The sequence below is a fragment of the Actinacidiphila sp. bgisy145 genome, from assembly GCF_057708125.1.
The window spans coordinates 1-115343 of sequence record NZ_JBYIRL010000025.1 but is presented as its reverse complement, the minus strand read 5'-3'; the positions used below and the strand labels follow the sequence as shown (position 1 = coordinate 115343).

The following is a 115343-nucleotide window of genomic DNA, read 5'->3' as shown; positions in this document are numbered from 1 at the left end:
ACGTCGGTGGCCGTCACCCGCGTGGCGTGTCGGGAGGCGTGCAGCGCCTGCACGCCGGAGCCCGTACCGAGGTCGAGCACGCTGCCCACCGGTTCGCGCACGGTCAGCCCGGCGAGCGTGGTGGACGCGCCGCCTACGCCCAGCACGAGGTCGGCGCGGTCCACACCGGGCGCGCTGCCGATACCGGCCGCGCCGCCGACCGCGCAGCCGAGGTCGGAGACGATCCACCAGTCCGCGCCCTCGTCCCCGGCGTACGGGCGTACGTCGACGGTGGCGCGGACCTCGGCGCCGTCGCGGAGCAGCCAGCCCGCCGCCTCGTAACGGTCCAGGCCCCCGCCGCCGAGGGCGGTGCGGGCGCCGGCGAGCGGGACCGCCTGCTGGAGGAGGAAGAGCCGGACCAGGGTCTCCAGCGGGCTGCCGCCGCGGGTGGCGCGCAGCGCGGGGACGGTCTCGGCGCGGGACAGGGCCGCGTAGGCGACGGCCCCGAGCAGTTCCAGGCAGCCGTCGGCGGTGAAGTCGGCGGCGAGCAGATCGGCGCGGAGGGCGGGCGCGGCGGCGGGGTCGGGCAGGGGGCGGCCGGGGCCGCCCGGGCTGCCGGGGTGATGGGGATCGCCGGTCGGCCGGGTGGGGTTGCTCGGATCGCTCACGCCGCTCATTGTCCCGGAACTCGGGGCAGGGCGCGCCGCCGTGCCGCAGGAGGCGGGGTCAGGACTTCTTCGGGTCGGCGCTCGTCGTCGTGGTGGGTGTGGCGGTCGTCGTCGCCGAGGCGGCCGGGGTGGTCGGGGTGGTCGCACCGGCCGTCGGGGTGGTCACCTTGCCGCCGGAGACACCGCGGCAGCCGGCCTGCTGGGCGAGGGCCTTGCCCATGTCGCCCTTGCGGAGGGTGTCGAGGGAGGTCTGCCCCTTGGCGGCGGTCTGCTGGAGCGAGGTCGAGACGTCGCCGAGACCGGTCGCGAACTTGGTCTGGTCGCTGGCGTCCAGGCCGTCGACCTGCTTCTTCAGCGTGGCGTACTGGGTGGACTGCTGGGTGAAGACCGTGACCGCGTTCTTCTGGAACGTCGCGCCGTCGTCGCCGGGGGCGGCGCCGGCCTTCTGGAAGATCCCGGCGAGGGACGTGTAGGCGTCGGAGATCGACTGGAAGGCGGCGGAGTCGGCGCTCTTCACGTCCTGCGGCTTGCCGCCGCTGTCGACCTGGCCGAACGACGCGTTGGCGGTGTTGATCTTGCCGAGTTGGACCTGTGCCTGGTCGCAGACGCCCTTCGCCCAGTCGTCCTGCTTCTTGGCGGTGTCGTCCCCGCCGCACGCGGACAGCGCGAGCAGTGCGACCGCGCTGCCGGACAGCGCGGCCAGGAGCTTCTTCTTCACCTTCACCGGGTGGGTCCCTTCCGTGGCCTTCGGCCCCGGAACATACACGGCCGGGCGGTACGGCTCCGGCGGCGCCGACCTCTGCTGACCCCTTTCACCTGCTCTTCGATCGGTTCGCGCCACAGCCTGCACCGCAGGTGAGCGGCGGGCCCGCGGGCCTCGTACAGTGCTGCCCGTCCGGCGGCCGCGGGCGCGGTGGTGTGACCATTCCCACGGAGCCAGGACCGGGGACAGGGGCCGCTGCGCGCGGCGGACCGGGTCGGGTCGGGTCGGGTCGGGTCGGCTAGACGGTGACGGTCGGCCAGGTCATCCGGATCACGCCGCCGCGGTCGCCGTCGATCACCTCGACGTCGTCGACCAGGCCGCTGATGACGGCGAGGCCCATCTCGCCCTCGTCCTCGGCGGCGTCATCGGTGGGCGGGCCGTCGGTGTGGCCGCCACCGGCCGAAGTGCTGGCGACCTCGTCCACGACCTCGATGGAGAACTTCTTCTCGTCCTCGTTGAGCAGTACGCGCACCGGCTGCTCGACGCCGTTGTTGCGGTGCAGGCCGACGGCACGGCTGCACGCCTCGCCGACCGCCAGCCGGACCTCGTCCAAGGACGCCTCGTCCACCCCCGCTCGGCGCGCCACCTGGGCGGCCACGAGCCGTGCGGTGCGCACATGCTCGGGCTGGGCGCTGAAGAGCAGTTCTACGGTGGGCATGGGGCTTCCCCCTCCGGTCCTGTGGTTGGGCATCACAGGGGACCGGACGGCGGTCCGTCCGGTGCCCCTCTCGGACGAACGTCAGTCGGTCGCCGCGACAGCCTCGTCGACCGAGGTGTGGATGGGGAACACCTTGGTCAGACCGGTGATTCGGAAAATCTTCAGGATGCGCTCCTGGTTGCACACCAGACGCAGCGATCCTTCGTGCGCACGCACCCGCTTCAGCCCGCCGACGAGCACACCCAGGCCGGTCGAGTCGAGGAAGTCGACTCCCTCCATGTCCACGACGAGGTGGTAACTCCCGTCGTTCACGAGCTCCACGAGCTGCTCCCGCAGCTTGGGCGCGGTGTACACATCAATCTCGCCGCCGACCTCGACGATCGTGCGATCGCCGACGGTTCGGGTCGACAGGGACAGGTCCACTGATCCTCCAGCACCTTGCATCGACGCGGCGCCCCCCTGGGGCCTCCACCGAAACGTTAACGGTAGTGGTGACTCCTCCACCGAGCGGTGGGGGAAGGAGTTGGGCCGCGATGGCATTCAATCACTTCGCGGTGGGCCCGCACGACGCCTTACTGCGATTGTCCGTCATGCCGGTGACACACTGAGTGCCGATGGCCCAGGATCAACTTCCGCAGTCGGCGCACGGCCGACCGTCCCCACGGACCGCTTTGGAGCGGCTTTCCGCGGGGGCTGACCGCGCCGTACGCATCACCCATACGGAGCACCTGCCCCCGCGGGTCGGGCGTCATGCATCTTGGCCGGAGGGCGTCCGTCCGGAAGTCGTCGCCGCGATCCGGGCCGCCGGGATCGACCGTCCGTGGGAGCACCAGGCGCTGGCCGCCGAGCACGCGCTGCGCGGCGAGTCGGTGGTCGTGGCCACCGGCACCGCCTCCGGCAAGTCGCTGGCCTACCTCGCACCGGTGCTGAGCGCGCTGCTGCCGGAGCCGCGGGGCGCCGGGGGCGCCGCTGATGGTGACCGTGACAGCGGGTCGGTCGCCGCCGATGGGCCGATCGGGGGAAGCGGAGGGGCCGGGAGCGCCGGGAGCGCCGCGGGGACCGTGGCCGCCGTCGGACGGGGCCGGGTCCGGGTGCCCGCACAGGGCGGGCGCGGGCCGACCGCGCTCTACCTCGCCCCCACCAAGGCGCTCGCCGCCGACCAGCGCCGCGCAGTGAGCGCCCTCGCGGCGCCGCTCGGCCACGCCGTGCGTCCCGCGGTCTACGACGGCGACACGCCGTACGAGGAACGCGAGTGGGTCCGCCGGCACGGCACCTACGTCCTGACCAACCCCGACATGCTGCACCGCGGCATCCTGCCCGGGCACGCCCGCTGGTCCTCCTTCCTGCGCGGTCTGCGCTACGTCGTCATCGACGAGTGCCACACCTACCGCGGCGTGTTCGGCTCCCACGTCGCCCAGGTACTGCGCCGCCTGCGGCGGATCTGCGCCCGCTACGGCGCCGACCCGGTCTTCCTGCTCGCCTCCGCCACCTCCGCCGACCCCGGTCAGGCCGCCGCCCGCCTGACCGGCGTGCCCGTCGCCGAGGTCACCGAGGACACGTCCCCGCGCGGCGAGGTGGCCTTCGCGCTGTGGGAACCGCCCCTGACCGAACTGTCCGGTGAACACGGCGCCCCGGTCCGCCGCACCGCCACCGCCGAGTGCGCCGAGCTCCTCACCGACCTCGTCCTGCAGGGCGTACGGACCGTCGCCTTCGTCCGCTCCCGGCGCGGTGCGGAACTCGTCGCCCTCATCGCCCAGGAGCGGCTCGCCGAGATCGACTCCTCACTCCCGCAGCGCGTCGCCGCCTACCGCGGCGGCTACCTGCCCGACGAGCGCCGTGCCCTCGAACGCGACCTGCACTCCGGCCGCCTGCTCGGCCTGGCCTCCACCTCCGCCCTCGAGCTCGGCGTGGACGTCTCCGGGCTCGACGCGGTCCTGCTGGCCGGCTATCCCGGCACCCGCGCCTCGCTGTGGCAGCAGGCCGGGCGGGCCGGGCGCTCGGCCCAGGGCGCGCTGGCGGTCATGGTGGGCCGCGACGACCCCCTGGACACGTATCTCGTCCACCACCCCGAGGCGATCTTCGAACGGCCCGTCGAGTCCACCGTCCTCGACCCGGACAACCCGTACGTGCTCGCACCGCACCTGTGTGCCGCCGCCGCCGAACTCCCGCTGACCGAGGACGACCTGGCTCTCTTCGGCCCCGAAGCCGCCGGTCTGGTGGCGCAGTTGGAGAAGCGCGGGCTGCTGCGCCGCCGGGCGTCGGGATGGTACTGGACCCGCCGGGAACGCGCCGCCGACCTCACCGACATCCGCGGGGAGGGCGGCACCCCGATCCAGGTCGTCGAAGCCGGCACCGGGCGGCTGCTGGGCACCGTGGACGCCTCCTCGGCCCACACCACCGTCCACGAGGGCGCCGTCCACCTCCACCAGGGCCGCACCTATCTCGTACGGCGCCTGGACCTCGAGGACTCCGTCGCCCTGGTGGAGCGCGCCGACCCGCCCTTCAGCACGATGGCCCGCGACACCACTGACATCCGCGTGCTGTCCACCGACATCGACGAACCCTGGGGCGACGCCCGCATCCACTTCGGCTCCGTGGAGGTCACCCACCAAGTGGTGTCCTACCTGCGGCGCCGACTGCTGACCGGCGAGGTCCTCGGCGAGGCCAAACTCGACCTCCCGCCGCGGACCCTGCGCACCCGCGCCGTCTGGTGGACCGTCACCGACGACCAACTCGACACCGCCGGCATCCACCCGGAGGAACTGCCCGGCGCCCTGCACGCCGCCGAGCACGCCTCCATCGGCCTCCTCCCGCTCTTCGCCACCTGCGACCGCTGGGACATCGGCGGCGTGTCCATACCGCTGCACGCCGACACCGGCCTGCCCACCGTCTTCGTCTACGACGGCCACCCCGGCGGGGCGGGCTTCGCCGAACGCGCCTTCCACACCGCCCGCAGCTGGCTCGCCGCGACCCGCGAGGCCATCGCGTCCTGCGAATGCGACCACGGCTGCCCCTCCTGCGTGCAGTCGCCCAAGTGCGGCAACGGCAACGACCCGCTCGACAAAGCCGCCTCCGTCCGCCTGCTGGACTGCCTGCTCGCCTCCGCCAAGGAACCCGACCCCCCGCTCTGACCGACGCTCCTCCACCGTCGGTCCCCCGGGAACACGCCCCCGTCAGTCTCCAGCCCCTGCGCCCCGCGTCGGCCTGAACCGACCACCGGCGTCGGCACCGGCACCGGCACCGGCACCGGCACCGGCACCGAGGCAAGCGGCGGGCCCGCCCGCGACCTCACCCGCGCTCCCCCTACCTCAGCCACGACGTCGGCCACCTCCCCCACCACCACGCACTCACGCAGCACCGCCTGCTGAGCGGCCGCCACCCGCGCGGCCAGCCGGCACGCCGCCTCCTCACCGTCGAGCGCGTGGTCCGCAGCGGCCAACGCGGCCAAGTCCGCAGCGCCGCCCGCCCGGTGCCTGGCCACCACCGCCCTTCCCATCAGCGCCACCCCCGCGAAGACCGCGATCAACAACGCCATCAGCCCGAGCGACCACACCGTCGCCGACCCCCGGTCCCGCTCCCGACTCACGGCCCACCGCTCCCCACCGTCTCCTCGTCCGACGCGGCCGCCTCCGCCGTCAACCTCACCGGAAACCGCGGTCTTTCCACCGTCACCCGCACCCTCACCATCCCTCCGCCCCGGCTCACCCTGACCTCCGCTCCCTTCGGCGCTGCCGCGCGGCTGACCCTCACCACATCCCCCGCCCCTTCCCCCCGCGCAGCAGCGCGCGCCCCGGCCCTGGCGGCGTCCACGCACCGAATCTGCGCAGCCGCCGCCATCAACCCCCACGTCAGCAGCCCCGTCAGCGCCACCAGCGTCGGGATCACCACGGCCGCCTCCGCCGTCACATATCCCTGGTCCCCGCGACGGCGCACCCACCCGGCCCATCCGGACCCGTGTGCGCCGCGCAATCGCCTCACCCACTCAGAACGGCGCATGGAGCGCCTTCTCGATCACCGAGGTCATCGCCGTCCGCACCGGCCCGCTCGTCACGATCTTGTAGAGCACCGCCGCGAACCCGCAGGCCGCAATCGTGCCCACCGCGTACTCCGCGGTGCTCATCCCCGCATCGGCCGCCACCCGGCACCGCCAGACGCACCCGGCCCACCGAACCGCCACCCGCTCAGCCAACTTCCGCCTCGTCATTTCCGTTCTCCTCCTGTTGGTTTCTTGTGATTCCTACTGATTCCGTGCGCCGTCCCGACCGGACGAAGGGGGCGCGCGTCCTGCCGCGGGCCTCAACCTCCGCCACCGCCCACCGGGCCTCCCAGCACCGCCCCGGCCAGCCCCATCACCACCGGCGCGACGCCCACGAACAGAAAGGCGGGCAGGAAGCACACGCCCAGCGGTGCGGTGGCCAGCACCGCGGCCCGGCGAGCCCCGGCGACCGACGAACGGGCGTGCTCAGCGCGGTAGTCCGCGGCCAGCCGCGCCATCTCCGCCACCGGCGCGCTGCCGGTCGTCGACGCCCTCGCCAGACAACGGCCCATCGCCCGGGCCGCAGGCAGTCGGCCGAACCTGTCCCAGCATTCCGACGGCTCCCCACCGAGCCGCAACTCCGCCTCCGCCCGCAGCAGCGCTGCTCCCAACGGCCCGTCCAGGCACCGCCCCACCGCCCCCGCGGTCTCCCCCGGCGTGGCCCCCGCGGCCAGGCAAGCCGCCATCAGGTCGGCGCACAGCGGCAGTTCGCCCGGACCGGATACCGCGTGGTCCGCCTGCTCTTGTGCCGCCCGCCCCGTGGCCTTCGACCGGTGGTGGACGAGCACCATCCGCACGCCGACCCCGACCACGGCCCCGGCCATCACCCCAGCGAAGCTCCCCACGAACGCCGCTGTCCCCAGCGCCGGCGCGACCACCGGCAGCCAGACCCGTCCGGCGTCTCGGGCTTTTCCCCGCCACGCGCGCGGCGCCTTCACCGGCTGGGCTTCCTCCAGCAGGAGACTCAACCTGCGCACGCCGCCACGCCTGTTCCTCCCCGCCACAGCCGCGCCGACTGCCGCACACACCGCCAGTACGACGGCCACCGTCATCCCCAGGCTGTGGACAACCTCGCCGCTCACGACCGGTCCCCTTCCACAACGGGCTCACTCGACGCCTGGGCGGACCGCGGCTCCGCCTTCCCCGGGCCGGGGCCGCCCCACGCGGAGCCGCCCCGACCACGATCCGTCCCGGTCGGCGGGCCGCCCTCGGCAGCCCGGATGATCCGCGCGGTCCAGGCCAGCCCGGCCCACTCCAGAAGCGCGCCCACGACCAGGCAGCCCAGCCCCGCCGGCGTGTGCAGCAGCACCTCGGCCGGGTCGGCTCCCAACGCCGTGCCCAACACCAACCCGAACACCGGGAGCAGCGCCAGCAGCACCGCGGTGGCGCGCGGGCCGGCCAACTGCGCTCGCAGGTCCTCCCGTTGCTCGGCCTCGGCTCGTAGCGCGGCGGCGACCCGGTCCAGGGCCGTGGCCAGCCCAGCGCCTCCGTCCACCGCGACCTGCCAGCACGCGGCCACCGCACCGAGTCCCTGCGCGCCCGGACCTGACCGAGCCGCCGTCCGAAGTGCGCCGGGCACGTCTCCGCCGAACCGGGCGGCAGACAGCAGCAGGCCCGCGATCCGTGCCAGTTCCGGCGACCCGGGCCACCCGGCCGACTGCACCGCCTCCGCGAGCGCCACGTGCGGCGGCTGTCCTGCCCGCAGGTCGCCCGCAAGCGTGCCGCACAGCCCGCTCACCGCGGCCGCGGTCCGTTCCGCCACCGCCCGTTCGGCCCGGTCGCGCAGTGCCCTTCGCACCAACGGGACCGCGACCGCCGCGCCGACCACCGGCACCACCGACCAGGTGACCGCCGCGAGCACCATCCCGGCGGGCAGGCACAGCCACTCCGGACCGCCTCGCACGAGCCGCGCCTCTGCTGTCCCGGCCATCCGCTGCCGGGCGCCGCCGGGAGCACCGCGCCTGCCCGGCCGTTCACGCCGCCAGGCCCGCAAGGACCTCCGCTCGGGCCGCCCCCGCTGGTGCGGGCACCGTCCACCGATCCACGCACGGACGGCCTCGACCACACGACCCCATCGGTTCCGCCACTGCTCAACCCTGCCCGCCGTAGCGCCTGAAGGGGTCTGTGCGCGCGTCAGCAACCCGTGCACGCGTCGCCGGTATCCGTGCCGCTGCAGAGCGGTCCACGCGGGCAGACAGGCCACCAGAAGCGCGGCCCACAGCGCCAGAGCGGGAGTCACCGCCGGACATGTCGCGGCGTTCACGACACACCTGCCGAGCACAGCTGAGCCAACCGACTCCAGCCCGGTCCGCGTTCCACCCCGCCACATCCGTCGCGGACAAGCGCCGGTACCGTGCCGACCAAGCCGTCCCGCCGACGGCTCACCACGTGGATCTCGGCGACTCTGCGCCGACCCGCACCGTCCCGCACGAGGTGGACGACCGCCGACAGCGCGGCGGCCAACTGACTGTGCAGAGCGGCCCGGTCCAGGCCCGCGGTCGAGCCCAGAGCCTCCAGCCTCGCGGGCACATCCGCAGCCGCATTGGCGTGCACGGTCCCGCAGCCGCCCTCGTGACCGGTGTTCAGGGCACCAAGGAGGTCCAGCACCTCGGCGCCGCGCACCTCGCCGACCACGAGCCGGTCGGGCCGCATCCGCAGCGCCTGCCGCACCAGGTCCCGCAAGGTGACCTCGCCGGCCCCCTCCTGGTTGGCGGGCCGGGTCTCCAGCCGGACGACGTGCGGATGGTCCGGGCGCAGTTCGGCGGAGTCCTCGGCGAGGACGATGCGGGCCGCGGGGTCGACAAGGCCGAGCAGGCAGCTCAGCAGCGTGGTCTTTCCCGAGCCGGTGCCGCCGCTGATCATGAACGACAGCCGTGCGTCCAGCATCGCCCGCAGCAGCACGGCGGTCTCCTCGTCGAGGGTGCCGACCGCGACGAGTTCGGGGAGCGTGAACGCGCGGGCCCGTACGACACGGAGTGACAGGCAGGGCGAGCCGACCACGACGGGTGGTAGTACCGCGTGCAGCCGTGTGCCGTCGGGCAGCCGGGCGTCGACCCACGGCCGCGCGTCGTCGAGACGGCGGCCTGCGGTCGTGGCGAGCCGTTGGGCGAGACGTCGCACCGCCGCGGTGTCGGCGAACCGGATCGGGCTGCGTTCGAGGCCGCGGCCCCGGTCGATCCAGACCTGGTCGGGTGCATTGACGAGGATGTCGGTGACTTCCGGGTCGGCCAGGAGGGGCTCCAGCGGTCCGGCGCCGACCAGTTCGGAACGCAGCGCGGCGACCACATCGAGCACTTCGGAGTCCCCGATCAGGCGTCCTTGGGCGCGCAGCGCCGCAGCCACGCGGGCGGGGGTGGGTTCGCCGCCGTGTTCGGCCAGGTGGAGCCGGACCGCGTCGAGCAGTGCCGCACTCATGCCATCACGCACCCGGCGGCCGCGAGCGCCTGTCCGAGGAAGGCTCCGCTGAATCGCGCGAGGGGGCCGCGCGTGGAGGAGCCCGGTGGCGCGCCGCCGGACATCGGATCGGCCAGACCGGGTTCGGGCCGCAACTCACCTGCGAGCGGCAGTCCGATCAGCCGTGCGATCTCGCCGCCGTCCAGGCCGGAGGAGAACGGCCCGCGCGCGACCACCCGCAGGTCGTCCAACGCCGGGGCGAAGGCCGCCGCCACTTGGCAGGCGGCGGCCACCGCGCGGAGTTCAGCGGGCACCACCAGCAGTCCCACATCGATCTGGCCGAGCGTCTCGGTGACGGTGTCGTCCACTTTGCGCGGCAGATCGACGACCACCAGGCCGCCGCCCCGCCTGGCAGCTCCCATCACCGACCGCATGGCCTGGGGCGGGATGAGCATGGACTGTCCGCGGTCCCAGCTCAGCACACTGAGCGAGCCCAGCCGGGGCAGGGACTCCTCCAGCACACCGCTGTTGACGCGGCCGCGCGAGTCGGCGAGATCGGGCCAGCGCAGCCCGCCGGTGCGTTCAGCCCCGAGCATGATGTCCAGGCCACCGCCGAGCGGGTCGCCGTCGACGAGCATGACGCGAAGGCCGGTGCGCGCCGCGGTCACGGCGAGGCCGCAGGCCAGCGTGCTGGCACCGGCGCCGCCCCGGCCGCCGACCACGCCGATCGTCAGAGCGGGCCCGCTGCCGCCTTCTGCCAGGTCCGCCAGCCGGTCCACCAGCCACGCCTCGGCGGCCGGCAGGAACAGGACGTGGTCGGCGCCGACCGCGACGGCCCGGCGCCATGTTTCGGAGTCGGCGGAGTCCACGCCGCCGCTCCCGACCAGCAGAACGCCCTTGCGCCGCGCTGCTCCCTGGACTCTTCCGGATGCCTCCACGCCGACCAGGACAAGCGGTGCGTTCTCCCAACTCGCATTGCGCGGGGGCGCGGTGAAGGCGACTTCCGGTTCTGCGCCGGCCGCCGCGCACAGTCGGAGCAGATCGTCGAGGAGGCTTTCGTCCTCCGTGACAATCAGCGGTCCGCGGATGCCTTCGGCGGCTTCGCGCGGTCGATCGGATGCACTGGTTCGAACCATTTCCCTGTCCCCTGTCGCTTGTCGTGCGAGCACGGTGTGCTGCGCCTGCGATCAGCTTGGGCCAGGAAGTGGAATTGAGACGATCTTGGTCGGAATCTGTGGATAACTCGGCGATTGTGGATAACTCCACCACCCGGACGAGTGGGTTCACCGGGACCAGCGGGACGATTACCGAACGTCACGTGTCATACGCATAGAAACGCACACGCGCACGAGTGAGAGGAACGCCATGAACACGTCGACGTACGCCGCAGCCCCCACCGCCAACTCCCCGTACGCATGCGGACATGCGACGACCCCCGCCGGGGGGGAGAGCGGGGGTCGTCCCCACGGTCCGACTCGGGGGGGGGAGGAGCCAGACCGGGTTAGCACGGTCGCGAACGATCCGTGACTTCCATGGTGTACCCGACGGCCCGCCCAGGCAAACCCACACGCCAGGCCTTAGGCCGAATGGTGGTTGCCTATGCTCGTCCCGTGGAAAACCACCTGCCCCCGCGTACTGCGGCGTTCTTCGATCTCGACAAGACCGTGATCGCCAAGTCGAGCACGCTCGCCTTCGGACGGTCCTTCTACCACGGTGGACTCATCAACAGGCGAGCGGTATTGCGCACCGCATATGCCCAGTTCGTATACCTCGTCGGTGGCGCCGATCACGACCAGATGGAGGGTATGCGCAAATACCTCTCTGATCTGTGCCGCGGCTGGAATGTGCAGCAGGTCCGGGAGATCGTCGCCGAGACGCTGCACGACCTGATCGACCCGATCATCTACGACGAAGCCGCCTCGCTGATCGAGGAGCACCACGCGGCCGGCCGCGACGTGGTGATCGTGAGTGCCTCGGGGTCCGAAGTGGTCGAGCCGATCGGGGAGATGCTCGGCGCCGACCACGTGGTGGCCACTCGGATGGTCGTGGCCGACGGCGCGTACAACGGCGAGATCGAGCATTACGTCTACGGTCCGGCGAAAGCCGAAGCCATCGCCCGGCTGGCCGAGTCCGAGGGGTACGACTTGCAGCGGTCATTCGCCTACAGCGATTCGGCTACGGACCTACCCATGCTGGAGGCGGTCGGCCACCCGTACGCCGTCAACCCTGACCGGGCGCTGCGCAAGGAGGCGGTCGCACGGGACTGGCCGATCCTCACCTTCGAGCGTCCGGTGCGCCTCAAGCAGCGCATCCAGTCGCTGTCGATGCCGCCGCGCCCGGTCCTGGCGGCCGCCGCGATCGGTGCTGCCGCCGCCACCGCGGGACTGGTCTGGCTCGCTGCGCGCCGACGCCGGCCGCTGGCGGCTTCCTGACCGACCGAGACCCCCTCGTGGCCGACGAGACCAAGGTGACGTGAGCCAACGATCGGCCGAGCAGAATGTCCGACTTGGCGGCAAAAGTAAAAAGTGTAGCCAGGGGTTCCGCTACCTGTCGGTCGGGAGTACAAAAGAGTTAACGGCCCGCGAGACCACGGACTTCCGAGAGGAAGACCGCAGTTCAGCTGGCGGCCCCACGGACCGAGCACAGAAGCCGGGCACCCACGCGTAGCCGACCCGCCAACCGGGCCAGCCGCACCAGGCAGCGGGCAAAGTCCCCGCCCTGATGGGCAACATTCGAGCACGCACTGGTAACTCGGCGGACGTGCCCAAGCGGCGGCACCGACGGGTGCCGCCGCTCGTCGGTTCAGGCGGCGCCGCGCTGCATGGCCTCGCAGACGGCGACGCTCTCACGCACCCCGAGTTCGAGCGCGCGCCCGCAGTGGCCGATCCACTCGGCCATGCCCTCGGGAGTGCCCGAGGCGTACCCCTCGAGGGCTTTGAGGTATCCGGCCAGGCCCAGCTCCGCGTGGCCGACCTCCGCCGGGCAGATGGACTTGGGGTCCAGTCCGCTGCCGACCAGGACGATGCGTTCGGCGGCGCGCGCGACCGGCCCGTTGAATGAGCCGAAAGGGCGCAGGCAGAGCAGTTCGCCGTGTACGACGGCGCCCACCACGAGCGCGGGCGCGGTGGAACCGGCCCGCAGCAGTTCGGCGAGTCCGTCGAGCCGCGCGGCGACCTCGGAGGGCTCCGGAAGCGGGACCGTCTCGAAGCCGACCACCTCGTCGGTCACCGGCTCGCCGTCCAGTCGCGGCCGCCCGACGGTGGTTTCCTCAGCAGCCCCGCCGGCCGCGGTCAGGTGCAGCCGGGCAAGTGCCTGCACCGGGGACCGCCGCCACACGCTGAGAAGTTGGCCGGCTTCGGCCGTCACCCGAAGGGCAGCACCAACGGTGCGCGACTGGTCGTCGGCGGAGAAATCGCTGCGGCGGCGTACCTCCTCCAGCGGCCAGTCGGCGCCCGAGAGGGCGGCGGAGGCCCGGGCGCCGCGAAGGGCGGCTTCCGAGGCGATCTCACCGGCCCGGCGACGCATCACCCGGTGGCCGTAGACCCGGTCCACCGCCTGGCGCACGGACTCCACCGCGTCGGGCACGCCCGGCAGCGCGGCGAGTACGGCCAGCGGGTCCGCCTGCCCGGAAGGTGGGGAAGGAGCAGCGTTCGTAGCCATGTCCCTGACCCTACGCACCCCCCACGGCCCGGAAAGACCACGATCGAGTGGCCTTCCCCACTCCCCGTCAGTTCGCTCGGCACACCGCCCCTACGCTTAGCGAACATGAAGATCGCTTTCGTTGGGAAGGGCGGCAGCGGCAAGACGACGCTGTCGTCCCTGTTCATCCGCCACCTCGCCGCAGCCCGCGTCCCCGTCGTCGCGGTCGACGCGGACATCAACCAGCACCTCGGCCCGGCGCTCGGGCTCGATGAGGAGGACGCCGCGGCGCTGCCCTCGCTCGGCGCGCACCTGCCGGCGATCAAGGAGTACCTGCGCGGCGCAAACCCGCTCATCCCCTCGGCCGACAGCATGATCAAGACCACCCCGCCCGGTAGCGGCTCGCGCCTTCTGCGACTGTGCGAGGAGAACCCGGTCTACGCGGCGTGCGCCCGGCAGGTCGATCTCGGCACCGGCGGCACCGCGCGACTGATGGTGACCGGCCCGTTCGCCGAGTCCGACCTCGGCGTGGCCTGCTACCACTCGAAGGTCGGGGCGGTGGAGCTGTGCCTGAACCACCTGGTGGACGGGCGGGACGAGTACCTCGTGGTCGACATGACCGCGGGCAGCGACTCCTTCGCCTCGGGGCTGTTCACCCGGTTCGACCTGACCTTCCTCGTGGCCGAGCCGACCCGCAAGGGCGTCTCGGTGTATCGCCAGTACAAGGAGTACGCCCGCGACTTCGGGGTGAACCTGGCCGTGGTCGGCAACAAGGTGCACGGGGAGGACGACCTCGCCTTCCTGCGGGCCGAGGTCGGGGACGACCTGCTCATCACGGTCGGATACTCGGACTGGGTGCGGGCGATGGAGCGGAGCAGCCCGCCCGGCTTCGAACTGCTGGAGGCCGCCAACCGCCAGGCCCTGTGCGTGATGCACGACCGCGCCGACCGGTCGTACCAGTCCCGCGACTGGCACCGCTACACCCAGCAGATGGCGCACTTCCACCGCAGGAACGCCGAGAGCTGGGGCAATGCCCGGACCGGCGCCGACCTCGCCGCCCAGATCGACCCCGACTTCACGCTGAGTGAGGATCTGGTCGAGGCGCCTGCCGTGCTGTCCCACTGACACCTCCGCGGCGCACCGATACACCGCCTTCCCGCATCCTCAGATTCACTCCAAAGACGGAAATAGTACACGGATTCGGGCTCAAGCCTTCACTCTCCGCAGTCATTCCATTACTCTCCATTTACAGATGCTTGGAGAGCGCGAAAGGGAATGAGAGGAGTGAAGAGCTCATGAGACACCACCGGCACGACGTGTCCGCGTCGATCACCGTGTTCTTGATCGCCGTGCCCCTGTCGCTCGGCATCGCGCTGGCCACCGGCGCGCCGTTGCAGTCCGGTCTGGTCGCCGCGGCGGTCGGCGGCATCGTCGCAGGGCTGCTCGGAGGGACCCCCTTGCAGGTCAGTGGTGGCGCGACGAGCTTGGTCGTGGTCACCGCGGGCCTTGTCGAGCGCTACGGCTGGCGGGCGACGTGCGCGATCACCGTGCTGGCCGGCCTGGCCCAACTGCTGCTCGGCGGACTGCGGGTGGCCAGGGCCGCGCTCGCGGTGAGTCCGGCGATCGTGCACGGCATGCTCGCCGGTATCGGCACGGTCATCGCCATCGGGCAACTGCACGTGGTGCTGGGCGGCAGCCCGCAGGTCTCCGCGGTGGACAACATCGCTGCGCTGCCCGACCAGTTGATGCACAGCCACCCCGTCACGCCCGTCATCGGCGCGGCGACGGCGGCCGTCCTGCTCGGCTGGCCGCGGTTGCGGAGCCGGTTCCGGGCGCTACGGGCGGTCCCGGCGCCGCTCGCCGCAGTCGCGATGGCCACGGCGGTGAGTGCGGCGTGGTCGGTGCCCCGGGTCGACCTGCCACGCTGGACAGCACCTGGTCTGCCCGCTCCACCCGGCGGCCCGGCCACCGCGATCGTCGCGGCCGTCCTGACCGTCACGCTCGTGGCAAGCATGGAGTCGCTGCTGTCGGCCGTCGCGGTGGACGCACTCCAGACGCGGCGCCCGGGGCCGCACGCTCCTCCGGCCCGCCTCGACCGCGAGTTGCTCGGCCAGGGCGCGGCCAATGTGGTGTCCGGACTGCTCGGCGGCCTGCCGGTGGCCGGTGGCGCGATGCGCGGCTCGGCCAACGTCGAGGCGGGTGCCCTGACCCGGCGCTCCACGGTGCTGCACGGCGTGTGGGTGCTGCTGTGCGCGGGGTTCGCCGCCGGAGTGCTCGAGGAGATCCCGCTCGCGGCCCTCGCCGCGCTGGTGATGCTCGTCGGCGTGCGCATGGTCAGCTTCGCCCACATCCGGCACATCCAGCGGCACCGCGAGTTCCCCGTGTACGCGGTCACCCTCGGCACCGTGGTGGTCTTCGGGGTGCTCCAGGGGGTGGCCGCCGGCATCGCGGTCGCCGCCGCCCTGGCACTGCACCGGATCACCCGTATCCGGGTCACCGTCACCCAGGAAGGCGGGTGCCATCGGGTCCGTGCCAGCGGGCAGTTGACGTTCCTCGCGGTTCCCCGGTTGGCCAAGGCCTTCGCCGAGGTGCCGGCGGGTGCGAACGTCGTCGTGGAGCTGGACGGTTCGTTCATGGACCATGCCGCCTATGAGGCGCTGAACGCGTGGAGCACGCGGCACCGTTCGCGGGGCGGGAGGGTGGTGCTCGGCGACGGCGACGGACGGGCGGTCAGCGAACCGGTCAGCGCGCACACCTGCCGCCCTTGGACGCCCTGGCGCAACCACCACTGCACCCGCCCGACGGCCGTCCCGGCCACCAGTGGCGGCCAACTGCTCGGCGGGGTGGGAAACTTCCAGCGCCACACGGCGCCACTGGTGCGCGACGAACTCGCCCGGCTAGCCCGCGAAGGCCAGCAGCCCGGCCAGCTCTTCCTGACCTGTGCGGACTCCCGGCTGGTGACCAGCATGATCACCTCCAGCGGCCCGGGCGACCCCTTCACCGTCCGCAACGTCGGCAACATGGTGCCACCGCCGGAGTCGGACGCGTCCTGCGATTCGGTCGCCGCCGCCGTGGAGTACGCGGTGGACGTGCTCCAGGTATCCAGCATCACCGTGTGCGGGCACTCCGGATGCGGCGCGATGCAGGCGCTGCTCGGCTCCGCTCACGAACCGGGTGCACAGACGCCGCTGGCCCGATGGCTGCGGCACGGCCGGCCGGGCCTGAGCCGGCTCACCGCGGCCACAGCCGCCGGCCCCGTCGGCGCGGCCGCCCCACGTACGGCCCCCGGAAGCGATGCCGCGCCCGTCCCATCCGCGCTCCCGCGCTTCGAGGACCGCCCCGCGGCCGACGATCAGGAACTCCTCGCACTGATCAACGTGATGACGCAGCTGGAGAATCTGACGGCCCATCCGTGCGTGGCCCAACGGGTCGCCGACGGCACCCTCCACCTGCACGGCATGTACTTCCATGTCGCCGAGGCCCAGGCGTACATCCTCGACCCTCCCACCGGCGTCTTCGTTCCGGTCCGGCCCGGAACCGGAGTACCGGGGGCACCGGGCGGGGAAGCTGCCACGTCAGCAGCCATACCCGCCACAAAGGTCTAAACCAGTTCTCCAGGAACCCTTGTCAGGGTGCGCCAGGACTGATGAGGTAGGGGCGGGACATCTGGGACACCCTGACAAGGAGCTGGCGTGAGCAGCAACGAGAGCCTGGCCAACCTGTTGAAGGAGGAGCGGCGTTTTGCTCCCCCGAACGAACTGGCCGCTGCGGCCAACGTCACCGCGGCCGCGTACGAACAGGCCAAGGCCGACCGGCTGGGTTTCTGGGCCGAGCAGGCCCGCCGCCTGACCTGGGAGACCGAGCCCACCCAGACGCTTGACTGGTCGAACCCGCCGTTCGCGAAATGGTTCGCGGACGGACGTCTGAACGTCGCCTACAACTGTGTGGACCGCCATGTCGAGGCCGGCCACGGCGACCGTGTCGCCATCCACTTCGAGGGCGAGCCGGGCGACAGCCGCGCGATCACCTACGCGGAGCTGAAGGACGAGGTGTCCCGCGCCGCCAACGCCCTGACCGAACTCGGCGTGAGCAAGGGCGACCGCGTCGCGGTCTACCTGCCGATGATTCCCGAGGCCGTGGTGGCGATGCTCGCCTGCGCCCGGATCGGTGCCGCGCACTCCGTGGTCTTCGGCGGCTTCTCGGCCGACGCCGTCGCCTCCCGTATCGACGACGCCGACGCGAAGCTGGTCATCACCGCCGACGGCGGCTACCGCCGGGGCAAGCCGTCGGCGCTCAAGCCCGCCATCGACGACGCGGTGGCCCGCACCCCGCAGGTCGAGCACGTCCTCGTGGTCCGCCGCACCGGCCAGGACGTGGAGTGGACCGAGGGCCGCGACCTGTGGTGGCACGAGGTCACCGGCCGCCAGTCCGCCGAGCACACCCCCGAGGCGTTCGAGGCCGAGCAGCCCCTGTTCATCCTCTACACCTCGGGCACCACCGGTAAGCCGAAGGGCATCCTGCACACCTCCGGCGGTTACCTCACCCAGGCCGGCTACACCCACCACGCCGTCTTCGACCTCAAGCCGGAGACCGACGTCTACTGGTGCACCGCGGACATCGGCTGGGTCACCGGCCACTCGTACATCGTCTACGGCCCGCTCTCCAACGGCGCCACCCAGGTGATCTACGAGGGCACCCCCGACACCCCGCACCAGGGCCGCTTCTGGGAGATCGTGCAGAAGTACGGCGTGACGATCCTCTACACCGCTCCGACGGCGATCCGCACGTTCATGAAGTGGGGGGACGACATCCCCGCCAACTTCGACCTCAGCAGCCTGCGGGTCCTGGGCAGCGTAGGAGAACCGATCAACCCCGAGGCGTGGGTCTGGTACCGGGAGCACATCGGCGCCGGCAAGACGCCGATCGTGGACACCTGGTGGCAGACCGAGACCGGCGCCATGATGATCAGCCCGCTGCCCGGCGTCACCGAGACCAAGCCCGGTTCGGCGCAGACCCCGCTGCCCGGCATCGTGGCCACCGTCGTGGACGACGAGGCGAACGAGGTGCCCAACGGCTCGGGCGGCTACCTGGTGCTCACCGAGCCGTGGCCGTCGATGCTCCGCACCATCTGGGGCGACGACCAGCGCTACATCGACACCTACTGGTCCCGCTTCCCCGGCCGCTACTTCGCCGGTGACGGCGCGAAGAAGGACGAGGACGGCGACATCTGGCTGCTCGGCCGGGTGGACGACGTGATGCTGGTCTCCGGCCACAACATCTCCACCACCGAGGTCGAGTCCGCGCTCGTCTCGCACCCCAAGGTCGCCGAGTCCGCGGTGGTCGGCGCCGCCGACGAGACCACCGGACAGGCCATCGTCGCGTTCGTCATCCTGCGCGGCAGTGCCGAGGACAGCGCCGAACTCGTCGCCGAACTGCGCGACCACGTCGGCAAGACGCTCGGCCCGATCGCCAAGCCCAAGCGGGTGCTGATCGTCGCCGAGCTGCCCAAGACCCGGTCCGGCAAGATCATGCGCCGCCTGCTGCGGGACGTCGCGGAGAACCGCGAACTGGGCGACGTCACCACGCTCACCGACTCCTCGGTCATGGACCTCATCCAGAGCAAGCTGCCCTCCGCGCCCAGCGAGGACTGAGACCCGCCCCGGCCCCGCCGAGACCGTTCCCCGAGGGGCGCCCGCACTCCGAGCAGTGCGGCGCCCCTCGGCGTGGCGGGCCCCAGACCGCCGCACTCCGCCACTCGTTCGGGTTAAAGTGACGTCACGTCGCCTCACCATCGCGACGAGACTGATGGGCGCGCCGGGAAGTCTGGTCGGCACACAGGACACCTGTGTCCGAAAGCCGGCTACGACGCCCAGGAGGCCGCCCCCGTGACCGAGCAGCCCCGCCGCCGCTCTTCCATTCTTCTCGGCCGGCTCCCACTGCCCGAACGGAACTTCATCGCCGACGCCCTGCGCGCCGAGACCGTCGGCGGCGTCCTCCTGCTGATCGCCGCCGTCATCGCCCTGATCTGGGCGAACACCATGCACCACAGTTACGACGCCACCGCCCACTTCCACTTCGGCCCGTCCGCGCTCGGCCTGCACCTGTCTGTGGCGCACTGGTCGGCGGACGGCCTGCTCGCGGTGTTCTTCTTCGTCGCGGGCATCGAGCTGAAGCGCGAACTCGTCGCAGGCGAACTGCGCGAACCGGCCAAGGCGGTACTCCCCGTCGTCGCCGCGCTGTGCGGCATGGCGGCACCCGCGCTCGTGTACACCGCGGTCGCCGCGGCCGGGGGCGGCTCGTTCAAGGGCTGGGCGGTGCCCACCGCCACCGACATCGCCTTCGCGCTCGCCGTACTCGCCGTCCTCGGCACCGCCCTTCCATCGTCCCTGCGCGCGTTCCTGCTCACCCTCGCCGTCGTCGACGACCTCTTCGCGATTCTGATCATCGCGGTCTTCTTCACCTCCGGCATCGACTACGTGGCCCTCGCGGGCGCGGCGGCGTGCCTGGTGCTGTTCTGGCTGCTGCAGCGCGGCGGCGTGCGCGGCTGGTACGTGTACGTGCCGCTCGCGCTCGTCACCTGGGCGCTGATGTACAACAGCGGGGTCCACGCCACGATTTCGGGCGTCGCCATGGGACTGCTGCTGCGCTGCGACCGCCGGGAGGGCGAGGAGCACCCGCCGGCCGAACGCGTCGAGCACCTGGTGAGGCCGTTCTCCGCGGGACTGGCCGTACCTCTGTTCGCCCTGTTCGCAGCAGGTGTGTCGGTCTCCGGCGGCGCGCTCGGCGACGTGTTCCGGCGCCCGGAGACCCTCGGCATCGTCCTCGGCCTGGTCTGCGGCAAGGCGATCGGCGTGTTCGGCGGGACCTGGCTGGCGGTCCGCTTCACCCGCGCGGAGCTGAACCCCGAACTGCGCTGGCCGGACGTCTTCGCGCTCGCGACACTGTCCGGCATCGGCTTCACCGTGTCCCTGCTGATCGACGAACTCGCCTTCGCCGACCGCCCGCAGCTCGCCGACGAGGCCAAGGCCGCCGTGCTGCTCGGCTCGGTCACCGCCGCCGTCCTGGCCGCGATCCTGCTCAAGGCGCGCAACAACCGCTACCGCCGGCTCACCGCGGACGAGGAGCGCGACGACACCGGGGACGGCGTGCCCGACGTCTACGAGCAGGACCAACCCGCCTACCACGTCCGGATGGCCGAGATCCTGGAGCGGCAGGCGGCCGAGCACCGCCGGCTCGCCGCGCTCGCCCGGCGGCGGCAGGCGGGCGGCCCTGATGGCACGTAAGGCATGATCGGGGGCAGACATTCACTTGCCCGGACCACCACGACCCGCGAGCGAAGCGGTGCGACGACCACGGAGGACTCGATGAGCCCAGCCTCGAACGGTGACGAGCGCAGCCTCGGCGAGCTGTTCTCCTCCGCCACGGCGGAACTGTCCGCCCTGGTGCACGACGAGATCGCGCTGGCCAAGACCGAGATCCGGCAGGACGTGAAGCGCGCCGCGATCGGCAGCGGCGCACTGGTCGTGGCGCTGGCGCTCGGCCTGTTCGCGGTGCCGATGGGCAGCATGGCGCTGGCGTACGTCATCCACCGCACCGGGCTGCCGCTGGACGCGTCGTTCGGCATCGTGTGCGGGGCGTTCGTGCTGCTCGGCGTGCTGCTCGGCCTGCTGGCCTACAGCCGCTTCAAGAAGGTGAAGAAGCCGGAGCGCTCGATCGCCTCGGCGAAGGAGACCGCCGTGGTGCTCCAGAAGGCCAAGCCGCGCCCGCGCGACACCGCGCCGAAGGACGCCGGGCAGTTGGGCGCCACCGTCGCCGCGCCCGCGCTCGAATCGAAGATGTGACACGCTCGACACCATGAGCCTTCCCGCCGGGTCGTCGCCCAGCCAACCCAGTCGGCCCGCCAGGTCCGCCAGGTCCGAGCAGTCCGACCGGCCCGAACCGGTGCCGGGCCGGATCGACCCGCTGGAGCGCAGCACCCCCCTCGCCCCCGCGCCCACCCGCGGCGGCCAGGTCCCCCGTCTCGACGGCCCCTGGACCCACCGCGACGTGGCCGCCAACGGCGCCCGGTTCCACATCGCCGAAGCCGGTGACGGCCCGCTGGTGCTTCTGCTGCACGGCTTCCCGCAGTTCTGGTGGACCTGGCGGCACCAGCTGACCGCACTGGCCGAGGCCGGCTTCCGGGCGGTCGCGATGGACCTGCGCGGGGTCGGCGGCAGCGACCGTACGCCCCGCGGCTACGACCCCGGAAACCTGGCGCTCGACGTGACCGGCGTGATCCGCTCGCTGGGCGAGCCCGACGCCGCGGTGGTCGGCCACGACCTGGGCGGCTACCTGGCCTGGACCGCCGCCGCGATGCGGCCGAAGCTGGTGCGCCGCCTGGTCGTGTGCTCGATGCCGCACCCCCGGCGCTGGCGCACCTCGATGCTCACCGACCTGCGGCAGAGCAGGGCCGGCGGCTACATCTGGGGCTTCCAGCGCCCCTGGGTGCCCGAGCGGCAGCTCGTCGCGGACGACGCGGCGATGGTCGGCAGGCTGATCCGGGACTGGACGGGGCCCGGGCCGCTGGACGAGGAGGCGATCGACGTCTACCGCGAGGCGATGCAGATCCCGTCCACGGCGCACTGCGCGGTCGAGCCGTACCGTTGGATGGTGCGGTCGATGGCCCGGCCGGACGGCCTCCAGTTCAACCGCCGGATGAAGCGCCCGGTACGGGTGCCCACCTTGCAGATGCACGGCTCGCTCGACCCCGCGGTCGGCACCAGGAACGTGGCGGGCAGCGGGGAGTACGTCGAGGCGCCCTACCGCTGGCGGCTCTTCGACGGCCTCGGGCACTTCCCGCACGAAGAGGACCCGGTGGCCTTCTCGACCGAGCTGGTCAACTGGCTCCAGGACCCCGAACCGGACCGCTGAACCCGCCCGGTACGACAGCGGAGCCGCCCGGTACGACAGCGGAGCCGTCCGGTACGCCTGCCGAACCCGCCCACTGCGATGATCCGATGATCCCCAAAATGCCGGGCGCATAAGCCAATCGGACGACCTGAAGGCGATTACCGACCCGATGGCGCGGGCACGTAGCACCGTATGGGTTCGACGCACGACTACCGTGACGTATCACGCACTCACCGAAACCTCGCAGCCGCCGATCGGGCTGTTCCGATGACGCTGCTCCCCACCGGGGCCGGTCGCCTCGGTATCCCCCGCATACTCGGCCGCCGGGCCCGCTGGGTCAGTGCCCGGCTGCGCCATGTGAGGGACTGACGGCGGCACCGCGCAGCACCCGGCGCCGCGCGCCGAGCCCGCCTCACCGGTCCGTCACAGCGCGCAGCCCTGCGTGCTCACCTGCCCAGTCGCCGTACGCCCTGCTGTCACGTCCGGGGCCACCTCGGCGGCGGTGAGCGCGTAGCCGGTGTGCGCGTCGTCCAGGGACTTGGCGAAGACCACCCCGGCCACCTCGCCGTCGGTGGTCAGCAGCGGGCCGCCGGAGTTGCCCGCGCGGACCGTCGCGTACAGCGAGTACACGTCGCGGTGCACGGTGCCGCGGTGGTAGATGTCCGGGCCGCTGGCCCTGATCCGGTCCCGGACCCGGGCGGCGCGTACGTCGAAGGGCCCGTTCTCCGGAAAGCCCGCCACGATGGCGTCGTCGCGGCTCTGCTCGGGCTGTGTCCTGAAGTGCAGCGCGGGGGCGTCCAGCCCGGGCACGTCGAGGACGGCGATGTCGCGCTGCCAGTCGTAGAGGACCACCCGGGCGTCGTGCAGCCGCCCCTTGCCGCCGATCTGCACGGTGGGCTCGGAGACGCCGCCGACGACGTGGGCGTTGGTCATCACCCGGTCCTTGGCGAAGACGAAGCCGGAGCCCTCCAGCACCTTCCCGCAGCTGGGGGCGGTCCCGACGACCTTGACGATGCTGCCGCGGGCGTCGGTCACCGCCTGGCTGCCGACCAGCGCGGGGTCGGGCGCGGGCACCGAGGTGATCGGCTCGGAGCCGAAGGTGCCGAAGACCTGCGGCAGGCCGTTCTGCGCGAGGGTGTCGCTGAAGTCGTTGAACCAGGTGTCGGCCGACGGCGGCATCACCCGGGAGACCCCGATGAGCACCCTCGAGGACCGCACCTCACGCCCTATCGTCGGCAGCGTCGTGGTCGCCAGCGCGCTGCCGATCAGCCACGCCACCAGCAGCATCGCCAGGACGTTGACCAGCGCGCCGCCACTCGCGTCCAGAGCCCGGGCCGGAGACCAGGTGATGCGGGTGCGGAGCTTGTTGCCCAGGTGGGTGGTGAACGCCTGCCCCACCGACGCGCACACGATGACGATCACGACCGCGGACATCACCGCGACCGAGCCGGGGGTCGCGGTGTCCGTCGCCTTGTCCCACAGCAGCGGCAGCAGGTAGACCGCGGCCAGGCCGCCGCCCAGGAAGCCGGCCACCGACATGATGCCGACGACGAAGCCCTGCCGGTAGCCGATCACGGCGAACCACACGGCGGCGAGGATGAGCAGGATGTCCAGCACGTTCACGGGGAACACGGTCTCACGTCGGCCTGAGCGTGTGGGGCGGTACGGCGCTGCCGGTCGTCACGGCGCCCGATGCGGACGGGCTAGCCGAGCGGTACGGTCCGGTCCCGGTCCCAGGGCCGCTCCCACCCCGCGTAGTGCAGCAACTTGTCGATCAGACCTGCGGTGAAGCCCCACACCAGGGCGCCCTGGACGAGGAAGGCGGGGCCGCGGAAACCGCTGGGGTGCACCAGCGTCGCACGGTTGGCCGGGTCGGTGAGATCCGTCACGGGAACCCGGAAGACGCGTGCGGTCTCGGCCGGGTCGACCGCGCGGACCGGGCTCGGCTCGCGCCACCAGCCCAGCACCGGGGTGACCACGAAGCCGCTCACCGAAATGTACAGCCGCGGCAGCACGCCGAACAGCTGCACTCCGGCCGGGTCGAGGCCGGTCTCCTCCTCGGCCTCGCGCAGCGCCGCCCGCAGCGGGCCGTCGCCTTCGGGGTCGCCGTCCTCCGGGTCGAGCGCGCCGCCCGGGAAGGACGGCTGGCCCGCGTGCGCCCGAAGGGCCGCGGACCGCTCGATCAGCAGCAGGTCAGGGCCCTGCTCACCCTCGCCGAACAGCACGAGCACGGCCGACTGCCGGCCGCCGCCGTCGGGCGGCAGGAACCGGCTGAGCTGCTCGGGCCGCACCGTCCCGGCGGCCGCGGCCACCGGTTCCAGCCACCTCGGCAGCCCGCCGGCGCTGACGTCCACCTTCGGCGCGCCGGCCTCCCAGGACCGCGTCATGAGGCGCCTAGCGGCGGCGCGGGCTGCCCCGGGTAGTCCGGCGGCGGGTTCAGCCGCTGCCCGGGGAAGCCGCCCTTCTCGTACTTCAGCAGCTTCTTCGCCTTCTCCGGGTCCGTCTCGCCCTCGCCGAAGGACGGGCAGAGCGCGGCGATCGGGCAGACCCCGCAGGCGGGCTTGCGGGCGTGGCACATCCGGCGGCCGTGGAAGACGACGCGGTGGGACAGCATCGTCCAGTCCGACTTGGGGAAGAGCGCGGCCACATCGCGCTCGACCTCCTCGGGGTCCTGCGAGGTGGTCCAGCCGAAGCGGCGCGAGAGCCGGCCGAAGTGGGTGTCCACGGTGATGCCGGGGACGCCGAAGGCGTTGCCCAGCACCACGTTCGCCGTCTTGCGGCCCACGCCGGGCAGCTTCACCAGGTCGGCCAGCCGGCCGGGCACCTCGCCGCCGAACTCGTCCCGCAGGGCGGCGGACAGGCCCAGCACCGAGCGGGTCTTGGCCCGGAAGAAGCCGGTCGGGCGCAGGATCTCCTCCAGGTCCGCCGGGTCGGCGGCCGCCATGTCCTCGGGCGTGGGGTACTTCGCGAACAGCGCGGGTGTCGTCTGGTTGACCCGCAGGTCGGTGGTCTGCGCGGACAGCACCGTGGCGATCAGGAGCTGGAAGGGGTTCTGGAAGTCCAGCTCGGGATGGGCGTACGGATACACCTCGGCGAGTTCGCGGTTGATCCGGCGGGCCCTGCGGACCTTCGCGACCTGGGATTCCGCTGCGGGGGCCTTGCCGACCTTGCTCTCTGCCATGTACAAAGGCTACGCCGAAGGCCCGACAGCGTGGGGCCGGTCACACGACTGCGGTACGGGGCCAGGTCCGGTAGCGTGTTCGCTGACAGCGGAACACCCGGTGGCCGCCACCCGTTCGGCGGCGCGGCGGCCCCCAACCACGCAATTCCGGCCGCCAATCGGACCCCCGGAGCACGGCGGCGCGCACACATAAGACAAACTTGTGATTGATCGCACTGTTTCCCGTGTCATGCATCATGGGGACAGCCCGGCTGACAACCCGGTGATGTCGACAGTCGACAAGGAGAGAGCTCGTGGACGACGTTCTGCGCCGTGCCCCGCTTTTCGCGGCGCTCGACGACGAGCAGGCCGCTGAACTGCGTGCCTCCATGACCGAGGTCACGCTGGCGCGTGGCGACGCGCTGTTCCACGAGGGCGACCCCGGGGACCGGCTGTACGTCGTGACCGAGGGCAAGGTGAAGCTGCACCGCACGTCGCCCGACGGCCGGGAGAACATGCTGGCCGTCGTGGGACCGGGCGAGCTGATCGGGGAGCTGTCGCTCTTCGACCCCGGCCCGCGCACCGCCACCGGCACCGCGCTCACCGAGGTGAAGCTGCTGGGCCTGGGCCACGGCGACCTCCAGCCGTGGCTGAACGTACGGCCCGAGGTCTCCACGGCGCTGCTGCGCGCGGTCGCCCGCCGTCTGCGCCGTACCAACGACGTCATGTCGGACCTGGTCTTCTCGGACGTGCCCGGCCGCGTCGCCAAGGCCCTGCTGGACCTGTCCCGGCGCTTCGGTGTGCAGTCCGAAGAGGGCATCCATGTGGTGCACGACCTGACGCAGGAGGAGCTGGCGCAGCTCGTCGGTGCCTCCCGCGAGACCGTGAACAAGGCACTCGCCGACTTCGCCGGGCGCGGCTGGCTGCGGCTGGAGGCCCGCGCGGTCATCCTGCTCGACGTGGAGCGGCTCGCGAAGCGCAGCCGGTGACCGGCATCTGATCGTCCACCGGCCGGCGGCCCCCGCAAGGGGGCCGCTTTGCTGTGTCCGGGGGCCGCAGCGGCGGCGTCACCAGGCGAGTTGGGCGATCTCCTCCACCACGGCCGCGCAGGCACCACTCGACGGGTCGATCAGCGGGAAGTGCCCGACGTCCGGCAGCCACGCCACGGTGGGCTCCTCCCCCGCCGCCCTGGCGGCGCGTACGAAAGCGGCGCTGACCTGCGGCGGAACCACGTTGTCAGTGGTGCCGTGCACGATGGTGGTGGCGATACCGGTGGGCAGCAGCGCGGCCGGGTCGGCGTGGGGCAGGCGGTCGGTGGCGTGGTCGGGGCCGCCGAGGAGGTCGAGCACCGCGCCGGAGCAGACGCGCAGCCGGATCGCCGAGGTGAAGTCGGCGACGGGGGCGAGGGCCACCACGCCGCGGAGGGCTGGAGGTGTGGAGCGGTGCCAAGGGGAAGCGGCGGGCAGCAGGTGGCGGGCGGCGGCCCACAGTGCGAGGTGCCCGCCCGCGCTGTGCCCGGTGTACACGACGCGGCGGGTGTCCACGCTGTCCGCGCCGAGTGCCTCGCGGGCGAGGGCGGGCAGGGCGTCGAGCGCGGCGGCGACGTCGTCGAAGGTGTCGGGCCAGCGCCCGGCAGGCGCGGGCGCGATGCCGTCCGCGTGGTCGCCAGGGGTCTGCGGGCGTATCGCCGTGCGGTCCGCGCCGCCGCGGCGGTACTCGACCGAGGCCACCGCGAGGCCGGCCGCCGCGAGGTGCGCGGCGAGCGGGGAGGCGTGGGCGCGGTCGTAGGCGGCCCGCCAGGCACCGCCGTGCAGCAGCGCGACCAGGGGCGCCGGGCGGGCGCCGCTGCCGGTGGTGGCGGGCCGGTAGAAGTCGATCACCTGGTCGGGGCCGTCCCCGTAGCGCGCGGTGGCGTCCGGGGGCACAAGGGCGTGGCCGAACGCCGATGCCTCCTCGGCCGCCGCCCGGTCGGCGGGCGGCGGCGGGGTCGGGCGGGGCACGGCAGCGGTCATCGGTTACGGGGTCCCTTCGCGGTCGCCCTCGGGCTGGCCTTCGGGTCGGGGGTGGGTGCCGGCGCCCGGGAGGGTGCCCGGGCCGGCGGTGTCGCGTGCGTCAAGGATGTCGGCCAGCACGCGGGCGGCGTGCCAGGCGTCCGCGTAGCGGGTGTAGAGCGGGGTGAAGCCGAAGCGCAGCAGGTCGGGCTGCCGGAAGTCGCCGACGACGCCGCGGGCGATCAGCGCGCGCATCACCCCGCCGGCGTCCGCGCAGCGCAGCGACACCTGGCTGCCGCGCTCCGCGTGCGCCTGGGGTGTCACGGAGCGCAGGCGGCCGCGGGGGTCGGTCGCCGCCACGCACGCGAGGAAGAAGTCGGTCAGGGCGAGGCTCTTGGCGCGCACGTCGGCGAGCGTGACGCCGTCCCAGACGTCGAGGGCCGCGTCCAGCGCGAGCAGGGAGAGGATCTCCGGGGTGCCGACGCGCCCGCGCGCCGCGCCGTCGGCGGCCACGTAGTCCGGGGCCATGCCGAAGGGGTCGGCGTGGGAGTTCCAGCCGGGCAGCGGGGAGTCGAAGCGCGGCTGGTGCTCGGCCCGCACGTAGAGGTAGGCGGGCGCGCCCGGGCCGCCGTTGAGGTACTTGTAGGTGCATCCCACCGCGAGGTCCACGCCGTCGGCGTCGAGGGCGACCGGCAGAGCGCCCGCACTGTGGCACAGGTCCCACACGGCGAGCGCGCCGGCCGCGTGCAGGGCGGCAGTGACGTGGCGCAGGTCGTACAGCCGTCCGGTGCGGTAGTCCACGTGGTTGACGAGGGCGGCGGCGGTGCGGGGCCCGGCCGCCTCGGCGATCCCGTCGGCGGGCACCGGCCTGACGGTGCGGCCGGTGAGGCGGGCCGCGGACTGCGCGATGTAGCCGTCGGTGGGGAAGGTGGCGGCGTCGACCAGGATCTCGTCGCGGTCCTGGGGTGCCATGCGGACGGCGGCGACCAGCGCCTTGAAGACGTTGACGCTGGTGGAGTCGCCGACGACGACCTGCCCGGGCGCGGCGCCGATGAGCGGGGCGATCCGGTCGCCGATCCGCTCGGGCGCCGTCCACCAACCGCTCTCCTCCCAGGAGCGGATGCGCAGTTCGCCCCACTCGCGGCCGACCACGTCGGTCAGCCGCGGCAGCACGGTGGTGGGCAGGGCGCCCAGCGAGTTCCCGTCGAGGTAGACGGCGCTCTCCGGGGAGCCGTCCGCCGGGGCCCCGCCGAGGGTGAAGCGATCCCGGACGGGCGCGAGCGGGTCGGCCGCGTCGAGGGCGGCGGCGCGGTCGGCGAGGGTGTCCTGCACGGTCCGGGCCTCCCGGCTGTCCTGGGCGTAGGGGCGGGTCGCGGGGAGCTCAGACATGGCTGCGCGCCGTCCACAGCTCGGGGAAGACGTTCTTCGCGGCACGCTTCTCCAGCCAGGCCACCCCCGCCGAGCCGCCGGTGCCGGCTTTGGCGCCCATGGCGCGCCGGGTCGCGACGAGGTGGTCGTTGCGCCACCGCCAGACCAGTTCGGCGACGTCGGTGAGGAGTTCGCCGAGCCGCACCAGGTCGGAGTCCTGGTCCTCGGCCGCGTAGACGGCCTGCCAGGCGGCTTCGACCGCGGGGTGCGGTTCATAGCGCAGCGCCGGGTCGCGGTCGAGTACGTCGGCGGGCAGGTCGTAGCCGCGGCGGGCCAGCAGCCGCAGCACCTCGTCGTAGAGGCTCGGCTCGGTGAGGGCCTTCTCCAGTTCGGCGTGCGCGCTGGGGGTGCCGCGGTGCGGCACGATCATGGACGCGGACTTGTCGCCGAGCAGGAACTCCAGGCGGCGGTACATCGCGGACTGGAAGCCGGAGCCCTCGCCGAGGGCGGACCGGTAGGCGTTGAACTGCGCGGGGGTGAGATGCGCGATCGGTTTCCAGGAGGCGTTGAGGGACTCCAGCTCGGGCAGGCTGCGGCGCAGCGCGGCCGTCGCCCCCGACAGGTCGTCCTGCCGCAGTGCCGCGGCCGCGTGGCTCCACTCGTGGACGAGCAGGGTGAACCACAGCTCCATCACCTGGGTGGTGACGAGGAAGGCCATCTCCCCGGGTTCGTCGGAGAGCGGGTGCTGCAGGTGGGTGAGGACGGACGCCTGGACGTAGTCCTCGTAGGGCGTGCTGCCTTCGAACGAGAGGTTCGGGGTCGCCGCCTCGTCGATCGGTGTGTCGGGCATGGTGCTACCTCCATCGTGCCCCGGGGTCGCCGGGCCTGTGCGGCGATCATCTGCGGTGCGGGCAGATCCGGCAAGGGCCGACAGGCAGCAGGGTGGAGGTGGACCGGGTCGCGCCCGGGCCGTACGGGCCCGGCGCCGCGGGTGGGGCACGTACGCCGCGGACCGCCCGGGTCGGGGCGGGCCGCGGCGGAGGTTCGCGTGGACCGGCTTCGGCCGGGCCGCGCGAGGGTCAGCCCAGCGTGTCCGCGGCGGTCGGCGAGCTGTCGCGCAGGAAGGTCGTGCAGCGCTCGTACTCGTCCTGCTCGCCGATCCCCTGCGCGGCACGGGCCAGCGCGTGCAGGGCGCGCAGGAAGCCGCGGTTCGGCTCGTGCTCGAACGGTACGGGGCCGTGGCCGCGCCAGCCGGCCCTGCGCAGGGCGTCCAGGCCGCGGTGGTAGCCGGTCCGGGCGTAGGCGTAGGACTCCACCACCCGGCCGCCGGCGAACGCGTCGTCGGCGAGCTGCGCCCAGGCGAGCGAGGAGGACGGGTACTTCGCCGCCACCTCGGCGGGCGCGGCACCGGCGGCGAGCAGTTCCCGCGGCTCCGGGTCGTCGGGCAGGTGGGTGGGGGCGGGACCCCCGAGCAGGTTCTCGTGATTGGCCATGGGCTCCAGTCTGCCCGAGCCGGCACGCGGAAGGCCCCCGGCAAGTGCCGGGGGCCTCGGGCGAGCGCGGTGGCCGTGGTGCCGCGCGCCGAAGCCGGCGCGGCGGACGGCTACTTGCGGCGGTTGCCCGCCGAGCGCAGGTCCTGGGCGGCGACGACGACGCGCGCGGCCATGCCGGCCTCGGCGGCCTTGCCCCACACCCGCGGGTCGTAGGCCTTCTTGTTGCCGACCTCGCCGTCGACCTTCAGCACACCGTCGTAGTTGCTGAACATGTGGCCGGCGACGGGGCGGGTGAACGCGTACTGGAGGTCGGTGTCGATGTTCATCTTGACCACGCCGTTCTCCAGCGCCTCGGTGATCTCCTCGATCGTCGAGCCGGAGCCGCCGTGGAAGACGAAGTCGAACGCGTTGGCCTTGCCGTACTTCTCGGCGACCGCGTCCTGGAGCTCGCGGAGGATGCTCGGGCGCAGCACCACGTTGCCCGGCTTGTACACGCCGTGCACGTTGCCGAAGGAGGCGGCCAGCAGGTAGCGGCCGTGCTCGCCGAGGCCGACGGCCTCGACGGTGCGGAACGCGTCGTCGACGGTGGTGTAGAGGGAGTCGTTGATCTCGTGGGAGACGCCGTCCTCCTCACCGCCGGTCGGGGTGATCTCCATCTCCAGGATGATCTTCGCCTTGGCCGCCTCGGCCAGCAGCTCCTTGGCGATGGCGAGGTTGTCGTCCAGCGTCTCGGCGGAGCCGTCCCACATGTGGGACTGGAAGAGCGGGTTGCGGCCGGCGGCCACGCGCTCCTGGGAGATCTTCAGCAGCGGGCGGACGTACCCGTCGAGCTTGTCCTTGGGACAGTGGTCGGTGTGCAGCGCGACCGTGACCGGGTACTTCTCGGCGACGATGTGCGCGAACTCGGCGAGCGCGACCGCACCGGTCACCATGTCCTTGCTGTACTGGCCGCCCAGGAACTCCGCACCGCCCGTGGAGATCTGGATGATGCCGTCGCTCTCCGCCTCGGCCAGGCCGCGCAGGGCCGCATGCAGGGTCTGTGACGACGTGACGTTGATGGCCGGGTAGGCGAAGTTTCCGGCCTTCGCCCGGTCGAGCATCTCGCCGTAGACCTCGGGGGTTGCGATGGGCATCGTTTCCGCTCCTCATGGCTGTGCGGGTGGTACTGCTGGCATGCGTGGCGACGTCATCGTCGCCCTCATCTTCCCAGACTCGAACGGATACACCAGCTCGCCATACACCAGGACGGCCGCGGGCGCGCCCTGTGCGCGCGAACAGCTCCCGGGATGTTCCACGTGGAACATCCCGGGAACCGCGGCATCGCAGGTCAAGCCGGTGTTCAGGACAAATCGAGATCAGCCAGAGAGTACGCCGCCAGATAGGGCAGGCCCGCCTCGGCCACCTTCGCGGCCGCGCCCCGGTCGACGATCACCGCGACCGCCACGACCTCGCCGCCCGCCTCGCGGACCGCCTCGACGGCCGTCAGCGGCGACCCGCCGGTGGTCGAGGTGTCCTCCACCACCAGCACCCGGCGGCCCTTGACCTCGGTGCCCTCGATCCGGCGCTGCAGACCGTGGGTCTTGGTGGCCTTGCGCACCACGAACGCGTCCAGCCGCCGGCCGCGGGCGGCCGCCGCGTGCAGCATCGACGTGGCGACCGGGTCGGCGCCGAGGGTCAGCCCGCCCACCGCGTCGAACTCCAGGTCCGCGGTGAGGTCGAGCATCACCTGCCCGGCGAGCGGTGCGGCTTGGCCGTCCAGGGTGATCCGGCGCAGGTCGATGTAGAAGTCGGCTTCGAGGCCCGAGGAGAGGGTCACCTTGCCGTGCACGACGGCCTTGTCCTTGATCTGCCGCAGGAGGGCGGTGCGTACGTCGCTCATACGGATGAGATTAGCCGAGCCGCGGGCATGGGTATGTTCCGGACAGAAGGGCGGAAGCGGGTCTCCCGGCTCCCGTCAGCCGACCTTCTGCCAGCTCCACACCGTGCTGATCTCCAGCGGTTCGATCGGGGTGACCAGGCGCGGATGCGTGTTCAGGCCGTTGGGCGGTCCCGACTGCGGCTCCACGCACACCGCTTCGGGCTGCTCGGTGTAGACGACGACCCACTCGCTCGGGCTGCTGACCCGCACCGTCATCTCCCCGGGCCAGTTCAGGGCGACCTCCACACCGTCCGGCATCCCGAAGCAGTCGTCCCAGGGGCCGGGCTTGGGGTCGATGCGGTTGCCGTTGGGCAGGTGATTGTCGCCGCGCTCCTCCTGCCAGGCGGCGCTGAAGGCCAGCTCGACGTCCTGACCGCCCTGGCCGAGGTTGCGCAGCCACCACGGGTGCCAGCCGGCCTGCGCCGGGAAGGAGTCGCCGCGCGCCTCGACGCTCAGCGTCAGCTTCGCGGAGTGCGGCGCGAGTTCGACGGTGTGGGTCACCCGTCCCGGATACGGCCACGGGTCGGTGAGGTCGTAGTAGAAGGCCGCGGTGGTCGGCGTGGCCGGGGCCGCCTCGTGCCAGACGGAGTGCCGGCCGGTGCCGTGGATCGCGTGCGGCGGCGCGTCGACGGGGAGTTGGTGGCTCACCCCGCCGTTGCGGAACACGCCGTTCTCGGTGCGGCCGCACCACGGCACCATCAGGAAGGCGCCGAACTTGTCCCCCTGGCGCAGGAGTTCGGTTCCGCCGACCTTCAGCGAGGCGATCCGGCAGCCTTGCTCGGGCCGCAGGGTCAGTTCGGCGTCGCCCGCCGTCAGTTTCGTTTCAGTCTCCACGGAAGCGAGCGTAGCGGCCGATACCGCGCGGGCTCACGCGCGCTCGCCCGGGCAGGCGGGTCATCTGCGGCGGCGCAGTACCCTGCCCACCACGACGGCCGACGCCAGCAGCGCCGCGGCCGCCGGCGCCGCCCAGCGCAGCGTCGCCGCCGAGGAAGAGTCCGGGGCGGGCACGGGCGCGTACCGGCCGCGCGGCGGCGCGTGGTCGACCTCCTCCGCGCTGCGGCCGATCATCGTCCGCCGGGCGTGGGCGGCCTCGGCGGGCGGCACCAGGTCGTCCAGCGCGGCGGCGCTCTCCGGGACGTCCACCTCGACCTCGACGAGTTCGAACTCCTCCAGGTCGGCGCCCGGGTCACCGAGGTCGTCCACGATGTCGGGTTCCTCGGAGTCCGGCTCCGCGGTGCCTGGCGCTTCGGTGCCTGGCGCTTCGGCGTCGGCGGTGGGCTCGGGGCCGGTGGGAGGTTCCTCCTGCGCGGTGGGCGGTTCGAGCTCGGCGACGCCCGCGGAGAAACGGTCCAGCAGGCGGCGGAGTGCGGCTTCCGCGACCGCCGGGTCGTAGGACGTGAGCCGGCCGTTCGCGGTCGCCTCGCCGCGGTAGGTGATGGTGCAGCCGGACCGGGGCACGTCGATGTCCGCGAGGGTGATCTGGAGGGTGGCCTCGACCACGCCTTCGCCGCGCACCTCTGTGCCCCGCGCCTCCAGCGTGAAGGGCGGGGCGTCGCCCGTCACGGTGACGGAGCCGCGGTAGGTGATGGTCGAGCCGGCGATGCGCAGGCGCAGGCGCCCCCGCGCGACGCGCTCGTCCGTGGCCGTGTCCGGGTCCGGCTGCCAGCCCGGCAGGGCGGATGCCGCGGCGCCCGGGGTACGGAACGTTTCCGCCAGCCGGGCGGACGGGGTCGGGACGAAAGACTCGTGCTCCATGCGGCGGAGCCTACCCACGCGGAACCGGATTGACGGCTCTCCGTCCGCATTTCCCCCACCCGCCCGCCCCTCCCCCGCCCCCTCCAGGCCGCCCGGCCCGCCTACCGCCGCCACGAACAGAGGTGCACTATCTTCACTTCTGCCCGATTCCGCCGGGAAGTCCGGAGCAGACCATGTCGCGATCCTGGTACGGCACCGTCGTAGCCCTCTTGGCCGCCGCCGTCCTCCCCCTCACCGCGGGCTGCGGCACGTCCCGCCACCCGGTCCGCCCCACCGCCGGCACCACCCGCAGCGAGGGGGAACTGCGCCGGCAGGCGGAGGCGCGGCTGACACCGTCGTCCGACGTCCGGTTGCGGTGGACCGGCGCCGTCGAGAGGCGGCGCCGGCTGGGCCGGACGACCCCAAGGCTTCCCGCCGGGAAGTACGTCCTGGAGGCGGCGTGTGCGGGGTCAGGAGCGGTGGAGCTTTACTGGAACACGAAGCAGCGGGACAACGACGCCGAACCGGAAGTGCGCTGCGGAGACGGCGTTACCAGGTCCTATTTCAGCGGTGACAACCTCGTCGCGTTCGCGTTCGAACCAAGTGACATCTACCCGCCGTCCGGCTACTTGTCGTGGCAGATCATCCCGTCATGAGGAGTCCCCGCGAGTGACGCCTCGGCCGAGCAACGAGTCGAACGCGCCGCGTCCGGCGAGCCTCGTCACCACCGCCGGGTCCTCGATCCAGTCGCTGTAGGAGCCCAGTTGGCGCGGCGTCATCTTCGCGAGTGCCTGCTGCCCGCCGTACTTCCTCATGACCGAGACGAAGTCGTCCTCCGGGCCGGTGATGTATTTCACCGCGCTCCCGCCGCGCCCGTATGGATCGCCCGTGTACGTCGTAGGCGCGCTATGGCCAGGCAGCTGCACCGCGACCGGCCGGATGCTCTTGATGGTGGCAGCCGAGCCAAGAAGCGCTGAGGCGTGGCTGGCGAACGTAGCCCACCACGTCGTGCTCAGCTCTGCGTCCTGGAGGCCCTTCAGTCCGTCCACCAGGTCCTTCGGCGCTTCTCCGGGCGTCGCCATGACCGTCTGGTGAATCCAGCTCTCCAGGATTCCCGTGGCGATCTCCTGGCCCGTCTGTTCTGCGAAACCGGCAGCGCCGTCCGGGCCCGTGGCGAGGGTGGCGGCCGCACGGACGAGGTTCTCCCGTGAGCTGGTCATCGCGTCCGCCCACGCCTGGCTCTCGGCGCCGAGCTGCTGCTCGGTCGTCGTGAAGACGTCACCGTAGAAACCGTCCATCAGGCCCTTCGAGAAGCTGAGGTACGCGACCGCGTCCTGGTCCTCCTCGCTGAGCCCCGCGGTCTCCGCGTCGTTCACGAGCTTCCGGCCGCTCGCCTCGAAGAGTGCGCTCATGCTCGCGGCTGCTTGGGGGTTGCGGATGGACTCCTCCATGAATGCCTTCCAGACGGAGGGGTGGAGCTCGAGGCCGTCGCGGGTGGGGTTCTGGGAGTGGGTGAAAGCGGTGGGGTTCCAGGTGGGGGCGGGCCAGAAGGCGTCCTGGGCCGGGGAGGTGATCGCGTACTGGAGGTCGTCCCAGTGCTGGGCCAGGATCTCGGAGAAGAGGAGGGAGACCGCGGGGTAGGGGTGGGCGGTCCGGAGGGACGGGTCCTGGGAGTGGGCGAGGTTGGTGGTGAGGAGCCACGCGGTGTTGCGGTCGGAGAGGGCGGGGTGGGTGTCGCGGAGGGTGACCGTCGCGGCCTTGAGGGTGGCGGTGAAGGCGGCGATCCGCTCGGGGGTGGTGCTGCCGCCGCCCGGGTAGAGGGCGTTAGCGGCGATGTCGGGGCGCCGGGCAACGAACTGGCCTGCGGCGAGCGGGCACTTGGCGAGGGCGTCGAAGAGCTGGACGTAGTGGTCGGCGTGCCAGGGGTCCTCTACGGCGGGGGAACCGGACATACGCGGGGTGACGCTGCGGGACGGGTCGGTGGTGAAGGCGCGGTCGGCGAGGGCGAGGAGGAAGTCGGGGGCGTAGGTGCCGCTGTCGACGAGGGGAAGGAGGAGGTCGGGGCGGAACCCTTGGCCGGGGTCGTCGAAGCGGTCGAACCAGGTCGACCAGAAGGCGTGTCGATCGCGCTCGGGGCTGGTGTCGGCCGCGACGCGGGTGAACCCGCCGAAGGTACGGGCCAGGACGTCGCGGTCATAGGCGAGTTGGTCGGGGTGGTCCGGGTAGCGGCGGTCGTAGGGGCTGCCGGACATGGCGTTGGACAGTTGAGACAGGCGGCGGGGGCCGAGGGTGGTGTAGAAGCCGCGGAGGAAGTCGCCGTCGTAGCCGCCGGCGGCGAGTTCGGCGAAGAGGTGCTCGGGGACGGCGCCGTAGTGGTCGGCCATCTGCTGGTCGAACGCGCGGGCGAGGGCGCTGCCTTGGGCGGTGGCGCGGGCGGCTGCGCCGGGGGTGACGGCGCTGTCGGGGACGGAGATCAGGGTGCGCTGCGAGCTGTGTTCGCCGATGGCGGCCGCGAGGCGCTGGCGGCGGCGGAGCAGGGGGAGTTCGCCGTCGGCCCAGCGGGAGATGGCGAGCAGCCGGTCCAGCGGCCGGGTGTCGAGGTCGTAGTGGGCGAAGCGGTTGCGGAAGCGGGTGGCGCTGTCGTGCAGCCGTTTGGTGTCGGTCTCCAGGGAGTTGATGGTGCCGGGCAGCCGGTCCGGGTCGATGCCGGAGAAGGTCGGCTTCCGCTGGGGGTGTCCCATGTGTCGTCCCACGGTGCTTCCGTGCACGCGGACGCGGCGGCTGTGCGCGGGCCCGGGTACGTACGTACGGGGGTCAGGGGCGGTCTCGCCCCGGCGGCAACTACGGCTGGAGCAGGTCCACCTGGAGGCTCTTCGCCTCTCCCACGGTCACCTGCGGCGCACACGCGCTGATCGCGGTCTCCACCAGCGGTACCAGCAGGTCGAGTTGGGCCAGCAGGTCGGTGCGGCGGGCCCGCGCCTCGGTGTGCCAGGTGTCGGCGGTCGGGCCGACCCAGATCTCCCCCTGGCCGATGTCGGCGCACGGGCCCTTGAGCAGGGCGCGAAGGTCGTGCATCTCCTTGAGGAGATCCGTTCTGAGGGTGACCAGTTGCTCTCGCCACGGGTTGTCCACCATGGGCCCGTGGCTGTCGTCCGCCGCCACCCGCCGCCTCCCGTCGTACCGTCGTACGTCTCCCCCGCGCATACCGAGCGCACCCGGACACCCCAAGGCATCCCAGGCACCCGCGATCGCCGCGAAGGGTCACCAACTCCGCTACTCACCACGGTAATTCTGACACAACCCGGGCATCGCCCATCACTTTGCGTACACACGATACGGTGACGCCCCGCGCCAAACCGCCCCGCACCCCACTACTCCGCGACGCGCGGACGCAGCAGCGTGGACGGCGGCACCGGGTGGGACGGACGTTCCCGCTCCGCCCGGCGGGCGGCGGCACCGAGGTCCGCAGCGGTGAGCGCCGAACCGGACCCGGGCGAGGCGGAACCCGACGGAGTCGCCGCACCGGCCGGGGCCGACTCGCCCCGCGCGTCCGACGCTCCCGGCCGCTCCGGCGGAAGCCTGAGCCGAGGCGGCACCGAAGTGGGCGCGGCCAGCAGGAAGTTCCAGTCCTGCGTCGCGCCGCACGCCCCGGAGGCGGGCAACGTGTACGGGGTGCCGCGCAGGGACACGGCCCGAAGCGTCGCATCTGTTGTCCACAGGCTGTGGACAACGGAACCCGCGTGAACGGCGATCCGCCCCCCGGCTGCCAGTTCACGCGCGGCCAGCCCGTAGAACTCCTGCGAGTAGAGCTTCGCGCTGTCGGAGTCGCCGGGCGCGGGCAGGTCCTCGATGATCACGTCGTACCGCTGCCGGGCCGCGCTCCCCCCGCGTACGGACCGGCGCAGCCAGCCGAACACGTCGCCCCCCACCTCCCGCACCCTCGGGTCGCCGAACGCGTGCCCGTTGAGCGCGGTGAGCCCCGGGTCGGTGCGGCCCAGCCGGGCGACCTCGGTGTCGCCGGGGACGACGGTGACCGCCAACACGCCCTGGTAGCCCAGCACTTCACGCAGCGCGAGCCCGTCACCGCCGCCGAGGACCAGCACCCGGGCGTGCGGCCCGCTCATCGCCGGTGCCACCAGCGCCTGGTGGTGGACGGCCTCGTCGGCGCCGCAGACCGCCAAGTCGCCGTCGACGTACAGCCGCAGCGAGGCGCCGCCGCCCGTGCCGGTGCCGCCGGCGAGCACGATCTCCTCCGCGCCGGTCTGCTCGGCGACGCGCACCCCGTCGCCGTACACGGCGTGCCGGGCGGCGCGTTCGAACGGCCCGGCGCCGACGGCCGCGCACGCGAGCAGGGCGAGCACGCCGACGTTGGCGGTCAGCAGCCAACCGCGCGCGCGGGCGGACAGGTCGCCGCGGAAGAGCCACAGCATGATGCTGCCGCCCGCGACCGCGTTGACCGCGCCCGTCGCGAGCGCGCCGGTCAACTGCCCCAGGAACGGCAGCAGGACGAAGGAGAAGGCCAGGCCCCCGAGGAGCGCGCCGACGTAGTCCGCGGCGAACAGGTCGGCGACGGCACCGCCCGCGTCCTGGCGGCGGATGCGCTGCACGAGCGTCATCAGCAGCGGCACCTCCGCCCCGATCAGCACGCCGATCACATAGGCGCAGCCGATCATGGCGAACCGGGCCTGGCCGTACCAGGCGAAGACCGCGTAGAGCGTCATCACCGACAGCCCGCCGACGAGCGCGAGCGCGGACTCGACGGCGACGAACGCGGCGGCGGCGCGGCTGCGCAACCGTTTTGCCAGCAGCGAGCCGCAGCCCATCGCGAAGACCATCACCGACAGCACCACTGACGCCTGGGTGACCGAGTCGCCGACCAAGTACGAGGCGAGGGCGACGAGTTCGAGTTCGTACACCAGCCCGCAGGCGGCGCAGACGAAGACGGCCGCGAGGACCAGCGCGCGGGCCGCCCGCACGGGGACGGGCAACGCCAAGGCGAGCGGGCGGGGGGTTTGCGGTCGTCCGCGCTGGTCGAGCATGAATGCACGCTATGTCAGGGTTGCGCCGTCACCCGTCACCCACAAGGGTGCAATTCGTCCGTACAGGCGGGCGGGTGGCGGCGGGTGGTGGTGCCCGGAAGCGCGCAGAGGTACGGCCGGGCCTCATGCCGTACGGCGCGCGCCCCGCGGGCGGTGGGCGGTGGAGCAGCGCCGGGGCCGGTCAGCACGGGACCCGCAGCCTGGTCCGGGTCGCCACCAACCGCCCTTCCTGCGGATAGGCGTGCCAGGTGCGCCAGCGCACGCTGCCCTCCCTGCACTGCACCAGCATCGCGGTGAACGCGTTCGGGTCGCCCGGGAAGGTGCCGGCCAGGCCCTGCGGGTGGTCGGTGACCAGGGCGAGCAACTCCTGGGCGCGGGCGGTGAAGGAGCCTGGCGTGAGGTGCTCGATGCGGGCCGCGAACTCGTACTCCCAGGTGCCGACCCGGCGGGATACGCCGAACGGCAGCGGTGCCTGGCTGCCCGGCAGGCACGCCACCGTCTCGGAGCAGTTGTCGCGGCCGGCGTCGACGAGCACCTGGTGGGAGGCGCCGAGCAGGCGTAACTCGACGTCGGCGTGGAGCGCCGCGGCCTCGCCGACCCGTACGCCGAGGGTGGCGAGCGCGGGCAGCGCTTCCTTGTCCAGGCACCAGGCGAGATCGCCTGCCCGGGTGTCCGTGTATGCGGTGTCAATGGTGGTGAGCATGGGAGGGCTCCGCGGTGCACGCTGGGGATCGCACACCCGGCGCGAACAGGCCGTCCCGCCCGCGCCGCGAGGCGGAGGTGCGGTGGCTTGCGCCGGTGTGGGGGCCAGGTGGATGAGGGATCGTTCAGGCACGGATCGCCGGTGGACCTGGCTCGGCCCGGCGGGTTCGGGGTGATCTGGATGATCGGGAGGCCCCGACGACTCCCGCGGCGATCCGGGACCTACGGAACCACGGATCACACGCCGCGCTCAGCGTTTTTACCCATCTGCGCGTACTTTCCATCCCTTGGAGCGCTTACGAGTTCAGGTGTTCCGATATGACAACCCGGTACCATCGGCTGATCGGTTGGGCTGGTGCGTGGAGAGCGGGTGGACCTCGATGGCAGGCACGGTGGGCGCGGCGGACGGCCCTGACGCGTCCCGGCGCCCCTTCCTGAACCGCCGGCTGGCCGGCCTGGGGACGACGATCTTCGCCGAGATGTCCGCGCTGGCGGTTGCCACCGGCGCGATCAACCTCGGGCAGGGCTTCCCCGACACCGACGGGCCGGAGTCCGTACGCGAGGCGGCCGTACGGGCGCTGCGCGACGGCCGCGGCAACCAGTACCCGCCCGGCCCGGGCGTCCCCGAACTGCGCACCGCCGTCACCGACCACCAGAAGCGCTTCTACGGGCTCGACTTCGACCCCGACACCGAGGTGCTGGTCACCGCCGGTGCCACCGAGGCGATCGCGGCGGCGATGCTGGCGCTGCTGGAGCCGGGCGACGAGGTGATCGCGTTCGAGCCGTTCTACGACTCCTACGCCGCCTGCATCGCGATGGCCGGCGGCGTCCGGGTCCCGCTCACCCTGCGCGCACCCGACTTCCGCCCGGACCTCGACGCCCTGCGCGCCGCGGTGACCCCGCGCACCCGGCTGCTCCTGCTCAACAGCCCGCACAACCCCACCGGCATGGTCCTCACCCGCGACGAGCTGACCGCGATCGCCGAACTCGCCGTCTCCCGCGACCTGCTGGTCGTCACCGACGAGGTCTACGAGCACATCGCGTACGACGGCGCCGAGCACATCCCGCTGATCTCCCTGCCGGGCATGCGCGAGCGCACCGTCGCCATCTCCTCGGCGGGCAAGACCTTCTCCTTCACCGGCTGGAAGGTCGGCTGGGTCACGGGCAGCCGCGAACTGGTGGCCGCGGTGCGGACCACGAAGCAGTTCCTCACCTACGTCGCCTCGGGGCCGTTCCAGTACGCCGCCGCCGAGGCCCTCGCGCTGCCCGACGCGTACTTCACCGGTCTGCGCGACGGCCTGCGGGCGCAGCGCGACATCCTCGCGGCGGGACTCGCCGACGCGGGCTTCGAGGTGTACGCGCCACGCGGCACCTACTTCATCACCACCGACATCGCCGGACTCGCCCCGGGCATGGACGCGTTGGCCTTCTGCCGCGCCCTGCCGGAGCGGGCCGGGGTGGTCGCCGTCCCCAACTCCGTCTTCTACGACCACCCCACCGCCGGCCGTACCCAGGTCCGCTTCGCCTTCTGCAAACGCCCCGAGGTGCTCCGCGATGCCGCCGAGCGCCTGCGGCAGGCGTTCACGGGCTGAGACCGACGCCGCTCAGGGCTGTCGCGCGGGGTGGTCGGCGGGCCGGAGGTAGGGGGGTCGGGGGCACTTGGCAGCCTTGGGGGCGTCGTCGACGTCGTCGTGCCGGCGGGCGGTCCGCCGCCGGACCCCTTCAGGAGTCACCGTGCCCTACATACTGCTCGCGCTCGCCATCGCCTCCGAGGTCTGCGCCACCAGCTGCCTGAAGCTCACCGACGGGTACACCCGGCTGTGGCCGACGGTGGCGGTGGTCATCGGCTATGTGCTGTCGTTCGCGCTGCTCGGCCGGGCGCTCGTCCGCATCCCGGTGTCGGTGGCGTACGCGGTCTGGTCGGGCGCCGGTACGGCGGCGGTGGCCGCGATCGGGGCGGCGGCGTTCGGCGAGTCGCTGGGGCGGGTGCAGTGGGCGGGGATCGCCCTGGTCATCGCGGGCGTGGTGCTGCTGAACGTCCACACCTCCCACTGAGAGCCCGGCCGCCGGGCGCCGCGCGAGCCGGTCCGGAACACCGGAACCCCAGGTCACGAGGGACGCGACCTGGGGTTCTGCCGTGCTCTGTGCGCGTGCGGGCGGGGCTGCGCGGGTCAGTCGGTGCCGGACTCCATGGCGGCCAGGTCGAGCAGCTCGTCGTCCTCGGTGGCCTCGCCGCGGGAGGCGATCGCCTCGGCGCCGCCCTCGGGCAGGCGCGGCATGGTGCCGATCAGGCCGGTGGCGGCGGCCTGGGCGGCGCCGATGGCGGGGCTGCCGGAGCCGATCAGGCCGAGCTGGGCGTACTGCTCCAGCTTGGCGCGGGAGTCGGCGATGTCGAGGTTGCGCATGGTGAGCTGGCCGATCCGGTCCACGGGGCCGAACGCGGAGTCCTCGGTGCGCTCCATCGACAGCTTGTCCGGGTGGTAGCTGAAGGCCGGGCCGGTGGTGTCGAGGACCGAGTAGTCCTCGCCGCGGCGCAGCCGCAGGGTCACCTCGCCGGTGACGGCCGCGCCGACCCAGCGCTGGAGGGACTCGCGGATCATCAGCGCCTGCGGGTCCAGCCAGCGGCCTTCGTACATCAGCCGGCCGAGGCGGCGGCCCTCGGTGTGGTACTGGGCGAGGGTGTCCTCGTTGTGGATCGCGTTGACCAGGCGCTCGTACGCGGCGTGCAGCAGCGCCATGCCGGGCGCCTCGTAGATGCCGCGGCTCTTGGCCTCGATGATCCGGTTCTCGATCTGGTCGGACATGCCCATGCCGTGGCGGCCGCCGATGGCGTTCACCTCGGTCACCAGCTCGACGGGGCCGAGCTTCACGCCGTTGACCGTGATCGGGCGGCCCTGGTCGAAGCCGATCGTCACGTCCTCGACGGCGATCTCGACCGACGGGTCCCAGAACCGCACACCCATGATCGGGTCGACGGTCTCGACGCCGGTGTCCAGGTGCTCCAGCGTCTTGGCCTCATGGGTGGCGCCCCAGATGTTGGCGTCGGTGGAGTACGCCTTCTCGGTGCTGTCGCGGTAGGGCAGCCCGTGGTCGAGCAGCCACTGGGACATCTCCTTGCGGCCGCCGAGTTCGGTCACGAAGTCCGCGTCCAGCCAGGGCTTGTAGATCCGCAGGTGCGGGTTGGCAAGGAGGCCGTAGCGGTAGAACCGCTCGATGTCGTTGCCCTTGAAGGTCGAGCCGTCGCCCCAGATCTGGACGTCGTCGGCCAGCATCGCCCGCACCAGGAGCGTGCCGGTGACGGCGCGGCCGAGCGGGGTGGTGTTGAAGTAGACGCGCCCGGCGGAGCGGATGTGGAACGCCCCGCAGGCGAGCGCGGCCAGGCCCTCCTCGACCAGCGCCGCGCGGCAGTCGACCAGGCGCGCGACCTCGGCGCCGTAGGCCAGCGCGCGATCGGGGACCGAGGCGATGTCGGGTTCGTCGTACTGGCCGATGTCGGCGGTGTACGTGCACGGGACAGCGCCCTTGTCGCGCATCCACGCGACCGCCACCGAAGTGTCGAGGCCGCCGGAGAAGGCGATGCCGACGCGCTCGCCGGCGGGGAGGGTGGTGAGGACCTTGGACATAGCAAGAGTATGCATGATTACGCATGATCATGCAATGTCGGGTTGCCGATGGCTTCGCCGGGCGGTAAGGCGCCGGTCAGGTCGGGTCGTCGGGCCGCCGTCGAGGGGGCAGCACGTGTTGGCGCTCGGGCAAAGAGTCGGCGCTCGGGCAGCGGGTCGGCGCTCGAAGCAGCGCGCCCCGGTCAGTCGAAGGGCGGGACGGCCGGGTCCGTGGCGAGGCGGGCGTGCAGGTGGCAGTCGTGCCGGGTGCCGTCGGGCTCGACGAACGACCCGCGCATCACGCCCTCCTGCGCGAAGCCCGCCCGCAGCGCGGCCCGGCAGGAGCCGACGTTGTGCAGGACGTGGTCGAGGTGGATGCGGTGCAGTCCCAGACCGCCGTCCTGGGGCGGGCGGAACGCCCAGGTCGCGGCGGCGTCCAGAGCGCGGGCGGTGATCTGGCGGCCGCGCGCCGAGGGCGTCACCCAGTACCCGGCCACCGCCTGGTCGGGCACGCGGTGCACGTCGCGCAGACCGAGGTAGCCGAGCATCTCGTCGTTCGCCGGGTCGGTCACCGCGAACGCGGCGGTGCCCGTCGTCCACGCGGACAGCCGCGCCGACAGCCACACGGTGCCCCGGTCCTTCGGCGGCGAGCCGATCACCGCCATGCCGGCGGCCCACCGCAGGATGCCGGGGTCGGCCATCGCCTTCCTGACCGCGGGTTCGTCGGCCGCGACGACCGGGCGGAGCAGCAGCCCGTGGGCACGCAGGACGGTCGGCGCCAGGAGGTCGGCACCACGCGGAGAGGCCATGGCCAACACCTTACTGATCCGGCGCTCCGCCCGACCTCAGGTTTTGGCGTACGGACGCCGGTCCACACGCCGGTACGCACGGATGCACGTACGGCTCCCGCTGCACCCCACTGCCCGCACGTACGCCTGCCCGCACGTACACAGGCGAGCGCCCGGGCCCGTACGGCTCGCGTACCGGTCCCGGGCGCTCGGCGCGGCGGACCCGCTCAGTCCTCGGAGCCCTCGCCGGACTCGCCCGGCTCCCCGGACTCGTCGTCGTCCGCGGCCCCTTCGAGGCCCAGCCGCTCGCCGAGCCACTTGTTGAACTCGATGGACGCCTGGACCCAGCTCACCGTGGTGGCCACGAAGTGGTCGAGGCCGACGCCCATGCCGATGAGCATCTGGGCCTCGCCGATGAGGCGGACGACCCCTTCGTCATCGGTGTTCGTGTAGACCTTCGGCCACAGCGTGAGGTGGTTCCACTCGTCGAGCGCCTCGAGGAGCTGCGCCTTCTCGTCCACGGAGTACGCGCGCTCGTAGAACGTGCGCACCGCGAAGACGTGCTGCTGCGCCTCGCCGCGGAACATGAAGTAGGTGCGGAACTCCTCCCAGGGCGCGAGGAGGTCGCCCTCGTCGTCGACCGCGTGCTTCAGGCCCATCTGGTCGAGGAGCTGCGTGACCAGGTCCTGGTCCGGGATCACCACGCTGGGGGCCGCGGGTCCTCCGCTCGGCTGGTCCGGTTCCGGCTGGCTCCCGAAGTTCGGGATCGAGGAGGGGTCGATGCTCACCGTGAGGGTTCCCTTCGTGACGTTTCCCCGCCATCCTCCCCCATGAGGATCAGCCCGTCGACCGTCCGGTCCACCCGGACGGTCTGCCCGTCGAGCACCTCTCCGGCCAGGATCGCCTTGGCCAGCGGGTCGCCGATCGAGGTCTGGATCAGCCGGCGCAGCGGGCGGGCGCCGTACGCCGGGTCGTTGCCCTCCTCGGCGAGCCAGTCGAGCGCGCTGTCGGTGATGTCCAGGGTGAGCCGGCGGTCCTTGAGGCGGGCGCCGAGCCGGTCGGTCTGCAACCGGGCGATCCGGCGCAGCTCGTCCTGGTCGAGCGCGGAGAACACCACGATGTCGTCCAGCCGGTTGAGGAACTCCGGCTTGAACGAGGCGCGGACGGTGGCCAGGACGCTCGCCTTCTTCTGCTCCGCGTCCAGGGCCGGGTCGACCAGGAACTGGCTGCCCAGGTTCGAGGTGAGGATCAGGATCGCGTTGCGGAAGTCGACGGTGCGGCCCTGGCCGTCGGTGAGCCGGCCGTCGTCGAGCACCTGGAGCAGGACGTCGAAGACCTCCGGGTGCGCCTTCTCCACCTCGTCGAGCAGCACCACGCTGTAGGGGCGGCGGCGGACCGCCTCGGTGAGCTGGCCGCCCTCCTCGTAGCCGACGTATCCGGGCGGGGCGCCGACCAGGCGGGCCACCGAGTGCTTCTCGCCGTACTCGCTCATGTCGATGCGGACCATGGCCCGCTCGTCGTCGAAGAGGAAGTCGGCGAGCGCCTTGGCCAGTTCGGTCTTGCCGACGCCGGTGGGGCCGAGGAAGAGGAAGGAGCCGGTCGGGCGGTCGGGGTCGGCGATGCCGGACCGGGAGCGGCGCACCGCGTCGGAGACCGCGCGGACCGCCTCGGTCTGGCCGATCAGCCGCTTGCCGAGCTCGTCCTCCATGCGCAGCAGCTTCTGCGTCTCGCCCTCCAGCAGGCGGCCGGCAGGGATGCCGGTCCAGGCGGCGACGACGTCGGCGATGTCGTCCGGGCCGACCTCCTCCTTGACCATGTTGGTCGAAGGGCCCTGGGCGGCGGCCTCTTCCTCCTCGCGGGTGGCCGCCTCCAGCTCCTCCTCCAGCTTGGGCCGCTCGCCGTACATCAGCTTCGAGGCGGTCTCGAAGTCGCCGTCGCGCTGGGCGCGTTCGATCCGGGTGACGATGTCGTCGAGGCGCTCCTTCAGCTCTCCGACCCGGTTCAGGCCCTGCTTCTCCTTCTCCCAGCGGGCGGTCAGGCCGCGCAGCTCCTCCTCGCGGTCGGCGAGGTCCTTGCGGAGCTTGTCCAGGCGCTGCACGGAGCCGGGGTCGGTCTCGTTCTTGAGCGCCATCTCCTCCATCCGCAGCCGGTCGACCGAGCGCTGCAGCTCGTCGATCTCGACCGGCGAGGAGTCGATCTCCATGCGCAGCCGGGACGCGGACTCGTCGACCAGGTCGATGGCCTTGTCGGGCAGGAAGCGGGAGGTGATGTAGCGGTCGGAGAGGGTGGCGGCGGCGACCAGCGCGGAGTCGGCGATCTGCACCTTGTGGTGCGCCTCGTAGCGGCCCTTGAGGCCGCGCAGGATCGCCACGGTGTCCTCGACGCTGGGCTCGGCGACCAGCACCTGCTGGAAGCGCCGCTCCAGCGCCGGGTCCTTCTCGATCCGCTCGCGGTACTCGTCGAGCGTGGTGGCGCCGACCATCCGCAGCTCGCCGCGGGCCAGCATCGGCTTGAGCATGTTGCCCGCGTCCATGGCGGAGTCGCCGCCCGCGCCCGCGCCGACGACGGTGTGCAGCTCGTCGATGAAGGTGATGACCTGCCCGTCGCTGTCCTTGATCTCGGCGAGCACCGCCTTCAGGCGCTCCTCGAACTCGCCGCGGTACTTCGCGCCGGCCACCATCGCGCCCAGGTCGAGGGAGACCAGCCGCTTGTTGCGCAGGCTCTCGGGCACGTCGCCCTTGACGATGCGCTGGGCCAGGCCCTCGACGACGGCGGTCTTGCCGACGCCGGGCTCGCCGATGAGCACCGGGTTGTTCTTCGTCCGGCGCGAGAGCACCTGGACCACCCGGCGGATCTCCTGGTCCCGGCCGATCACCGGGTCGAGCTTGCCCTCGCGGGCGGCCGCGGTGAAGTCGGTGCCGTACTTCTCCAGCGCCTTGTAGGTGCCTTCCGGGTCCTGGCTGGTCACCCGTTGCCCTCCCCTGGCGTCCTCGAACGCCGTCAACAGCGCCTTGGCCTTGGCGCCCGCGGCGTTGAGCAGGTCGCCGGCCGGGCCGCCCTTGACGGCGATCCCGATCAGCAGGTGCTCGGTCGACACGTACGCGTCGCCGAGGTCCTTGGCGCGCTGGGACGCATCGGCGATGACCGCGAGCATGTCACGGTTCGCCTGCGGGGGTGCGACGGTGGCGCCCTGGACCGACGGCAGGCCCGCCACCAGGCGCTCGGTGCCGGCGCGCACGGCGGCGGGGTCGGCGCCGGTGGCCGCCAGCAGGTCGAGCACGTTCTCGTTGTCGGCGCCGCTCAGCAGAGCGAGCAGCAGATGCGCGGGCGTCAGGTCCGGGTTCCCCTCGGTGACGGCCTTGGCGTTCGCGCTGTTGAGCGCTTCCCGGCTCTTGTTGGTCAGCTCGGCTTCCACGGGCGTTCTGTCCTCCTCATACGTACGTCGCTAGCATGTACCTCAACCTGACTACCTCAACATGAAGCAAGTTGAGTCTATTCCACTCAAGGTGATTCCGGGCACAGAAGAGCACGCGTTTTTCGGGAGGACCCATGACCTCGGCGCACCCGGCGACACCGGACCCGGCACATCCGCACCCGGCGGCACCGCACCCGGCCCAGCCGTACACCCTGGGTGCCGGCGGCGCCTCCGTACGGGCCGACGCCGACGAGCTGCGCGAGCGCGCCGCCGCCTGCCCGGTGATGCTGCCGGGGGGAGTCCCCGGCATGATCGTCTCCCGCCACCGCGAGCTGCGCGACTTCCTCGCCCACCCCGCCGTGGCGAAGAACGCCCGCCACTTCGCCGCCCTGACGGAGGGCCGGGTCCCGGCGCAGTGGCAGCTCAACGCCTTCGCCCTGGTCAACGGCATGACCACGGCCGACGGCGACGACCACCGGCGGCTGCGGGGCCTTGCCGCCAAGGCGTTCACACCGCGACGGGTGGCCGCCATGCGGCCCTGGATCGAGCAGCTGGCCGGCGAGCTGGTGTCCGCCCTTCCGGACCGCGCCGGGCCGGACGGCGTCGTGGACCTGCGCGCGCACTTCGCCTATCCGCTGCCCATGGGAGTGATCAGCCGCCTGCTCGGGGTGGCGCCCGAGCACCGTGACCACCTGCACGAGCTGACCGGGCTGCTGGTCAGCACCTCCAGTTCGGCCGCCGAGGCGATGGCCGCGCAGCGCGGCATCCACGCGGTGCTCGCCGAGGTCGTCGCCGAGCGCCGGGCCCACCCGGCCGACGACCTGGCCGACGACCTGGCCGGCGCGCTGGTCGCGGCCCGCGACGAGGGTTGGGCGGGCGGCGCCGAGCGGCTGAGCGACGAGGAGGTCGCCGGCACCCTGCTGCTGATGATCGTGGCCGGCCACGAGACCACCCTCAACCTCATCACCAACGCGGTGCGCGCCCTGTGCCGCCACCCGGACCAGCGCGACCTCGTCCTGACCGGCGGCGCCTCCTGGGACGCGGTGGTCGAGGAGACGCTGCGCTGGGACAGCCCGGTGGCCAACTTCCCCTTCCGCTACCCGACCGCCGACCTCGACGTGGGCGGCACCGTCATCCCGCGCGGCACCCCCGTGCTCGCCGGATACGCCGCCGCCGGACGCGACCCTCGGGAGTACGGCCCGGACGCCGACCGGTTCGACGTGACCCGGGCGCCCGGCACCCGCCACCTGTCCTTCGGGCACGGCGCCCACTACTGCCTGGGCGCCCCGCTGGCCCGCCTTGAGGCCGCGGTCGCGCTGCGCACGCTGTACGGGTCGTGGCCGCGGCTGGCGACCGCCGTACCCGAGGCCGAACTGCCGCCGCTGCCGGGCTTCGTCGGCAACAGCGTCAGCGAACTGCCGGTGCGGCTGGGCGGTTGAGCGGTCGGGTGCCCTGACCGGGCAGGGCAAGGCGGGGCGGGGCGGGGCGGCGACGGGCTACCGTTTCCCCATGGCCCGCCGCGATCCCCGCTCCCCCGAACCCGGCTTCCTGGAGTTCTGGCGCGAGTACCACCTGTGCACGCTGACCACCACGCGCCCCGACGGCTCCCCGCACGTCGTCCCGGTCGGCGTCACCTACGACCCCGACGCGGGGCTCGCCCGGGTGATCACCAACACCCGCAGCCGCAAGGCCGCCAACGTACGGGCCGCCGGACCCGCGGGCGCCCGGGTGGCGGTCTGCCAGGCCGACCGCGGCCGCTGGGCCACCCTGGAGGGCCTCGCGACCGTCTCCACCGACCCCGAGCGCGTCGCCGACGCCGTCCGCCGCTACGCCGAGCGCTACGACCGCACCCCCGCCCCCAACCCCGACCGCGTCGTCATCGAGATCGCCCTCACCCGCGCCATGGGCAACGCCTGACCCGCACTCCCCGACCACCCGGCCCCACGCCCGCCCCCACCTGCGCGAAACGCGCGCTCACGCGGGGTACGGCGCCTGCTACAGTGCGCTGACTCGGTCGAGCTGGGGGGCAGTTGGCGATGCGGGGACGAGCGCGCCATGACGCGCGGAGACGTACCGCGGTCAGCACGGGAACGCGGATGCTGGCGGCGGGGGGCGCCGCAGCCGTGACGCTGCTCCTCGCGGGCTGCGGAGCCTCGGACGGAGCGTCGTCCGACGCGTCCGCGCCGACTACGAAGCCCGCCGCCACGAGCAGCACTCCGACGGCGACGACCCCGACGACGGCGCCTGCCGCGACGACGCCCGCCACGGCGTCGCCGGAAGGCTACGACCCCACGCGGGACGCGGCGGCGGACGTGACCGCTGCCGAGCGGGCCTCGGCCAAGGACGGCCGACCCGTACTGATCGACTTCGGCGCGGACTGGTGCCCGGACTGCGTGGTGCTCGGCCGCACCTTCACCGAGCCGGCGACGGCCGCCCTGCTGGCCAAGTACCACGTGGTGCGGGTCGACGTCGGCCAGTTCGACCACAACCTGTCGCTCGCCGCGCGCTACGTCGACCTCGACTCCAGCGGCATTCCGGCGCTCGCCGTGGTGGACCGGCACGGCACCACCGAGACGGCCACCAACCAGGGCCAGTTCTCCAACGCCCGCAGCATGCCGGAGAGCCAGGTCGACGCCTTCCTGAAGACGTGGGCGTGAGAAGGGCCCCGGCCGCCGTACGAAGGAACGCCGTCCGCTCCACCGCCGTCGCCCTGCTGCTCTGCACGGTCGGCTGCGGCCAGGGCGGCCATGGCGGCCACGGCGGTTCGCCACACGCGGCGCCGGCGCGTACGCGGGCGTCCTTCACAGCGGGCGGGGTGGACGTCGCCGTCACGCTCGAACGGTCGGGCGCGGACACGGTGGCGGTGAGCGCCACCCTCAGCCCGCGGCAGAAGGGCTTCCACCTCTACAGCCTCACGCTGCCCGACGACGGTGTCGACGGTCTCGGCATCCCGACCCGCCTGACGGTCGGCGCGCCGCTCACCGCGACCGGCCCGGTGACGTCCCCCGCCGCCCCGCACGACGTGCGCCCCGCCGGCCTCGACCTGGCGCTCCCGGTCTACCCCGACGGGCCGGTGACCCTGCGCCTGGCCACGCGGCTCGCGGGCAGCGCCGACGGATCGGCCTCCGCGCGGGTCCTGCTCACCTACGGAGCCTGCTCCACCGACGGCGCCTGCCTCGCGCCGGTCCGGGCGCACCCGGTGACGCTGGCCGTCCCGCCACGCTGACGCCAGGCGGTCAGTGCGGCTGGGGAGCGGTGATCTTGGTGAGGAAGCCGTCGAGGTTGCGCAGGGTGCGGTCGATCTGCTCGGCCAGAGTGAGGGTCTCGTCCATCCGCTTGGCCAGTACGGAGGTCTTCTTGCCCCGGACGTAGAGGGAGCAGGCCAGGTCGGCGCACATGTAGATGCCCACGGTGTTGCCCTGCCGGCCGGCCGGGCCGGCCAGCGGCGCGGCCAGCAGGTCGACGCCGCCGCCGGAGTGGCCGGTCAGGCAGACCGAGCACAGGCTGCTGCGCATCAGGTTGCGGCGCGCGCCGGGGGCCACCCGCAGGGTGACGCCGACCGGCTGCTCGCCCGCGGTCACCAGGTAGGCGCGGTCGGGCGCGCCCGGGTCGCGCCAGCCGAAGAAGTCCAGGTCGTCCCACGGCACCTCCGCGAGGTCCCGCGGCAGCCGGACGCGCTTCGCCTCCCCCTTCGAGCAGTTCACGAAGGAGTCCCGGATCTGCGCCTCGCCAAGTGGGTCCATGACGACCGAAGCTAACAAGCGCCCGGCGCCGCTGTCGCCGCATTTACCGGCGGCCCGCCGGCCGCACGGCGGGCCGACGCACGAGATCCCCGCGACCCTCGGGAGGCGCGGGGACCGTGTGCGCGGCGTGAACAGCGCGGCGTGAACAGCTCGGTCAGACGTCCCGCTTGGGGCGCCACACCACGAGCGCGCTCGTGTGCTGCACGTCCTGGTACGGCACCAGGTCGCGCCGGTAGGAGGCGTGCACCGCTGCTTCGCGCTGCTGGATGACGGCGGCTGCGCCGTCGACGGCGGCGGAGAGTTCGGCGACCCGGGCCTGGAGCGCGGCGACCTGGTTCTCCAGTTCGATGATCCGCTTGATGCCGGCGAGGTTGATGCCCTCGTCCTGCGAGAGCCGCTGCACCTCCCGCAACTGCTCGATGTCGCGGGCGGAGTAGCGCCGCCCGCGCCCGGCCGCCCGGTCCGGCGAGACCAGGCCGAGGCGGTCGTACTGCCGCAGGGTCTGCGGATGCAGCCCGGACAGCTCGGCCGCCACCGAGATCACGTAGACCGGTGACTCCTCCGTCAACTGGTACGGATTGCGGCCACGTCCCATGCGGGGCCCGGGAGCCCCGCCGCCGTCGATGCCCATCCGTTCACGCTCCCTTCGCGGCCTTGAACAGCTCCGCCCGCGGGTCGATGTCCGCGGTCGCCTCTCGGTACGACTCCAGTGCGTCCAGCGCCTTGCCCTCGGTCTGCGCGGGCACCGCCACCTCGACGGTGACGAGCAGGTCGCCGCGCGACCCGTCCTTGCGCACCGCGCCCTTGCCGCGGGCCCGCAGCGTCCGGCCGTTCGGCGTGCCGGCCGGCAGCTTCAGGGTGACCGGCGGCCCGCCCAGGGTGGGCACCTTGATCTCCCCGCCGAGCGCGGCCTCGGTGAAGCTCACCGGGACCGTGACCGTCAGGTTCGCGTCCTTGCGGCCGAAGACCGGGTGCCGGCCGACGTGCACGACCACGTACAGGTCGCCGGCCGGTCCGCCGCGCTCACCGGGGGCGCCCTTGCCGCGCAGCCTGATCCGCTGCCCGTCGGTGACGCCCGCCGGGATGCGTACCTGCATGGTGCGCGAGCTCTTCGCCCGGCCGCTGCCGTGGCAGACCTCGCAGGGGTTCTCCGCGATCAGGCCGCGGCCCTTGCAGTCCACACACGGATCGGTCAGCGAGAAGCCGCCACCACCGCCGCGGGAGACCTGCCCGGTGCCGACGCAGGTCGGGCACACCCGGGGGGTGCCGTTCTTGTCGCCGGTGCCGGAGCACGCCTTGCAGGGCGCCTGCGAGGACATCCGCAGCGGGACCGTGGCCCCGTCGACGGCCTCGGTGAAGCTGAGCGTCACCTCGGACTCGATGTCCTGGCCGCGCCGCGGCTGCACACGGGTGCCGCCGCCGCCCCGGTTGAACAGGCCGCCGAACACGTCGCCGAGACCGCCGCCGAAGCCGCCGCCCTGGCCGCCGGTCGTGGTGCCGCCGGGTCCCTGGGCACCGCCGAAGAGGTCGCCCAGGTCGAAGTTGAACCCGCCGGTGCCGCCCGCGCCGGGGCCGGGCCGCATGCCGCCGTTGCCGAACAGCGCGCGGCCCTCGTCGTACTCCTTGCGGCGCTTGGTGTCGGACAGGACGTCGTTGGCCTCGGAGATCTCCTTGAAGCGCTCCTCGGCCGTGGCGTCGTTCTTGTTGGCGTCGGGGTGGAACTCCCGGGCCAGCTTCCGGTACGCCTTCTTGATCTCGGCGTCGGTGGCGTCCTTGGGGACGCCGAGGACCTTGTACAGGTCCTTCTCCAACAGGTCCCTACTGATGCTCATCCTCGGCGTCCCTCCTCTCCGTCCACGTCCCGCGCCCGTCGTCAGCCCTCGGACGGACCACCGGTCTCCTCGTCGTCCGCCTTGCGGTCGGCCGACTCGGCCTCGCCCGGCTCGGACTGCTCGTCCTTGCCGTGCGTGCCCGGCTGGGGTTCGGCCACCGCGACCCGGGCGGGTCGCAGATTGCGCTCCCCGATCCGGTACCCCGGCTGGAGGATCTGCACGCATGTCGTCTGCGTGACGTCAGGCGAATAGCTGTGCATCAGCGCCTCGTGCACCAGCGGGTCGAAGGCCTCACCCTCCTTGCCGAACTGCTGGAGGCCCAGCTTCGCGGCGACCGTCTCCAGCGACTCGGCGACCGACTTGAAGCCGCCCACCAGTTCGCCGTGCTCCCGTGCCCGGCCGATGTCGTCGAGCACCGGGAGCAGTTCGGTCAGCAGGTTGGCGACCGCGACCTCCTTGACGGCGACGCGGTCCCGCTCCACCCGGCGGCGGTAGTTCTGGTACTCGGCCTGGAGGCGCTGGAGGTCGGCGGTGCGCTCGCCGAGCGCGGTGCGCACCTGGTCCAACTGCGCCTTGACGGCCGTCAGCTCCTGGGAGGTCGCGTCGTCCCCGCCCCCGGACGACGGGCCCGCCTTACCGGCGGTCCCGTTGCCCGAGCCGGACTTGCCCGCCTTGCCGGCGGCCGGCTCCTCGGCGGCGTCGGAGGGGACGTCGGGCTCCTCGAAGCCCTTCGGCTCCTCCGTCACGCGGCACCATCCCTCTTGCCCTCGTCGTCGACGATCTCGGCGTCCACGACGTCGTCGTCCGCGGCCTGGGCCGAGTCACCGGGCGCGCCCGCGTCGGCACCGGGGGCCGCGCCGCCCTCGGCCTGCGCGTTGGCGTACAGCGCCTGGCCGAGCTTCTGGCTGGTGGCCGCGACCTTCTCGGTGGCCTCGCGGATCGCCGCGGTGTTGCTGTCGTCGGACGACTCGTTCTTCAGCTTCTCCTTCAGGTCGGCGACCGCGGTCTCGACCTCGGACTTCACGTCCTCCGGGAGCTTGTCCTTGTTGTCCGCGATGAACTTCTCGGTCTGGTAGACGAGCTGCTCACCCTGGTTGCGGGTCTCGGCGGCCTCGCGGCGCTTGTGGTCCTCGTCCGCGTACTGCTCGGCCTCCTGGCGCATCCGGTCGACCTCGTCCTTGGGCAGCGAGGAGCCGCCCGTGACGGTCATCCGCTGCTCCTTGCCGGTGCCGAGGTCCTTCGCGCCCACGTGCATGATGCCGTTGGCGTCGATGTCGAAGGTGACCTCGATCTGGGGCATCCCGCGCGGGGCCGGCGGCAGACCGGTCAGCTCGAACATGCCGAGCTTCTTGTTGTACGCCGCGATCTCGCGCTCGCCCTGGTAGACCTGGATCTGCACCGACGGCTGGTTGTCCTCGGCGGTGGTGAAGATCTCCGAGCGCTTGGTGGGGATCGTGGTGTTCCGCTCGATCAGCTTGGTCATGATGCCGCCCTTGGTCTCGATGCCGAGGGACAGCGGGGTGACGTCGAGCAGCAGGACGTCCTTGACCTCGCCCTTCAGGACGCCGGCCTGGAGGGACGCGCCGATGGCGACGACCTCGTCCGGGTTGACGCCCTTGTTGGCCTCCTTGCCGCCGGTCAGCTCGCGCACCAGGTCCGCGACGGCGGGCATCCGGGTCGAGCCGCCGACCAGGACCACGTGGTCGATCTCGGACAGCTGGATGCCGGCGTCCTTGATCACGTTGTGGAACGGGGTCTTGCAGCGCTCCAGCAGGTCGGAGGTGAGCTGCTGGAACTGCGCCCGGGTGAGCTTCTCGTCCAGGTGCAGCGGGCCCTCGGCGGAGGCCGTGATGTAGGGCAGGTTGATCGAGGTCTCCGTCGAGGAAGACAGCTCGATCTTGGCCTTCTCCGCGGCCTCGCGCAGCCGCTGGAGCGCCATCTTGTCCTTGCCCAGGTCCACGCCGTGGCCGGACTGGAACTGCTTGACCAGGTAGTCCACGACGCGCTGGTCCCAGTCGTCACCACCGAGGTGGTTGTCGCCGTTGGTGGCCTTGACCTCCACCACGCCGTCGCCGATCTCCAGCAGGGACACGTCGAAGGTGCCGCCGCCGAGGTCGAAGACGAGGATCGTCTGGTCGTCCTTGTCCAGGCCGTACGCCAGCGCGGCCGCGGTCGGCTCGTTGACGATGCGCAGCACGTTCAGGCCGGCGATCTCGCCGGCCTCCTTGGTGGCCTGGCGCTCGGAGTCGTTGAAGTACGCGGGGACGGTGATCACCGCGTCGGTGACCTTCTCGCCCAGGTACGACTCCGCGTCCCGCTTCAGCTTCTGCAGGATGAACGCGGAGATCTGCTGCGGGTTGAAGTCCTTGCCGTCGAGGTTGATCCGCCAGTCGGTGCCCATGTGGCGCTTGACGGAGCGGATGGTCCTGTCGACGTTGGTGACCGCCTGGCGCTTGGCCACCTCGCCGACGAGCACCTCGCCGTTCTTGGCGAAGGCGACGACGGACGGCGTGGTCCTGGCGCCCTCTGCGTTGGTGATGACGGTGGGCTCGCCGCCTTCGAGAACGCTGACGACGGAGTTAGTCGTGCCCAGGTCGATGCCGACCGCACGTGCCATGGTTAATCCTCCAACAACTGACTTGAGTGCAACTGGCTCAACCATGCCTGACCGCGAGCCGGAAGTCAATTGACATGAGTCATGGCGGCTCAACTTAACGGCGCGCATCCGACGCACTACCCAGGAGACACCCTGCGCACACCCCGGTTCGCCCGAACGGCGGCACCCTTCGGCCCCCGGGTGCCCGGCCCGCGACACAGATCACCAGCAGGGCGGCTTTATGGCCCCGGAATTCCCGGGTACCCTCAGCCGAGACCGGAGTAAGTTACCGCTTAGTACGTTTTTGCTCGCAGCAGGCCCGAGGAGCCCTCATGCAGCTCGCCGCGATCATCGTGTCGCTGGTCCTCACGGCGGTCGGCGTCGCCCTGATCGGCCTCGCCGTCGCGCAGATCTACCGGTTCGTCCGGCTCGGCCAGCCCGTACCCGCGGGCAGCCGCACCGACGACCCGGTGGCGCGCACGAAGACGCTGGCCAAGGAGTTCGTCGGCCACACCCGGATGAACAAGTGGGGGCCGATCGGCGTCGCCCACTGGTTCGTGGCGGTCGGCTTCCTCACCCTCGGCCTGACCATCGTCAACGCCTACGGCCAGCTCTTCAAGGCCGACTGGATCCTGCCGGTGATCGGCACCTGGCTGCCCTACGAGGTGTACGTCGAGTTCATCTCCCTCTTCACCACCCTGGGCATCCTGGTGCTCATCGCGGTGCGGCTGATGAACCTGCCGTCCCGGGCCGGCCGCAAGTCGCGCTTCGCCGGATCGACGGCCTGGCAGGCGTACTTCGTCGAGTACGTGGTGCTCGTCATCGGCCTGGCCATCCTGATGCTGCGCGGCCTGGAGGGGGCGCTGCACGGCGTCGACCACTACGAGGCGGCGTACTGGGTGTCGTACCCCCTGGTGGCCGGCCTGCGCGGGCTGAGCACCGGCACCCTCCAGAACACGGTGTACCTGGTCGCGATGATCAAGCTCGGCGTCACCATGATCTGGGCGATCACCCTGGGCCTGAACACCTCGATGGGTGTCGCCTGGCACCGCTTCCTCGCCTTCTTCAACATCTGGTTCAAGCGCAACGCCGACGGCCCGGTGGCCCTGGGCGCGCTCCAGCCGATGACCAGCGGCGGCGTGCCGATCGACTTCGAGGACCCGGGCGAGGACGACGTCTTCGGCGTCTCCCAGGTCGAGCAGTTCTCCTGGAAGGGCATCCTCGACTTCTCCACCTGCACCGAGTGCGGCCGCTGCCAGTCGCAGTGCCCGGCCTGGAACACCGGCAAGCCGCTGTCGCCGAAGCTGCTGATCATGAGCCTGCGCGACCACGCCCACGCCAAGGCGCCCTACCTGCTGGCCGGCGGCGGCAAGTCGGCCGAGGGCGAGGAGCGCGCGAGCCAGGAGCAGCTCGCCGGCGTGCCCGCCGCCGCGCTTGCCGAGGCCGAGCGCCCGCTGATCGGCACCCTGGAGGAGAACGGGGTCATCGACCCCGACGTGCTGTGGTCCTGCACCACCTGCGGCGCCTGCGTCGAGCAGTGCCCGGTGGACATCGAGCACGTCGACCACATCGTGGACATGCGCCGCTACCAGGTGATGATCGAGTCGGCCTTCCCCAGCGAGGCCGGCACGATGCTGAAGAACCTGGAGAAGAAGGGCAACCCGTGGGGGCTGCCCAAGAAGCAGCGGCTGGCATGGGTCAAGGAGGTCGACTTCGAGGTGCCGGTCGTCGGCGAGGACGTCGAGGATCTGACCGAGGTCGAGTACCTGTACTGGGTCGGCTGCGCGGGCTCGCTGGAGGACCGCGCCAAGAAGACCACCAAGGCGTTCGCCGAGCTGCTGCACATCGCGGGCGTCAAGTTCGCCATCATGGGCGGCGAGGAGAACTGCACCGGCGACTCGGCCCGCCGCCTGGGCAACGAGTTCCTGTTCCAGCAGCTCGGCCAGGAGAACGTCGCCATGCTCAACATGGCGTTCGGCGAGGAGCTGGACGACGACGGCAAGGTGGTCGCGTCCTCGCGCCGCCCGCGCGCCGCCAAGAAGATCGTCGCGACCTGCCCGCACTGCTTCAACACCATCGCCAACGAGTACCCGCAGCTCGGCGGCGAGTACGAGGTCATCCACCACACCCAGCTGCTCCAGCACCTGGTGGACGACGGGAAGCTGGTCCCGGTCACCCCTGTCGAGGGCCTGATCACCTACCACGACCCCTGCTACCTCGGCCGGCACAACAAGGTCTACACGCCGCCGCGCGAGATCATCGCCAAGGTGCCCGGGCTGCGCAGCGAGGAGATGCACCGCCACAAGGAGCGCGGCTTCTGCTGCGGCGCCGGCGGCGCGCGCATGTGGATGGAGGAGCGGATCGGCAAGCGCATCAACAACGAGCGGGTCGACGAGGCGCTGTCGCTCAACCCGGACATCGTCTCCACCGCCTGCCCGTTCTGCCTGGTGATGCTCACCGACTCCGTCAACGGCAAGAAGAACGACGGCAAGGCGAAGGAGTCCCTCCAGGTGGTGGACGTCGCACAGCTGCTGCTCGACTCGGTGAAGACGCCGGCCGAGGCGACGGCGGAGGCGGCGCCGGCGGGCTGAGCCGAGCACCCCGCCCACCGGTCCTGGACCCTGTCCGGCCTCCTAGGTGCCTGAGCACCTAGGAGGCCGGACGCGCGTCCGCGCCCAGGAGGCGAAGCGGCAGTCAGGCGCCAGGACCGCTCAGGACACCCCGTGCTGGGAGAGGATCTTCCTGAACGAGGTGGCGTCGAAGATCCCGTCGTCGTTGGACACCTTGTCGCCGTCGATCTTCACCATCGGGGTGCCGCCCGCCCCGCTCTTGATGAACGCGTTCTCCGAGGCGCTGACGAAGCTCGCGTACTTCTGCCCGCGCACCGCGGCATCGAAGGCCGCCGAGCGCAGCCCCGGCACCTTGCCCGCGAGTTGGAGCAGGAAGTCCGCGGTGAAGCCGTCGGTCTGCTCGTTCGGCTGGTACTGGTAGACCAGCGTGTGCAGCGCCACGAAGCCGCCGCCGTCCGCCGACGCGGCCAGGGCGGCGCGCAGGGCGTTCACCGCCCGCTTGGAACCGCCGCCCCCGCTGTTCTGGTCGATGAACGACGCGAAGGTGTACTGGACGCGGATCTTGCCGGCCGCCTCCAGCGCCTGGATCTGCGCCGCGTTCGCCTGCTCGAACTGCTCGCAGATCGGGCAGCGCGGGTCCTCGTAGACGGTGAGGGTGTGCGCCGCGGCGGGGTCGCCGACGGTGACGGTGGTGCCGTCCGCCTCCAGCCGGGCCGGTATCGCGCTCCCGGTGCCGGTGGTGGTTCCGGTGGCCTGCGTGCCGCCGCTCGCGGTGGGAGTGGCCCCGGCGGTGGTGCCGGTCGGCGCGGCCGACGTACGCGCGGCGCTGGTCCCGGAGTCGGGAAGGCGCGAGCCGGGGCCCGGGCCGCTGGAGCAGGCCGCCAGGGGCAGGGCGAGGGCGGCGACCGCGGCGGCGAAGAGGGCCGCCCGCCGGGCGCCGGGCGCGGCGGTGCGCTTCACCCGGACGGCCCCTTCCCGCGCGGCCACTCCCTCCGCGTCCGATCCGAGGACCGCCTCGGCAGCCTTGTCCATCGTCATCCTCCCCGTACCCGGTCCAGCCCGTCCCCGTCGTCGCCCGGCAGGCTACCGGGGCGTGTCACAGGTTGGCAGCAATGGCCCGCACTCGGACAGACGATCGTCCCGGCACTCGCGGTAGCGGGTACGTTCGAAGGCGTGGCAGGTTTCAAGGGACGACGGGGCGGCGGCGGGCGGCAGGGCGGGGCGCCCTCGGCACGGTACGGGGCGTCCGGGGCCGGCGGCGCCGGGCAGGGCTCGGGTCAGGGTTACGGTCCCGGGTACGGCGGTGCGCCGGGGTACGGCGCCGGTGCGCCCGGCTACGGCGGTGCGCCTGGGGCCCCCTCGTACGACGACTCCCCCGGCAGCACCCGCTCCTTCACCCTCGGCGCGAACGACGGATACGGCGACGACCCGTACGCGGGCCAGGGGTACGGCAACCGGGCACCGTACGGGGGCGGCGCACCGTACGGCGGCTACGACGACGGGCGGGGCGGTTACGACGACGGGGCGGCCTACGGCGGCGACAACGTGGCCACCTACCGCGCCGGCCAGGCCAGCGCGCCCCCCGCGGGGCCCCGGCTGCACTGGAAGGAGCTGCTGAGCGGGATCGTGCTGCGCCCGGGCCGTACGTTCTGGCAGATGCGGGACCACTCCGTGTGGGGCCCGGCCCTGGGCGTGACGTTCGTCTACGGGCTGCTCGCCGTCTTCGGCTTCGACGCCGCCCGCAGCGACGTGCTCAACTCCACGCTGACCGCGAGCGTGCCGTGGGTGCTGACCACCGCGGTCATGGTGGTGCTGTGCGGGCTGACGCTCGGCGCCGTCACCAACACGCTCGCCCGGCAGCTCGGCGGGGACGGGGTCTGGGCGCCGACGGTCGGCCTGGCGATGCTGGTCAGCTCGCTCACGGACGCGCCCCGGCTGCTGTTCGCGATGTTCCTCGGCGGCGGCAACGGCTTCGTGCAGCTGCTGGGGTGGGTGACCTGGATCGCGTGCGGGGCGCTGCTGACGTCGATGGTGGCCAAGTCGCACGACCTGCCCTGGCACAAGGCGCTCGGGGCGGCGTCGATCCAGCTGGTGGCGCTGCTGATGCTGTTCAAGCTGCCGCTGATCTGATCGGTCAGGAACGTACAAGATCCGGGGCGGGCCGGGGCGCGAGGGTGGGGTGCATGAGCACCGAGAACGACAGCACCGAGAACGACATCGCACCCGAGCCGCCCGAGCCGATCCGTTTCGACACGAAGATCGCCGTACTCCTGCGGGAGGACCTCGAGACGTGGCAGCGGCTCAATGTCACCGCCTTCCTCGTCAGCGGGCTCGGCTCGCACGTGCCGGAGGTGATGGGCGAGCCGTACGAGGACGCCGACGGGACGCCCTACCTGCCGATGTTCCGGCAACCGGTGCTGGTCTTCGAGGGCGACAAGCAGATGCTGACCACCGCGCACGCCCGGGCGCTGTCCCGCGCGCTGCCGCGGTCGCTGTTCACCGCGGACCTCTTCGCCACCGGCAACGACCGGGACAACCGGGCGGCGGTGCGGGCGGTGCCGCGGGACGGGCTCGACCTGGTGGGGCTCGCGGTGTACGGGCCGAAGAACGGGGTGGACAAGGTGCTCAAGGGTGCGCGGATGCACCCGTGAGGACCCGACCGCGGTGGGCGGGCGGCTCGTTCAGACCTGCGTGCGGTGGAAGTTGAGGAACGAGCGGGAGGGCGTGGGGCCGCGCTGCCCCTGGTAGCGCGAGCCGTGGCGGGCGGACCCGTACGGGAACTCCGCGGGGGAGGACAGGCGGAACAGGCACAGCTGTCCGATCTTCATCCCGGGCCACAGCTTGATCGGCAGGGTCGCCATGTTGGACAGCTCCAGCGTCACGTGGCCGGAGAAGCCGGGGTCGATGAAGCCGGCCGTGGAGTGCGTCAGCAGGCCGAGCCGGCCGAGGCTGGACTTCCCCTCCAGCCGGGACGCGATGTCGTCCGGGAGCGTGATGACCTCGTACGTCGAGGCGAGCACGAACTCGCCCGGGTGCAGGATGAACGCGTCGTCGCCCTCCGGCTCCACCAGCCGGGTCAGGTCGGGCTGCTCCACCGCGGGGTCGATGTGCGGGTAGCGGTGGTTCTCGAAGACCCGGAAGAAGCGGTCCAGCCGCACGTCGATACTCGAGGGCTGCACCATCGCCGCGTCGAAGGGGTCCACCCGCACCCGGCCGTTGTCGATCTCGGTCCGGATGTCCTTGTCTGAGAGAAGCACCCCCCGAGACTAACCGACCCTGATCAGGGTGCCGCGTGGGTGGGCGTGCCACGCCGTACGGGTGCTCGGGCCGCAGGGGCACGGCGTACGGGGGGCGGGGGCGTACGGGGGGCGTACGGGGGTCGGGGCGTACGGGGGGCGGGGCGCCGGGAACGGTCGCCCCGCTTCCCGTCTACGTGCCCGCTACTTTCCCGTGGCCCCGTGCAGGCCACCGGCGGGCTCGCCCACCGGCACCGCGTGCCGCAGCCGCGCGCACTTCGGGCACCTCAACAACCGTCCAGGGCCCAAGCGTTCAGCGCCGAGATGCTGCATCGGAAACGACGCCGTACTGAACACATGTCCCTCCGCACACCGAACAACCGTGCGCTCCATGTAGCCCCTTCCCCAACTCCGCGTGGCCGACGAACCCACACATTAGGGGATGTCCCGCCCACCGGGGCTCCACCACACCGACCCCCAACCTACCCCTCCCCCACCCCCGGACCCCTCCCCATCCCACCCCAGCCATGCGGTACAGTATCCCCGCAGCGTCTTCCCGAAGCCGCTCACACGCGGATGTAGTTTAATGGTAGAACATGAGCTTCCCAAGCTCAGAGCGCGGGTTCGATTCCCGTCATCCGCTCCAAGGAAAAGGCCCAGGTCAAGCGCCTGGGCCTTTGTTGTTGTCTAGACCGAATTAAGGGCCGCGCACCACATGCGCACCACATATGGCGGTCAAATGGCGCCATGGAGCGGACTTCAGACGGTCATCGAATATGCATGCGATGGGCTTCTCGAAATGCGAGACGCACGTTCTGTGATGTGCGCCACTCATTCAAGTGACGTACAGTCACGAACAGTTGGACAAGAGAGCCAGCGGAACGTCGCCGATGGAGACCAACGGACCTACTCTCTAGCCGAGTTAGGTTTCAAGGAGCCCACTGGCAGGCGGTCCCGCCCGAGCACGCTGCGTCGCGATGGACGACCTTCGGGGGCCGACGCAGCATCGCGTCGGCCCCGAACGGGCGGTCAGGACAGCGTCAGGCCAGGCGCACCACTTCCGCACCAGATGGGTCGTCGCCCGCCCCGCCCTGGCGCTCGGCACGCACGCGGGCGTCCAGCCCGGCCGCGACCTCCTTCTGCCGTTCCAGCGTCGAGTGCTGGTAGATCAGAGCAGCCTTCTCCGACGACTGGCCGGCGCGGACCATGGCGTCCTTCAAGGTTCCGCCCGACTGGGTGACAAGAGTGTTTCCGGTATGACGGAGGTCGTAGAAACGGAAATTCTCCGGGAGACCCACTTTCGCCCGCGCTTTCCGCCATTTACGTCCGAAGGTAGACCGGCGGAATGGCGCTCCACGCTCTCCGATGAAAAGCAGGCCGTCCGGTTCTTTTGCGGCGAACCAGTCGAGGTGCCGCCGTACGTTCACGGTGAGGAATCCGGGGAGGACGACGGTTCGCTTGCCCGCGCGGGATTTCGGGTTGCCGGTGGCGCGGCGCCCTGTGGTGAGTTCCGGTGAGGCTCGGGTGATGCGGAGCAGCACGGGATCCCGGGACACGTCGCGGCGCCGCTTCACCTCGTCCGGCTCCTTGGGCAGGACGACATCGCTTCGGCGCAGCTCGGCCTGCTCCTCCGGACGGAGGCTGCCGTAGGCGGCGAGGTAGACCATCAGCCGCCAGCGCGGCCCCATGACCTCGGCCACCGCGTCCACCTGCTCGACGGTGGCAACCGGCCGCTCTTCGGCCTCCTCCTTCCCCGCACCCTTGATACGGCAGGGGTTTCGGCGGATCAGCTCGTCATCGGCCGCCGTCCCCAGGATCGCCTTCAGCAGCCGGTAGCTCTTGGCGACGGTCGTAGCGCCTGTCGCTTCCAGCCGTTCGGCGCGCCAGGCCCTGACGCGGGCGGGCGCGATCTCGTCGAGGTCCATGTGGCCGAACGTGGGCACCAGGTGGAGGCGGAGCAGCCGCCGGTACAGCTCCTCGCTGGTCGGAGCCAGCCTGCGCTCCTCGATCCAGCGCAGGGCGTACTCCCCGAAGTTGACCGCTCCGGCGTCCGGGTCCGTCCAGTCGCCGCGCGTGAGGTCGGCCTCGATCTGCGAGAGCCAGACCTCGGCGTCCGTCTTCGTCGGGAACGTCTCCGGTGAGTGCCGCCGCAGACCTGTGGGATCGATGTAGCTGGCGGTCCAGCGGCCTGAACGGTACTGCCGGACCGACCCGAAGCGGCGCCTGCCGCTCCTGTTGTTCGCCATCAGGCCGCCCTCCCGTAGTGGGCACGGGTACGCCGACGGGTGACCGGCTGGACGGTATTGGCCGCCACGTAGGCGTCCAGCACCGCCTCGGAGAGCCGGACGTGGCGGCCGACCTTGACGAAGGCGATCCGCCGCTCGGAGATCAAGCGGCGGACGAAGCGCTCCCCGGTCCCAAGCCGCTCGGCGGCCTCGGAGACCTTCAAGAGGCGATCAGGCATGAAGGACCACCTCCCACGCGGTGGCGAAGAGGCAGAAGGGGCCGGAGACGCCGGGTGGCGCCGGTATGTGGTGCAAGAGAGATCCTTTCCTGGCGGGCGTGGGGAGCGGCAACTCCGTGGGCCTGCCGGTGTGGTGTTCAGGGATGGGCGGTGCGATGTTGCGGGTGTGGCGGGGGTGGTGGGGTGGGGTTATTCGGTGTCCTTGTGGTCGGGGGTGGGGCGGCGGGTGCGGCGTTGTTGGTAGGGCTGGGGGAGGCCGGTGAGTTCTTCGGCGATGGCCAGGGAGGCGGCGGCGTCGGCTTCTTCGCGGACGTCGGGGTGTTCTTCGAGGTAGGCGTCGAGGGCGTCGCGTGCTTGGGCGGCGGCGAGGTTGGCCATGTGGGCGTCGCGGTAGGCGCGGCGGATGTCTTCGACGAGTTCCATGGCGCGGGTGTGGGCTGCGAGTCTTGGGGGGCCGACGAGGTTGGCCAGGGAGATGCCGAAGACCTCGGCGAAGCCGAGGGCGTCGTTGACGTTGACGCGGCGCTGGTGGTTCTCGATGCGCCAGACCGCGGAGGGGTTCATCTCGTAGCCGGCGGCGTTGAGGCGGTCGGAGACGGCGTTGGTGCTCCAGCCGCGGGCTTCGCGTTCGAGTTTGATGCGCACGGCGATGTTCTCCTCGCCGGCGAGCTGGGTGATGCCCGGGCCGGGCAGGCCCTGACCCTGGCCGGGTTCCTGGTTCTGGTCGTTGGCGGCCACCACCCCAGCCTCCTTCCGTTCGTAGTACTTTCCTGCGGATTGCAGGGAGACTACTAGGATACACGCCGTTCTGCCGATTGCAAGTAGTTGCTGCGATCCGCAGGGAAGTAGTATTGTCTTACCGTCCCCGCTCCCTGCCCACCGACTTCCTGCCCACCGACCCCTGGACGAGCCCCTGACCAACCCCGGACATGACGAAGCCCCCGGCGCTGACACGCCGGGGGCTGAAGCAAGAACCCCTGCTACGACCGCCCATCCCTGAACGACCACAACCGGCACACGGCCCCGGGGTTGCCGCCCCGAAGCCCGCCAGGAGAGGAACTTCCGTGTACCAGCGTACGGCCCCAGCAGCCGTGCCCGCACCCCCTGACCGTCAGCCCGCCGCGAAGGCGGGGTGGTGAGCGGTGGCGCGCATCCGCACCATCAAGCCCGAAGCCTTCGCCTCCGAGTCGTTGGCGTCGGTGTCCCTGTCCGCGGAGCGGACCTTCTTCGGCCTGCTCACCCAGGCCGACGACCACGGCCGCCTGCGCGACCAGCCCGCCGTCATCGCCGGCCTGCTGTGGTCCCTTCGCCCCGACCACGGCCCCCTCGGCGTCGAAGACGACCTCACCCAACTCGCTTCGGCCGACCTCATCTGCCGCTACGAAGGCCACGACGGCAAGCGGTACCTGCACATCATCACCTGGCACCAGCACCAGAAGATCAACCGCCCCAGCGGGGTCCGCACACCCCCCTGCCCCCACCACGACCAAGGCACGGTCAGTGCCCCGGCACGGAGCACGCAGCGAGCCCTCACTGAGGGCTCACTGAGCAATCCCCGAGGACTCACCGAACCCTCCACCGATCGCCACGAGACTTCACCGAGTCACGAAGTCGCAGGCCAGGACACGTTCGACGAGCCCTCGGTGAGGTCTCACGGAGGACTCAGTGAGCCCTCGGTGAGCCCTCACCGTCCGGATCTAGGACCTAGGATCGTGGATCTAGGATCTGTCCCTTCGGGGGGCGCAAGCGCCCCCGCGCCCACCCACACCGTCTCGGCGAAGCAGTTGGTCGGCGAGTACGTCGCCGCGTGCGCACACCGGCCGCCGCAGAAGGTCCTCGGGCACCTCGGCCGCGAGGTCCAGCACCTGCTCGCCGAAGGCATCCCGGCCACACACATCCGCACGGGACTGGACCGCCTGCGCACCAAGGGACTGAGCCCCAGCGTGCTGCCCAGCCTGGTCAACGAGGCCATGAACGCACTCCCCCGCCAGGCCAACGCCCGCCCCGTGCACCGGGCGTGGACCAACCCCACCGACGTCGAGGACGCCTACGGCGGTGACCTGTGACCACCGCCACTCGCGAACCGCGCACCGCAGGCGGGGCGGTGGACCGCCTCGCCGCGATCCTCACCGCACGCGGCATCAACCCAGCCGCCCAGACCACCGCCCCGGAGCCGGACCCGGAGCCGGTCACCGCGGTCCAGCTCGCCGACACGCGGATCCCGCCCCGCTACCAAGGCGCACTCGCTGGCCATCCGCGCGTCGCCGCCTGGGTGGAGGAGATCACCAGCCGCGGAAGGCGGGGGCCGGGCGGCGCACCCGGCATCGCTACCGGACCGTCGCTGCTGATCGCCGGGCCGACCGGCACCGGCAAGACGTACCAGGCATACGGCGCCATCCGCGCCCTGCTGACCGCCGGGGTACGGCTGCGCTGGGAAGCCACCACCGCCGCCGACCTGTACGCAGCCCAGCGCCCCCAGCACGGCAACGATCACGAGCAGCAGCTCCAGCGCCTGGCCCGCAGCCCGCTGCTGCTCCTGGACGACCTCGGCGCCGCCAAACAGTCGCAGTGGACCGAGGAACTGACCTACCGCCTGGTCAACCACCGCTACAACCATTTGCTGCCGACGCTGGTCACAACCAACCTGCCCGTCGCCGACCTGCGCGAGGCCATCGGCGACCGCACCGCCTCCCGCCTGGCCGAAATGACCGACCGCGTCATCCTCACCGGCCACGACCGCAGAAGGCACCCGACCGCGTAACGGACCCGCGCGTCCCACACCACGACGCCGCCGTCTCAGTCGACCCCACCACCCCTTCACGGCTCCGCTGACGCCTGCCCGCGGCGGAACCGACGCCCCTCCCGGAGACATCCGCATGCCAGAAACCGCCCACCCCGCCCACCGGGCCACTGTCTGGGACCGCGCCGCCATCACCGTCCTCGGCGGCGCCGGCTGCGCCCTGTCCTACGACGCCCTCCAGCAGATGGCCACCGCCATCCACATCCGACACGCCCTGACGTACCTCTTCCCCGCCGTCATCGACGGGTTCATCGCCTACGGCGTCCGCGCCCTCCTCGTCCTGCGCACCGCCCCCTTCCGCGCCCGCCTGTACATCTGGACGCTGTTCGCCACCGCCACCACCGCCAGCATCTGGGCCAACGCCCTGCACGCCGTCCGCCTCAACCAGCAGACCCATCAGCCCGGGCTCCACCTCGACGACACCACCGTCGGCATCCTGTCCACCATCGCACCACTCGCCCTCGCCGGCGCCGTCCACCTCCACATCCTCATCACCCGACACAGCACAACCACCATCCCCCACCCCCAGCAGCCCTCGCCAGCCCCCGCAAGCGGACCCGAGCAGGAGCAGGAGGCCGTCGCAGAACCTCCGCGGCAGCTCGACCCGCAGCGCGAGCCCGACCCCCAGCACGGCATGGGAGCCGAGCCCACGTCCGGCGGACCGGCACTGGTCCGCCGGATCGGCCGACCGCCCAGCGCCGAACTCGACGCTCTCGTGGACCTGGTCCGCCCGGTCTTCTCCCTGCACGAAAGTCCCACCCGGGCCATGGTCCGCGAGCACGTCCGAGCCGCCGGCCACACCCTCAGCGAGGACCGCCTCACCCACGTCATGCACGTCCTGCGCCGCGAGCGCGAACCCCACTGACCGGAAGTCTGCGCAGGTCACCGGCGGACCGGCCCAGCCTGGTCCGCCCAACCGGTCAGCCCTCACAGCGCGCGGACCAGCACACGAATGCCACACCGTCCTCACCCGCGAACCAGCCGCCGCGCCGTTTCCGAACGGCGGCTGGTCCCGAACACCAACCCCCCTGCCCCACTGCTCAGTTTCTGAACACGACGCCGTTCAGTTCCAAAACGCCCGGAGGTTCAGAAACTGAACGCCACGCACCGCCCTCTCACGTCCTTCGGCACGGGGCAGGACCGCGCCACACCCACCGACCACCCTCACAGCAACGGACCGATCACCATGGCCCATAACACCAACAGCGAACTCATCCAGCCCGTGGCACACGGTCTGCAGCCTGGCCACGAACCCGGTACGGTACGTACGGACCGCCCCGACCGCGCAGTCACGACGACCACAACCAGCCCAGCCACGAGCACAGCAAGGTATGGCGCTGGACCGTCCAATGGCCGGTCCCACGCGGACTCCTCCGCCCCGGGAGTGGCGGAGGAACTCCGGCGCCAGGGGGCACCGGAGGGACAGGCCGTCGTCGCGTCCGCCGAAGTGCCCGCCGTTGATCCGCCGAGCCTGATGCGCGCCGCCGCTGAAGCCGCCGTGCGCCGCGTCGCCCGCCGCCGCAAGCGCGACGGCACGCAGCGCACGTACCGCGTCGACGTCCGCTACAGCCAGGCCGAGCAGCGGGCCATCAAGGCCAAAGCCCGCGCCATGGGAATCGCCGGTGCGCACCTGGTCGGTGCGGTCGTCATGGCCTTCGTCGAAGGCACCCAGCCCCTGCCCGGCCGCCGTACTGAGACCGACGACCTGATCGACGAACTCGTCGCCCTGCGCACCCAGGTCGCGCGGATCGGCACCAACGTCAACCAGATCGCCCACCGCCTCAACGCCGGCGGCGATCCCTACCCCGCCGACGTCCCCCTGCTCGCCCAGGCGGAGCGCACCCTGGACTCCGTCCGCGCGGCCATCGCCGGCATCGAGACCACCGCCCACCACGCGGCCGGCCGGAAGGCGGCCTGAATGATCGCGAAGATCACCCGGGGCAAGCAGATGCGCCGCCTGCTCGCCTACCTCTACGACACCGTCCGCGCCAAGGACCACACCGACCCGCACCTGGTCGCCTCCTGGGACGGCTTCGCCCCCGACCCCGGCCGCGACCCCGATTCCAAGACCGCGATGAAGCAGCTCACCAACACCCTGGAACTGCGCCTGAACCAAGCACGCTCCAAAGACCAGCAGGTGCCCGACAAGCCGGTCTGGCAGTGCTCGGTCCGTGCCGCGCCCGAAGACCCCCTCCTCACCGACGCCCAGTGGGCCGACATCGCCCGCCGCGTCGTGGCCGCCACCGGCATCGCGCCCGACGGCGACCCGGACGGGTGCCGCTGGGTCGCCGTGCGCCACGCCGACGACCACATCCACATCGCCGCCACCACCATCCGCGGCGACCTGCGCACCGCCCGCCACTGGAACGACTACCTGCGCGCCGACAAGGAACTCGAAGCCGTCGAGCGCGACTACCACCTGCGCATCGTCATCCGCGGCGACCGCACCGCCGCCAAACGCCCCACCCGCGCCGAAACCGAAAAAGCCCACCGCACCGGCCACCACCGCACCCCACGCGAACAGCTCCGCGCCACCTTGCGCACCATCGTCGCGGTCTCCACCAGCACCGAGGAGTTCTTCCACCACCTCAACCACAGCGGCATCCCCGTGGAGGTGCTGCGCTTTCCCTCCGGCGACATCCGCGGCTATAAAGTCGCCCTCGCAGGCGACACCAACGCAGCCGGCGAGCCCATCTGGTTCTCCGGCTCCACCCTGGCCTCCGACCTGTCCTACCCGCAGATCCACGCCCGTCTCACCGCAACCCCACCCCAGCCCACCCCCGTAGCCGGCGCCCGCCGGCCCAACCCCTGGTACCAGGCCGCCGCTGCCGCCGAACGCATCCCCCACCACCTTGCCCACAGCGATGACGTCACCGCCCAGGCCCACATCACCGCCTTCGCCGAAGCCCTCGACGTCCTCCCCCTGGTGACCCCCACGTCCGTCCGCGCGCAGGTACGCCAGGCCGCTCTGGCTTTCGAACGCGCCAGCCGCTCCCGCATCAAAGCTGACCACCAGCACGCTCAAGCCCTACGAGGTGCCGTCCGCGCCATCGCCCGTCAGCCGGCCGTCACGGACGGCGCCGCACTGGCGATGTTCCTCGACGCCGCGATCCTCGCCCTCGTCGCCATTCAGTGCTGGCAGTCCGCCCGCCGCCACAACCAGCAAGTCGAAGCCGCCCGCCGCACCCTCACCCACCTACAGACCGCCTACGACCACACCGCCCCGGCGCACCTGGCAGCCCTCACCCAACGCCAGCCGCCCCAGACCGTCATGCACCACCAGGCCGCGCGGACACGCCAGGCCGTCCCCGCCTACGCCGAACGCATCCTCACCGACCCGTCCTGGCCGGCCCTCGCCACCACCCTGGCCGACGCCGAAACCGCTGGCCACGACCCCGCCCGACTCCTCCAACAAGCAGCCGACCAACGCGCCCTCACCGACGCCCGCTCCCCGGCCCAGGTACTGACCTGGCGCATCCACCGCCTCACCCAACGCCCCGCACCCAGCCCCCGAGCCAAAGCAGCTCAAGCCCGCAGCACCGTTCTCCCGGCGCGGCAGCCTCGGGTTCCCGATGGAGGCACGGCACCAGCGGCCTCGTCAGCGCAGCAGGTGGGGCCGACTCGACGGCGCCGCTGAACAGGCGCGCTCGCCACGGGGCAGCCCGCCGAGGCCCAGTGCCGACTCCTGTTCGTGCACGGCGGCTTCCATCAACGCAGCGACTTGTGGCCAGGGCACGCTGAGAGGGGAGGCTGTCCGCCAGTATCCGTGGACCTGGCGGACAGCGCCGACCAGCCCCAGACCGAAGGCGTCGCTGGAAATACTGTGAAGGACGCGGCGGGTGATGCTGCCGGCGCCTCGGGCGGAAGGGGCGATGCCGTGCGCGAGGAGCAGGGTGGCGGTGCGGAGGGCATCCAGCGTTTCGTAGGCCGCGGCGTCAGCGAGGGGACCGAAGATCAGGGTCGGCCAGGAGTCACGTGAGCGGGTCCAGGCGAGGCGTTCGAGGGAGGTGCCCAGGTCGAGGACGAGGCGGTCGGGGTGGGTGGCGTTCCAGAGGAGGACGACGTCGCCGAGGGGGAGGTCGGCGTGGTCGAAGCGCAGGGTGATGCCCTCGACTTGGCGGCGGCGCCAGATGGCGAGATTGCCGTGGAAGGAGATGTGGCGGGCGTGGAGGCTCAGGCGGGACAGGACGGTGAGGAGCTGGTCGAAGGCCGTGGCATACGCGGTCGGGTCGGGGAGCAGCTCAACGCGGGAAGCGTTGACGAAGGACGTCAGGAAACCGTCTCGGAGGGTGCCGTCAGCACCGCGTTTCGCGGTGAGCCGTACGACGGGTTGGGGGATGAACCCTTGGCGGTAGGGGATGGTGCCGCCGTCTTTGAGGACGGGGTCGAAGGCTTGGATGGCGGAGATGGTCAGTTCGGTCTCCCGGCCCCAGCGCAGGGGCAGGCAGGGGGCTCGGGGGACGCCCTGGTCGCCGAAGGCGGACTCCAGGAGCGCGAGCAGGTCCGGCCACGGGAGGGCGTGGCGGGGTGGGCGGTAGGGCGTTCCGTGGTCCAGGTGGCGGACGTCGAGGTGCGTGCCGTCAACGGTGAAGTTCCAGCGGGGGCCGAGGGTTTTGCGGAGCAGGCCCGGTATCTCGGCCGGGTCGGCGGTGGTCAGCATGACCGGCTGGCCAGGGCGTTGAAGTGGCGTTGCGGGTTGAATCGGTCCTGGCCGATGGCCTGGACCGTGGCCGGGTCGAGGTCTTCGGTGCGGCGGATCGCTTCGGCGAGTGCCTGTGCTGCCGTCTCGTCGTCGGCCTCGGCCCCGAGGACGGTGACGGCACCGGTCTCCGGGCAGAGTGCCGCTTCGGCACAAGTGCCTTCGCGCCAGGTCAGGGCCGCAACGGGTGTGCCAGCGTGTAGCGCCTCGCCGAAGACGGCCGCGCCGGCCTCCACGTAGTCGCGGGCGTAGGTGTAGACGAAGGTGCCTGCGCTGTGGATAGCCGCGGTTTTGGCGGGGCCGCCGAGTTCGCCGACCCACTCGACATGGTCGGCGGTGAGCAGCCGCTCGTGCCGCTGGACGTACTCGCGGTCGAAGACCGGACCGACCAAACGTATGCGGCGGCCGAGGAGTTGGGCGGCGCGGACGGCCAGGTGTGGGGCCTTCTCGGCGTCGATACGGCCGAGCCACACCAGATCGCTGCCCTTGACGGCGGGCGGTTCGGCTTCGTCCAGGCCGAGGTGGACGGCCAGCTCCTGGCGGGGCTGGTGCGCCGCGTACCGCTCGATCATCTCCGGCGAGTAGCAGTACAGGCGGTTCCGTTTGCCGTCGAAGGCGTCCGGTGCGTGGCGGAAGTCGGGGTTGTGCTGGAAGGTGGCGACGTCGCAGTCCAGCGTGTCCCGTATCCGGCGCCAGGCCGGCAGGGTCGGGTACTCGTGGCCGACGACCAGCAGGTCGTACCCACAAGCAGCCAGGTCGCGGGCGGCGGCCGACCCCGGCTGTAGGTCCTCCAGCCTGACCGGCCTGCGGGTCCACCGCGGGCCGAGCTCGTCGCGCCAGGCCGGCCCGAGGAGGTGGACGTCGGCGCCTGCGGCTTTCGCCCCTACGGCGACGGCCCACAGCCAGCGTTCGATCCCGCCGTAGCCGGTCGGGGGGAATGCGTAGCTGCCGGGGAAGTCGCAGACGCCGACTAACACCTATGCCTCCGAGGGTTTGCCGTCCGCCGTGATGCGGCGGAAGCCGAGGTAGGGGACGAGGGATTGCGGGAGCAGGACGGAACCGTCGGGCTGCTGGTGCTGTTCCAGGACCGCGGCCAGGGTGCGGCCGACGGGCAGGCCGGAGCCGTTGACGGTGGCGGCCGGGGTGGACTTGCCGTGTTCGTCGCGGGTGCGGATGCCGGCGCGGCGGCCCTGGAAAGTGCCGAAGTCGGAGACCGAGGAGATCTCGCGGTACGTGTTCTGGCTGGGCAGCCAGACCTCGATGTCGTAGGTGAGCTGGGCGGAGAACCCGGTGTCCCCGGCGGCGAGGGTGACGACGCGGTAGGCGAGGTCGAGTTCCTTCAGGCACGCCTCGGCGTGGCCGGTCATCTTCTCCATCTCGGCGCGGGAGTCATCGGGGGCGCAGATGCGGACCATCTCGACCTTGGAGAACTGGTGCTGGCGGATCAGCCCGCGGGTGTCACGGCCGTACGAGCCTGCTTCGGAGCGGAAGCACGGGGTCTGCGCGGTCAGGGCGATCGGCAGCTCGGTGGGCGGGATGATCTCGTCGGCGTACAGGTTCGTGAGCGGAACCTCTGCGGTGGGGATGAGGAACAGTTCGCGGTCGGCGACACCGGTGGCGAACAGGTCCTCCTCGAACTTGGGGAGCTGACCGGTGCCGGTCATGGTCTTGCGGGTGACCAGGAACGGTACGGAGTGCTCGGTGTAGCCGTGGCGGCGGGTGTGCAGGTCCAGGAAGAGGGTGACCAGGGCGCGTTCCAGGGCCGCGCCGGTGCCCCGCAGGACGCTGAAGCGGGGGCCGGAGAGCTTGGTGGCGCGGCCGAAGTCCAGGATGCCCATGGCCTCGCCGAGGTCCACGTGGTCCTTCGGCTCGAAGGAGAAGGTCGGCGGGGTGCCGACGCGGCGCTGCTCGACGGCGAAGTCCTCCGAGTCGCCGTCGGGGGCTTCGTCGGCGGGCAGGTTCGGGATGGTGAGCAGGAGCCGGGTCAGCTCCTCCTGGACCCGCTCCTGCTCGGCCTCCGCCTCGCGGATCTGCTCCTTCAGCTTGCGCGCCTGGTCCTTGAGCGCGGAGGTGTCGCCCCCAGTCCTGGCTGCCTTTTGCACCTCGGCCGCCACCGTCTTGGACTCGGCGCGCAGCTCGTCGGCGATGCGGATGCTCTGGTTGCGGCGGGACTGGAGGGACTCCACGGAGGAGAGGTCCAGGGTGTAGCCGCGACGGGCGAGGCGGCGTACCGCCTCGTCTCCCATGTCGATCAGAGCGCGTGCATCATGCATGAGGGGATCTCTCCTCGGGCGGGGTCCGTAGAGGATCGAAGGTAGCAAGGACGGGCATCCCTCCCGGGCGTGACGACCCGTCACCCCCGGTCTGTGCGTGGATCCGGTTCGCCCCGATGTCGTAGAGGAGCCGTGCGGTCAGGCGGTGCAGCCGGGCGTCTGCGATGACGAACGGCTCCAGGCACGGCGCCTCGGGGAAGAACAGGGGGACGGCCGCGCCGGGCGCCTCGGACAGAGCCCAGGTGACCAGCGACAGCACCAGGCCGTGCGTGATGATCACGCGGGGACCGGGACGTACAAGGGCGTCCCGGAGACCGGTGAGCATACGGGTGAAGGCTTCGCGCTGGGACTCCGCCGAGCCCGGCGGCCGCTTCCACGGGCCGTGCCGCCCGAGCCAGGCGGCGTAGTCGAGGAACGGTCCGCCCTCGAAGTCGCCGTAGTCGATTTCGTTGAGGCGGGAGTCGACGCGGAACGCGCGCTGCGTCGCGCCGGCCAGCAGCACAGCGGTCTGCTGGGCTCGGGGGAAGGCGCTGGTGATCCAGGTCCGCGCGCTGCTCAACGTGCCGGCGTCCCGGAGGCGGTGGCATGCGGCGACGCCTTCCTCGTTGAGCGGGAGCCGGAGGCTCGGGTCGCCGTTGACCTGGTGGCGGCTGCTGTACGAGGTGCTCGCGTGGCGGAGCAGGAAGGTCGTCATCGGCGCATGCCCCTGTCGGCGTAGGAGCACAAGGTGGTCAGCACGAAGGACATGCGGTTCAGGCGCGGATCGCCGGTCTCCTCGTAGTACAGGAGGCCGTCGAGGGCGAGGAGCAGGCACCAGGGGAGGATGCGGACCCGGGCGGTTCCGGTGCGGCGGGCGGCTTCGCTGAGCCGAGCGTCGGTGTCGAGATCGAGACGGTAATAGACGGTCCAGAAGGCCCAGTCGAAGAGGGCGTCGCCGTGCATCGGCAGCGGGTCGAGGAGAACGGGCCGGCCGTGGCGGTTGAAGGCGACGTTCTCCCGGTAGAGGTCGGCGTGCAGCACGGTCCTGCGCGCCGGGTCGTCGAATACGGCGGACAGATGCGGGGCGACGCGCGCGGCGAGGTTGCCGTAGACGGTCGTGATCCGGCGCTCGCCGATACGGAGAAGAACCTCGTCGCTGAGGTGGTCGGCGAGCAGCGGGAAGGTGCCGGGCGCCGTATCGCGGCCTATGCGGTGAGCTTGCTGGATCGCCTCGGCGACCAGAGCCGTTTCCCGCGGGGGCGGTTCGTCGCCGCCCGGGCGAGCGCCAACCATACGAAGCACCGCTGCGGACAGTTCGTCGTCCGAGGCCAGGACGACCTGCCCACCGCCGGGATGCCACAGGCGCAGGGCAGCCGTCTCACGGCTGTAGCGGTCGGGGTCGAACCAGACCTTCACCAGGACCGGGCCGACTTGGGGATCGATAGCTGTTGCGAGAGCGGAGGCGTGGCCGGCGTCGTGGTAGCCGGTGAGCCTCAGCTTCCACTTGCGGCCGGCGGCGTCGAGCAGGTCGGGGACACTGTCCAGCCAGGACTCGACCGCCGGGCCGTAGTGCGTCGTCAGGCGAGTGCGGAAGCTCGTGGGCAGGGGCGGCAGGGCGTTCAACTGAGCAGCACCCCGTCCTGCACCAGTTCCTCGGTGAGCGCAGGGAAACCGGCAAGCGTCTCCAGGACGAGGGCCTGCACCTTGTCGACCTGGGCGGTCGGTTCGGACAGCCGGACCAGAACGCGCCAGGGCTCGTCCAGCGGTTCGCCGGTCGCGCTGACCATGTGCACCTCCGCGTGGCCGCCGGTCTCCTCGTGGAGGCGGTGGGCCAGGCGCGAGGCGGCCAGGTTGTACAGCTTGCCCACGTGGTAGACGGGGTTCTTGCCGCTGGCGCCCTCCATGTTCATGGGCCGCAGCGGGGTGATGAGGCCGTTGACCCTGTTGCCCCGGCCGACCACGCCCTCGTCCCCGGACTCGATGGAGCTGCCGGTGTACGTGAAGTACAGCTCGTCCTTCTCCGGCACGTCCCGCACGTTGAGGCGGAAGTCGACGGGGGTGCCCGGCAGGCGAAGTCCCGCCAGGCGGCGGCACTCGGCGAGGATCGTCTCCTTGTTGGCGAGGTACGCGGCGCGGTCCGGCACGAGCGGGCTCTTCTGCGGCACGCACAGGACCACATCCGCGCGGTCGCCCTCGTAGTAGCCCATGACCTTCACGTCACTGCCGCACCACGGGTGGGCCTGGGTGAAGGCGCTCCTGCCGGAGAAGTCGTCGACGAGCTCGCCGACGAAGGACTCGAAGGGGCCCTTGGGTGCCCAGCCCGTGCCCATGGACGTGTCGTTGGCGATCAAAGCGCGGCGCTCGCGAAGGTCGTCCACCGAGCGCGGGGCGAACCAGCGTGTGCGCTCGGGAGCGTCCGTCTCAGCGTCGGCGTCGGTGATGACCGCGCCCGGGCTGGAGTTGCTGGTGATGTGGAAGCGGAGGTCGAGGTGGCCGGCCAGTTCCGGCAGGCGTTCGGCGAAGAAGTCGCGGACGGTGGTTTCCGCCAGCTCATCCACCGGAATGTCCGCGTCGCCGCAGGTACGGGCGGCCCTGCCGTTGATCAGTACACGCACGGGCGCGGCCATTTCGCCTGCGCCGTAGCGGACCTTGCTCGCCCCGCCCAGCAGGGCGAGCTTGTCGAAGTTGTGGTGGAGGATCGCGCCGAAGGTCTCCAGCGTGTAGCGGCTGTACGCCTGCGACAGCCGCTCGGCGAGGTGGTCGGCGAGGGTGTCCGGGTGTCCCAGGCCCTTCCGCTCCACGATCGTGGTCGCGTCCGGGTACGGCGTACCGGTCTCGATGACGATCCGGCTGCGGCCGACGTTCTTGGCTGTGCGATTCACGGTGTGCTCCTTCTGGCTTGTCGTGAAGTTGAGGCGAGGGAGCTAGCGAGGGACACCGGCGTCCCGAAGGTGAGTGATCATGCGAGCGAGGTGTCGTAGGACACTTGTCGGCTCGGAAGAGGACATCAATTCGCGCAGGTCCTCGGCGGAGATGAGGGAGAGGTCGTCGCACCGGCGGCGGTCGAGCCAGCGCAGGAGGCGCCAGACGGCGATCGGTCCGGTGACGGGGAGCTGACCGATCACGTCGAGGGGCAGCGGATGGACACGGGCGTAGACGAGATCGCGGACGATGTGGAAAACAGCGTCCACGCGGTCGCACACGGCAGGACCGCAGGCGGCGGCTTCCCAGTCGACGACACTGACTTGCTGGCGCACGGAGGACAGGAAGTGCTCCGGCTTGATGTCACCGTGCAGGTGTACGCACTCCTCGTCGTCCAGATCGGAGAGCGCCTCGCGGAGTGCGGGCCACCAAGCGGCCGACCGACAGCGTGCGGACAGCTGGTTCAGCATTGCGCCGCTGTTGGTCACGTCGCCGTTGCGCATCCGCAGCCAGCCGTCGCCAGGCCCCCCAAGTGCGGGACGGCTGCCCAGAGTGCCGGTCAGCCACAGCGTGCGCTGGACGAAGGCCCGAACACCCGTTCGCAAGTTGTCGTGCGACACCACGCCGCTCACCGTGTCGACGAGGAGCCAGCAAAGGCCGTCCATTTCACCAGCTGCCCGTACCGCCGGTGTCGGCACGCCCCAGCCGCGAGCGAGCGTGAGCGCGTGCGCCTCTCGGTTCCGCCGCTCCAGCGGATCGATCAGGCGATACACCTTGAGCACGGCCTCCCCGCCGCATGCCTGCCACATCGCGGACAACGGCTTGTCGTGGCGCAGAACCAGCGGTCCGAAACGCTCCTCCAAGCTGCTGCCAATGGCCGTCGTCATGACCACCCCAGGCAGGAGAGACGGCGACCGGCCCAGGTCGGCCAACGGCGTTTCCCGCGCCCCCGCATGGACGAAGCCAGCGAGCCGTTCTGCTGAACATGCGCGCGGGCGGTGCGGGCCAGCGCGCCGGTTCCGTGTGCGCCCGCGAGCACTGCCTCATCCGCCACGATGAAGAAGACCGTCTTGCCAAGTCCCCTGGGAACCCAGCCCCAGCCATGGGAGAAGCTCTCCACCAGGGCGAGACCGCGGCCGGACGTGGCCTCGCTCGTGGCACTGCGTACGACCGGGGGACGCAGCGAGCGATCGGTGACCTCGACCTGGAGGAACTGGCCCGTCCAGTGAGTGCGCACCCAGCACTCGCGGCCGGCGTGCGTGAGGGCGTTGGCGATGATCTCGCTGGCACACAGTTCCACATCGGCCAGGGCGGAGTCGGACAGGGGAACGTTCCAGTGCCTCGCGGTTCCGGAGATCCTGCGCCGAGCCCGGCTGACGGCCTCCGTACCGGCTTGGACGTGGAACGCGTCCGGAGCCGGGAGCTGCTGGTGGTTCATACGAAGCCTCTCCTCGGCATCGGGAGGGGGCGGCTGACACCTGACGGGGGGCAGATGCCAGCCGCCGGTCTGGTCGCCCTCTGTTGCCGCACCAGCACACCGGATAACGTGCAGAGCTCAGGAGCCCATCAAGCGGTCAACTCGGTCAACTTCCCAGCGACCAGGACTGACCGAAGCCACGGCGAGGCAGCATGAGATGGGCGCGGACGCGTACAGCGGCGCGGGGGTGAACGCCGAGTGACCCGGCGACCAGAAGGACCGAACCTCCAGCTCACCGCGTGCCTGGACGAACTGGGCTGGACCCCCAAAGTCCTCGCACGGAAGGTCAACCGGGCCTTCGGCGACGGCACCGTCGCCGAGTCCGCGCCCTACCACTGGCGCGATCACGGCAGTCTCCCCCGCTCGCCCCTGCCCACCGCCGTCGCCCACGTGCTCTCACAGGAGCTGGGCCGTACGGTGACCGTGGAGTGGCTGTGGCAGGGGCGTACGCCGCCGTCGCAGGCTCTCGTACCCGCGGACAGCGACCTCGTCCGCCCATGGACCGCCGCAGAGCTGGGAGGGATCATGGAGGACTGGATCCACAGCGGCTTACGTGACCGCCGCCACTTCCTCGCCGCCTCGGGCGCCGCCCTCCTCGCCGTCGTCTCGCACTACCTCGACGGCACAGCCGGCCGCGGCACCTACGCCGACCGCCTCGCCCGCAGCACCGCGCCCGACCCCCTCATCGAGCAGGTCGAACAGAACCTCCCCCTCCTCCAGCAACTGGACGACGAACACGGCGGCGCCCGCCATCTGTCCTACGTCGGCGCCCAGTTCCGCTCCGTCGCCCTCCTCCTCCACGAAGGCGGCCACTCCCCGTACGCCACGACCCGGCTCCTGCACGCCCTCGGCGAAGTCGGCCAGCTCGCCGGATGGATGGCCTTCGACGCCGGAGACCACGGCCTGGCCCAGCGCTACTTCGCCACCGCCCTACGGGCCGCCCACCAAGTCAACGACCGCCCGCTCGCGGCCCACATCCTGGCCGACCTCGCCTTCCAGGCCGCCAGCCGCGACCACCCCGCCGACGCCCTCACCCTCGGCGAAGCAGCAGCCCGTACCAGCCAAGGCGCCCCGGCCGGCGCCCGCGCATCCGTCCTGTCCCGGCTCGCCTACGCCTACGCCACCGCGGGCCGGACCACCGACTTCGACCGCACCCGGGAGACCGCCCGCGAACTGGTGGAGTCCTCCGCCCCGGACGGCTCCGAACCCCGCTGGATGTACTACCTCACCGGCAACCACCTCGACTGCCAAGCCGGCTACGCCCTCATACACCTCGGCCGCACCCGCCGCCGCGACGGCGCCACCGCCCAGGCCCGCCGCCTCCTGACCCGCGGCACCACCCTCCTGGCCACCGGCGCCCACACGGTGCCTCTTAACGACCCCAGCCAGCGTCGGGCCCTCTTCGAGGGCTCATGGCTCGCCCTGGGCTACACCACGCTCGGTGAGACCGAACTCGCCTGCCAGATTGCCGCCACCGCCACTGAGCGGCTCGCCACCGTACGCTCCCCACGCAGCACCGCCGTACTGGGCCAACTCGCCGACGACCTACGCCGCCGCACACGCAACCCGCACGTCCGCAGCTTCCTCCCCGAACTGGAACAGGGCCTGGCCAACCACCCGGCCGTGGCGCCCGCAGCCCGTTAGGGTCCTTGCCGTGGCCACCACCGAGCACATCACCGTCATCGGGGCCGGAGTCTCCGGCCTGACCACCGCCGTCGTCCTCGCCGAAGCCGGCCGGCGAGTGCAGGTCATCGCCGAGGACATCCCCGGCCGCACGTCACTGGCCGCGGGCGCGATGTGGGGCCCCTACCTGGTCGAGCCCAAGGACAAGGTCGACCAGTGGAGCCGGTACTCCCTGGAGGTCTTCCGCAAGCTGGCCACCGACCCGGCAACCGGCGTACGCATCACCAACGGCATCGAAGCCTCCCGCCACGCCGACGCCCCACCGGACTGGGCCACCACACTGCCCGGCTTCCAGCCCTGCAAGCCCGACAGGCTTCCACCCGGCTTCACCACGGGCTACCGCTTCGAAGTCCCCCTCATCGACATGCCCGTCTACCTCGACTACCTCCAGACCCGCCTGCTCAGCGCCGGCGCCACCCTCACCCAGGCCACCGTGACCGACCTCGACGACCCCACCCTCGGCCCCACCGTCGTCAACTGCACCGGCCTCGGCGCCCGCCACCTCGCCGCCGACACCAACCTCCACCCCATCCGCGGCCAGCACGTGGTCGTCACCAACCCCGGCATCACCGAATTCTTCTCCGAAGACACCGGCACATCCCCCGACCTGCTTTGCATCTACCCCCACAGCGACACCGTCGTCCTAGGCGGCACCGCCATCACCGACTGCGGCGACCTCGACCCGGAAGCGGCCGCAGCCATCCTGGATCGCTGCACAGCAGTCGAACCCCGCCTCGCGGCGGCGAAAGTGCTGGCCCACCGCATCGGCGCCCGCCCCACCCGTTCGAGAGTCCGCGTCGAACCCATCCACCGCCCCGACGGACGAACCACTCTCCACAACTACGGCCACGGCGGCGCCGGCGTCACCCTCTCCTGGGGCTGCGCGCGCGAGGTCGAGGCCCTCGTCAGCGGCCAGGCGTAGCCAGAAAAAGCCGATCACAAGGCGCTCTCAGAGCCGCTGCATGACCGGAAACTCCCCACCACGAATGCCGATGCTGCCAGAAACCATCCTCAACGCTGATCGGGGCGCGGTGGGTAAGAGTCGACCCGACTGGCTTCCGGACAATTTTTTTCGGCGGTTCAGATGCACGATTAAAAGCTGAAGCATTAAATGACTCGTGGCCACGCAGGTACGGGACAAGCGCATGCGTGGCGTGGGAAGGTTGCAATCTCAAGTGTCAGATCGACAGCCGGTGGGGGTAGGGTCGCTGAAATCAGTGCGCCCTGAAACTGTGGCAGTTGCCGGTACGATGCAATGTCCCGGCCCACGAACAAGTCTCCGAGCACAGCAATCAGACTGTTGACGCGTGCCGGCAGCAGAGATGACTGGTCCGCGTAGGCTTGACCGAGGGACGCGCCGATGTTGGCCGCCTTCCAGGGGTTGTCCTTCTCCTCCATGATGTCGAGCCAGCGCTCAATGGTGCCCGTGAGACGAACCGCGCCGACGAAGGATGACACCGGATCATTGGCGGACGCCGCCAGCGCGGTGAGCGCGGCCCGGTCCTCGCACAACCTCTTCTTGTGGTCGTTCTGGCTGGTGGCCATGACAGCATCCTCGTCCCAGAGGACGACGTGCGGTATGCCGAACAGGGAAAGCGTACTAGCCGCGCGATGTAGCTCAAACTTGCCGAACGCGCTCAACACGCCGACGTTGGGGCCGAGCTCTGCCAGGAGACCCCGACGGGCCAGCCATTCGAAGAACAACACGTCGCTGGGGCCTTCGACGACGATGACCCGGTCAGCGAAGAATGCGGCGGCCCGGTGCGCGTCCAGGTCATAGAGAACCCTATCCCGCTCCTCGTTGGCCGCGGTCAGACGGGCCGTCTTGAAACAGGAGCGAGAGCCCATGGCATAGGCCGAGCGGGTGTGGACGTCCGCGAGAACCCTGCTCACCAGAGCGGGAGAGGGCGACGCCACCACGATCCCGTGGAGCGATCGGTGCACCCTGGCAATCGTCTCAGGAGAGGTCTCGGCCGCTGCGAGCACGGAGGCGTTGTGGGTTGTGATCGTCACCGCCGTGTTGCCCGCAGCGACTAGTTGGTGCAGGTCGTGGGCGAGCCGTGTTACTTGGGAGGGGTGCAGGAATGCCTCGGGCTCCTCGAAAAGGATCCAGCGGAAGGTTCCCTCCTTGGCCATGGCTCGTAGCCGTGCCGCCGCTTGGATCAGCGCGGCGATCATGGCACGCTGAACGCCGGACCCCTGGGTTTCGAGCGGACGATGGGTGCCCTCCTGATGGAGCCGCAGCTCGACGAGATGACGCATGATCAGCTCGTTGGAGAGTTCACCTACGTCGACCTTCGCGGACAGGCCCCAGGGCATCAGCGCGTCGTCCAGATCGCTCTCGAGGTCGGTGATGGGCCCTTCCTGCAAGGCGTTGCTCAGCGTCCCGAGGGCGGCCCTGGCGGTCATAAGCATGGTCTCGATGTGCCGCTCAGAGAAGGCAAGCAGCAGAACGTCCCGCAAAGGCGAGGGACCAGAAAGTGATGTGTGGTCGGCCATGCTGCTGATCGCCGGGATGTGGACGCACTGACCGAGCTTGGCCGCACTGGTCCAGCCTGTCGGCTGCGGTTCGCCACCATCCTGGGGAATCAGGTAGTAGGACCCGGCAAGATGGTCGCTGCTCTTGGTGAACCAGCGCCGGATCCGGAGGAGATCGCCGTCAACGAGATCGACGCCGATCTGCTTGGCCTCAGCGGCATCAACGCTGTAGTCGATCTCCACCCAGGATTCTCCGCCAGGCTCCGCGTGCCAGGGAAGGTCTCGGACTTCGTCCCAGTCCAGAGTGCCGTAGAAAAGTAGGACGGCATCCATCAGAGTGGACTTCCCCGCGTTGTTCGGGCCGATCAGCGCGCCGAACGGACGCAGATGCAGTTCGACGTCGAGGGCACCGCGAACGTTCCGGACGGCCACGCGTAAGGGGCGCATGGAGAGACTCCTCGATGTCAGCGGGGGAGGAACGAGCTGGGAGCCCCGGAATAGGAAACGTACAGCCGGTCACGGGCGCGAGTGCACGCGACGTAGAGCACGCACCGCTCCCTCTGCAAGCTCTCAAGGTGGGCGGCTCTGTCAATTTCCAATGGAACGATCGCCCGTTCGTGCGGCACCACTTTGTCCTGGACGCCGACGACCGCGACACATTGGAACTCCAGGCCTTTCATGCTGTGCATCGTGCCGACCTGGACCCGCCCGCCGGACGGACCCGGCGGCTCGGGCTCGATGCCCGCCGAGCGAAGTGCGTCCGCCACGTCGTCGGACTTGGCGTTGACCCGGGCCGCGACGGCGATGGCACCCGGTTCAACACCGTCCGCCAGCCAGGCCCGGACTTGGGAGACTACGGCGGTGCGCTCCTCGGACCACTCGTTGAACCGCCGGACGATCGGCCGGCGGCCATGTATCGGCGACTCGTAGCCTTCCCGGCTGTCAGGCCAGCCATCGAGGTCCTCCTCGGACACGAGCCCCAGAACCCGGACGGCCCAAGTGAGGATCTCCTGGGTGGTGCGGTAGCTGACGGTGAGACGCTGTGTCCGGCCGACGATGTTGACCCCGGTGTTCCTCAGCGGTACACGGTGCTGCCAGATCCGCTGATGCGGGTCCGCAACGAGGAACAGATCGTCTTCAGCCGCGCGGACGGCCGCCCGGAGCAGCCGCCACTGCGCCGGATGTAGGTCCTGGGCTTCGTCGATGATGACGTGCTGGTAGACGGCCGGCCCATCGTCCTGTCGCAGGATTCGTGCCGCCTCATCGGCTACCTGCAGGAACGACCAACGCCCGAGGCCGCTCAGCTGAGTTCGCAACGTCTCGATGGCGGCCCAGACGGATGGTCGCTCCGTGCGGGCCAGACCCTGGCCTCGGCCAGTGCGAGTGGCGGCCAAATAGGCCTCCAGCGAGGTGATGTCCTGAGCGAGCAGAACCTGCTCCCACTCGTCTACCAGGAACTCCCCGGCGTAGTCCGGGTGCACGGTGTCGGCCAAAGTGACCAGGTCCCTCGGCGGAAGCACCACCGGTCGGGACGCCCGCCGGTCGTTGACCACCCGGGAAGCCAGCTGATCAGTGGTGATCACCTCGATCCGATCGCGATCCGCAGGGTTCTCCACGAGTTGGTCAAGCTGACGGGCCAACTCGGCGGTGAGCGGGTGGCTGTAGGTGGTCAGCAGGATCGGCGTGCCCGTGTTGTAGAGGCCGGCGAGATGCGCAGCCCGGTGCAGGGCAGTCACCGTTTTGCCAGTGCCCGCACCACCGGTGATCATCACGGAGCCGAGATAGGGATCGTGGTAGGCGATCCGGCGCTGCATCGGATGGAGGAAAATCCTCCAAAGTGCAAACGGGGGGCGCAGCAGCTTCTTAAGCTCTTCAGGCCCGCTGACTAGCGCAACCTGGTCGGGGGTCCGACCGATCGCTGCGGAGAGGTCGTCCGGTTCTACTCGGTCGGGCTTGGCGGCGTTGACGAGATGCTTGCTGACCTCTCCCCAGGTCTCCTCGGCCGACATGCCCGAGGCCAGCGCAACGAGGACGTCGTACTGGAGTGACGGCAGCATGTGCTGGAGGGCGTCCAGGTGAGCCTCCCGGGTCAGCAATCGGACGATCGGCAGTACTTGGTCGTCGATGCCGAGTGTGCGGAAGTCCGAATCGCTGACATGGTCGAAAAGCCTGGCCGGTGTAGCTTCAGCGGCCAGACGCAGCGTGCTGGTCATGTTCTGCAGTTGCGTCTCGTCGCGCACCTCCAGGACGCCAAGGACCTGGTTGACGGTGAACAGCCTCGTCGTGGCCCAAGCGATCGCGTCGTCGTGCGGCAGTACACGCAGCAGGCAGTAGAGGTCTCCGTACGTCGGCGCCAAGACGACACCGCGATAGAACTGGTTGATACGGATCGTCCTGATCCGAGGGTCTTCGGCCCGGTTGAGCTTCTCCAGATGCAACCCGGCGTGCGTGGCCTGGGCAAACTTCCCAAGCGCAGCCTGCACCGCCTTCTGTACTGGCTTCTCCAGCTTGGCGTACTCGGAGAGAAACTCCTTGGCGATCGCCAACGGCGGCACGGTCACTCCTCCGACGGGGTGGGCAACCCTCATGGTAGGTCGTTGATGATCTGTGCTGGGCAGTATCCTATGGGCTTCTGTCACCCGCCTTGACTGACGACTGGGGGCTCCGCCTGTGGCGAAGCTGACGTTGCCGCAACTGGAAGCGCATCTGTTCGGCGCAGCCGACATCCTGCGCGGCAAGATGGACGCCTCGGAGTTCAAGGAATACATCTTCGGGATGTTGTTCCTCAAGCGCTGCTCAGACCAGTTCGACACGATCCGGAACCGGGTCATTGCGAAACAAATCGAGACAGGTCGGACACAGGTGCAGGCTGAAGAGATCGCTGATAACCGGGCGTTCTACCGGGGCGGCGACTTCTTCGTGCCGACGGCGGCCCGATGGAAATACCTGGTAGGCAAGTCGGCCGAGAACGGCGTGGCGGACTTGCTGAACAAAGCGTTGGCCGCGCTGGAGACCGCCAACTCCACCGCCCTGCAAGGCGTGGTCGGGCACATCGACTTCAACCGCAAGGTCGGCAAGACGTCACTGTCGGACCAGAAACTTCGGGCGCTCATCAAGCACTTCGACCGCTATAGGCTCCGCAACGAGGACTTCGAGTTCCCGGACCTACTGGGCGCTGCGTATGAGTACCTCATCGGTGAGTTCGCCGACTCGGCGGGCAAAAAGGGTGGGGAGTTCTACACCCCGCGTGGCGTCGTCCGGATGATCGCGCGCCTGGTCGAGCCGCGCTCGGGGATGCGGGTGTACGACCCATGCGCTGGCTCCGGCGGCATGCTGATCATGTCGAAAGAGTACGTCACAGAAGCCGGTGAGGATGCTCAGGACCTGCGTCTGTACGGCCAGGAGGCCAACGGCGGCACCTGGGCCATTTCCAAGATGAACATGATCCTTCACGGGATCGTCAACGCCGACTTGGAGAACGATGACACCCTCGCCAATCCGTTGCATATCGAGCCAGACGGTTCGACGCTGACTCTATTCGACCGCGTGCTCACGAATCCTCCGTTCTCACAGAACTACGTGCGCGCCGGGATGAAGCACACCGACCGCTTCGAATACGGCTGGACTCCGGAGACCGGGAAGAAGGGCGACTGGATGTTCGCCCAGCATGTGCTCTCGGTGCTCCGGCCCGATGGCATCGGCGCAACAGTCATGCCGCATGGCGTGCTGTTCCGTGGCGGCGAGGAACAGGCGATCCGGAGGAAGGTCATCGAAACCGACCGACTGGAGGCGGTCATCGGTCTTGCCCCGAACCTGTTCTACGGCACGGGTATCCCGGCGTGCATCCTCATCCTGCGCGGCCCCGGCCCTCGCCCGGCCTCGCGCCGGGGCAAGGTTCTGTTCATCAACGCCGACCGCGAGTACCTGTCCGGCCGCGCCCAGAACTACCTCGAACCCGAACACGCCGAAAAGATCGTCGCCGCTTATCGAGCCTATCTGGCCGACCCGACATACGCCATCCCCGGGTTCGCCCGTGTGGTGTCTCTCGAGGAACTCGAAGACAACCAGTTCAACCTCAACATCCGGCGTTATGTCGACAACACCCCGCCGCCGGAGCCCCAAGACGTACGGGCTCATCTGCATGGCGGCGTTCCGAAGTCCGAGGTCCGTGAGCACGAGGCCACCTTCCAGGCGTACGGCGTGGACGTGCACTCGCTGTTCGTCGAACGAGACGCCGACTACTACGACTTCCCGGCCGATGGCTGGCAGTCGGCCGCGGACTCTATCCCGGAGCTTGCCGCACCGACTGAAGCACTAGTGCGGGACGCGTTCGATGAGTGGTGGAGTCGGCACAGCAAACGGCTGAGCGAACTGCCCGACACACACAAGGTCATGGACACCCGCGCCGAACTGCTGGAGTCCTTCGTCGCAGAGCTTGAACCTCTCGGCACGCTCGACCGCTTCCAGCTCTCTGGCGCGGTCGCCTCCTGGTGGGGCAGCGTTCAATACGACATCCGCACGCTGGCCTTCCACCAGTTCAGCGGGGTCGTTCAAGGCTGGCTTACGACGATTCAGACTGCTTTCGCGGATGACAGCGTGGCAGTATTGAACGCTCAGCGTCAGGCAGCTGCCAAGCGTAAGGCTCGAGAACATCCATTGATCCCGTACATCCTCGCCGACTATCTCAACGAGCTCGAAGAGGCCGAGAATCTACGGGCCGAACTCGATGCCAAGATTAAGGCCCTTACCACGCCCTTCGAGGACGACACTGACGAGGTCCAGGACGTCGACACTGTCATACTGAAGCGCCTGCGTGCCCAGCTCACCGCAGCTAGGTCCAAGGTCCGCAAACTGGAAGCCGTCTTCATCGATCGCCTGACCTCGGGCGTCCGCTTGATTCACGATGCCGAGACCGAACCCGATCTGGTCATGCGTATCATTAGGGCCGATCTCAGCCGCCGCCTCGACACCCGTCTCGCCACAGGGCGCAGGGCCCTGATCGACCGGTATGGAAAGTGGGCCGCTAAGTATGCGGTGACTCTTCCCGAACTCGAAGCACAGCGCGCGACTGTGGCCATCCGAGTTGATGACATGCTTCGGGAGCTCGGCTATGCCTGATCGTCATCAGCACCCATGGCCGGAAGTATGCCTACGAGAGATCGGTGAGATTAGCGCCGGGGGAACACCGTCCCGCGATGATCCCAGCCTGTGGAATGGGACAGTCCCGTGGCTAACTCCAGGAGATCTGACGAAGAACCCTCGGACTATCACCACTGATGGCGCGGAGTACATTACGAAGGCAGGTCTCAATAGGTCAGCCGCCGCGCTAATGCCACCAGGGGCACTGCTCGTCACTACGCGGGCAACTCTTGGGGCCAGGACCATCGCAGGGGTTCCCATGGCCACAAATCAGGGGTTCAAGAATATTGTCTTCAATCCTGCTTTGGCAGATTCCAGATTCTATTTTCACCTCTTCGGGCTACTCGCATCGGAGTTGGTTCGGCGCGCCTCGGGTACAACATTCCTGGAGATTTCCGGGAAAGAGTTCGGAAATATTAAAGTCCCGCGTCCACCACTTTTTGAACAACGGAAAATCGCAGAGCTTCTCGATGTGGTTGATGATAAAATTCAGGCTGTGACCCTTGAGCTTTCAAAGCTTCGGCTCCTACGCTCAGGAGCGTTGCGGCATGCTATGAGTGCTGGACTAGGACTTATTGGCTCAGTTGAAGCGTCGCGTTTCCGGGATATTGACGGAATCGCGGCCCACGGGTGGTCTGCGATTCGACTCGGCTCCTTGATTCTGCAGATCGAGGCAGGGAATAGCCCGGATCTGGAAGATCGGCCAGCTGCTAACGGTGAGTGGGGCGTCCTAAAGGTAAGCTCGGTGGGTCGTGACGGGTTCCGCCCAGCGGAGAATAAGGTGGCTCTGGAGTCAGCACTCCATCACGAGAACCTGTGTGTCCGAGCAGGTGATTTGATCATGACACGGGCTAATACTGCTGATCTTGTTGGGCTCAGCTGCGTTGTCGAAGAGACCCCATCGAACCTGATGTTGTGTGATAAGACACTCCGCTTGGTCGTCGATGACAGGAAGACATCGGCTAAATTCATTGACTTGGTGCTGGAGACTGATGAATTGCGAACTCAGATTCAGATCGCGGCAACGGGGACCAGTGCCAGCATGAAGAATATCAGTCAGGCATCTATCCAGTCTCTGGTTGTTCCATACTCGGCTACAGAGATGGAACGGATCTGCGGGCTTGATGCAGCTCATCGCAAACTAATCAGCGTTCAGCAGGCCGAGCTGCTCAAGCTTCGCAACCTTAAACAGGGGATTATGGTGGACCTGCTGACTGGGCGGGTTCGTGTGAGAAGAGACAGGTGAGACCGAAGCAGGGACATCGAATCTTCATCCAATAGCGGAATGATGATATCTGTGTGAATTTGCGGAGCTGGTTGGCCAGTTGGGGTAAAAGACTTCAAGAATCCAGAGAGTGGGCCTCTTCGGCCGGCTTGGGTGGAGCGTGGCGAGCTGGCTCGTTAGCTCTGATGCTGCCCGGCTTGTGGGAATCCGTGGCGTGTCACGGTCTCCGCAGGCGATGATTGGGGCTGCTGCTGATCGCACGCTGATGTGAAGCGAGGACGCTCATGTCTGGGCCCGAGTACACACAGGTTGAGGCTCCGCTGCTCCGGCAGTTGACGCTGATGGGGTGGGAGCACCTGCCAGGCCAGGCGGAGGGCGCCTTCAAGCCAGAGGACCCGACAGAGTCCGGGCGCGACTCGTTCGCAGACGTACTGATGGAGACGCGACTGCGTAAGGCGCTGCGTGACATCAACCCCGGGCCGGACGGGGAACCCTGGCTGGACGATGCGCGGATTAGCCAGGCGCTGAGCGAGCTGACTCGGATCACGGCCAGAGGTCTGCTGGACGCCAACGAGCTAGCGACCGAGCTGCTGATCAAGGGCGTTACCGTGCCGGGCTTGCCTGGCTGGGACGGAGGACGGGACCAGCGCGTCCACTTCATCGACTGGAAGCACTGGCAGCACAATGAGTTCGTGGTCGTGTCCCAGTTCCGTGTCGACGTGCCGGGCACGAGCGGGCTGAAGCACATTGCACCTGACGAGGTACTGCTGGTGAACGGTATCCCCCTCGTCGTGGTGGAGTGTAAGAAGCCGGACAAAGGTGACGCGATCGCCCAGGCCGTTACGCAGTTGAAGCGGTACGCCGGCCAGGGCCGCGCCAAGGTCCCCACCGGAAATCCAAAGCTCTTCCACAGCGTCCAGCTGACCGTGGCGACGTGCGGAGAGCGGGCACGTCTGGGCACGTTCACGGGCGACACCGAGCACTACACACCCTGGCGCGACCCGTACCCGCTCACTGACGCGATCATCGCGGCCCAGCTCGGGTGCGATGAGCGGTCGGTTACCGAGCAGAACCGGCTCACTGCGGTGGTACTCCACCCCGAGCGGCTCTTGCGGATTATCCACGACTACGTAACGTTCATGACCCTGGACAACGGCATCCGGATAAAGGCCGCACCGCGCTACCAGCAGTACCGCGCGGTCGAGAAGACCCTGGAACGCCTGCTGACAGGTGCCACGCGCGAAGAGGACGGTGTTCAGGATCGGCGAGGCGGAATCATTTGGCACACCCAGGGCTCCGGTAAGAGCCTCACCATGACCTTCCTCGTCCGCCGCATGCGGTCGATTCCAGAACTGTCGGCAGTCAAGGTCGTGTTGGTCACTGACCGGACCCACCTGCAGAAGCAGTTGTCCGAGACGCTCCGGCTTACTGGGGAAGAGGTCGAGGAGGCCAAGCGGGTAAAGGAGGCCAAGCGGCTCTTGGCAGCCGACGGCCCCGGCATCGTCGCCGTGATGATCCAGAAACAGCAGGACGTAGCGGCAAGGACTACCATCGGCGAACTGAGCGAGGCCGTCCCTTCACTCGGGGAACTCAACGCTGGCAGTGCGATTGTCGTCCTCATCGACGAGGCACATCGGTCCCACGGCTCCACCCTGCACATGAATTTGTTGGAGGCGCTGCCCAACTGCGCCCGGATCGGCTTCACCGGAACCCCGATCATCATGGGGAAGCAGAAGAAAACCTCCCAAATCTTCGGAAGCATCATCGATACCTACCGGCTAGCCGACGCCGAGGCGGATGGCGCGGTCGTGCGGATCTTTTACGAGGGCAACACAGTCAAGGGCGCGGTCAAAGACGGACGTGACCTCGACGAGGTCTTCGAGGACCTCTTCGCCGAGCAAAGTGACGAGGACCGCGAGGCCCTGCAGCGTCGATTCGCCACCAAGGGCGATGTGCTCGAATCGGAGGAGCTGATCACGGCCAAAGCCAGGCACGTTCTCCGGCACTACGTCACGACCGTGTTGCCCGGCGGATTCAAAGCGCAACTGGTGGCGAACAGCCGGGAGGCGACACTGCGCTACCGAGCGGCTCTGATCGCCGCGAGGGACGAACTGGTCCGCAAAGCCGAGTCGGTCCCGGCGCGGTTGCTCGATACTCCGCTTGATGAGCTGACCGCCAGACAGATCGCGCAGATCAATGCCAACCGGAATCTCGATCTGCTCCGCGCCATGGACTTCGTTCCCGTAATCTCACCAGGTACAGACGACAACGAAGAACGCTTTGCCTATTGGACCGCGCAGGAGTCGCAGGAACGCAGAGTCGACGACTTCACGAAGCCGTTTGCACCAGAAATGGGCCCAGACGACAAGCCGATCGCATTCCTGATCGTCAAGTCGATGCTGCTGACTGGCTTCGATGCACCGATCGAGCAGGTGCTCTACATCGACCGCTCACTCAAACAGGCCGAGCTGTTGCAGGCGGTGGCCCGGGTCAACCGGCCGGCCAAGGGAAAGAAGTGCGGTTATGTCGTCGACTACTTCGGTGTCGCCAATCATCTGGCCAAAGCGCTCGCGGCCTACGCCGCCGATGATGTCGATGGGGTGCTCGTCAATCTCCGCGAGGAAGTCGCCAAGCTGGATCCGATCCGCCGACGCCTCCAAGCGGTCTTCACCGACCACGGTGTGTCTCCTTCAGGGACAACCATGGAAGAGTGTGTGCTTCTGTTGGGTGACGGAGCCCGCTTCGACAGGTTCGAGGCCGACCTCAAGCGGTTCCTCACTACGATCGACGTCATTCTTCCCGAACCGACGGTGCGCCCCTTCCTGAAAGATGCCACCCTCTACGCGGAGATCGCTATGCGGGCCAAGCGCAGGTTCCGTGTTGACGGTGGCGACTTCGACCCCGCCGCGTACGGCGCGAAGGTTCGGCAACTACTCGACGATCACCTGCTGTCGCTCGGCATTGACCAGAAGCTGCCGCCGGTGTCACTGACAGCGGACGACTTCGAGGAGAAGGTGGCGGCACTGCCCGGAGCACGAACCCGCGCCTCGGAGATGGAGCACGCCCTACGGGACCATATCGAGATCAACCGGGGCAAGGACCCTCGCTTCTACAGGCTGCTTAGCCAGCGCCTCGAAGAGATCCTGCGTGAGTACGCCGAGAATTGGGAACAGCAAGCCGCGCTCCTGGCCGACTTGGTCGCCGAGCTGCGAGCCGACCGCTCCGCACCAGACGACACACTCAGCCTGGTCGAACGCGCTCTGTACGGTGTCCTGCTAGAGGAGACTGCGCATGATGGTGTGGTCGACCCGGAGACCGACGAGTTTTTGTGCGAGATCAGCACCGGCATCTACACCCTCGCCCAGCAGGTAACGCATCGGCGTGATTTCTGGCGGAGCCCGGTCGATCAGGAGGACTTCCGGCGCCAGACCGTCCAGTTGCTGATCACCAAGGATGCGGCGCCGATCGACAAGGTCGACTCGCTGGCCGACCAACTGGTGGAAGTGATTGGGCACCGGCGTGCAGAGATCCCACGCCCTTGACGTCGAGCCTGATTAGGGAGGTCTGTGGTGGATGCAAGGATGTGGCTGTGAAGGGATCAGCCTCCTTCGAGGTCCTACGAGTCGACGATCTCGACGTACAGGTGCGGGTCAGCGAGCGACGCCGACAGATCAGGCTGACCGTCGAGCGTGACTCGACTGTCAGCGTCACCGTCCCCCCAGGCATCGAGCAAGCCGAATTGGTCAAGCTGATCAGAAGCCGGCGGCGATGGCTGTACGGCAAGCTCGCAGAACGCGAGTCACTGAGCGAGGGCCGGCCGCCACGTGAGTTTGTCTCCGGGGAGGGTTTTCCCTACTTGGGGCGCAGTCACCGACTACTGGTCGTCGAAACCGGCCCGACCGACGTGCGGTTGCTGCGAGGTCGGCTGGAGATCCGAGCGGACGCTCTCCACGACGCGTCCACGGCCCTGATTGCCTGGTACACCCGCCGTGGTACAAGCTGGTTGCCCGGTCGGCTCCGGCCATGGGCCAAGCGCCTGGACGTAGCTTGCGGTGAACTCCGGGTCCGCCCTCTGGGCTATCGCTGGGGCTCGTGCTCGCTCTATGGCGATCTCAACATCCATTGGGCGACCATGCAGCTTGCCCCCGATCTGATCGACTATGTGCTCGTGCACGAGCTCGCCCATTTGCATGTGCCCGATCACAGCGAACGATTCTGGCGGACGGTTCAGCGGGTCATGTCGGACTGCGATGCCCGTCGCGACCGGCTGAGACGACTCGGGCCCGATCTCTGGCTTCCAGAAACGAAGATCGCTACATAAGCGCGGTCCGCCCTCGGCATCTCCATTCGGTTTGCGGGCGAGCTGGGCCGGTCAACCTGCACACCGCGAGGAGTGGCAGGCAGCGACCCCGGCACGGACCGCTCCGCCCCAGTCAGGGCGTCCCCGCCAGGAGATGCGTCGGGCCAGCGCCGCTGTCAGGGGCGCGAAAACGGAAGCTAGGCTGCCCACGAGGGTGACGACCCTCAGCGCCTGCACCTGGTCCTCGTCCCATCAGCGGGTCAGGGCAGCGAAGGTTGCGAGAAGGCCACCGCGCGCACCTGTCCGTGGTCAGTTCTTGGGCGCACAATCAGCTCATGTGGGGAATGCCTGGTTTTCCAATGCCCGAAGGAGCCGAGGTCGCGGGTCGCCAAGGCAACGACTACCGGATCGGCGTCAGCATGCCTGCCGATGAGGACGGATTCTTCGGGCGCCAGTGCCCGGAGTGCGGGCTGATCTTCCGCATGGACGTGGAGGACTACGAAGCCCTGCCGAACGACCTGGTTCTGTGGTGCGTCTACTGCGGCTGCCACCAGGAGCACTCCGAGTTCATGACCGCTCAGCAACGCGACCGAGCGATCCGTGCCGCTGAGGAGTTTGCCGCGCAGTTCGTCCAGCGATCACTCGACACAGCCTTCGGCCGACTCGCCAGGAGCGCGCCTCGCGGCGGCCCTGTCTCGTTCTCCTACCGGAGTCGGCCTCACTACCCCCGACCCCTGCCCGGCATCAATGAGGAGCGCTTGGCACGGGTCCGCACATGCGCCTCCTGCGACGTCAAGTACGCGGTGTTCGGCGAGCACCGCTACTGCCCGGTCTGCGGCTCGCTGTCTCCTGCGACCGTGGCCTTCGACGCCCTCCAAGCCGAAACCACGCGCCTCGACGCCCTGGACGCCTTGCCGCCAGAGACCAAAGCAGTTCTGCGTGAGCAAGGAGTCTTCAGCCGGAGTTGGGTCGACACCATCGAGAACGTAGTCGGCATCGTGGAAGCACTCGCCTCAGCCCTCTTCAGGTCCGCGGTATCCGACGCGGAGACCCGCCTGAAAGGCAAGGGCAGCATCTTCCAGCGCCTTGACGACATGGCCGACCTCTTCACTGCCGCTGGATACGCCGACCTCCGGGCGACTCTCAGCTCTTCGACATGGCAACAGCTCACCGAGACCTGGGCGATCCGTCATGTATTCACCCACAACGACGGCATCGTCGACCAGAAATACCTGTCGAAGGTGCCGAATTCCAGCCTCCGCGTTGGCCAGCGTCTCGTCATTTCCGACACCGATAGCCGCCGCGCCATCGCAGACACGACGGCCCTCTGCCACTCCATCGTCGCCCTGTTCCCCTGACCAGGACCACGCCCCGGTCCGCCCGCACCACATCCGCACAATACCCAGCGGTATGCATCGGTCTGCCACGGTCAGCCCCGGCCCGCCCCGATCCGCCTCCCAGGACGCCGCAGGCCCATGACCAGCGGGTACGCCAGAAGGGCCCCTGTGATTCCCAAGCTCAGAGCGCGGGTTCGATTCCCGTCATCCGCTCCATGCAAAAGCCCCAGCTCACGGAGTTGGGGCTTTGTCGTTGTCCAAACCAATTACGGTGCCGCGTGCCACTGGCGTGCCATTAGGCGAGGAATTCCGGCGGGCGGACACCGAATGGCCTCGGTTGACCGCTGGGGCCCGAGGCGCTCTCGTATGCCGAGACGCATTTTCGGTGAACTGCATCACATACAATCGCGTGGAATGCACCGGTTGATCCGGATATGAACCCCGGCTCGGGCACGGAAATCCGGTCCAGCGAAGTCCTGGCACCCAGCCACGGCTGGCCCGGACTGGGAGTGCCACTGCCGTGCCATAGCGAACTGGCCCTCCGACACCCTCGGCTTGCTCCTGGCGGTCCACGTTGTGGCGGCGAACGTCCAGGACCGCGACGGTGCCAATCGCCCGCTGCTGTGGACTCGCCTCGATCACCCCGGTGTCCGAAAGATATGAGCTGACCAAGGCTTCGCCGGCCGCCTGGTCGACTGGAGCCGGCAGACCCATGGCCGGGATCTGGAGATCGTCCGAAAGGAGCCCGATCAGCGCGGCTTCCGGGTCCAATCGAAGAGGTGGGCGGTGGAGCGCACATTCTCATGGCTCACTGCTCACCGCCGACTGACCCGGGATTACGAGGCCAGCCCGGCCCGATCGGAGACCATGATCCGCTGGGCGATGACCGGCATCATGGTCCGCCGGCTCACCCGCGGCCGGCCCGCCACACGCTCGGGCTCCAGGCCATTGATCCGGATGGAGCGGAACGAAGATACGGTTCGGGCGTGACCCCCGACACCGCCGACCCGAGCGGGACCTGGAACGGTGCCTCGGTGCGCTCTCGTATCGCCGCCATGGCCCGGGACGATCCTGAACTCCGCCGCTTCGGCGCCTCTCACCACGAATACCGGCTTCATCGGCCCCTATCCGAGGCGGCAATCCGCTCTTTCGAACAACTGCACGGTGTCACCCTCCCCGCGTCCTACCGGGCCTTCTTGAAGACGGTCGCTGGCGGCGGCGCGGGACCGGACTACGGACTGCTTGGTCTGGCGGAGGAAGTAGACGATGAAGAGGCCCTGCACGACCTTCGGGCCGAGTGCCTACGAGTCGGCTTCCTGGCCACCCCGTTCCCGCACACCACGGACTGGCCTGGGCCGGGTAGGGGAGGCGGCAACGACTACTCGGTTGTGGGGACGCTGATCCTCGGCGAGATCGGGTGCGGCGCCTTCTCTCGCCTCGTCATCACGGGCAGAAACGCCGGACAAGTCTGGCTCGATGACCAGTCCTGGGGTGGCCTGACCTCAGGGCCGGACTTCCACGACTGGTACACCGCATGGCTGGCATCTCAGTAGAGCTCAAACGCGGCCTCAGAAGCCGCGACCTGAATCTCGGGTGCGCCAGCTCGCCATCATCTCATACGAGGCCCCTGTAGTAAGCAAGCCTGGAGGCATCCCACTCCACGATTTCCAGGATGTCATCGAGATATCCTCTTGTCACCGAATCGTGCTTCTTCAGGAGCTCCCTATAGACCATCCAAAGACCGTCTCTGATTTTCGCAAAGCAGCGCCAGTAGTAGCCCGAATCTACCGAGTCCCCATCCTCCTCCCCCGCTGCGAACCACAGGACCGCCCATGCAGCCTCTTCCATCTGCGCCGGATTGATGCCATCGGCAAACATTGCCATGAGGACGGAACATGCAGCGGGAGCCGACTCCATCAGAATCGACTGGACAAATACATGACCGTCCAAAGAACGCAGCGCTCCGGGATTCCCGTCGATTGCGGACTCCAACAACTGGACCAGATGCTGCGCCGATTTCCCGCACCCGCATTGCATCAACCCCCAGTCCTGTCGACCGAGTTCTTTGCGCGCGAGGCTCAATTAATTCAACTCCTCAGACGATGAACAGCGAGCATGAGGGAGAGCATGAAAAACTATCCGTTTGACATGCCACTCCGGTTCTCACCATACACCGCCCGGCTCGCCCACCACCCCCGGACCAAAGTTGTCCGGCGGGTAGTCACGTTGGCAGTTGACGCAAACAGGCTTCATTACTGGGGCGTACTCCCTCGGGTCGCTTCCCTTCACCGCCTCTGCTACATAAGCAAATCCGAAACGTATCTTCGTCCAGTCCCCGCCCAGTGCACGAGCCACATTCCCTTCCGCGCAGTAGCTCGCTGCGCAGCCCGCGACGTCTGGGCCCGATGAGGCGACCGCCAGTTCACCGGTTTCGATGTGGTAACCCGAGACGTAAGCCCTGGAGGCAAGCCGCGCGACTCGGTTCTCGACCACGGCGGCCCGAGCGAGAGCATCGCCACGATCAGCTCGCTCGTCAGGCGTCCAATCGGCGGGCGCTGCTTCCTTGTGCAGATGGGCGGGCCGAGATTTCGGGCCGACAGGCCCGCGTGTCGAAGGTCCTCGCGGACTCGGTTTTTCCGTGCCCGTGCTGGGCTTGCTCGGTTCGGCGACTGCCTTGTTCTGCTTGGGGTCGTTCTCCCAGTCGTCGGCCGGGGCCGGCGTGCCGTCACCGGAGGAGTCGTCGCGGGCCTTCTCTCCCGCGGTGGGCGCCTTCGCGGCATCGCCGTCGTGCTCGGCCTGTTTCGCGGCGCCGGCGTCCGCACCGGCATCTTCGCTGTCCCGCGCGGTGGGGTCACCGTCAGGGCCCTCACCGCAGTCGCCCATCAGCGCGCCGCACGCGGTCACAACGGTCGCCGTCGCACCGCTGACACAGGCGGGGCCTAGGACCCCGAGGGACTCCGTCACACAGGTTCCGACTCCAACAGCAGCGACCGTGACGACAGCGGCCACCCCGACGTACGGCGCCGCCTTCTCCAGGGCGTGGCCGGCATGGCACCAGAAGTGGTGGCAACCGCCACCGCTCTTCTTGCCACCGCCCGAACTGCTACCGCTGGAGGTGTCGGTGTACGAAGGTCCGCTGCTGTTGGGGTTGCCGGGAGGCGGTCCGCAGTCCACGACGCAGGTGTTCACCGAGGGGTCGTTGTACCAGTCGTCGTAACCGGTGGGGTCCGATCCGCTCGCCGGGTTGTCGGCTGCGTAGCTGTAGCCGCCCATCTGGTTGGGGTCACCCGCCTGGAAGAGCGGGTCGGCGGTCAGGAAGCGACCCTGCACGGGGTCGTAGTCACGGGCACCGAGAAGGTCCAGGCCGGTGGCGACGTCGGACGGCTGGCCAAGGAAACCTCGGTTGTCGTCCGGAGCCACCCAGGAGGACGGCTGCGCACCGCGGGGGTTGCCGTACGGATCGTAGAAACGGCGGCTGACGGCCAGAGTCGAGGCATCGATCGCTGTTGTCGCCGTGCCCTGGACATTGGCGACCTGGTACGTGACGGACCCGCTGCTCGACCGGGTGATGGTTGTCCCATCGGGGCCCGTGTAGTTGCGCAGGCCGGTCCATGTCTTGGCTGCCACATTGAGGGTGATCTGCTCGGCGCCACCGAAGAGGTACAGGACCCGGGTGTTGTCGGTCGTACCGGTCGACTCGGTCTGCTCCAGGAGGTTGCCGTCGGCGTCGTACAAGTACTTGCTGCTGGTGGCGCCGGTGCCTGAGCCCGTCGTGACGCTGGCAGTGCGGCCCTCGACGTCGTAGGTGAAGGTCTGCGTCTGGCCGGCAGAGACGGCCCCGTCGGCCGCGTTGGTCCAGGTCTGGCCGCTGGCACCGCAAGCGGCCAGGGTCAACTGGGTGGCGTTGGTGGCGCTCGCCGACGGGTCGGTGAGGCACAGGGTGGGAGCCGCCACGCTGACCAGGGTGGCGGCGCTGCTGACCTTCCACTTCTGCGTGGCATCGGCGCTGCACGTGTCGATGACGACCTTGGTTCCGGCGGTGGTCGCGTTGCCGGTGGTGTCCAGGCAGAGTCCTTGGACCCGGATCGTCCCATCCGTGCCGATGGACCACTTCTGGCCGGCCGCGGTGCCACAGGTATTGATCTGCACCTTGGCTCCGGCGGTGGTGGAGGACGATGCGTCCTCCACGCACTTCTTGCCCCCTCCGCTGATGGTGAAGGCACTCACGAGCGGGCCGGTGGACGTGATCTTGCGGGTAGTGGTATCGCCCGCGTTGACGTTGGCGTGAGCCGGGTCGGTGTAGCCGGGCGTGGATGTGCTGGTACCGCTGGTCGGATTCGCGGTGGTGGTGGCGCCCGCCTGGTCGGGCAGACTCGCGCTGGTGGTGCCGTTCGTGCCGGTGTAGCTGGTGGTTTGGGTGGAGTCGGCGGCGGCGTTGCCAGTGGGGTCGTGATCGACCATGCCCGTCCGGTCGCCGAGCAGGTCGTAGCTGTAGGTCTGCCAGTAGGGCGCCGGACCGCCGACCGTTGTGGTCTTGACGGAGGAGCTCGTGGAGGTCTGGACCGAGGTGTTGTTGCATCCCCCGACAGCGCCGACCTGCGCTGTCCCCGGGTCGGTGATGCCACCGGTGTCGGTCCACGCCGCCGTCAGCCGCTGGAACGAGTCATAGGTGAAGCACTGCGTGTCGTGGGCGGTGTTGTCCTGGAGGTCATCAGCGGCAGTGAGCTGGCCGGACTGGTCATAGCGGTAGTTGACGACGTCCAGGGCGGTGGTCGACGTCTGGAGCATGTCGGACGTCTGGGTGGTGCGACCTGTGGTGGCGTCGTATTGGGCGAAAGTGGCGAGTTCCTTGCCGGTCGCCCCGTAGTTGGTCTGCAGGACCCGGCCGAACGGGTCGTGGACGGTCGCGTCCAGGTAGGAGGGGGTGTTGGAGGCGTTGATGAAGCCACCGAAGGAGTCCAGGTCGCCTTGCTGGGTGTAGCCGAAGTCCACGTCCTCGGCCGGCAGTTTGCCGTCAGCCTGGTAGTGGACGGTGGACAGCAGCCCCACGGTGGGCGTGTACGCGTTGGTGCTGGTGTAGGTCACCGTGCCGCTCGTGGGAGCGGTAGTCTGCCCGGCAGCCGCGAAGCCGTCGGATGCAGGCACGGTGAGGGTGGAGCCGAGCGGCTGGTAGGCGGTGTTGTACCCGGTCACCGCCTCGGTGTACGCCTTGCTCGTCGTTCCCGTGGCGCCGTTGACGTAGCGGGTCGAGGAGGTGAGCTGCCCCTTGGCCTTGTCCAGGGTGTCGTACGTCCAGGACGCCTGCTCCTTGGTGGTGTCCGGCGTGGCTGACCATGGTCCGCTGTACTCGGCGGTGACCCGGTTGTCCCAGTCGTAGCCGTAGGAGGTGATCTGGCCTCGCGGATCGGTGGTCTGAAGGAGGTTGCCGGCTTGGTCGTACTTGTCGAACGTGGTGGTTCCGACGTTGGGATCCGTCTGGGCGGTCGGCCTGCCGAGAAGGTCGTAGGAGTACGACCACGTGTTGCCGGCGGTGTCCTTCACCGTGTGTACCTGGCCGGCGGGATAGTAGGTGTAGCGGGTGGTGGCGTCGGCGGCCGGCACAGCACCTGCGGTGCCCTGGTGCCACAACGTGCCGCCGGCGCTGGAGACCACGGCCGCGGTGGAGTCGTTGCGTACTTGGAACGTGGCGCCGGTGGTGGTGGCAAGGCCCGTGGTCCACTTTGTCGTACCGGCGGTGGTACGGACGACGAGGTTGCCGTCCGTACCGAACTGGGCGTAGGCGCCCGGGTTCCCACTCGTACCGCTGGACCAGATGGTCGTGCCGGTTGCCAGGGCACTGAGGACCAGGTTGCCGTCAGCCTGCATCGCTAGCCGGACGCTGTCGGAGGTCAGCGAAGTGCCCGACGGAATGGTCTGACCGCCGGTGAGGGTGACGGTGGTGCCGGTGTTCTTCACCACGCTGCTGCTGACCTGCCCGAGTGCGTCGGTGAAGGTGGCAGTGGAGCGGCCTCCGACCGGCGCAGTGGTGTCGGTCTCGTCAGCACCGGGGTAACTCGTCTTGGTGGTCCACTGCTGCACCGCCTGGTGCCACAGGGTGCTGCTGACCGCGCGTCCCTCGCCGTCGTAGCCGGTGGTGGTCTCCGAGGGGACCTCGTTCTCGTTGGCCGCGTACAGCGTGGTGTCCGGGGACGAGGTGGGGTCGGAGTAGGGGGCGAACGACGCGGTCGCCCATCCGTGGGAGTCGTAGAAGGTGTCGGAGATGATCCGCCCGGAGTTGCTGTCACCGTCAGCGGTCTCCTGCGTCTGGCGGAGTTGGAGCATCCCGTCGTAGATGTCGACCGAAGTCGCGTAGGTTCCGTCCTCGCGCAGGGTTTTTGTGGTGACGGTGGACGGTGCTCCCGGCTTGGTGATCGTGTCGCCCGGGGCGGGCACGGCGCCCGGATTGATCGCGTAGGCGAACGTCAGATCGGCGCTCTGCGTGGTCTTGTCCCGGCCCGGCAGCCAGACAGCGGTCCTTCGCCCCAGAGCGTCGTAGCTGATGTCCGTGACCCGGCCGTTGGCGTCGACGTCCTCCGTCGGCAGGCCACGCAGCGGGTCGAGGGTGGAAGTCTCCTTCCACTGCTGTGGGTTGAACGTCGCAATGCCGACGGCGTTCGTGTTGCCGCCGGAGGATGACCAGGCGGGTGTGAAGTCGGTGTGGGTGTCTGCGCCGTTGACGTCGAGGGTGTCCGTGACGCGGCCGGCCCCGTCGTAGGACATCGCGGCGTTGGTCTGCCAGTTCTCCGTACTGCCGGTGAACCCGGTGGCTGTCTGCTCGGCCGTGACCTGGCCGAGGGCAGCGCTTCCGCTCTGGTCGAGGCGGCCGAAGGTACCCAGGTTCGTCAGGCTGCCGTCGCCGTCGTAGTAGACCTTCCGGTCCGACAGCAGGCTGGCGGCGCTGACGGCTGTACCGCAGGGCCCGCTGACCACGGTGGTCCGGTCGGGATAGGACAGCGCCATCGAGTTGCCGCTCGACGGAGCCGCATAGGTGGTGGTGCTGCACTTCTCCTGAGCAGGGACCGAGACGTCGCCGTGCGAGTCGGTCGCCGAGAGGCGTCCTTGGCTGTCGTACGTCGTATCCGTCTGGGTGTGCCGCCAGGTCGTCCCGTCTGAGAGAAGCGTGTAGCCGCTGCTCCGTGCGGACTTCACGCGTCGGGCGACAAGATCGGGGAGGGTCGACAGGCCCGGCTTGGACTCCCCTGGGTTGTCTGCCTGAGTCCAGTCGGTCCAGGGCGTCTGGGCGTCGGTCTGGGTGGTGGTCGAGGTGAAAGGTCCGTTGACGGTCGAAGCGACGACGTTGCCACTCGCTGCGGAGTAGGTGTCGGTCTGCAGAGCCGCGCCGGCAAGATCATCGGAGTCGGTGACGCTCTCCACGACCGACCCGCCTACCGTGGCATTGACAGAGACCGATCGGCGCGATCCATCGGCCTTGTAGTCGCCGTCCATGCCCTGGAGGTAGGTGGTGGTGGTCTGTGTCACCGGTTCGGGGGCTGCGCCGGTTCGAACGGTCACGGTACGGAAGCCGCGGAACTCGTCCCAGGTGCGGTACTGGTCGTCGGTCTGAGCGGAGTCGTCCCGGTGCCAGGCCGGACTGCCGTACGAGTAGGTCGAGACCTGCGCCTCGGAGCCGGCCGGGATCTTCTGCGCGTCGGGACTGTACTGGGAGGCGATCGTCAGGTCCGAGGACGTCACAGTGTGCACTGTGGTCTTGTTGAACCAGTCCTCGATCGGCTTCGACGCACCGGGCACGGTCCACCAGGTGGGATAACAGGAGTGCGTGTTGGAGTCCGCCACGGCAGCCGTCAGAGTGAGGCCCTCGCAGGGGTTGAGGTTGTAGTCAACAGCGACGGACGCGCCTGTATCGGTCTGGATGGAGGAGATTCGGGGATGGTAGAGGGGCGGTGCCGACGGTGAGGCGTCGTCGACCCGGTTGTCGATCTCGGTCCCTGTGAAGGAGACCTGGTTCAGCGCGATGTTGCTGTTGCCGTTGCCGTAGGTGTCTTCACCGGTGTGCTGGATGGACTGAAGCCACATGACAGCCTGGAGCGACCCGGCGTCCTTCGGGTCCACAGTGGTGCCGGTGACCGGGTCCACGGTGCCACCGGCATCGGAGTACACCTGCCCCAGCTGGTAACTGTCGACGGCCACGAGTTTGTCGGTGGAGCTGTTTTTGACATGGACCTTGGTGGTGATGCTGTCCAACCGGGTGGTGGTGAAGAACGTCGGCGAGGAGGTGATGCACACGTCGGTGGGCACCGTGGTGGAGCCTGTGGGCAGGTGTGTGCTGTCACTGGCGTCGCAGTGCAGGTCCCACGGCACGTCGGGCCAGTGTGGGGCCGTCGAATCGTTCAGATTGCCGGCCGAGCAGTCGGTGAAGCCCGACATGGTCTGGCAGCGCTGCTTGCTGCTGAAGTCCACCTGTGCGGCGGGAGTGCGGCCGGCATGTTCGTCGGCCAGCGTGTAGCCGTAAGAGATGGCGGACAGTGAACCACCCCGGGTGTAGGACACGAGCGTGCCGTCCGAGCCGGTGGGAGCTTGACCGCCGCCCAGGTCGTAGTAATTGGTCTCGGCGGCGTAGTCATAACGCTGCACGAAACCATTCGGCGAGACGATGAAGTCGAGGTTCCACCGCCAGCCCTCTGGTTTGTCACACCGAGACGCCTTGCCCTTGGACGCCTCGTAACAGGGGTCCCCGGACTGAGGATGCAGGACGGGCAGCCCCCAGGCGGCGTCGGTGGTGTCGTCGGCAGGTGTGCCGGACTGCATCGCCCCCGCGGTGCCGGCGGCAGTCGGGGCATGGTCCGCGCCGAAGTACGCCGCGGTACCGTCCGTGGTCAGGACACGGAAGTAGGTACCGTCCTCCAGACCGTTCACCGCTCCGGAAAGCTCCTGGACGACGGTGCCGTCGTCTCCCTGCAGCTTCCACGCCTTGATCTCGTCAGGTACGGACGGGTCTACCGCGGTCGGCACCAGTGTGCCCGAGTGCGAACCGAAGGACAGGGTGGCGTTGTAGCCACCCCAGCAACTGTCCCCCGACCCCTTGAGGACCTTGTTGCCATCGCTGTCCAGAAGTGTGCCGCAGCCACGGTAGGACCTCTGGACGAATCCGGGCTGGTAGTCCCACCCGTCTCCGATCCACGACGACTGGGAATTGCGAGCCGAGGTCTCGCCGTCCTGCGACTGGGAGTCGTAATCCAGGCTGACCGTGGGAGCGTCGCCACCAACAGCGGTGGGGACGTCGACCGGATACGAGTAGGTGAACGAGCCGGTCGCCGACGTCTGCCACGTCCCCGACTGACTCGGCGCGGTCGCCGTGTAGTCGCCCTGAGAACCGGAGCTGCCCGACGTCACGGCAAGCGCCGCACCCACCGCCGCAGAAGATGAGCGAGCCGCAGCCGAACCGCTCCCGGTGAGAGGCGCGGCTGCGTCGGTCCCCAAGTCCACGGTAGCCGTCAACTGCTGGGCGCCAACGCGATTGTCGAATGCCAAAGGGGTCTGCCGCTGGCAGGCGGCGAGTTGCGGCGTCGTCAGAGCGCAGGCCGGCAGGCGAACCAACTTCAGCCGCGACCCGAACCCGCCCCCATACGCCTTCGCGAGCGCGGAGTAGTCCAGGACGACCTGCACACGCGAAACCGCCGGGTCATCGCTCCCCCGGCTGACGCCGACCAGCATGCCGTCCGCCCCCGCGCGGATCGTCTGGGAGTGCGAAGCGACCTGCACCCGGACCTGTGCAGGGGACGCCGCCGATGTGTTCGCTCCGGTGGTCGACTTCACCCACACGGGAAGGCCGTCCGCCTTCGTCGGCCCGCCTGCCTTCCGGTCCACGGACACCGTGGCGCTGCCGGCCGCCGGCCACGCGGGTGACCTCACCGCGTAAGTGCGCAGCGGACTGCGCGCCTTGACACTCGCTGGAGTCGGAGTGGTGAGCGGATGGCTACCGACCGCAGGAGTGGCAGGCAGCGCCTTCGGATTCCAGACGGTGCCGGTGAAGTGGTAAGGGCCGACGTCTTCGGCTACACCCACCTGCACCAGAAGTACCAGAGCACCGACCAACGCGGTGACAAGTGTCAGTCCTCGCGTCCAGATCGGGTGCTGTACCTGCGCATACCAACGACGCCTGCCGTTCACGCCAACCCCCCCGGGTCCAGCCACCGGTGTGGTGACCGACCGGAGGCTATTGATGATGAACAGACATTTCAATAGCCTGTGCCGGCGCCGTGAAGGAAAGGTGCAAGTGGCGTGTACGCCTCAGGGAGGACATGAGCAGTTCAGAGCCACGGACCGGGCACGGCGCATCTACGGCGGAGCGTGTAGGGCGCTCCGAAAAGTGCCGCACGTCACAGCAGGACCGTGTGCGGCAGAGGGGGGAACCGTTCCATGATGCCCAGATTCATCAGAAAACCAAGGCACCGACCCCGCAGGTCACTACGAGCCTCGGCGGTCGGCGTCCCGCTGATCCTTCTCGCCGGCGCACTGACGGCACTGCCGATCAGCTCGGCCTCCGCCGACGCACCCACCGACCAGGACCCGATGGCGGCTGCTCAGGCACAGGCCGTCTCGACCGGCCAGACGGTCCCCGTAACTGATCTGACCAGCGAAATCTCGACTGTCGACGCGAACCCCGACGGGTCCTTCACCAGCACGACGGATCTGCTTCCGGTGCGCGTGCGGAAGAACGGCTCCTGGACTCCGACGGACCCGACGTTGTCCACCAACCCGGACGGCACGCTATCGCCCGCCGCGACACCCAACTCGGTCGTCCTGTCCGGCGGCGGCACCGGCCCGGTAGCCACGCTGACCCATGCCGACGGCACCAGCATGGCTTTGACCATGCCCTTCACTCTCCCCGCCCCGACACTCGACGGTGCAACAGCGATCTACCCTGCAGTGCTTCCAGGAGTGGACCTGTCGGTTTCAGTCACCGACCAGGGCGGATTCAGTGATGTGCTGATCGTCCACAACGCTACTGCGGCGGCCAATCCACAGTTGCGAAGCCTCACACTCGCTGCGGACACCCATGGACTCACCCTCCAAGACGATGGCGGAGGCGGCATGAACGCCGTCACCGCCGAGGGCACCGTTGCCTACACCAGCCCCCGTCCGCTGATGTGGGACTCGGCGACAACGCTCCCCTCAGCGGCTCGTGCGGACAGCATCACGACTGACGACACCGGAGCCCCGGCCAGCGGCGAGTCCACATCGTCCGTCTCAGGCCCCGGCATCGATGCCCACGTCGAACAGATACCGATGAGCACCTCGGACGACGGATTGACGCTCACCCCCGACGCGTCAGTGTTGACCGATCCGGCCACCCAGTACCCACTGTTCATCGACCCTTACACGAACCCGGTCTCGGGAACGGCCGGCCACTACGACGAGGTCTACTCAAGCTCCGAGTGCAACAACGCGCCGCAGTACGACAAGCCGCAGACCGACGGCGAAGGAGTCGGCTACCAGCAGTGGGGAGGGACCTGCGGCATCGGGCTGGAACGCTCGTACTACGCCGTCAACACAGGGAACCTGCACGACAGCTTCAAGGTGAGCAGCGCGAAGCTCACCATCGCCACGACGTACGGAGCCAGTCACTCCTGTAGCCAGGATCAGCCGATAACCCTGCACACCACCAATGCCATCAGCTCCAATACGGATTGGAACAGCCGACCGGGGACTCACGACACGGCCTTCCCACCGGTGGGCACCACCGTCGCGAGCGCCGCGAACCCCAAGAGCACCTGCAGCAACCACACGGCGACCTTCACCGTCACCAGCCTGATACGGACGCTCGCCAGCAATGACGGGGACGGCTACAACGCCGCTGGGACGTTCGGCGGCCAGGCGAACACCTGGACCATCGGCCTGTATGGCAACGAGTCCGAGACGTCGGGCGATCTCGACTACCTGCGGATGTCGGAGTCGCTGACCCTCACGACGACATTCGACGTCGCACCAGGTACCCCGACCGGAATGAAGACGGTGCCTCTCCCGACCGGCGCAGGTGGGCAGTGTGTGGAGACCGGCGATGGCTGGATCGGCGCCACGACGTACTCCAATGCGGGCAGCAACATCCAATTGCACTCGACCGTCACCAGTCAGATCTCCGGTGAGAAGGTAGCCGCGCACTATCACGTGTGGGACCGCACGGTCACCGACTCGGCCGGCAACGCCCTGGACAAGTCGACCCCGGCCAGCACCTACCTGGCCTCCGGCACCGATGCTGTCGAGCCCATCGGCTTCAAGCTCCTCGACGGCCACGAGTACGGCTGGGACGTCTACGCCGAGGACAACTCTACGCAGAACCTGAAGTCACCGATCAGCGAGCACTGCTGGTTCAAAGCCGACTTCACAGCCCCTCCCACCCCGACGATCGTGACTAATCCGTCCTTCCCACCGGTCGGTTCGACAGCGGCCGACCCCGTCGTGTACGCCTCACCCAGTGCGAGCACCAACTTCACGGTGAGCGGCGCGGACGCCGCTGCCGCCGACACCACGTGCACCGACACGTGTCTGAGCAGCGGAATCGACCACTTCCTGTGGAGCCTCGACTCAGCTCCCACGGCCTCGAGCGGAACGGTCGCGGACCTTGCGACTGCCGCCAAGGGGACAGCCACGGCCAGCGTGAAGATCAATGTCCCCATCCATAACTGGGGGGTGCACACGCTGTACGTCGCCGGCGTGGACGCGGCGGGCAACATCTCTACTGCTCCGGCCAGTTACACCTACACCGTGCCCTGGGACCCGGACACGAAGATCGCGCCCGGCGACATCACAGGCGACGGAGTGCCCGACCTCCTGGCGACCACGAAAACCGGAGATCTGGACCTCATCCCCGGAGACACCGACCCCGCCCAGAGCGCGGAGGGCGCTCAGGACGGGCCCGTTTCTGGCACGCCGCCAGCTATCACCGGACCCGTGACAGTGTCCACCGCGGCGGACTCCCCGGACGGCACGGGCTGGAACAACTACCTGATTGCCCACCGGGGCAACCTGCACGGCGCGGATGTCGACGACCTCTTCGCGTACGACAAGTCCAGCCACCAGATGTACGTCGTCAAGAACGACCTCGACCCGGCATCCGACACGGCCTTTCCGCTCGTGCCGTACTCGACCCTCGGTGGCTTCGTCGGCAAGCGCTCCGACGTCGTCACCAAAGATCTCTGTCAGCCGAGCACAGTTGTTCCGGACGACAGCCGCTGCCGGACCACGGACTACAACAGCACGACGTGGAATGTCAGCCAACTCATCACACCCGGCAACGTCTACAACAACAGCAGCGGGTACCCAGCCGTGATCACGGTGGAGAACAAGGAGCTATGGCTCTACCAGTCCGATGGCGGCGATCACCTCAAGGACCCCGTCCTGCTGGGTGACGGTGACTGGAGCGGTCAGACTCTGATCGCTCCCGGTAACGTCGGAAGCAACCCGGTGCTGTGGTCGCGGGACAACGCCACGGGTGCGCTCTACAGCTACCCGCTCACGATTGATCCCGACACTGGGCTACCACCGCTGTTGCACGCCGACACGCACACCGCGCTGGGCCTGACGCTGCCCCCTGGCAGTTATCCTGCCGTTGCTTCACCCGGCGACATCAACAGCGTGGCCGGCGGACCGGACGGCCTGCCCGACCTGTACGCCGTGGACACCCATGGCCGACTCCTCGAGTATCCCTGCACCCAGGGCGGACCGTCCACGCCATGCAGCTTCGGAACCGCCCAATCTCTCGGCACGGTGACGGACACCTCGAATCATTCCTGGAGCCTCGCAGAAGGTACCGGAAGCACGGTATCTGACGCCGTAAGTGGGCTAAACGCTTCACTCACCGGCTCTTACACCTGGTACGACGACACCGCGCGCGGCCAAGTGCTGAGCCTCAACGGAACAACTGGTTACGGTGCAACCAGCAGTTCCGCGGTGGACACCTCGAAGAGCTACACGGTGTCGGCTTGGGTCGAGCTGTCCTCCCTGGCTGAAAACTCCACCTTCGTCTCCCAGTCCGATGCCTCCGGTAACGCCAACGCGATGCAGCTCTACTACTCCTCCGGCAAGCAGGTGTGGGCCTTCGACCGCCGCGACGACGACAGCACAACAGGAAATGCATTCACAGCTGTCTACAGCACTATCCACGCCTCCGCAGGAAAGTGGACCCATCTCGTCGGTGTGTATGACGCGAGCGCGAAAACCCTCAGCCTCTACGTGAACGGCTCCCTCGCGGGCGCAACGGATTACGGCGGTCAGGCCTGGAACGCGGCTGGTCCACTGCAGATCGGCCGCCGCATCAGTGAGGGCACCTACGGCGAATACGCCAACGGCCGGGTCAGCGAGATCCGCACATACCCGGCCGCGCTACCGCTCGCCGACGCCGTCAACATGGGCGTCAGCCCGGAGGTGACCGGGCTGAACTGACACACTCAAACGCCGCACGACAGGGCTTCCGCCGGGGCGAGGAAACAGCCCCGGCGGAATTTTCTCGCATTGCACCCCAGGCGGTACCCATTGCGCCGGAGTGGGTATCTTCTCCTCCTTTTACAGGGCGCATGGCGGATCAACTCCCGATCTCCCGCTACACCACTTCCGCACCACGCGCGACGGTACCGAGCAGTCCGCCACGGCCACCGATGGCGGCTGCGCACTGGACGTGCCGGTATCGCACACGCCACGAACCAGCGCGCGTGCAGAGGGAGCGCCCGTGATTCCCAAGCTCAGAGCGCGGGTTCGATTCCCGTCATCCGCTCTCGGAAAGCAGCCCCACGTCGTGGGCGTAGGGCTGCTTCTTCTGCTGGAGAAAGTGCGTTACCGGACCTCCGTGCATTCGTCAGGGAAATCCTTCAGCTCGATGGTGGTGAGGCTCAATGGACGCAGGAACGGCAGCCATTGCCGGCGCGGCCATAGGTGCGTTAGGTGGATTCGGCGGTGGCGTGCTCACCGTGTTAGGGCAGGGGCGCCACCAGGATCGGCAACACCGGGCAGGACGCGAGCGGTGGCGGGATGACGCGAGACGGCAGGCGTACTACGACTGCATGACCAGGACGAAAGAGCTTTCCGCAGCCTGGTGGAAAATGTCCGACCTGCTCTGGGAGAACGGGAGCAGCCAAGCGGAGTGGCAGGCCGGATTCACCCATGCGCACGACGCGTGGACTCGATTCAGCGCTTCCGTCGCCGCTGTGACCGTGGTGGGCCCTCGTTCCGTTGCTGAACGGGCCGATGCCCTTCGGCAAGCCATGTTCGACTGGGAAATGATCGGCTTGACCTAGTACGAGGCCGTACGACACGCGGCATCGTCCGAGCGGGCGAACCGACATGACCTCCGGGTTCGCTGGGTACGGACGGCGGGGCCGCGGCCCCTGTGCCGCCGTCGGCGCGGCCCCGGCTTGTACTGTGCAGACCTGGACACCGGAAAGGAACCCGCCGTGAAGACGTTCATCATGCCCGGCACCGACATCCTCGCTCCGAACATCGTGCTCGGCCTGATGCGTATCGCCCGCAAGTCCGACGACGAGGTCCGCGAGCTCGTCCGCACCGCACGCGACGCGGGGATCGACTTCGTCGACCACGCCGACATCTACGGGGGCGAACTGCACGCGTGTGAACGCCGCTTCGCCGACGCGATGGCGCTGAGTCCGTCACAGCGCGACGAGATCACGATCCAGACCAAGGCGGGGATCGTGACGGACGGGCCGTACTACGACTTCTCCTACGAGCACATCGTCAAGTCGGTCGAGGGCTCACTCGCGGCCCTGCGCACCGACCGCATCGACATCCTGCTCCTGCACCGCCCCGACGCGCTCGTCGAGCCCGAAGAGGTGGCCCGGGCCTTCGACGCACTCGAGTCGTCGGGCAAGGTGCGCGCCTTCGGTGTGTCGAACCACACCCCGCGCCAGATCGACCTGCTCCGCAAGTTCGTACGCCAGCCCATCGTGGCCAACCAGCTCCAGCTGTCGATCACGCACGAGCCGATCATCGCGCAAGGGGTCGCCGCGAACATGCTCGATGAGCAGCAGGCGGCGACCCTGGACGGCGGCGGGATCGTCGACTACTGCCGGCTCAACGACATCACCATCCAGGCGTGGTCCCCCTTCCAGGCCGGCTTCTTCAACGGTGTCTTCCTCGGCTCGCCGGACTATCCCGAGCTCAACGCGGTCATCGACCGGCTCGCCTCCCGGTACGACGTCCCCGCCATCGCCATCGCGACTGCCTGGATCACCCGCCACCCGGCCCAGATGCAGGTCGTGCTCGGCACCACCAACCCGGAGCGCGTCGCGGGCGCCGCCCAGGGCTCCGACCTTCGGCTCACCAGGGCCGAGTGGTACGAACTGTTCCGTGCCGGGGGCCACCGCGTTCCCTGAAGCCGAAAAAGGCGGCACGCTTGTCATGACCTGGCCCTAGAATCCGGCTGCCCCGACGACGGCCTCCGCCGATCGTGCAACAGGGCGATTCCAGGGGGGAATCATGAGGAAACCAAGTGACGCCGCCATGCCGCGGCCCGACCTCCGGGCCGTAGGGCGAACGGCCATGACCGGCCGCGGCATCAGCGCGCGCGGCGTCAGCGCGCTGGCCGCGGCCCTGGCCACCGCGACGACGCTGTGGCTCGCCCCGGTGGCCACCGCGGCCTCGGCGACCGGGACGGGCAGCGCGGCACCCGCTGCCGCGGGGAACCCCGCCACTGCCCGGACCGGAACAGACGCGGCAGCCGCTCCCACTGCGAAGCCCGTGCCCGGTTCAGCGGCCGCGAAGGCCGCCCGGTCCAGTACCACGGCGACATCGAGGGCGAGGTCCAGCGCGAAGCCCGCGGTCCACTCGTCCGGAAGCGCGACCGCGAACTCCACTGCTTCGAAACGGACATGGACCAAGGCCGACGCGACGACGGCGCACACCCGAGCGGTGCGCCAGACCGCTGCCTCCGATCTGCCCGACGCCTGTTCCGGCGCCTTGGCGCCGCACACGGTCTACTCGTGCGCCGATGCGCAGGACGGGGGTGCCTCCTACACGCTCGACCTACCGCAGCGCGATGACCTGCTCTTCGTCCAGGTGATTTCCCAGGACGCGTTCGGACCGTCCGCCGTGGTCACCGCACCCGACGGCAGCGCGCTCACCTGCGACCGTCCCGACGATCCCCAGCAGCACGTCTACGGCACCCTGCGCTGCCCGACCACGCAGGCCGGCACGTACACGCTGACCGTTCCCGGCGCCGGCTTCACCGTGGCCTGGAACGCCCTGCTGTCGGACACCTCCTGCACCGCGGTGTCCACGCAGGACACCGCGCTGGGAGCGCCCGCGGTGCTGACCGGCTCGCTGGCCGCCGGCTCCCCCGGGGACTGCTACAGCCTGCCGCTGGCGGCCGGGGACGTCCTGCGCTCCCGGGTGTCGGACTGGACCGACAACGCGTGGGTCTACGACGCGGACGGCGCGCTGGTGTGCGCCAAGGACGCGGGCGCCTTCGAGATGGAGTGCGACCTCACCGGTCCCGCGCCCTACCGGGTCCAGCTCGACCAGCGCTTCGGCGAGCAGAGCGACTACACCGCCGGCTACGCGCGCCTGTCCACTCCGGCTGGCTGCCCGACCCTGCAACCGCAGGCGTACGGCACCGTCCCGGACACGTCGTCCACCTCACGCTGCCGCCTCCTGCACGTGTCGGCTGCCGGGCCCTGGGTCTTCGGCACCGCAGCCGCCTCCGACGGCGTCACCGGCGCCCTTTACCGGGCCGACGGCACCGAGGTCTGCACCGAGGACCAGAACACGGCCTGCGCCCTGACCGCGGGGGACTACACGTGGGCCCGCGACTTCCAGGACGACGGACCCGATGCCTACGGCGTGTGGTTCCGCGCCGCGGCGAGCACCGACGGCTGCGTCGCCGGCCGCGACGACGACTTCGCCTCGGGCGCCCTGACCGGCTCCTTCGCCGGCACCGGTGAGCAACTGTGCTGGACGCTGCCGACAGCGACCGGCCAGGGCCTCTACCTCCTCGACCAGCAGGAGGGCGGCGGCGCGCAGTTGGAGGAGACGGTCTTCGACGCCGCCGGCGCCCGCCAGTGCGACGACGACGCCGTCTTCCTCGTCTGCAAGCTCAACGGCACCGCGCCCTTCCACCTCGCGCTGCTGAACACCGCGACCGGCACGGACTCCGGTGCAGGCACGGGCAGTTACGTCTACACCGTGCAGCGCACCGGCGCCACGAGCGGTTGCGCCACCTGGCCGGAGTCGGACTTCGGCAGTTCCTGGGGCGCGGAGGTCTCTCTGAGCGCCAACCACCAGATGCAGTGCCTGGCGCTCCCGGCGAGTACCCATTCCCCGGCCGAGATGTTCGACTACACCAACGCCAGCGGCCGGCTGAACGCCTCCTACCAGGTCTACGACCAAGCGGGCGAGAAGGTCTGTGCCACTGCGGGCAGTTCCCTGACCACCTGCCGCTTCACCGCCGGCACCGCCTACCAGGTGCTGCTGGTCGGTACCGGCTACGACGACACGTACGACCTGGTCCGGCGGGACATCTCCGCCACCGCGTCCTGCAAGGCGCCCGCCTCCCTCGCCGTCGGCGGCGCCGCCACCGCCTACGCGTTCGGCTCCGCCCTGGACAGCGGCTGCCTGCGGGTGTCCGCCGCCGCCGACGACAAGCTGTGGTTGTCGGCCCGCACCCCGAACCCGGAGTACGAGACGGGCGCCGACCTCTTCGTCGCGGACGACACCGGGAAGGTCGTCTGCTGGCAGCAGGGCACCGCGTGCCGCGTCACCGGCTCGACGTCCTATGTCGTCGGCGTCGTCGCCGCGGGTTACGACGGTGATCCCATCCAGACGCGGGTGGACACCTGGAAGGTCGGCACGGCGGCGGGCTGGGCGCCGCAGTGCACCGCCAACCCGCTTCCGGTGGACGGCTTCCCCGTCCGCAGCGGCACCTTCACGGACTCCGCGTCCGGCTACTGCGCGGTGATGGACCTCAAGCCCTCGCAGAGCTTCGACATCTACGGCACCGACAGTGACACCGACTACGAGCCGTCGGTGACCCTGCTCGGCACCACGGGTTTCGCGGGCACCTCGTACAACCCCGCCTACCAGTGCGTGGAGTCCGATCCGGGCTTCACGGCCTCCTGCCTGACCTCGTCGTCCGCGGTGGCCGGCCAGTACCTGCTGGTGGTCTCGGCCGGCCACACCACCAGCCCGGTCGAGTACTCCATCCAAGGCGTGTGCAAGCAGGGCTGCACCGCCCCGCCCGCTCCTGCCGACGTCACGTCGCTGAGCCCGGCCGCCGGACCGGCCGGCACGGCCACCCAGGTCGTCGTGCACGGCTCGCACCTGACCCTGGGAACACAGGTGGGGCTGGCGAGGAACGGCAGCCCGGCGTCGTACGACCCGATGAGCGCCCCGGTGTCGGTCAGTGCCGACGGCACAGCGCTGACGGTATTGCTCTATCCCGGGTCGGTCGATCCGGGCCCGTATGACGTCGTCGTCGGCCAACCCGGGTATACCGCCGGCACGAAGTCGCCCGGCTATCTGCCTGACGGCTTCACCGTCACCGCGGCGCCCGCGGCGACGCACAGCAGGCTCGTGCCGATCGCACCCACCCGCTTCCTGGACACCCGCGAAGGAACCGGAGCCCCGAAGGCCCGGGTCGCAGGCGGCGGCACCGTACGACTGACGGTCGCCGACGCGCACGGTGTCCCGGCCACAGGCGTCACAGCCGTGACCATGAACGTCACCGCGGTGCAGCCGACCGCGAACGGCCACCTCATCGTCTACCCCGACGGGCAGCCCCAGCCGTCGGTCTCCAACCTCAACTACCGGACCGGCCACACCATCGCCAACCTCGTCACCGTCCCCGTGCACAACGGCGTCGTCGACCTCTACAACAGCGGGGGAACGATCGACCTCATCGCCGACGTCACCGGCTACTTCTCCAGCGCGGGCTCCACCTTCACACCGGTCGACCCAGTACGCCTGCTGGACACCCGCAGCGGGCTCGGTGCCCGCACCGGCCAGGTCGGTCCCGGCGCGACAGTGAGCTTCCGGGTGGGCGGGGTCGGTGGTGTACCGATCGCCGACCTGACCGCGGTGACCCTCAATGTCACGGTCACAGCCCCCACCGCCGGCAGCTACCTCACCGTCTACCCGCACGGCACGTCGCTGCCTGGCGTGTCGAACCTGAACTACCCGGCGAGCACGACCATCGCCAACCAGGTGGTGGTGCCCGTGGTCGACGGCAGGGTCTCCCTGACGAACCACACAGGTGACGTCCAGGTCATCGCGGACCTCGACGGCTACTACAGCGCCGAATCGGCGTAGCCGGTCGACGGCTGCGGCGCACCGCACACAACGCCGGTTGCCCGGCCCCCGCGCGGGGGCCGGGCAACCGGCGTCCGTGCGTATGAGGTACCGGAGCTGCTCCCGGCGCCGACCAGGACGCCGCCCCGCGCAGGAGACGGATGCCCCCTGTACCCACGGCCCCGCGGGAAACGGCGCTGGTCAGCAACCAGATTGCGGCGCGCTCGCGTCAGCGGCGGGCCGCCCCGTCGGCGGCCTGGGGAGTCCTAGGCCGTTTCGTTCGGATCATCTGATCGTTGTTCTGGGTGTGCCGTTAAGCGACGCGCAGTGGGCGCGGATCGAGCCGTTGTTGCCGGACCGGACGCCCAGGCGGGGCGGGCGGTGGCGGGATCACCGTGAGGTGATCGATGCGATCGCCTGGAAGTTCCAGACCGGATCGCAGTGGGTCCATCTGCCGGAGAAGTACGGGAACTGGCGAGGGGTCTACAACCGGTTGCGGATGTGGGCAGTCGATGGCACCTGGGAGCGGGTCTTCACTGCGTTGATGGCCCAGGCCGACGCCGATGAGGACCTGACCTGGGCCGTCTCGGTCGACTCCACGATCGTGCGCGCGCATCAGCACGCCGCCGGGGCCCGCAAAAAAGGGCCCCGGCTGGCGAGCCGCACGACCATGCCATCGGACGGTCCCGCGGAGGACTGACCACCAAGGTCCACCTCGCAGCCGACGACAGGTGCAGGCCGATGGCCTTCGTCCTCACCGCCGGACAGTCCGGCGACGCACCTGCCTTCCCCGACGTGATGGCCGCCCTGCGCGTTCCCCGTCCACGAGGACGACCCCGCACCAGACCGGACGTGGTCCTGGCTGACAAGGCATACTCCTCACGCGCTATCCGCGAGCACCTGCGCCGACGCGGCATCCGTGCGGTCATCCCTGTCCCGGCTGACCAGCGCGGACACCGACTACGCCGAGGCCACCGGGGCGGCAGGCCACCCGCCTTCGACCGCGAGGCATACACGCAACGCAACACCGTCGAACGCTGTATCAACCGAATCAAGCAGTGGCGTGGTC

Annotated in this window: 90 protein-coding genes, 1 tRNA gene and 3 pseudogenes (1 of these 94 running past the window's edge); 39 read left to right on the top strand and 55 right to left on the bottom strand. The window is 70.0% G+C overall.

Annotated elements, in window-relative coordinates; translation table 11 throughout:
* The 4 genes from AC3ERT_RS22810 to bldG form a co-directional block, all read right to left on the bottom strand.
* Positions 1-656 carry the start of a DUF7059 domain-containing protein gene (locus tag AC3ERT_RS22810; RefSeq protein WP_435176458.1) on the bottom strand. The gene continues 937 nt to the left of window position 1, outside the view, so the window shows 656 of its 1593 coding nt (coding positions 1-656); the start codon lies at positions 654-656; the stop codon falls past the left edge of the window.
* A gap of 49 nt (positions 657-705) precedes the next feature.
* Positions 706-1371: a small secreted protein gene (locus AC3ERT_RS22805; protein ID WP_435131370.1), complete on the bottom strand. Its 666-nt coding sequence runs from the start codon at positions 1369-1371 to the stop codon at positions 706-708.
* A gap of 277 nt (positions 1372-1648) precedes the next feature.
* Positions 1649-2068, bottom strand: a complete 420-nt coding sequence (locus AC3ERT_RS22800; protein WP_335980953.1) for an ATP-binding protein — start codon at positions 2066-2068, stop codon at positions 1649-1651.
* Between the two features lie 81 nt (positions 2069-2149).
* A complete protein-coding gene (gene bldG / locus AC3ERT_RS22795) occupies positions 2150-2491 on the bottom strand; it encodes an anti-sigma factor antagonist BldG (protein ID WP_031520166.1) in 342 nt (113 codons plus the stop codon).
* 191 nt (positions 2492-2682) lie between these two features.
* On the opposite strand from bldG, the gene AC3ERT_RS22790 reads away from it, so the two are divergent.
* Positions 2683-5199, top strand: a complete 2517-nt coding sequence (locus AC3ERT_RS22790; protein WP_435176456.1) for a DEAD/DEAH box helicase — start codon at positions 2683-2685, stop codon at positions 5197-5199.
* A 206-nt stretch (positions 5200-5405) separates the two neighbouring features.
* On the opposite strand, the pseudogene AC3ERT_RS22785 reads toward AC3ERT_RS22790, so the two are convergent.
* The 7 genes and pseudogenes from AC3ERT_RS22785 to ssd form a co-directional block, all read right to left on the bottom strand.
* Positions 5406-5603, bottom strand: a pseudogene (locus AC3ERT_RS22785) (Rv3654c family TadE-like protein); the annotation flags it as partial.
* A 47-nt stretch (positions 5604-5650) separates the two neighbouring features.
* Positions 5651-6064, bottom strand: coding sequence for a TadE family type IV pilus minor pilin (locus AC3ERT_RS22780; RefSeq protein ID WP_435131374.1), 414 nt, complete (start codon positions 6062-6064; stop codon positions 5651-5653).
* The gene (locus AC3ERT_RS22775) at positions 6051-6272 is read right to left on the bottom strand and encodes a DUF4244 domain-containing protein (RefSeq protein ID WP_435176454.1); all 222 of its coding nucleotides are present in this window, start codon (positions 6270-6272) and stop codon (positions 6051-6053) included. The genes AC3ERT_RS22780 and AC3ERT_RS22775 overlap by 14 nt, the downstream gene beginning before the upstream one ends.
* Before the next feature lie 92 nt (positions 6273-6364).
* Positions 6365-7186: a type II secretion system F family protein gene (locus AC3ERT_RS22770; protein WP_335980958.1), complete on the bottom strand. Its 822-nt coding sequence runs from the start codon at positions 7184-7186 to the stop codon at positions 6365-6367.
* Between the two features lie 125 nt (positions 7187-7311).
* A pseudogene (locus tag AC3ERT_RS22765) lies at positions 7312-8034 on the bottom strand (type II secretion system F family protein); the annotation flags it as partial.
* A 329-nt stretch (positions 8035-8363) separates the two neighbouring features.
* A complete protein-coding gene (locus tag AC3ERT_RS22760; protein WP_435176452.1) occupies positions 8364-9518 on the bottom strand; it encodes a TadA family conjugal transfer-associated ATPase in 1155 nt (384 codons plus the stop codon).
* Positions 9515-10633 (bottom strand): septum site-determining protein Ssd, encoded by a 1119-nt coding sequence (gene ssd / locus AC3ERT_RS22755; RefSeq protein ID WP_435176450.1) that lies wholly within the window; start codon positions 10631-10633, stop codon positions 9515-9517. The genes AC3ERT_RS22760 and ssd overlap by 4 nt, the downstream gene beginning before the upstream one ends.
* 450 nt (positions 10634-11083) lie before the next feature.
* Between ssd and AC3ERT_RS22750 the strand changes: the two genes are divergently transcribed.
* On the top strand, positions 11084-11929 hold the full coding sequence (locus tag AC3ERT_RS22750) for an HAD family hydrolase (RefSeq protein ID WP_435176448.1): 846 nt from the start codon (positions 11084-11086) through the stop codon (positions 11927-11929).
* A gap of 370 nt (positions 11930-12299) precedes the next feature.
* On the opposite strand, the gene AC3ERT_RS22745 is transcribed toward AC3ERT_RS22750, so the two are convergent.
* A complete protein-coding gene (locus AC3ERT_RS22745; RefSeq protein ID WP_435176446.1) occupies positions 12300-13157 on the bottom strand; it encodes a Fic family protein in 858 nt (285 codons plus the stop codon).
* 105 nt (positions 13158-13262) lie between these two features.
* Between AC3ERT_RS22745 and AC3ERT_RS22740 the strand changes: the two genes are divergently transcribed.
* From AC3ERT_RS22740 to AC3ERT_RS22715, 6 genes are all read left to right on the top strand, one after another.
* Positions 13263-14261, top strand: a complete 999-nt coding sequence (locus AC3ERT_RS22740) for an ATP-binding protein (RefSeq protein ID WP_335980963.1) — start codon at positions 13263-13265, stop codon at positions 14259-14261.
* A gap of 170 nt (positions 14262-14431) precedes the next feature.
* Positions 14432-16741: a SulP family inorganic anion transporter gene (locus tag AC3ERT_RS22735; protein ID WP_435176444.1), complete on the top strand. Its 2310-nt coding sequence runs from the start codon at positions 14432-14434 to the stop codon at positions 16739-16741.
* Between the two features lie 87 nt (positions 16742-16828).
* A complete protein-coding gene (gene acs / locus AC3ERT_RS22730; RefSeq protein ID WP_435131385.1) occupies positions 16829-18787 on the top strand; it encodes an acetate--CoA ligase in 1959 nt (652 codons plus the stop codon).
* A gap of 234 nt (positions 18788-19021) precedes the next feature.
* On the top strand, positions 19022-20419 hold the full coding sequence (nhaA, locus tag AC3ERT_RS22725) for a Na+/H+ antiporter NhaA (protein WP_435176442.1): 1398 nt from the start codon (positions 19022-19024) through the stop codon (positions 20417-20419).
* Positions 20420-20500: 81 nt separating this feature from the next.
* The gene (locus tag AC3ERT_RS22720; RefSeq protein WP_335980967.1) at positions 20501-20977 is read left to right on the top strand and encodes a phage holin family protein; all 477 of its coding nucleotides are present in this window, start codon (positions 20501-20503) and stop codon (positions 20975-20977) included.
* A 13-nt stretch (positions 20978-20990) separates the two neighbouring features.
* Complete coding sequence (locus AC3ERT_RS22715; RefSeq protein ID WP_435176440.1) at positions 20991-22046, top strand: alpha/beta fold hydrolase; 1056 nt, start codon at positions 20991-20993, stop codon at positions 22044-22046.
* A 402-nt stretch (positions 22047-22448) separates the two neighbouring features.
* Here the strand turns inward: AC3ERT_RS22715 and AC3ERT_RS22710 are convergent, their stop codons facing one another.
* From AC3ERT_RS22710 to nth, 3 genes are all read right to left on the bottom strand, one after another.
* Positions 22449-23648 carry a MarP family serine protease gene (locus AC3ERT_RS22710; RefSeq protein ID WP_435176438.1) on the bottom strand — a complete coding sequence of 400 codons (1200 nt, stop codon included), beginning with the start codon at positions 23646-23648 and terminating at the stop codon, positions 22449-22451.
* Positions 23649-23728: 80 nt separating this feature from the next.
* On the bottom strand, positions 23729-24412 hold the full coding sequence (locus AC3ERT_RS22705) for an NUDIX hydrolase (RefSeq protein WP_435131390.1): 684 nt from the start codon (positions 24410-24412) through the stop codon (positions 23729-23731).
* Positions 24409-25206, bottom strand: a complete 798-nt coding sequence (gene nth / locus AC3ERT_RS22700) for an endonuclease III (protein ID WP_335980971.1) — start codon at positions 25204-25206, stop codon at positions 24409-24411. Before nth ends, AC3ERT_RS22705 begins: the two co-directional genes overlap by 4 nt.
* Before the next feature lie 293 nt (positions 25207-25499).
* On the opposite strand from nth, the gene AC3ERT_RS22695 reads away from it, so the two are divergent.
* A complete protein-coding gene (locus AC3ERT_RS22695) occupies positions 25500-26174 on the top strand; it encodes a Crp/Fnr family transcriptional regulator (protein ID WP_103890795.1) in 675 nt (224 codons plus the stop codon).
* Between the two features lie 78 nt (positions 26175-26252).
* Here AC3ERT_RS22695 and AC3ERT_RS22690 read toward each other — a convergent pair whose 3' ends face one another.
* From AC3ERT_RS22690 to AC3ERT_RS22655, 8 genes are all read right to left on the bottom strand, one after another.
* Positions 26253-27197, bottom strand: a complete 945-nt coding sequence (locus AC3ERT_RS22690) for an alpha/beta hydrolase fold domain-containing protein (RefSeq protein WP_435176436.1) — start codon at positions 27195-27197, stop codon at positions 26253-26255.
* Positions 27198-27200: 3 nt separating this feature from the next.
* Positions 27201-28565 carry a kynureninase gene (gene kynU, locus AC3ERT_RS22685; protein WP_435176434.1) on the bottom strand — a complete coding sequence of 455 codons (1365 nt, stop codon included), beginning with the start codon at positions 28563-28565 and terminating at the stop codon, positions 27201-27203.
* The gene (locus AC3ERT_RS22680; protein ID WP_435176432.1) at positions 28558-29394 is read right to left on the bottom strand and encodes a tryptophan 2,3-dioxygenase family protein; all 837 of its coding nucleotides are present in this window, start codon (positions 29392-29394) and stop codon (positions 28558-28560) included. The genes kynU and AC3ERT_RS22680 overlap by 8 nt, the downstream gene beginning before the upstream one ends.
* Positions 29395-29623: 229 nt before the next feature.
* On the bottom strand, positions 29624-30037 hold the full coding sequence (locus AC3ERT_RS22675; protein ID WP_335980975.1) for a DUF3151 domain-containing protein: 414 nt from the start codon (positions 30035-30037) through the stop codon (positions 29624-29626).
* Positions 30038-30147: 110 nt separating this feature from the next.
* Positions 30148-31170 (bottom strand): class II fructose-bisphosphate aldolase, encoded by a 1023-nt coding sequence (gene fbaA / locus AC3ERT_RS22670; RefSeq protein ID WP_335980977.1) that lies wholly within the window; start codon positions 31168-31170, stop codon positions 30148-30150.
* A 206-nt stretch (positions 31171-31376) separates the two neighbouring features.
* Complete coding sequence (pyrE, locus tag AC3ERT_RS22665; RefSeq protein WP_435176430.1) at positions 31377-31916, bottom strand: orotate phosphoribosyltransferase; 540 nt, start codon at positions 31914-31916, stop codon at positions 31377-31379.
* A 75-nt stretch (positions 31917-31991) separates the two neighbouring features.
* Entirely contained in the window at positions 31992-32789 is a 798-nt protein-coding gene (locus tag AC3ERT_RS22660) for an aldose epimerase family protein (RefSeq protein WP_435131397.1), read from the bottom strand.
* 60 nt (positions 32790-32849) lie between these two features.
* Entirely contained in the window at positions 32850-33710 is an 861-nt protein-coding gene (locus AC3ERT_RS22655; protein WP_435176428.1) for an SRPBCC family protein, read from the bottom strand.
* A 173-nt stretch (positions 33711-33883) separates the two neighbouring features.
* On the opposite strand from AC3ERT_RS22655, the gene AC3ERT_RS22650 reads away from it, so the two are divergent.
* Positions 33884-34345, top strand: a complete 462-nt coding sequence (locus tag AC3ERT_RS22650) for a DUF6023 family protein (RefSeq protein WP_435176426.1) — start codon at positions 33884-33886, stop codon at positions 34343-34345.
* Here the strand turns inward: AC3ERT_RS22650 and AC3ERT_RS22645 are convergent.
* The 4 genes from AC3ERT_RS22645 to AC3ERT_RS22630 form a co-directional block, all read right to left on the bottom strand.
* On the bottom strand, positions 34340-36430 hold the full coding sequence (locus AC3ERT_RS22645) for a hypothetical protein (RefSeq protein ID WP_435176424.1): 2091 nt from the start codon (positions 36428-36430) through the stop codon (positions 34340-34342). The two genes, AC3ERT_RS22650 and AC3ERT_RS22645, sit on opposite strands and share 6 nt — an antisense overlap.
* Before the next feature lie 100 nt (positions 36431-36530).
* Positions 36531-36824 (bottom strand): hypothetical protein, encoded by a 294-nt coding sequence (locus tag AC3ERT_RS22640; RefSeq protein ID WP_435131403.1) that lies wholly within the window; start codon positions 36822-36824, stop codon positions 36531-36533.
* 236 nt (positions 36825-37060) lie between these two features.
* On the bottom strand, positions 37061-38728 hold the full coding sequence (locus AC3ERT_RS22635) for a polyamine aminopropyltransferase (RefSeq protein ID WP_435176422.1): 1668 nt from the start codon (positions 38726-38728) through the stop codon (positions 37061-37063).
* A gap of 181 nt (positions 38729-38909) precedes the next feature.
* The gene (locus AC3ERT_RS22630) at positions 38910-39431 is read right to left on the bottom strand and encodes a DUF2617 family protein (RefSeq protein WP_335980988.1); all 522 of its coding nucleotides are present in this window, start codon (positions 39429-39431) and stop codon (positions 38910-38912) included.
* Between the two features lie 379 nt (positions 39432-39810).
* Here AC3ERT_RS22630 and AC3ERT_RS22625 point away from each other — a divergent pair, with 379 nt between their 5' ends.
* The gene (locus tag AC3ERT_RS22625) at positions 39811-41022 is read left to right on the top strand and encodes a pyridoxal phosphate-dependent aminotransferase (protein WP_335980990.1); all 1212 of its coding nucleotides are present in this window, start codon (positions 39811-39813) and stop codon (positions 41020-41022) included.
* A gap of 142 nt (positions 41023-41164) precedes the next feature.
* Positions 41165-41485: a DMT family transporter gene (locus tag AC3ERT_RS22620; protein WP_335980991.1), complete on the top strand. Its 321-nt coding sequence runs from the start codon at positions 41165-41167 to the stop codon at positions 41483-41485.
* Between the two features lie 116 nt (positions 41486-41601).
* Here the strand turns inward: AC3ERT_RS22620 and argG are convergent, their stop codons facing one another.
* The 4 genes from argG to clpB all read right to left on the bottom strand — a co-directional run bounded on the left by argG (position 41602) and on the right by clpB (position 47235).
* Positions 41602-43053: an argininosuccinate synthase gene (argG, locus tag AC3ERT_RS22615; protein WP_335981055.1), complete on the bottom strand. Its 1452-nt coding sequence runs from the start codon at positions 43051-43053 to the stop codon at positions 41602-41604.
* A gap of 182 nt (positions 43054-43235) precedes the next feature.
* Complete coding sequence (locus AC3ERT_RS22610) at positions 43236-43841, bottom strand: GNAT family N-acetyltransferase (protein WP_335980992.1); 606 nt, start codon at positions 43839-43841, stop codon at positions 43236-43238.
* Positions 43842-44047: 206 nt separating this feature from the next.
* Positions 44048-44608, bottom strand: coding sequence for a YbjN domain-containing protein (locus AC3ERT_RS22605; protein ID WP_435131405.1), 561 nt, complete (start codon positions 44606-44608; stop codon positions 44048-44050).
* Positions 44605-47235, bottom strand: coding sequence for an ATP-dependent chaperone ClpB (clpB, locus tag AC3ERT_RS22600; protein ID WP_335980996.1), 2631 nt, complete (start codon positions 47233-47235; stop codon positions 44605-44607). Before clpB ends, AC3ERT_RS22605 begins: the two co-directional genes overlap by 4 nt.
* 134 nt (positions 47236-47369) lie before the next feature.
* Here clpB and AC3ERT_RS22595 point away from each other — a divergent pair, with 134 nt between their 5' ends.
* From AC3ERT_RS22595 to AC3ERT_RS22580, 4 genes are all read left to right on the top strand, one after another.
* Positions 47370-48674 carry a cytochrome P450 family protein gene (locus AC3ERT_RS22595; protein WP_435176420.1) on the top strand — a complete coding sequence of 435 codons (1305 nt, stop codon included), beginning with the start codon at positions 47370-47372 and terminating at the stop codon, positions 48672-48674.
* Between the two features lie 70 nt (positions 48675-48744).
* Positions 48745-49152, top strand: a complete 408-nt coding sequence (locus AC3ERT_RS22590) for a pyridoxamine 5'-phosphate oxidase family protein (RefSeq protein ID WP_335980997.1) — start codon at positions 48745-48747, stop codon at positions 49150-49152.
* Between the two features lie 179 nt (positions 49153-49331).
* On the top strand, positions 49332-49892 hold the full coding sequence (locus AC3ERT_RS22585) for a thioredoxin family protein (protein WP_435176418.1): 561 nt from the start codon (positions 49332-49334) through the stop codon (positions 49890-49892).
* Complete coding sequence (locus tag AC3ERT_RS22580; RefSeq protein WP_435176416.1) at positions 49889-50461, top strand: hypothetical protein; 573 nt, start codon at positions 49889-49891, stop codon at positions 50459-50461. The genes AC3ERT_RS22585 and AC3ERT_RS22580 overlap by 4 nt, the downstream gene beginning before the upstream one ends.
* Positions 50462-50471: 10 nt before the next feature.
* Here AC3ERT_RS22580 and AC3ERT_RS22575 read toward each other — a convergent pair whose 3' ends face one another.
* The 5 genes from AC3ERT_RS22575 to dnaK form a co-directional block, all read right to left on the bottom strand.
* Positions 50472-50978, bottom strand: coding sequence for an FBP domain-containing protein (locus AC3ERT_RS22575; RefSeq protein ID WP_335981000.1), 507 nt, complete (start codon positions 50976-50978; stop codon positions 50472-50474).
* A 154-nt stretch (positions 50979-51132) separates the two neighbouring features.
* Positions 51133-51609, bottom strand: coding sequence for a heat shock protein transcriptional repressor HspR (locus tag AC3ERT_RS22570; RefSeq protein ID WP_335981001.1), 477 nt, complete (start codon positions 51607-51609; stop codon positions 51133-51135).
* Between the two features lie 4 nt (positions 51610-51613).
* Positions 51614-52810, bottom strand: coding sequence for a molecular chaperone DnaJ (gene dnaJ / locus AC3ERT_RS22565; RefSeq protein WP_335981002.1), 1197 nt, complete (start codon positions 52808-52810; stop codon positions 51614-51616).
* Between the two features lie 41 nt (positions 52811-52851).
* Positions 52852-53556, bottom strand: a complete 705-nt coding sequence (grpE, locus tag AC3ERT_RS22560) for a nucleotide exchange factor GrpE (protein WP_335981003.1) — start codon at positions 53554-53556, stop codon at positions 52852-52854.
* Positions 53553-55427: a molecular chaperone DnaK gene (gene dnaK / locus AC3ERT_RS22555; protein WP_335981004.1), complete on the bottom strand. Its 1875-nt coding sequence runs from the start codon at positions 55425-55427 to the stop codon at positions 53553-53555. Before dnaK ends, grpE begins: the two co-directional genes overlap by 4 nt.
* A gap of 311 nt (positions 55428-55738) precedes the next feature.
* Between dnaK and AC3ERT_RS22550 the strand changes: the two genes are divergently transcribed.
* A complete protein-coding gene (locus AC3ERT_RS22550) occupies positions 55739-57997 on the top strand; it encodes a (Fe-S)-binding protein (RefSeq protein ID WP_335981005.1) in 2259 nt (752 codons plus the stop codon).
* Between the two features lie 120 nt (positions 57998-58117).
* Here the strand turns inward: AC3ERT_RS22550 and AC3ERT_RS22545 are convergent, their stop codons facing one another.
* A complete protein-coding gene (locus AC3ERT_RS22545; protein WP_435176414.1) occupies positions 58118-59008 on the bottom strand; it encodes a DsbA family protein in 891 nt (296 codons plus the stop codon).
* 141 nt (positions 59009-59149) lie between these two features.
* Here AC3ERT_RS22545 and AC3ERT_RS22540 point away from each other — a divergent pair, with 141 nt between their 5' ends.
* Together AC3ERT_RS22540 and AC3ERT_RS22535 are read left to right on the top strand one after the other, a co-directional pair.
* A complete protein-coding gene (locus AC3ERT_RS22540; RefSeq protein WP_435176412.1) occupies positions 59150-60106 on the top strand; it encodes a Yip1 family protein in 957 nt (318 codons plus the stop codon).
* A gap of 53 nt (positions 60107-60159) precedes the next feature.
* Positions 60160-60627, top strand: a complete 468-nt coding sequence (locus tag AC3ERT_RS22535; protein WP_435176410.1) for a DUF2000 family protein — start codon at positions 60160-60162, stop codon at positions 60625-60627.
* A gap of 30 nt (positions 60628-60657) precedes the next feature.
* Here AC3ERT_RS22535 and dcd read toward each other — a convergent pair whose 3' ends face one another.
* A complete protein-coding gene (dcd, locus tag AC3ERT_RS22530; protein ID WP_335981011.1) occupies positions 60658-61233 on the bottom strand; it encodes a dCTP deaminase in 576 nt (191 codons plus the stop codon).
* Between the two features lie 183 nt (positions 61234-61416).
* The gene (locus AC3ERT_RS22525) at positions 61417-61605 is read right to left on the bottom strand and encodes a hypothetical protein (protein ID WP_335981012.1); all 189 of its coding nucleotides are present in this window, start codon (positions 61603-61605) and stop codon (positions 61417-61419) included.
* Positions 61606-61784: 179 nt separating this feature from the next.
* On the opposite strand from AC3ERT_RS22525, the gene AC3ERT_RS22520 reads away from it, so the two are divergent.
* Positions 61785-61858: transfer RNA gene (locus AC3ERT_RS22520), tRNA-Gly, on the top strand.
* 394 nt (positions 61859-62252) lie between these two features.
* Here the strand turns inward: AC3ERT_RS22520 and AC3ERT_RS22515 are convergent.
* The 3 genes from AC3ERT_RS22515 to AC3ERT_RS22505 all read right to left on the bottom strand — a co-directional run bounded on the left by AC3ERT_RS22515 (position 62253) and on the right by AC3ERT_RS22505 (position 64369).
* Complete coding sequence (locus tag AC3ERT_RS22515) at positions 62253-63458, bottom strand: tyrosine-type recombinase/integrase (protein ID WP_435176408.1); 1206 nt, start codon at positions 63456-63458, stop codon at positions 62253-62255.
* Positions 63458-63676, bottom strand: a complete 219-nt coding sequence (locus AC3ERT_RS22510; RefSeq protein ID WP_435176406.1) for an excisionase — start codon at positions 63674-63676, stop codon at positions 63458-63460. The genes AC3ERT_RS22515 and AC3ERT_RS22510 overlap by 1 nt, the downstream gene beginning before the upstream one ends.
* A gap of 189 nt (positions 63677-63865) precedes the next feature.
* Positions 63866-64369, bottom strand: a complete 504-nt coding sequence (locus AC3ERT_RS22505; protein ID WP_435176479.1) for a helix-turn-helix domain-containing protein — start codon at positions 64367-64369, stop codon at positions 63866-63868.
* Positions 64370-64818: 449 nt separating this feature from the next.
* Here AC3ERT_RS22505 and AC3ERT_RS22500 point away from each other — a divergent pair, with 449 nt between their 5' ends.
* The 5 genes from AC3ERT_RS22500 to AC3ERT_RS22480 all read left to right on the top strand — a co-directional run bounded on the left by AC3ERT_RS22500 (position 64819) and on the right by AC3ERT_RS22480 (position 70113).
* Positions 64819-65742 carry a hypothetical protein gene (locus AC3ERT_RS22500; protein WP_435176404.1) on the top strand — a complete coding sequence of 308 codons (924 nt, stop codon included), beginning with the start codon at positions 64819-64821 and terminating at the stop codon, positions 65740-65742.
* On the top strand, positions 65739-66437 hold the full coding sequence (locus tag AC3ERT_RS22495) for an ATP-binding protein (protein WP_435176402.1): 699 nt from the start codon (positions 65739-65741) through the stop codon (positions 66435-66437). The genes AC3ERT_RS22500 and AC3ERT_RS22495 overlap by 4 nt, the downstream gene beginning before the upstream one ends.
* 115 nt (positions 66438-66552) lie before the next feature.
* Positions 66553-67341: a DUF2637 domain-containing protein gene (locus tag AC3ERT_RS22490; RefSeq protein WP_435176400.1), complete on the top strand. Its 789-nt coding sequence runs from the start codon at positions 66553-66555 to the stop codon at positions 67339-67341.
* Positions 67342-67860: 519 nt separating this feature from the next.
* Positions 67861-68394 carry a plasmid mobilization relaxosome protein MobC gene (mobC, locus tag AC3ERT_RS22485; RefSeq protein ID WP_435176398.1) on the top strand — a complete coding sequence of 178 codons (534 nt, stop codon included), beginning with the start codon at positions 67861-67863 and terminating at the stop codon, positions 68392-68394.
* Positions 68395-70113: a relaxase/mobilization nuclease domain-containing protein gene (locus AC3ERT_RS22480; RefSeq protein ID WP_435176396.1), complete on the top strand. Its 1719-nt coding sequence runs from the start codon at positions 68395-68397 to the stop codon at positions 70111-70113.
* Here AC3ERT_RS22480 and AC3ERT_RS22475 read toward each other — a convergent pair.
* Genes AC3ERT_RS22475 through AC3ERT_RS22440 form a run of 8 tightly spaced genes read right to left on the bottom strand, consistent with a single transcriptional unit; the run spans position 70075 to position 77787 of the window.
* Entirely contained in the window at positions 70075-71136 is a 1062-nt protein-coding gene (locus tag AC3ERT_RS22475) for a hypothetical protein (protein ID WP_435176394.1), read from the bottom strand. The genes AC3ERT_RS22480 and AC3ERT_RS22475 overlap by 39 nt on opposite strands.
* Positions 71130-72152 (bottom strand): glycosyltransferase, encoded by a 1023-nt coding sequence (locus AC3ERT_RS22470; RefSeq protein ID WP_435176392.1) that lies wholly within the window; start codon positions 72150-72152, stop codon positions 71130-71132. Before AC3ERT_RS22470 ends, AC3ERT_RS22475 begins: the two co-directional genes overlap by 7 nt.
* A complete protein-coding gene (serS, locus tag AC3ERT_RS22465; protein ID WP_435176390.1) occupies positions 72153-73448 on the bottom strand; it encodes a serine--tRNA ligase in 1296 nt (431 codons plus the stop codon).
* Positions 73441-74142 (bottom strand): histidine phosphatase family protein, encoded by a 702-nt coding sequence (locus tag AC3ERT_RS22460; protein WP_435176388.1) that lies wholly within the window; start codon positions 74140-74142, stop codon positions 73441-73443. The genes serS and AC3ERT_RS22460 overlap by 8 nt, the downstream gene beginning before the upstream one ends.
* Complete coding sequence (locus tag AC3ERT_RS22455) at positions 74139-75050, bottom strand: fructosamine kinase family protein (protein WP_435176386.1); 912 nt, start codon at positions 75048-75050, stop codon at positions 74139-74141. Before AC3ERT_RS22455 ends, AC3ERT_RS22460 begins: the two co-directional genes overlap by 4 nt.
* Positions 75047-76309, bottom strand: a complete 1263-nt coding sequence (locus AC3ERT_RS22450; protein WP_435176384.1) for a methionine adenosyltransferase — start codon at positions 76307-76309, stop codon at positions 75047-75049. The genes AC3ERT_RS22455 and AC3ERT_RS22450 overlap by 4 nt, the downstream gene beginning before the upstream one ends.
* A gap of 42 nt (positions 76310-76351) precedes the next feature.
* Positions 76352-77236: a phosphotransferase gene (locus AC3ERT_RS22445; protein ID WP_435176477.1), complete on the bottom strand. Its 885-nt coding sequence runs from the start codon at positions 77234-77236 to the stop codon at positions 76352-76354.
* Positions 77233-77787, bottom strand: coding sequence for an ATP-binding protein (locus AC3ERT_RS22440; protein ID WP_435176382.1), 555 nt, complete (start codon positions 77785-77787; stop codon positions 77233-77235). Before AC3ERT_RS22440 ends, AC3ERT_RS22445 begins: the two co-directional genes overlap by 4 nt.
* Before the next feature lie 237 nt (positions 77788-78024).
* On the opposite strand from AC3ERT_RS22440, the gene AC3ERT_RS22435 reads away from it, so the two are divergent.
* Positions 78025-79470, top strand: a complete 1446-nt coding sequence (locus tag AC3ERT_RS22435; protein WP_435176380.1) for an NsdA family TPR-like regulatory protein — start codon at positions 78025-78027, stop codon at positions 79468-79470.
* A gap of 10 nt (positions 79471-79480) precedes the next feature.
* Positions 79481-80431 (top strand): FAD-dependent oxidoreductase, encoded by a 951-nt coding sequence (locus AC3ERT_RS22430; RefSeq protein ID WP_435176378.1) that lies wholly within the window; start codon positions 79481-79483, stop codon positions 80429-80431.
* A 185-nt stretch (positions 80432-80616) separates the two neighbouring features.
* On the opposite strand, the gene AC3ERT_RS22425 is transcribed toward AC3ERT_RS22430, so the two are convergent.
* Entirely contained in the window at positions 80617-82434 is a 1818-nt protein-coding gene (locus tag AC3ERT_RS22425; RefSeq protein WP_435176376.1) for an ATP-dependent nuclease, read from the bottom strand.
* A 17-nt stretch (positions 82435-82451) separates the two neighbouring features.
* The gene (locus tag AC3ERT_RS22420) at positions 82452-84533 is read right to left on the bottom strand and encodes a 3'-5' exonuclease (RefSeq protein ID WP_435176374.1); all 2082 of its coding nucleotides are present in this window, start codon (positions 84531-84533) and stop codon (positions 82452-82454) included.
* A 124-nt stretch (positions 84534-84657) separates the two neighbouring features.
* Between AC3ERT_RS22420 and AC3ERT_RS22415 the strand changes: the two genes are divergently transcribed.
* The 7 genes from AC3ERT_RS22415 (at position 84658) to AC3ERT_RS22385 (ending at position 95541) form a co-directional block, all read left to right on the top strand.
* On the top strand, positions 84658-87105 hold the full coding sequence (locus tag AC3ERT_RS22415) for a type I restriction-modification system subunit M (RefSeq protein WP_435176372.1): 2448 nt from the start codon (positions 84658-84660) through the stop codon (positions 87103-87105).
* Positions 87074-88372: a restriction endonuclease subunit S gene (locus AC3ERT_RS22410; protein WP_435176475.1), complete on the top strand. Its 1299-nt coding sequence runs from the start codon at positions 87074-87076 to the stop codon at positions 88370-88372. The genes AC3ERT_RS22415 and AC3ERT_RS22410 overlap by 32 nt, the downstream gene beginning before the upstream one ends.
* Before the next feature lie 263 nt (positions 88373-88635).
* Complete coding sequence (locus AC3ERT_RS22405; protein ID WP_435176370.1) at positions 88636-91893, top strand: type I restriction endonuclease subunit R; 3258 nt, start codon at positions 88636-88638, stop codon at positions 91891-91893.
* A gap of 47 nt (positions 91894-91940) precedes the next feature.
* Positions 91941-92672 carry a M48 family metallopeptidase gene (locus AC3ERT_RS22400; RefSeq protein ID WP_435176368.1) on the top strand — a complete coding sequence of 244 codons (732 nt, stop codon included), beginning with the start codon at positions 91941-91943 and terminating at the stop codon, positions 92670-92672.
* A gap of 338 nt (positions 92673-93010) precedes the next feature.
* Positions 93011-94009: a hypothetical protein gene (locus AC3ERT_RS22395; protein ID WP_435176366.1), complete on the top strand. Its 999-nt coding sequence runs from the start codon at positions 93011-93013 to the stop codon at positions 94007-94009.
* A gap of 666 nt (positions 94010-94675) precedes the next feature.
* Positions 94676-94978, top strand: coding sequence for a transposase (locus tag AC3ERT_RS22390; protein WP_435176473.1), 303 nt, complete (start codon positions 94676-94678; stop codon positions 94976-94978).
* Positions 94975-95541, top strand: coding sequence for an SMI1/KNR4 family protein (locus AC3ERT_RS22385; protein WP_435176364.1), 567 nt, complete (start codon positions 94975-94977; stop codon positions 95539-95541). Before AC3ERT_RS22390 ends, AC3ERT_RS22385 begins: the two co-directional genes overlap by 4 nt.
* Before the next feature lie 61 nt (positions 95542-95602).
* On the opposite strand, the gene AC3ERT_RS22380 is transcribed toward AC3ERT_RS22385, so the two are convergent.
* Positions 95603-96070: a hypothetical protein gene (locus AC3ERT_RS22380; RefSeq protein WP_435176362.1), complete on the bottom strand. Its 468-nt coding sequence runs from the start codon at positions 96068-96070 to the stop codon at positions 95603-95605.
* Positions 96071-96151: 81 nt separating this feature from the next.
* Positions 96152-104155 (bottom strand): ricin-type beta-trefoil lectin domain protein, encoded by an 8004-nt coding sequence (locus AC3ERT_RS22375; protein ID WP_435176360.1) that lies wholly within the window; start codon positions 104153-104155, stop codon positions 96152-96154.
* Positions 104156-104407: 252 nt separating this feature from the next.
* Here AC3ERT_RS22375 and AC3ERT_RS22370 point away from each other — a divergent pair, with 252 nt between their 5' ends.
* The 3 genes from AC3ERT_RS22370 to AC3ERT_RS22360 all read left to right on the top strand — a co-directional run bounded on the left by AC3ERT_RS22370 (position 104408) and on the right by AC3ERT_RS22360 (position 110367).
* The gene (locus tag AC3ERT_RS22370) at positions 104408-108427 is read left to right on the top strand and encodes a LamG-like jellyroll fold domain-containing protein (RefSeq protein ID WP_435176358.1); all 4020 of its coding nucleotides are present in this window, start codon (positions 104408-104410) and stop codon (positions 108425-108427) included.
* Positions 108428-108873: 446 nt separating this feature from the next.
* Positions 108874-109275 (top strand): hypothetical protein, encoded by a 402-nt coding sequence (locus AC3ERT_RS22365; protein ID WP_435176356.1) that lies wholly within the window; start codon positions 108874-108876, stop codon positions 109273-109275.
* A 156-nt stretch (positions 109276-109431) separates the two neighbouring features.
* Positions 109432-110367 carry an aldo/keto reductase gene (locus AC3ERT_RS22360; RefSeq protein ID WP_435176354.1) on the top strand — a complete coding sequence of 312 codons (936 nt, stop codon included), beginning with the start codon at positions 109432-109434 and terminating at the stop codon, positions 110365-110367.
* Positions 110368-110403: 36 nt separating this feature from the next.
* Here AC3ERT_RS22360 and AC3ERT_RS22355 read toward each other — a convergent pair whose 3' ends face one another.
* On the bottom strand, positions 110404-110847 hold the full coding sequence (locus tag AC3ERT_RS22355; RefSeq protein ID WP_435176352.1) for a hypothetical protein: 444 nt from the start codon (positions 110845-110847) through the stop codon (positions 110404-110406).
* 55 nt (positions 110848-110902) lie between these two features.
* On the opposite strand from AC3ERT_RS22355, the gene AC3ERT_RS22350 reads away from it, so the two are divergent.
* Positions 110903-114295, top strand: a complete 3393-nt coding sequence (locus tag AC3ERT_RS22350; RefSeq protein WP_435176350.1) for a hypothetical protein — start codon at positions 110903-110905, stop codon at positions 114293-114295.
* Positions 114296-114575: 280 nt separating this feature from the next.
* Positions 114576-115343: pseudogene (locus AC3ERT_RS22345) on the top strand (IS5 family transposase); the annotation flags it as partial.

What these genes read in the sequence shown, in the direction of transcription:
- AC3ERT_RS22800 (WP_335980953.1), bottom strand. Translation starts at nt 2,068, where the DNA reads ATGCCCACCGTAGAACTGCTCTTCAGCGCCCAGCCCGAGCATGTGCGC.
- AC3ERT_RS22790 (WP_435176456.1), top strand. Translation starts at nt 2,683, where the DNA reads ATGGCCCAGGATCAACTTCCGCAGTCGGCGCACGGCCGACCGTCCCCA.
- AC3ERT_RS22780 (WP_435131374.1), bottom strand. Translation starts at nt 6,064, where the DNA reads ATGCGCCGTTCTGAGTGGGTGAGGCGATTGCGCGGCGCACACGGGTCC.
- AC3ERT_RS22775 (WP_435176454.1), bottom strand. Translation starts at nt 6,272, where the DNA reads ATGACGAGGCGGAAGTTGGCTGAGCGGGTGGCGGTTCGGTGGGCCGGG.
- AC3ERT_RS22760 (WP_435176452.1), bottom strand. Translation starts at nt 9,518, where the DNA reads ATGAGTGCGGCACTGCTCGACGCGGTCCGGCTCCACCTGGCCGAACAC.
- ssd (WP_435176450.1), bottom strand. Translation starts at nt 10,633, where the DNA reads ATGGTTCGAACCAGTGCATCCGATCGACCGCGCGAAGCCGCCGAAGGC.
- AC3ERT_RS22750 (WP_435176448.1), top strand. Translation starts at nt 11,084, where the DNA reads ATGGTGGTTGCCTATGCTCGTCCCGTGGAAAACCACCTGCCCCCGCGT.
- AC3ERT_RS22745 (WP_435176446.1), bottom strand. Translation starts at nt 13,157, where the DNA reads ATGGCTACGAACGCTGCTCCTTCCCCACCTTCCGGGCAGGCGGACCCG.
- AC3ERT_RS22740 (WP_335980963.1), top strand. Translation starts at nt 13,263, where the DNA reads ATGAAGATCGCTTTCGTTGGGAAGGGCGGCAGCGGCAAGACGACGCTG.
- AC3ERT_RS22735 (WP_435176444.1), top strand. Translation starts at nt 14,432, where the DNA reads ATGAGACACCACCGGCACGACGTGTCCGCGTCGATCACCGTGTTCTTG.
- AC3ERT_RS22720 (WP_335980967.1), top strand. Translation starts at nt 20,501, where the DNA reads ATGAGCCCAGCCTCGAACGGTGACGAGCGCAGCCTCGGCGAGCTGTTC.
- AC3ERT_RS22715 (WP_435176440.1), top strand. Translation starts at nt 20,991, where the DNA reads ATGAGCCTTCCCGCCGGGTCGTCGCCCAGCCAACCCAGTCGGCCCGCC.
- AC3ERT_RS22705 (WP_435131390.1), bottom strand. Translation starts at nt 24,412, where the DNA reads ATGACGCGGTCCTGGGAGGCCGGCGCGCCGAAGGTGGACGTCAGCGCC.
- nth (WP_335980971.1), bottom strand. Translation starts at nt 25,206, where the DNA reads ATGGCAGAGAGCAAGGTCGGCAAGGCCCCCGCAGCGGAATCCCAGGTC.
- AC3ERT_RS22690 (WP_435176436.1), bottom strand. Translation starts at nt 27,197, where the DNA reads ATGACCGCTGCCGTGCCCCGCCCGACCCCGCCGCCGCCCGCCGACCGG.
- kynU (WP_435176434.1), bottom strand. Translation starts at nt 28,565, where the DNA reads ATGTCTGAGCTCCCCGCGACCCGCCCCTACGCCCAGGACAGCCGGGAG.
- AC3ERT_RS22680 (WP_435176432.1), bottom strand. Translation starts at nt 29,394, where the DNA reads ATGCCCGACACACCGATCGACGAGGCGGCGACCCCGAACCTCTCGTTC.
- AC3ERT_RS22675 (WP_335980975.1), bottom strand. Translation starts at nt 30,037, where the DNA reads ATGGCCAATCACGAGAACCTGCTCGGGGGTCCCGCCCCCACCCACCTG.
- fbaA (WP_335980977.1), bottom strand. Translation starts at nt 31,170, where the DNA reads ATGCCCATCGCAACCCCCGAGGTCTACGGCGAGATGCTCGACCGGGCG.
- pyrE (WP_435176430.1), bottom strand. Translation starts at nt 31,916, where the DNA reads ATGAGCGACGTACGCACCGCCCTCCTGCGGCAGATCAAGGACAAGGCC.
- AC3ERT_RS22655 (WP_435176428.1), bottom strand. Translation starts at nt 33,710, where the DNA reads ATGGAGCACGAGTCTTTCGTCCCGACCCCGTCCGCCCGGCTGGCGGAA.
- AC3ERT_RS22650 (WP_435176426.1), top strand. Translation starts at nt 33,884, where the DNA reads ATGTCGCGATCCTGGTACGGCACCGTCGTAGCCCTCTTGGCCGCCGCC.
- AC3ERT_RS22645 (WP_435176424.1), bottom strand. Translation starts at nt 36,430, where the DNA reads ATGGGACACCCCCAGCGGAAGCCGACCTTCTCCGGCATCGACCCGGAC.
- AC3ERT_RS22640 (WP_435131403.1), bottom strand. Translation starts at nt 36,824, where the DNA reads ATGGTGGACAACCCGTGGCGAGAGCAACTGGTCACCCTCAGAACGGAT.
- AC3ERT_RS22635 (WP_435176422.1), bottom strand. Translation starts at nt 38,728, where the DNA reads ATGCTCGACCAGCGCGGACGACCGCAAACCCCCCGCCCGCTCGCCTTG.
- AC3ERT_RS22630 (WP_335980988.1), bottom strand. Translation starts at nt 39,431, where the DNA reads ATGCTCACCACCATTGACACCGCATACACGGACACCCGGGCAGGCGAT.
- AC3ERT_RS22625 (WP_335980990.1), top strand. Translation starts at nt 39,811, where the DNA reads ATGGCAGGCACGGTGGGCGCGGCGGACGGCCCTGACGCGTCCCGGCGC.
- argG (WP_335981055.1), bottom strand. Translation starts at nt 43,053, where the DNA reads ATGTCCAAGGTCCTCACCACCCTCCCCGCCGGCGAGCGCGTCGGCATC.
- AC3ERT_RS22610 (WP_335980992.1), bottom strand. Translation starts at nt 43,841, where the DNA reads ATGGCCTCTCCGCGTGGTGCCGACCTCCTGGCGCCGACCGTCCTGCGT.
- AC3ERT_RS22595 (WP_435176420.1), top strand. Translation starts at nt 47,370, where the DNA reads ATGACCTCGGCGCACCCGGCGACACCGGACCCGGCACATCCGCACCCG.
- AC3ERT_RS22590 (WP_335980997.1), top strand. Translation starts at nt 48,745, where the DNA reads ATGGCCCGCCGCGATCCCCGCTCCCCCGAACCCGGCTTCCTGGAGTTC.
- AC3ERT_RS22585 (WP_435176418.1), top strand. Translation starts at nt 49,332, where the DNA reads ATGCTGGCGGCGGGGGGCGCCGCAGCCGTGACGCTGCTCCTCGCGGGC.
- AC3ERT_RS22575 (WP_335981000.1), bottom strand. Translation starts at nt 50,978, where the DNA reads ATGGACCCACTTGGCGAGGCGCAGATCCGGGACTCCTTCGTGAACTGC.
- AC3ERT_RS22570 (WP_335981001.1), bottom strand. Translation starts at nt 51,609, where the DNA reads ATGGGCATCGACGGCGGCGGGGCTCCCGGGCCCCGCATGGGACGTGGC.
- dnaJ (WP_335981002.1), bottom strand. Translation starts at nt 52,810, where the DNA reads ATGAGCATCAGTAGGGACCTGTTGGAGAAGGACCTGTACAAGGTCCTC.
- dnaK (WP_335981004.1), bottom strand. Translation starts at nt 55,427, where the DNA reads ATGGCACGTGCGGTCGGCATCGACCTGGGCACGACTAACTCCGTCGTC.
- AC3ERT_RS22550 (WP_335981005.1), top strand. Translation starts at nt 55,739, where the DNA reads ATGCAGCTCGCCGCGATCATCGTGTCGCTGGTCCTCACGGCGGTCGGC.
- AC3ERT_RS22545 (WP_435176414.1), bottom strand. Translation starts at nt 59,008, where the DNA reads ATGGACAAGGCTGCCGAGGCGGTCCTCGGATCGGACGCGGAGGGAGTG.
- AC3ERT_RS22535 (WP_435176410.1), top strand. Translation starts at nt 60,160, where the DNA reads ATGAGCACCGAGAACGACAGCACCGAGAACGACATCGCACCCGAGCCG.
- AC3ERT_RS22525 (WP_335981012.1), bottom strand. Translation starts at nt 61,605, where the DNA reads ATGGAGCGCACGGTTGTTCGGTGTGCGGAGGGACATGTGTTCAGTACG.
- AC3ERT_RS22515 (WP_435176408.1), bottom strand. Translation starts at nt 63,458, where the DNA reads ATGGCGAACAACAGGAGCGGCAGGCGCCGCTTCGGGTCGGTCCGGCAG.
- AC3ERT_RS22510 (WP_435176406.1), bottom strand. Translation starts at nt 63,676, where the DNA reads ATGCCTGATCGCCTCTTGAAGGTCTCCGAGGCCGCCGAGCGGCTTGGG.
- AC3ERT_RS22490 (WP_435176400.1), top strand. Translation starts at nt 66,553, where the DNA reads ATGCCAGAAACCGCCCACCCCGCCCACCGGGCCACTGTCTGGGACCGC.
- AC3ERT_RS22480 (WP_435176396.1), top strand. Translation starts at nt 68,395, where the DNA reads ATGATCGCGAAGATCACCCGGGGCAAGCAGATGCGCCGCCTGCTCGCC.
- AC3ERT_RS22475 (WP_435176394.1), bottom strand. Translation starts at nt 71,136, where the DNA reads ATGCTGACCACCGCCGACCCGGCCGAGATACCGGGCCTGCTCCGCAAA.
- serS (WP_435176390.1), bottom strand. Translation starts at nt 73,448, where the DNA reads ATGCATGATGCACGCGCTCTGATCGACATGGGAGACGAGGCGGTACGC.
- AC3ERT_RS22460 (WP_435176388.1), bottom strand. Translation starts at nt 74,142, where the DNA reads ATGACGACCTTCCTGCTCCGCCACGCGAGCACCTCGTACAGCAGCCGC.
- AC3ERT_RS22445 (WP_435176477.1), bottom strand. Translation starts at nt 77,236, where the DNA reads ATGACGACGGCCATTGGCAGCAGCTTGGAGGAGCGTTTCGGACCGCTG.
- AC3ERT_RS22440 (WP_435176382.1), bottom strand. Translation starts at nt 77,787, where the DNA reads ATGAACCACCAGCAGCTCCCGGCTCCGGACGCGTTCCACGTCCAAGCC.
- AC3ERT_RS22425 (WP_435176376.1), bottom strand. Translation starts at nt 82,434, where the DNA reads ATGCGCCCCTTACGCGTGGCCGTCCGGAACGTTCGCGGTGCCCTCGAC.
- AC3ERT_RS22410 (WP_435176475.1), top strand. Translation starts at nt 87,074, where the DNA reads ATGACATGCTTCGGGAGCTCGGCTATGCCTGATCGTCATCAGCACCCA.
- AC3ERT_RS22405 (WP_435176370.1), top strand. Translation starts at nt 88,636, where the DNA reads ATGTCTGGGCCCGAGTACACACAGGTTGAGGCTCCGCTGCTCCGGCAG.
- AC3ERT_RS22395 (WP_435176366.1), top strand. Translation starts at nt 93,011, where the DNA reads ATGCCCGAAGGAGCCGAGGTCGCGGGTCGCCAAGGCAACGACTACCGG.
- AC3ERT_RS22370 (WP_435176358.1), top strand. Translation starts at nt 104,408, where the DNA reads ATGCCCAGATTCATCAGAAAACCAAGGCACCGACCCCGCAGGTCACTA.
- AC3ERT_RS22365 (WP_435176356.1), top strand. Translation starts at nt 108,874, where the DNA reads ATGGACGCAGGAACGGCAGCCATTGCCGGCGCGGCCATAGGTGCGTTA.